Source organism: Ruegeria sp. AB6 (assembly GCF_056542685.1).
Genome location: NZ_JBQGAD010000002.1, coordinates 335,564 through 448,333 on the forward strand (window position 1 = coordinate 335,564; position 112,770 = coordinate 448,333).

General features: G+C 56.9%; 113 protein-coding genes and 1 tRNA gene (2 of these 114 only partly in view). 67 read left to right on the forward strand and 47 right to left on the reverse strand.

Features of this window, described 5'->3' with window-relative positions; genetic code table 11:
- Nucleotides 1-81, reverse strand: the start of a protein-coding gene (gene moaA, locus ACR0DB_RS05775; RefSeq protein WP_480549467.1) for a GTP 3',8-cyclase MoaA. 927 nt of this gene lie to the left of the window's left edge; 81 of the gene's 1,008 nt are visible here — the first part of the coding sequence; its start codon is at nt 79-81; its stop codon lies off the left edge, out of view.
- Nucleotides 82-171: 90 nt separating this feature from the next.
- On the opposite strand from moaA, the gene ACR0DB_RS05780 reads away from it, so the two are divergent.
- Entirely contained in the window at nt 172-588 is a 417-nt protein-coding gene (locus tag ACR0DB_RS05780) for a hypothetical protein (protein WP_480549469.1), read from the forward strand.
- Here ACR0DB_RS05780 and ACR0DB_RS05785 read toward each other — a convergent pair.
- The 3 genes from ACR0DB_RS05785 to glmU are packed head-to-tail and all read right to left on the reverse strand — an operon-like array spanning nt 576 to nt 4,441.
- Nucleotides 576-1,265 (reverse strand): DNA alkylation repair protein, encoded by a 690-nt coding sequence (locus ACR0DB_RS05785; RefSeq protein ID WP_170784676.1) that lies wholly within the window; start codon nt 1,263-1,265, stop codon nt 576-578. The genes ACR0DB_RS05780 and ACR0DB_RS05785 overlap by 13 nt on opposite strands.
- Nucleotides 1,265-3,085, reverse strand: coding sequence for a glutamine--fructose-6-phosphate transaminase (isomerizing) (glmS, locus tag ACR0DB_RS05790; protein ID WP_480549471.1), 1,821 nt, complete (start codon nt 3,083-3,085; stop codon nt 1,265-1,267). The genes ACR0DB_RS05785 and glmS overlap by 1 nt, the downstream gene beginning before the upstream one ends.
- Nucleotides 3,086-3,088: 3 nt before the next feature.
- Nucleotides 3,089-4,441: a bifunctional UDP-N-acetylglucosamine diphosphorylase/glucosamine-1-phosphate N-acetyltransferase GlmU gene (glmU, locus tag ACR0DB_RS05795; protein WP_480549473.1), complete on the reverse strand. Its 1,353-nt coding sequence runs from the start codon at nt 4,439-4,441 to the stop codon at nt 3,089-3,091.
- A gap of 134 nt (nt 4,442-4,575) precedes the next feature.
- On the opposite strand from glmU, the gene ACR0DB_RS05800 reads away from it, so the two are divergent.
- Together ACR0DB_RS05800 and ACR0DB_RS05805 are read left to right on the forward strand one after the other, a co-directional pair.
- Nucleotides 4,576-5,247, forward strand: a complete 672-nt coding sequence (locus ACR0DB_RS05800; RefSeq protein ID WP_480549475.1) for an HAD-IA family hydrolase — start codon at nt 4,576-4,578, stop codon at nt 5,245-5,247.
- Between the two features lie 39 nt (nt 5,248-5,286).
- On the forward strand, nt 5,287-6,477 hold the full coding sequence (locus tag ACR0DB_RS05805; protein WP_480549477.1) for a DegT/DnrJ/EryC1/StrS family aminotransferase: 1,191 nt from the start codon (nt 5,287-5,289) through the stop codon (nt 6,475-6,477).
- 6 nt (nt 6,478-6,483) lie between these two features.
- Here the strand turns inward: ACR0DB_RS05805 and ACR0DB_RS05810 are convergent, their stop codons facing one another.
- Nucleotides 6,484-7,551, reverse strand: coding sequence for a Hint domain-containing protein (locus ACR0DB_RS05810; protein WP_480549479.1), 1,068 nt, complete (start codon nt 7,549-7,551; stop codon nt 6,484-6,486).
- A 206-nt stretch (nt 7,552-7,757) separates the two neighbouring features.
- Between ACR0DB_RS05810 and ACR0DB_RS05815 the strand changes: the two genes are divergently transcribed.
- Nucleotides 7,758-8,921 (forward strand): isovaleryl-CoA dehydrogenase, encoded by a 1,164-nt coding sequence (locus ACR0DB_RS05815; RefSeq protein ID WP_480549481.1) that lies wholly within the window; start codon nt 7,758-7,760, stop codon nt 8,919-8,921.
- A 44-nt stretch (nt 8,922-8,965) separates the two neighbouring features.
- Here ACR0DB_RS05815 and ACR0DB_RS05820 read toward each other — a convergent pair whose 3' ends face one another.
- Nucleotides 8,966-9,571, reverse strand: coding sequence for an OmpW/AlkL family protein (locus ACR0DB_RS05820; RefSeq protein ID WP_170769258.1), 606 nt, complete (start codon nt 9,569-9,571; stop codon nt 8,966-8,968).
- A gap of 136 nt (nt 9,572-9,707) precedes the next feature.
- On the opposite strand from ACR0DB_RS05820, the gene ACR0DB_RS05825 reads away from it, so the two are divergent.
- From ACR0DB_RS05825 to ACR0DB_RS05985, 33 genes are all read left to right on the forward strand, one after another.
- On the forward strand, nt 9,708-11,234 hold the full coding sequence (locus ACR0DB_RS05825; RefSeq protein WP_480549483.1) for an AMP-binding protein: 1,527 nt from the start codon (nt 9,708-9,710) through the stop codon (nt 11,232-11,234).
- A gap of 493 nt (nt 11,235-11,727) precedes the next feature.
- On the forward strand, nt 11,728-13,332 hold the full coding sequence (locus tag ACR0DB_RS05830; RefSeq protein WP_480549485.1) for a carboxyl transferase domain-containing protein: 1,605 nt from the start codon (nt 11,728-11,730) through the stop codon (nt 13,330-13,332).
- Nucleotide 13,333: 1 nt separating this feature from the next.
- Complete coding sequence (locus ACR0DB_RS05835) at nt 13,334-13,756, forward strand: ASCH domain-containing protein (RefSeq protein ID WP_480549487.1); 423 nt, start codon at nt 13,334-13,336, stop codon at nt 13,754-13,756.
- 3 nt (nt 13,757-13,759) lie between these two features.
- A complete protein-coding gene (locus ACR0DB_RS05840) occupies nt 13,760-15,688 on the forward strand; it encodes an acetyl/propionyl/methylcrotonyl-CoA carboxylase subunit alpha (RefSeq protein ID WP_480549489.1) in 1,929 nt (642 codons plus the stop codon).
- A 59-nt stretch (nt 15,689-15,747) separates the two neighbouring features.
- Nucleotides 15,748-16,602 (forward strand): hydroxymethylglutaryl-CoA lyase, encoded by an 855-nt coding sequence (locus ACR0DB_RS05845; protein WP_480549491.1) that lies wholly within the window; start codon nt 15,748-15,750, stop codon nt 16,600-16,602.
- Nucleotides 16,603-16,605: 3 nt separating this feature from the next.
- Nucleotides 16,606-17,394, forward strand: coding sequence for a crotonase/enoyl-CoA hydratase family protein (locus ACR0DB_RS05850; protein ID WP_480549493.1), 789 nt, complete (start codon nt 16,606-16,608; stop codon nt 17,392-17,394).
- Between the two features lie 188 nt (nt 17,395-17,582).
- Nucleotides 17,583-17,948 (forward strand): NADH-quinone oxidoreductase subunit A, encoded by a 366-nt coding sequence (locus ACR0DB_RS05855; protein ID WP_050602775.1) that lies wholly within the window; start codon nt 17,583-17,585, stop codon nt 17,946-17,948.
- Nucleotides 17,939-18,472, forward strand: a complete 534-nt coding sequence (locus tag ACR0DB_RS05860) for a NuoB/complex I 20 kDa subunit family protein (RefSeq protein WP_037307875.1) — start codon at nt 17,939-17,941, stop codon at nt 18,470-18,472. The genes ACR0DB_RS05855 and ACR0DB_RS05860 overlap by 10 nt, the downstream gene beginning before the upstream one ends.
- A complete protein-coding gene (locus tag ACR0DB_RS05865) occupies nt 18,469-18,795 on the forward strand; it encodes an antibiotic biosynthesis monooxygenase (RefSeq protein ID WP_480549495.1) in 327 nt (108 codons plus the stop codon). Before ACR0DB_RS05860 ends, ACR0DB_RS05865 begins: the two co-directional genes overlap by 4 nt.
- Complete coding sequence (locus tag ACR0DB_RS05870; protein ID WP_480549497.1) at nt 18,788-19,387, forward strand: NADH-quinone oxidoreductase subunit C; 600 nt, start codon at nt 18,788-18,790, stop codon at nt 19,385-19,387. The genes ACR0DB_RS05865 and ACR0DB_RS05870 overlap by 8 nt, the downstream gene beginning before the upstream one ends.
- Nucleotides 19,388-19,392: 5 nt before the next feature.
- Nucleotides 19,393-19,569 carry a hypothetical protein gene (locus ACR0DB_RS05875; protein ID WP_480549499.1) on the forward strand — a complete coding sequence of 59 codons (177 nt, stop codon included), beginning with the start codon at nt 19,393-19,395 and terminating at the stop codon, nt 19,567-19,569.
- Between the two features lies 1 nt (nt 19,570).
- Entirely contained in the window at nt 19,571-19,693 is a 123-nt protein-coding gene (locus tag ACR0DB_RS05880; protein ID WP_257599041.1) for a hypothetical protein, read from the forward strand.
- Nucleotides 19,693-20,916 carry an NADH-quinone oxidoreductase subunit D gene (locus ACR0DB_RS05885; RefSeq protein ID WP_170352614.1) on the forward strand — a complete coding sequence of 408 codons (1,224 nt, stop codon included), beginning with the start codon at nt 19,693-19,695 and terminating at the stop codon, nt 20,914-20,916. Before ACR0DB_RS05880 ends, ACR0DB_RS05885 begins: the two co-directional genes overlap by 1 nt.
- A complete protein-coding gene (gene nuoE, locus ACR0DB_RS05890) occupies nt 20,916-22,022 on the forward strand; it encodes an NADH-quinone oxidoreductase subunit NuoE (protein ID WP_480549501.1) in 1,107 nt (368 codons plus the stop codon). Before ACR0DB_RS05885 ends, nuoE begins: the two co-directional genes overlap by 1 nt.
- 30 nt (nt 22,023-22,052) lie before the next feature.
- On the forward strand, nt 22,053-22,271 hold the full coding sequence (locus ACR0DB_RS05895; RefSeq protein ID WP_480503119.1) for a DUF5337 domain-containing protein: 219 nt from the start codon (nt 22,053-22,055) through the stop codon (nt 22,269-22,271).
- A 12-nt stretch (nt 22,272-22,283) separates the two neighbouring features.
- A complete protein-coding gene (gene nuoF / locus ACR0DB_RS05900) occupies nt 22,284-23,582 on the forward strand; it encodes an NADH-quinone oxidoreductase subunit NuoF (protein ID WP_170784214.1) in 1,299 nt (432 codons plus the stop codon).
- A 2-nt stretch (nt 23,583-23,584) separates the two neighbouring features.
- Nucleotides 23,585-24,001, forward strand: coding sequence for an MAPEG family protein (locus ACR0DB_RS05905; RefSeq protein WP_480549503.1), 417 nt, complete (start codon nt 23,585-23,587; stop codon nt 23,999-24,001).
- A complete protein-coding gene (locus ACR0DB_RS05910; protein WP_480549505.1) occupies nt 24,001-24,384 on the forward strand; it encodes a hypothetical protein in 384 nt (127 codons plus the stop codon). The genes ACR0DB_RS05905 and ACR0DB_RS05910 overlap by 1 nt, the downstream gene beginning before the upstream one ends.
- A gap of 98 nt (nt 24,385-24,482) precedes the next feature.
- Complete coding sequence (locus ACR0DB_RS05915) at nt 24,483-24,887, forward strand: DUF5333 domain-containing protein (protein WP_170769274.1); 405 nt, start codon at nt 24,483-24,485, stop codon at nt 24,885-24,887.
- Between the two features lie 3 nt (nt 24,888-24,890).
- The gene (gene nuoG, locus ACR0DB_RS05920) at nt 24,891-26,912 is read left to right on the forward strand and encodes an NADH-quinone oxidoreductase subunit NuoG (RefSeq protein ID WP_170784218.1); all 2,022 of its coding nucleotides are present in this window, start codon (nt 24,891-24,893) and stop codon (nt 26,910-26,912) included.
- Nucleotides 26,909-27,124, forward strand: a complete 216-nt coding sequence (locus ACR0DB_RS05925; protein ID WP_170769276.1) for a hypothetical protein — start codon at nt 26,909-26,911, stop codon at nt 27,122-27,124. The genes nuoG and ACR0DB_RS05925 overlap by 4 nt, the downstream gene beginning before the upstream one ends.
- Nucleotides 27,117-28,154 (forward strand): NADH-quinone oxidoreductase subunit NuoH, encoded by a 1,038-nt coding sequence (gene nuoH / locus ACR0DB_RS05930; protein WP_170769277.1) that lies wholly within the window; start codon nt 27,117-27,119, stop codon nt 28,152-28,154. The genes ACR0DB_RS05925 and nuoH overlap by 8 nt, the downstream gene beginning before the upstream one ends.
- A gap of 1 nt (nt 28,155) precedes the next feature.
- Nucleotides 28,156-28,650 (forward strand): NADH-quinone oxidoreductase subunit NuoI, encoded by a 495-nt coding sequence (nuoI, locus tag ACR0DB_RS05935; protein ID WP_480549507.1) that lies wholly within the window; start codon nt 28,156-28,158, stop codon nt 28,648-28,650.
- Nucleotides 28,647-29,057 carry a carboxymuconolactone decarboxylase family protein gene (locus ACR0DB_RS05940; RefSeq protein ID WP_170769279.1) on the forward strand — a complete coding sequence of 137 codons (411 nt, stop codon included), beginning with the start codon at nt 28,647-28,649 and terminating at the stop codon, nt 29,055-29,057. The genes nuoI and ACR0DB_RS05940 overlap by 4 nt, the downstream gene beginning before the upstream one ends.
- Entirely contained in the window at nt 29,054-29,656 is a 603-nt protein-coding gene (locus ACR0DB_RS05945; protein WP_170752153.1) for an NADH-quinone oxidoreductase subunit J, read from the forward strand. The genes ACR0DB_RS05940 and ACR0DB_RS05945 overlap by 4 nt, the downstream gene beginning before the upstream one ends.
- Nucleotides 29,657-29,664: 8 nt before the next feature.
- Nucleotides 29,665-30,111, forward strand: coding sequence for a hypothetical protein (locus ACR0DB_RS05950; protein WP_480496511.1), 447 nt, complete (start codon nt 29,665-29,667; stop codon nt 30,109-30,111).
- The gene (nuoK, locus tag ACR0DB_RS05955; RefSeq protein WP_005984024.1) at nt 30,108-30,413 is read left to right on the forward strand and encodes an NADH-quinone oxidoreductase subunit NuoK; all 306 of its coding nucleotides are present in this window, start codon (nt 30,108-30,110) and stop codon (nt 30,411-30,413) included. Before ACR0DB_RS05950 ends, nuoK begins: the two co-directional genes overlap by 4 nt.
- 7 nt (nt 30,414-30,420) lie before the next feature.
- A complete protein-coding gene (gene nuoL, locus ACR0DB_RS05960; protein WP_480549509.1) occupies nt 30,421-32,562 on the forward strand; it encodes an NADH-quinone oxidoreductase subunit L in 2,142 nt (713 codons plus the stop codon).
- A complete protein-coding gene (locus tag ACR0DB_RS05965) occupies nt 32,562-34,106 on the forward strand; it encodes an NADH-quinone oxidoreductase subunit M (RefSeq protein ID WP_480549511.1) in 1,545 nt (514 codons plus the stop codon). The genes nuoL and ACR0DB_RS05965 overlap by 1 nt, the downstream gene beginning before the upstream one ends.
- Before the next feature lie 13 nt (nt 34,107-34,119).
- Nucleotides 34,120-35,562, forward strand: a complete 1,443-nt coding sequence (gene nuoN, locus ACR0DB_RS05970; RefSeq protein ID WP_480549513.1) for an NADH-quinone oxidoreductase subunit NuoN — start codon at nt 34,120-34,122, stop codon at nt 35,560-35,562.
- A 54-nt stretch (nt 35,563-35,616) separates the two neighbouring features.
- Entirely contained in the window at nt 35,617-36,366 is a 750-nt protein-coding gene (locus ACR0DB_RS05975; protein WP_480549515.1) for a biotin--[acetyl-CoA-carboxylase] ligase, read from the forward strand.
- 11 nt (nt 36,367-36,377) lie between these two features.
- Nucleotides 36,378-37,157: a type III pantothenate kinase gene (locus tag ACR0DB_RS05980; protein ID WP_170769285.1), complete on the forward strand. Its 780-nt coding sequence runs from the start codon at nt 36,378-36,380 to the stop codon at nt 37,155-37,157.
- Nucleotides 37,154-38,821 carry a ribonuclease J gene (locus ACR0DB_RS05985; protein WP_480549517.1) on the forward strand — a complete coding sequence of 556 codons (1,668 nt, stop codon included), beginning with the start codon at nt 37,154-37,156 and terminating at the stop codon, nt 38,819-38,821. The genes ACR0DB_RS05980 and ACR0DB_RS05985 overlap by 4 nt, the downstream gene beginning before the upstream one ends.
- Nucleotides 38,822-38,829: 8 nt before the next feature.
- Here the strand turns inward: ACR0DB_RS05985 and ACR0DB_RS05990 are convergent, their stop codons facing one another.
- Together ACR0DB_RS05990 and ACR0DB_RS05995 are read right to left on the reverse strand one after the other, a co-directional pair.
- The gene (locus tag ACR0DB_RS05990; protein ID WP_170784235.1) at nt 38,830-39,531 is read right to left on the reverse strand and encodes an NUDIX hydrolase; all 702 of its coding nucleotides are present in this window, start codon (nt 39,529-39,531) and stop codon (nt 38,830-38,832) included.
- 28 nt (nt 39,532-39,559) lie between these two features.
- Complete coding sequence (locus ACR0DB_RS05995; protein WP_170769288.1) at nt 39,560-39,955, reverse strand: DUF983 domain-containing protein; 396 nt, start codon at nt 39,953-39,955, stop codon at nt 39,560-39,562.
- A 190-nt stretch (nt 39,956-40,145) separates the two neighbouring features.
- Here ACR0DB_RS05995 and ACR0DB_RS06000 point away from each other — a divergent pair, with 190 nt between their 5' ends.
- From ACR0DB_RS06000 to ACR0DB_RS06015, 4 genes are read left to right on the forward strand one after another with little or no spacing between them, the layout of a single operon-like run.
- The gene (locus tag ACR0DB_RS06000) at nt 40,146-40,613 is read left to right on the forward strand and encodes an EF-hand domain-containing protein (RefSeq protein ID WP_170784237.1); all 468 of its coding nucleotides are present in this window, start codon (nt 40,146-40,148) and stop codon (nt 40,611-40,613) included.
- Between the two features lie 6 nt (nt 40,614-40,619).
- Complete coding sequence (locus tag ACR0DB_RS06005) at nt 40,620-41,234, forward strand: RNA polymerase sigma factor (protein WP_480549519.1); 615 nt, start codon at nt 40,620-40,622, stop codon at nt 41,232-41,234.
- On the forward strand, nt 41,227-41,574 hold the full coding sequence (locus ACR0DB_RS06010) for a hypothetical protein (protein WP_170784241.1): 348 nt from the start codon (nt 41,227-41,229) through the stop codon (nt 41,572-41,574). The genes ACR0DB_RS06005 and ACR0DB_RS06010 overlap by 8 nt, the downstream gene beginning before the upstream one ends.
- Nucleotides 41,571-42,044 carry a periplasmic heavy metal sensor gene (locus tag ACR0DB_RS06015; RefSeq protein ID WP_480549521.1) on the forward strand — a complete coding sequence of 158 codons (474 nt, stop codon included), beginning with the start codon at nt 41,571-41,573 and terminating at the stop codon, nt 42,042-42,044. The genes ACR0DB_RS06010 and ACR0DB_RS06015 overlap by 4 nt, the downstream gene beginning before the upstream one ends.
- A gap of 4 nt (nt 42,045-42,048) precedes the next feature.
- Here the strand turns inward: ACR0DB_RS06015 and ACR0DB_RS06020 are convergent, their stop codons facing one another.
- Entirely contained in the window at nt 42,049-43,434 is a 1,386-nt protein-coding gene (locus tag ACR0DB_RS06020; protein WP_480549523.1) for a diguanylate cyclase, read from the reverse strand.
- An 87-nt stretch (nt 43,435-43,521) separates the two neighbouring features.
- On the opposite strand from ACR0DB_RS06020, the gene ACR0DB_RS06025 reads away from it, so the two are divergent.
- The 5 genes from ACR0DB_RS06025 to ACR0DB_RS06045 all read left to right on the forward strand — a co-directional run bounded on the left by ACR0DB_RS06025 (nt 43,522) and on the right by ACR0DB_RS06045 (nt 47,908).
- Nucleotides 43,522-43,806 carry a DUF3572 domain-containing protein gene (locus ACR0DB_RS06025; protein ID WP_170784247.1) on the forward strand — a complete coding sequence of 95 codons (285 nt, stop codon included), beginning with the start codon at nt 43,522-43,524 and terminating at the stop codon, nt 43,804-43,806.
- An 18-nt stretch (nt 43,807-43,824) separates the two neighbouring features.
- The gene (locus tag ACR0DB_RS06030; protein WP_170784249.1) at nt 43,825-44,517 is read left to right on the forward strand and encodes an HAD family hydrolase; all 693 of its coding nucleotides are present in this window, start codon (nt 43,825-43,827) and stop codon (nt 44,515-44,517) included.
- A gap of 123 nt (nt 44,518-44,640) precedes the next feature.
- A complete protein-coding gene (locus tag ACR0DB_RS06035; protein WP_480549525.1) occupies nt 44,641-46,200 on the forward strand; it encodes a trimethylamine methyltransferase family protein in 1,560 nt (519 codons plus the stop codon).
- Between the two features lie 122 nt (nt 46,201-46,322).
- Entirely contained in the window at nt 46,323-46,910 is a 588-nt protein-coding gene (locus ACR0DB_RS06040) for a heme NO-binding domain-containing protein (RefSeq protein WP_170784251.1), read from the forward strand.
- Entirely contained in the window at nt 46,907-47,908 is a 1,002-nt protein-coding gene (locus ACR0DB_RS06045) for a GGDEF domain-containing protein (RefSeq protein ID WP_480549527.1), read from the forward strand. Before ACR0DB_RS06040 ends, ACR0DB_RS06045 begins: the two co-directional genes overlap by 4 nt.
- A gap of 6 nt (nt 47,909-47,914) precedes the next feature.
- Here the strand turns inward: ACR0DB_RS06045 and ACR0DB_RS06050 are convergent, their stop codons facing one another.
- The 8 genes from ACR0DB_RS06050 to ACR0DB_RS06085 all read right to left on the reverse strand — a co-directional run bounded on the left by ACR0DB_RS06050 (nt 47,915) and on the right by ACR0DB_RS06085 (nt 55,369).
- Nucleotides 47,915-48,613: a CbiX/SirB N-terminal domain-containing protein gene (locus ACR0DB_RS06050; RefSeq protein ID WP_480549529.1), complete on the reverse strand. Its 699-nt coding sequence runs from the start codon at nt 48,611-48,613 to the stop codon at nt 47,915-47,917.
- 71 nt (nt 48,614-48,684) lie between these two features.
- Entirely contained in the window at nt 48,685-49,617 is a 933-nt protein-coding gene (locus ACR0DB_RS06055; RefSeq protein WP_170784257.1) for an AEC family transporter, read from the reverse strand.
- Between the two features lie 42 nt (nt 49,618-49,659).
- Complete coding sequence (locus ACR0DB_RS06060) at nt 49,660-50,457, reverse strand: MBL fold metallo-hydrolase (protein WP_170784259.1); 798 nt, start codon at nt 50,455-50,457, stop codon at nt 49,660-49,662.
- Nucleotides 50,454-51,260, reverse strand: coding sequence for a TatD family hydrolase (locus tag ACR0DB_RS06065; protein WP_480549531.1), 807 nt, complete (start codon nt 51,258-51,260; stop codon nt 50,454-50,456). The genes ACR0DB_RS06060 and ACR0DB_RS06065 overlap by 4 nt, the downstream gene beginning before the upstream one ends.
- Nucleotides 51,257-52,378, reverse strand: a complete 1,122-nt coding sequence (locus tag ACR0DB_RS06070) for a DNA polymerase III subunit delta' (RefSeq protein WP_480549533.1) — start codon at nt 52,376-52,378, stop codon at nt 51,257-51,259. Before ACR0DB_RS06070 ends, ACR0DB_RS06065 begins: the two co-directional genes overlap by 4 nt.
- Before the next feature lie 10 nt (nt 52,379-52,388).
- Nucleotides 52,389-52,997, reverse strand: coding sequence for a dTMP kinase (gene tmk / locus ACR0DB_RS06075; RefSeq protein ID WP_170784265.1), 609 nt, complete (start codon nt 52,995-52,997; stop codon nt 52,389-52,391).
- A 12-nt stretch (nt 52,998-53,009) separates the two neighbouring features.
- Entirely contained in the window at nt 53,010-54,176 is a 1,167-nt protein-coding gene (locus ACR0DB_RS06080) for a D-alanyl-D-alanine carboxypeptidase family protein (RefSeq protein WP_170769305.1), read from the reverse strand.
- Between the two features lie 20 nt (nt 54,177-54,196).
- Nucleotides 54,197-55,369 carry an SPOR domain-containing protein gene (locus tag ACR0DB_RS06085; RefSeq protein ID WP_480549535.1) on the reverse strand — a complete coding sequence of 391 codons (1,173 nt, stop codon included), beginning with the start codon at nt 55,367-55,369 and terminating at the stop codon, nt 54,197-54,199.
- Nucleotides 55,370-55,573: 204 nt separating this feature from the next.
- Here ACR0DB_RS06085 and ACR0DB_RS06090 point away from each other — a divergent pair.
- Nucleotides 55,574-55,663 (forward strand) — tRNA-Ser (locus ACR0DB_RS06090).
- A gap of 375 nt (nt 55,664-56,038) precedes the next feature.
- Here ACR0DB_RS06090 and ACR0DB_RS06095 read toward each other — a convergent pair.
- Genes ACR0DB_RS06095 through ACR0DB_RS06105 form a run of 3 tightly spaced genes read right to left on the reverse strand, consistent with a single transcriptional unit; the run spans nt 56,039 to nt 58,358 of the window.
- A complete protein-coding gene (locus ACR0DB_RS06095) occupies nt 56,039-57,718 on the reverse strand; it encodes a recombinase family protein (RefSeq protein ID WP_480549537.1) in 1,680 nt (559 codons plus the stop codon).
- On the reverse strand, nt 57,715-58,131 hold the full coding sequence (locus tag ACR0DB_RS06100; protein ID WP_093964944.1) for a DUF2924 domain-containing protein: 417 nt from the start codon (nt 58,129-58,131) through the stop codon (nt 57,715-57,717). The genes ACR0DB_RS06095 and ACR0DB_RS06100 overlap by 4 nt, the downstream gene beginning before the upstream one ends.
- Entirely contained in the window at nt 58,128-58,358 is a 231-nt protein-coding gene (locus ACR0DB_RS06105; protein WP_170352646.1) for a DUF3489 domain-containing protein, read from the reverse strand. The genes ACR0DB_RS06100 and ACR0DB_RS06105 overlap by 4 nt, the downstream gene beginning before the upstream one ends.
- A gap of 448 nt (nt 58,359-58,806) precedes the next feature.
- Between ACR0DB_RS06105 and ACR0DB_RS06110 the strand changes: the two genes are divergently transcribed.
- From ACR0DB_RS06110 to speB, 4 genes are all read left to right on the forward strand, one after another.
- A complete protein-coding gene (locus tag ACR0DB_RS06110; protein WP_480549539.1) occupies nt 58,807-60,201 on the forward strand; it encodes a site-specific DNA-methyltransferase in 1,395 nt (464 codons plus the stop codon).
- Nucleotides 60,194-60,625, forward strand: coding sequence for a DUF5681 domain-containing protein (locus ACR0DB_RS06115; protein WP_093964947.1), 432 nt, complete (start codon nt 60,194-60,196; stop codon nt 60,623-60,625). Before ACR0DB_RS06110 ends, ACR0DB_RS06115 begins: the two co-directional genes overlap by 8 nt.
- On the forward strand, nt 60,612-62,090 hold the full coding sequence (gene terL, locus ACR0DB_RS06120; protein ID WP_170352647.1) for a phage terminase large subunit: 1,479 nt from the start codon (nt 60,612-60,614) through the stop codon (nt 62,088-62,090). Before ACR0DB_RS06115 ends, terL (ACR0DB_RS06120) begins: the two co-directional genes overlap by 14 nt.
- Before the next feature lie 449 nt (nt 62,091-62,539).
- Nucleotides 62,540-63,520 (forward strand): agmatinase, encoded by a 981-nt coding sequence (gene speB, locus ACR0DB_RS06125; RefSeq protein ID WP_170352649.1) that lies wholly within the window; start codon nt 62,540-62,542, stop codon nt 63,518-63,520.
- Nucleotides 63,521-63,715: 195 nt separating this feature from the next.
- Here the strand turns inward: speB and ACR0DB_RS06130 are convergent, their stop codons facing one another.
- The 3 genes from ACR0DB_RS06130 to ACR0DB_RS06140 all read right to left on the reverse strand — a co-directional run bounded on the left by ACR0DB_RS06130 (nt 63,716) and on the right by ACR0DB_RS06140 (nt 67,042).
- The gene (locus tag ACR0DB_RS06130) at nt 63,716-64,510 is read right to left on the reverse strand and encodes a DUF3299 domain-containing protein (RefSeq protein WP_170485422.1); all 795 of its coding nucleotides are present in this window, start codon (nt 64,508-64,510) and stop codon (nt 63,716-63,718) included.
- Entirely contained in the window at nt 64,507-66,342 is a 1,836-nt protein-coding gene (locus ACR0DB_RS06135; protein ID WP_170486578.1) for an amidohydrolase, read from the reverse strand. The genes ACR0DB_RS06130 and ACR0DB_RS06135 overlap by 4 nt, the downstream gene beginning before the upstream one ends.
- 433 nt (nt 66,343-66,775) lie before the next feature.
- Nucleotides 66,776-67,042 (reverse strand): hypothetical protein, encoded by a 267-nt coding sequence (locus tag ACR0DB_RS06140; RefSeq protein ID WP_170352652.1) that lies wholly within the window; start codon nt 67,040-67,042, stop codon nt 66,776-66,778.
- 336 nt (nt 67,043-67,378) lie between these two features.
- Between ACR0DB_RS06140 and ACR0DB_RS06145 the strand changes: the two genes are divergently transcribed.
- Nucleotides 67,379-69,421: an amidohydrolase gene (locus ACR0DB_RS06145; RefSeq protein ID WP_480549541.1), complete on the forward strand. Its 2,043-nt coding sequence runs from the start codon at nt 67,379-67,381 to the stop codon at nt 69,419-69,421.
- A gap of 435 nt (nt 69,422-69,856) precedes the next feature.
- Here ACR0DB_RS06145 and ACR0DB_RS06150 read toward each other — a convergent pair whose 3' ends face one another.
- The 10 genes from ACR0DB_RS06150 to ACR0DB_RS06195 all read right to left on the reverse strand — a co-directional run bounded on the left by ACR0DB_RS06150 (nt 69,857) and on the right by ACR0DB_RS06195 (nt 81,197).
- Nucleotides 69,857-71,536, reverse strand: a complete 1,680-nt coding sequence (locus ACR0DB_RS06150; protein ID WP_170352653.1) for an amidohydrolase — start codon at nt 71,534-71,536, stop codon at nt 69,857-69,859.
- Nucleotides 71,537-71,567: 31 nt separating this feature from the next.
- Nucleotides 71,568-72,788 carry a serine hydrolase domain-containing protein gene (locus ACR0DB_RS06155; protein WP_170352654.1) on the reverse strand — a complete coding sequence of 407 codons (1,221 nt, stop codon included), beginning with the start codon at nt 72,786-72,788 and terminating at the stop codon, nt 71,568-71,570.
- Between the two features lie 108 nt (nt 72,789-72,896).
- Nucleotides 72,897-73,928 (reverse strand): extracellular solute-binding protein, encoded by a 1,032-nt coding sequence (locus ACR0DB_RS06160; RefSeq protein ID WP_170352655.1) that lies wholly within the window; start codon nt 73,926-73,928, stop codon nt 72,897-72,899.
- A 50-nt stretch (nt 73,929-73,978) separates the two neighbouring features.
- Nucleotides 73,979-74,809 (reverse strand): ABC transporter permease, encoded by an 831-nt coding sequence (locus ACR0DB_RS06165; RefSeq protein WP_170464495.1) that lies wholly within the window; start codon nt 74,807-74,809, stop codon nt 73,979-73,981.
- Nucleotides 74,802-75,758, reverse strand: coding sequence for an ABC transporter permease (locus ACR0DB_RS06170; RefSeq protein WP_170352657.1), 957 nt, complete (start codon nt 75,756-75,758; stop codon nt 74,802-74,804). Before ACR0DB_RS06170 ends, ACR0DB_RS06165 begins: the two co-directional genes overlap by 8 nt.
- Entirely contained in the window at nt 75,758-76,819 is a 1,062-nt protein-coding gene (locus tag ACR0DB_RS06175; RefSeq protein ID WP_170352658.1) for an ABC transporter ATP-binding protein, read from the reverse strand. Before ACR0DB_RS06175 ends, ACR0DB_RS06170 begins: the two co-directional genes overlap by 1 nt.
- A gap of 114 nt (nt 76,820-76,933) precedes the next feature.
- Nucleotides 76,934-77,635, reverse strand: coding sequence for a helix-turn-helix domain-containing protein (locus ACR0DB_RS06180; RefSeq protein ID WP_170709681.1), 702 nt, complete (start codon nt 77,633-77,635; stop codon nt 76,934-76,936).
- 703 nt (nt 77,636-78,338) lie between these two features.
- Nucleotides 78,339-79,604 (reverse strand): flavin monoamine oxidase family protein, encoded by a 1,266-nt coding sequence (locus tag ACR0DB_RS06185; RefSeq protein ID WP_170352660.1) that lies wholly within the window; start codon nt 79,602-79,604, stop codon nt 78,339-78,341.
- 127 nt (nt 79,605-79,731) lie between these two features.
- Nucleotides 79,732-79,995: a hypothetical protein gene (locus ACR0DB_RS06190; RefSeq protein WP_348540225.1), complete on the reverse strand. Its 264-nt coding sequence runs from the start codon at nt 79,993-79,995 to the stop codon at nt 79,732-79,734.
- The gene (locus ACR0DB_RS06195; RefSeq protein ID WP_170352661.1) at nt 79,992-81,197 is read right to left on the reverse strand and encodes an aromatic ring-hydroxylating oxygenase subunit alpha; all 1,206 of its coding nucleotides are present in this window, start codon (nt 81,195-81,197) and stop codon (nt 79,992-79,994) included. Before ACR0DB_RS06195 ends, ACR0DB_RS06190 begins: the two co-directional genes overlap by 4 nt.
- A 466-nt stretch (nt 81,198-81,663) precedes the next feature.
- Here ACR0DB_RS06195 and ACR0DB_RS06200 point away from each other — a divergent pair, with 466 nt between their 5' ends.
- From ACR0DB_RS06200 to ACR0DB_RS06220, 5 genes are all read left to right on the forward strand, one after another.
- A complete protein-coding gene (locus ACR0DB_RS06200) occupies nt 81,664-82,773 on the forward strand; it encodes an extracellular solute-binding protein (protein ID WP_170352662.1) in 1,110 nt (369 codons plus the stop codon).
- An 88-nt stretch (nt 82,774-82,861) separates the two neighbouring features.
- Complete coding sequence (locus ACR0DB_RS06205) at nt 82,862-84,004, forward strand: ABC transporter ATP-binding protein (RefSeq protein WP_170352663.1); 1,143 nt, start codon at nt 82,862-82,864, stop codon at nt 84,002-84,004.
- A 65-nt stretch (nt 84,005-84,069) separates the two neighbouring features.
- A complete protein-coding gene (locus ACR0DB_RS06210; RefSeq protein WP_216599185.1) occupies nt 84,070-84,963 on the forward strand; it encodes an ABC transporter permease subunit in 894 nt (297 codons plus the stop codon).
- A complete protein-coding gene (locus ACR0DB_RS06215) occupies nt 84,964-85,806 on the forward strand; it encodes an ABC transporter permease subunit (RefSeq protein ID WP_170352665.1) in 843 nt (280 codons plus the stop codon).
- A 1-nt stretch (nt 85,807) separates the two neighbouring features.
- Nucleotides 85,808-86,440: a TetR/AcrR family transcriptional regulator gene (locus ACR0DB_RS06220; protein WP_170352666.1), complete on the forward strand. Its 633-nt coding sequence runs from the start codon at nt 85,808-85,810 to the stop codon at nt 86,438-86,440.
- 24 nt (nt 86,441-86,464) lie between these two features.
- Here the strand turns inward: ACR0DB_RS06220 and ACR0DB_RS06225 are convergent, their stop codons facing one another.
- Entirely contained in the window at nt 86,465-88,924 is a 2,460-nt protein-coding gene (locus tag ACR0DB_RS06225; RefSeq protein ID WP_480549544.1) for a GcvT family protein, read from the reverse strand.
- A gap of 186 nt (nt 88,925-89,110) precedes the next feature.
- On the opposite strand from ACR0DB_RS06225, the gene ACR0DB_RS06230 reads away from it, so the two are divergent.
- Nucleotides 89,111-89,890 (forward strand): class I SAM-dependent methyltransferase, encoded by a 780-nt coding sequence (locus ACR0DB_RS06230; RefSeq protein ID WP_170352668.1) that lies wholly within the window; start codon nt 89,111-89,113, stop codon nt 89,888-89,890.
- Between the two features lie 33 nt (nt 89,891-89,923).
- Here the strand turns inward: ACR0DB_RS06230 and ACR0DB_RS06235 are convergent, their stop codons facing one another.
- The 4 genes from ACR0DB_RS06235 to ACR0DB_RS06250 are packed head-to-tail and all read right to left on the reverse strand — an operon-like array spanning nt 89,924 to nt 95,655.
- Entirely contained in the window at nt 89,924-91,303 is a 1,380-nt protein-coding gene (locus ACR0DB_RS06235) for an aminotransferase (RefSeq protein WP_170352669.1), read from the reverse strand.
- 13 nt (nt 91,304-91,316) lie between these two features.
- Complete coding sequence (locus ACR0DB_RS06240) at nt 91,317-92,492, reverse strand: aminomethyl transferase family protein (RefSeq protein WP_170352670.1); 1,176 nt, start codon at nt 92,490-92,492, stop codon at nt 91,317-91,319.
- Entirely contained in the window at nt 92,489-94,021 is a 1,533-nt protein-coding gene (locus ACR0DB_RS06245; protein ID WP_170352671.1) for a phytoene desaturase family protein, read from the reverse strand. The genes ACR0DB_RS06240 and ACR0DB_RS06245 overlap by 4 nt, the downstream gene beginning before the upstream one ends.
- The gene (locus ACR0DB_RS06250; RefSeq protein ID WP_480549546.1) at nt 94,018-95,655 is read right to left on the reverse strand and encodes a phytoene desaturase family protein; all 1,638 of its coding nucleotides are present in this window, start codon (nt 95,653-95,655) and stop codon (nt 94,018-94,020) included. The genes ACR0DB_RS06245 and ACR0DB_RS06250 overlap by 4 nt, the downstream gene beginning before the upstream one ends.
- A gap of 139 nt (nt 95,656-95,794) precedes the next feature.
- Between ACR0DB_RS06250 and ACR0DB_RS06255 the strand changes: the two genes are divergently transcribed.
- Together ACR0DB_RS06255 and ACR0DB_RS06260 are read left to right on the forward strand one after the other, a co-directional pair.
- The gene (locus ACR0DB_RS06255; protein WP_170352673.1) at nt 95,795-96,433 is read left to right on the forward strand and encodes a TetR family transcriptional regulator C-terminal domain-containing protein; all 639 of its coding nucleotides are present in this window, start codon (nt 95,795-95,797) and stop codon (nt 96,431-96,433) included.
- A 27-nt stretch (nt 96,434-96,460) separates the two neighbouring features.
- Nucleotides 96,461-97,813, forward strand: coding sequence for an MATE family efflux transporter (locus ACR0DB_RS06260; RefSeq protein ID WP_480549548.1), 1,353 nt, complete (start codon nt 96,461-96,463; stop codon nt 97,811-97,813).
- Nucleotides 97,814-97,834: 21 nt separating this feature from the next.
- Here the strand turns inward: ACR0DB_RS06260 and ACR0DB_RS06265 are convergent, their stop codons facing one another.
- A complete protein-coding gene (locus tag ACR0DB_RS06265) occupies nt 97,835-99,127 on the reverse strand; it encodes an NAD(P)/FAD-dependent oxidoreductase (RefSeq protein ID WP_170352675.1) in 1,293 nt (430 codons plus the stop codon).
- A 77-nt stretch (nt 99,128-99,204) separates the two neighbouring features.
- Between ACR0DB_RS06265 and ACR0DB_RS06270 the strand changes: the two genes are divergently transcribed.
- The 6 genes from ACR0DB_RS06270 (at nt 99,205) to terL (ACR0DB_RS06295) (ending at nt 104,200) form a co-directional block, all read left to right on the forward strand.
- Entirely contained in the window at nt 99,205-99,534 is a 330-nt protein-coding gene (locus ACR0DB_RS06270; protein ID WP_170352676.1) for a DUF6614 family protein, read from the forward strand.
- Nucleotides 99,535-99,706: 172 nt separating this feature from the next.
- Nucleotides 99,707-100,375, forward strand: coding sequence for a TetR/AcrR family transcriptional regulator (locus tag ACR0DB_RS06275; RefSeq protein ID WP_371809131.1), 669 nt, complete (start codon nt 99,707-99,709; stop codon nt 100,373-100,375).
- Between the two features lie 75 nt (nt 100,376-100,450).
- Nucleotides 100,451-102,517, forward strand: a complete 2,067-nt coding sequence (locus tag ACR0DB_RS06280) for an oxidoreductase (RefSeq protein ID WP_170352678.1) — start codon at nt 100,451-100,453, stop codon at nt 102,515-102,517.
- 55 nt (nt 102,518-102,572) lie between these two features.
- Entirely contained in the window at nt 102,573-103,025 is a 453-nt protein-coding gene (locus tag ACR0DB_RS06285; protein WP_170353132.1) for a GNAT family N-acetyltransferase, read from the forward strand.
- A 94-nt stretch (nt 103,026-103,119) separates the two neighbouring features.
- Nucleotides 103,120-103,827: an IS6 family transposase gene (locus tag ACR0DB_RS06290; protein WP_170352679.1), complete on the forward strand. Its 708-nt coding sequence runs from the start codon at nt 103,120-103,122 to the stop codon at nt 103,825-103,827.
- A gap of 55 nt (nt 103,828-103,882) precedes the next feature.
- Nucleotides 103,883-104,200 (forward strand): phage terminase large subunit, encoded by a 318-nt coding sequence (terL, locus tag ACR0DB_RS06295; protein ID WP_170352680.1) that lies wholly within the window; start codon nt 103,883-103,885, stop codon nt 104,198-104,200.
- Between the two features lie 277 nt (nt 104,201-104,477).
- On the opposite strand, the gene ACR0DB_RS06300 is transcribed toward terL (ACR0DB_RS06295), so the two are convergent.
- The 6 genes from ACR0DB_RS06300 to istA form a co-directional block, all read right to left on the reverse strand.
- Entirely contained in the window at nt 104,478-105,296 is an 819-nt protein-coding gene (locus tag ACR0DB_RS06300; protein ID WP_480549551.1) for a hypothetical protein, read from the reverse strand.
- A gap of 44 nt (nt 105,297-105,340) precedes the next feature.
- On the reverse strand, nt 105,341-106,213 hold the full coding sequence (locus tag ACR0DB_RS06305; protein WP_170352681.1) for a hypothetical protein: 873 nt from the start codon (nt 106,211-106,213) through the stop codon (nt 105,341-105,343).
- 388 nt (nt 106,214-106,601) lie between these two features.
- Nucleotides 106,602-107,717 (reverse strand): hypothetical protein, encoded by a 1,116-nt coding sequence (locus tag ACR0DB_RS06310; protein ID WP_480549976.1) that lies wholly within the window; start codon nt 107,715-107,717, stop codon nt 106,602-106,604.
- The gene (locus ACR0DB_RS06315) at nt 107,626-107,874 is read right to left on the reverse strand and encodes a DUF1214 domain-containing protein (RefSeq protein ID WP_480549553.1); all 249 of its coding nucleotides are present in this window, start codon (nt 107,872-107,874) and stop codon (nt 107,626-107,628) included. The genes ACR0DB_RS06310 and ACR0DB_RS06315 overlap by 92 nt, the downstream gene beginning before the upstream one ends.
- 93 nt (nt 107,875-107,967) lie before the next feature.
- Nucleotides 107,968-108,723 carry an IS21-like element helper ATPase IstB gene (istB, locus tag ACR0DB_RS06320; protein ID WP_480549555.1) on the reverse strand — a complete coding sequence of 252 codons (756 nt, stop codon included), beginning with the start codon at nt 108,721-108,723 and terminating at the stop codon, nt 107,968-107,970.
- Nucleotides 108,720-110,207, reverse strand: coding sequence for an IS21 family transposase (gene istA, locus ACR0DB_RS06325; protein ID WP_480549557.1), 1,488 nt, complete (start codon nt 110,205-110,207; stop codon nt 108,720-108,722). The genes istB and istA overlap by 4 nt, the downstream gene beginning before the upstream one ends.
- 91 nt (nt 110,208-110,298) lie before the next feature.
- Here istA and ACR0DB_RS06330 point away from each other — a divergent pair, with 91 nt between their 5' ends.
- Nucleotides 110,299-110,691: a sodium/glutamate symporter gene (locus ACR0DB_RS06330; RefSeq protein WP_480549559.1), complete on the forward strand. Its 393-nt coding sequence runs from the start codon at nt 110,299-110,301 to the stop codon at nt 110,689-110,691.
- A gap of 96 nt (nt 110,692-110,787) precedes the next feature.
- On the opposite strand, the gene ACR0DB_RS06335 is transcribed toward ACR0DB_RS06330, so the two are convergent.
- Nucleotides 110,788-112,284 carry a BCCT family transporter gene (locus tag ACR0DB_RS06335; protein ID WP_480549561.1) on the reverse strand — a complete coding sequence of 499 codons (1,497 nt, stop codon included), beginning with the start codon at nt 112,282-112,284 and terminating at the stop codon, nt 110,788-110,790.
- 272 nt (nt 112,285-112,556) lie between these two features.
- A protein-coding gene (locus ACR0DB_RS06340; protein ID WP_480549563.1) for a DUF1254 domain-containing protein crosses the window boundary here: on the reverse strand, nt 112,557-112,770 show its 3' end. It continues 863 nt past the right edge of the window; 214 of the gene's 1,077 nt are visible here — the last part of the coding sequence; its start codon lies off the right edge, out of view; its stop codon occupies nt 112,557-112,559.

Sequence of the window (112,770 nt, forward strand, 5' to 3'; positions counted from 1 at the left end):
GCGGAAATCGCAGCGGTCCGTGACGGAGACGCGGAGATAGGTGATGGCGCGGGCAAACGGGTCGATAAGTGGAGCAGTCATGCGACATAGGTAAAGCGCCACCCGCGCTGCGACAAGGGCGAACTGTGCTTTGCGCTGGTACAGATGCGCGCACGGCAGTAGGGTTCGGGCATGAGGTATTTGCTTTTGCTGTGTTGTGTTCTGGTCGTGGGCTGTGATGCGGTCCGGTCGACCACGGACCGGGTCTTTAATCGGGGTGAACCCGCGCCCAAGCCAGAAGAGGCTGTGGTTGAAGAGGTTGTCGAACCCGAACCGGCCCCAGCAACCGCTGCCGGTTGGATCGGGGCCAAGACCACGATTGCCAGCTTGGGCGATCCGACGACGCCGGGGCGCTGGATGCAGACACCTCTGGTCGAGACGGAATTTACCGGGCGGGTGCTTGTACCCCGTACTGGCGCGCAGGCTTATATCACGCTGGTTCCCGCACCGGGGCCCGAAGGCGGGGGGAGCCGCCTGTCGCTGGACGCGATGCGAGAGCTGTTGTTGCCCTTTGACGAACTGGTCGAGCTAGAAGTCTACTCCAACTGATCTTTCAGGTACTTGCCTGCTTCGCGGCGGGCAAAGGGTTTCATCGCCGAGCCATGCGTTTGCAAAAAGGCGATGACGCGCGGTGCGTCGTGCTTGGACAATTCGCGCAGCCACCACGCGATAGATTTCTGGATGAACCAATTACGGTCAGGCACATAGCCCGCAGCCCAGCCCAGAATCCGATCCCGGTGTTTCAGGTCGTCTGGTTTGGGATGGTTCTGTTTGGTCCAAGGCAGGGTAGCGACCAAAGCCGCGCGACGGGTCCACATGTGGTCGGATGTCGTCCAGCGTTCGACCTGATCCAACCGCACAGGATCGGCGGACACGCGTTTCTGCATTGCCATACAGGCGTGGTCGGCAACGGCCCAAGCGTCGAAATCGGGCAGCCAGCTGTGCAACAGATCCCATGCGGCATCATCTGGCCGGATGCGTGCCTGTGTCAGCAGCTTGGCAGCGGCGATGCGGGCCTCGTGGATATTCGTCTGCCAAAGCGCATCTGCCAGAGCGACGCGGTCCGGCACATCCAGCTCTTGCCGCCAGCTTTTGGTCAGATCATTCAGAACCGGATTGGGCACGCCCAGATATGGACGGTCCACCTTGTGATAGGCGGCGGCCTGCTGCGCGCGCTCAGTGTCCGCAAACGTTTTGATCTGGTCCAGATATGCGGCGGCTTGCATCATTCGACGGTGACGGACTTCGCCAGATTGCGCGGCTGGTCCACATCCGTCCCCTTTGCCACGGCTGTGTGATAGGCCAGCAACTGCGCCGGAACCGAATAGAGGATGGGCGCAAGGCTCGGGTGGATGTGCGGCATTCGAATGGTGCTTTGAACCCCGTCCTTGGCTTCGGCGATGCCGTCATCGTCGGAAACGAGGATCACCTTGCCTTTACGCGCCATCACCTCTTGCATGTTCGACACCGTCTTATCGAAAACCGCATCGCGTGGGGCCATCACCACCACGGGCATATGTTTGTCGATCAAGGCGATGGGGCCGTGCTTCAGTTCACCTGATGCATAACCTTCGGCGTGTATATAGCTGATTTCTTTAAGTTTTAGCGCGCCCTCCATCGCCAGAGGATACATCAAGCCACGCCCCAGAAACAGAACGTCGCGCGCCTCGGACAGGCGTTGGGCAGCGGCGCGGATGGCATCGTTTTGCTCCAGCGCGCTGTTCAGCACCGATGGCAGACCGCGCAAGGCGGCGGCGTGATCCGCCAGTTCCTCGGGCGTCAGGGTGCCTCGGTCGGCAGAGGCCTTCAGCGCCAGCATCAGCAACACGCTCAGCTGGCAGGTGAATGCTTTGGTCGAGGCGACGCCGATCTCAACCCCCGCATGGATCGGTAGAGCAATATCGCTTTCCCGCGCGATTGAGCTTTCAGGGACGTTGACGACCGATACGATCTTGTCGGCCTTGCCCTCGCAATAGCGCAGCGCGGCCAGCGTGTCGGCTGTCTCGCCCGACTGGCTGACGAACAGCGCAGCTGTGCGACCGGGAATGGGCGGTTCGCGGTAGCGGAACTCGCTGGCGATATCGACCTCGACAGGGATCTTGGCCAGTTGCTCGAACCAGTATTTCGCGGTCAGACAGGCATAGAAAGCAGTGCCGCAGGCGACCATGGTCAGGCGATCCAGCTTGGTGAAATCCAGATCGCCGGGCAAGGTGATCTCATCCCCGCCGGTGCGCAGATAGGATCGGATCGCTTCGGCCACGACAACGGGCTGTTCGGCGATTTCTTTGGCCATGAAATGCTTGTGCCCGCCCTTGTCGGCGCGGGATTGGTCGATCTTGATCTGGCGGACTTCCCGATTGACCAACTCACTGGTTTCGTTGCGGATCTCCAGCGAGGTGCGGGTTAGTACCGCGCGGTCACCCTCTTCAAGATAGGTAATACGGTCGGTTAGTGGGGCCAATGCGATGGCGTCCGAACCCACGTACATCTCGCCATCCCCGTGGCCGACGGCCAGCGGAGAGCCCTTGCGCGCCGCCACGATCAAATCGTCCTGACCGTCGAAAAGGAACGCCAGCGCAAAAGCACCTTCAAGCCGGTCGATGGTCTTGTTCGCCGCATCAACAGGGGACAGGCCGGATTTCAAGTGGTGTTCGGCCATCAGAGCCACGGTTTCAGTGTCGGTTTCGGTTACGAAATCCACACCATGTTCGGCCAGCTCAGCGCGCAGCTCGCGGTAGTTTTCGACGATCCCGTTATGCACCACAGCCACGGGGCCCGCCTGATGCGGGTGCGCATTGGTCACCGAGGGTACGCCGTGTGTGGCCCAGCGGGTATGGCCGATACCCGACTTCCCGGGCAATGGGTCATGTACCAGCAAATCGCTGAGGTTCACCAGCTTGCCCACGGCCCGTCTGCGCCCCAACGCACCGTTGTTCACGGTCGCAATCCCGGCGCTGTCATAGCCTCGATATTCAAGACGCTTCAGCGCCTCAACCAGAATGGGGGCGACCTCGTGTTCGCCCAAAACGCCTACGATACCACACATGGGTCAGGCTCCTTTATCGCGGCGAGCCTTCTTCGCCTTGAGCATGTCAAAAAGTTTGCGCGCATAGCCGGGTTTGTTGTCCTGCTTGGCCCGCGCCACGGCGAGAGCGTCGGGCTCGACGTCGCGCGTGACCACTGTGCCCGTCGCCGTCATCGCACCGTCACCCACGGTCACGGGGGCAACCAGCATGGTGTTTGATCCGATGAACACATTCTCACCAATCGCTGTCTTGTGCTTCATCACCCCGTCATAGTTGCAGGTGATCGTACCCGCTCCGATATTTGTTGCCGCACCAACAGAGGCATCCCCGATATAGCTGAGGTGGTTGACCTTAGCCCCTTCGGCGACCTCGGCATTCTTGATTTCGACGAAATTCCCGATGCGCGTGTTCTCGGCCAGTTCAGTGCCGGGGCGCAGGCGGGCATAGGGCCCGACGATGGCTCCGCGGCTCACATGGCAGCCCTCAAGATGCGAAAACGCCCGGATGGTTGCGCCACTTTCGACGGTGACGCCGGGGCCGAAGACCACGTTGGGCTCGATCACAGTGTCCCGCCCGATGATCGTATCGGCGGCCAGATAGACGGTGTCGGGGGCCATCAGCGTGACGCCCAGATCCAGAAGTTCGGCACGGGCGCGGGTTTGGAACACCGCATCAGCGGCCGCCAGATCTGCACGTGAATTCACGCCTAGCGTCTGCGCCTCGTCACAGGCAACGGCGGTGACTTTCAGATCCCGGCTGCGGGCGATCTCGACCACGTCGGTCAGGTAGTATTCCTTGGACGCATTGTCATTGCCCACGGCGTCTATCAACGAGAACAAGGTTTGCGCATCACAGGCCAAAAGTCCAGAATTGCAGAAGCTTATCGCGCGCTCCTCATCAGAGGCGTCCTTGAATTCGACAATCCGTTCCAGCGTGTCGCCCTGCATGACAAGACGACCGTAGCGGGCGGGATCGGCAGCTTCGAACCCCAGAATGACCAGATCATTCTGCGCGCGCGCCTCGATCATGCGTTCCAGCGTGTCGGGCTGCAGAAACGGAGTGTCACCGTAAAGGACAACCACATCACCTTCGAACCCCTCTAGCGCGGTTCGGGCTTGGGCAACGGCATGGGCGGTGCCCAACTGCTCTTCCTGCACGGCAATCTGCGCGGTCTCATCTTCGGCATTGGCAACCTTAGCGACGGCCTCGGAGCCGTGGCCGGTGATAATCACCGTGCGTTCGGGCGACAGCACGGCCCCGGCGCGTATGGCGTGGACCAGCATCGGAGCTTGAGCGATGGGATGCAGTACTTTGGGGATATCCGAATTCATCCGGGTGCCTTTTCCGGCGGCGAGGATGACAAGGGCGGTGCTCATGAATTCGTTTTCTCTTTGTGTTTTGTTGGCGACCGTTTTATCCGCTGGGGGCAAAGGCGCAAGCGGTTCGGGCATCAAACTAGATTGCCGTTTGCAACACGACGTGGCGAAAACCCGCCGAGGCAGGAGGCTCTATGCGTACAGTAATCTTCGATCTGGATGGAACTTTGGCGGATACATCCGGCGATCTGCTAGAGGCCGCGAACCATTGTTTTCGCCATATGGGCCATGGCGATGTGCTGATCCACGGGCAGGATGCTGGTGTGGCCCTTCGGGGTGGTCGGATGATGCTGACCCACGGGTTGAAGCGTGTTGGCGCTTTCGAAGAACAGACCATTTCGGACTATTACCCGATGCTGCTAGAGGCCTATGCGCAGGCCATCGACACCCATACCACTTTCTATCCCGGCGCGTTAGACGCGGTAGAGGCGCTGAAAGTGGCCGGTTACGGCGTGGGCATCTGCACCAACAAGCCCGAGGCGCTGGCGCATCAGTTGTTGTCGCAGATGGGGGTGCGCGATCAGTTCGCCGCGCTGGTCGGGGCCGATACGTTGCCCGTGCGCAAACCCGACCCCGAACCGCTGCGCGAGGCTGCGCGGCGGGCAGGTGGTCATCCCGACCTGTGTGTTCTGATCGGCGACTCCGATACCGACCGGAACACGGCAAAGGCGGCGGGTGTGCCGTCGGTTCTGGTCACATTCGGCCCGTCTGGTGACGACATGGCCGCGCTGGAGCCCGAGGCGTTGCTGCATCATTTCGATGATCTGCCCCGCGTGGTCGAGGGGTTGATCGGTGCGGCGGCTTAGTCTCTTGACCCAAGCGGGCGTGAGGACCAGAACAGAGCCATGACCGAGATATTCACTGGCAGCTTCACCCAGCAGGAACCCATCCCCGAAGAGGCGGTCGAGGCCGCGCTCGCTGTACTGCGCCATGGGCGGTTGCACCGATATAACGTGGTGCCCGGAGAACTGGGCGAAACCGCGCTGCTGGAGCAGGAATTCGCGGCGCAGATGGGGGCGAAATACTGTCTGGCGGTATCCTCGGGCGGATATGCGCTGGCCACGGCCCTGCGCGCCGTTGGGGTGCAGCCGGGTGATCCGGTGCTGACCAATGCTTTCACGCTGGCGCCGGTGCCGGGGTCAATCGCCTCGGTCGGGGCGAGGCCTGTGTTCGTGGGCGTGACCGAAGGGTTGGTGGTTGATCTGGACGATCTTGAAGCCAAGCTGGATCAGGCGCGAGTGCTGATGCTCAGCCATATGCGCGGGCATCTGTGCGATATGGACCGGCTGATGCAGATGTGCGACGCCGCAGGAGTGATCGTGATCGAGGACTGCGCCCATACGATGGGGGCAGCGTGGCGCGGGCAATTGTCGGGGCGGCAGGGGGCCATCGGCTGCTATTCCTGCCAGACGTATAAGCATGTGAACTCGGGTGAAGGCGGCTTGCTGGTCACCGATGATGAGGAATTGGCGGCCAAGGCGACGATGCTGTCGGGATCTTATATGCTCTATGAACGTCATCTGGCCGCGCCGGGGCCAGAGGTGTTTGAGCGGATTAAATATACCACCCCCAATGTCTCGGGCAGGATGGATAACCTGCGGGCGGCGATCCTGCGGCCTCAACTGCGGGATCTGGACCAGCAGGTTTCGCGCTGGAACGAACGCTATGCTGAGATCGAAGATGGTCTGCGCGACACGCCTGGCCTAACTATTGTCGAACGGCCCGAAGGTGAGACCTATGTGGGCTCATCCATTCAATTCCTGTTGCTGGATTGGTCGCCCGAGCGTATCGCCGAGGTGATCCACCGCTGTGCTGCGCGTGGGGTCGAGTTGAAGTGGTTCGGCGGGGCCGAGCCCACCGGGTTTACCTCGCGCTATGACAGTTGGCGCTATGCGGATAGCGCGCCTTTGCCTGCCAGTGACCGGGTGCTGGCGGGGATCATGGATATGCGGGTGCCGCTGACATTCTCGCTGGAAGATTGCCGCCTTATTGCGCGGATCATCCGGGCCGAGGTTGGCGCGGTCTATCAATCCTGACCAGCGCTAATGCGCGCGCTGGTCCAGCGGGTGTTTGTTGTTTTTACCCAGACGCTCGACAAACCGTTTTTGCTGTTTGATCTGCGGGATGGTCTGCTGCGAGGTTGACGGGGTGACGGCTGGCAGGCCCGGGAACAGCAGGTGGAGCTCCTCCAACGCCTCGGCAGATAGGGCTGACAGAGACATCGGCGACAGCAACATGCTTTCACTGGGGGCACCGTTCGCAAATACAATTTCATGGTCATCGAAAAGCAGATGGAAATAAGTCGTCGCACACGCCTGCGCCTCGACTTCTACCTCTGGCAGGGCGGTCAGCCGAATGGCTGAGATCAGAACCTCGCGCGCGCCAAACATACGTTCTGCCACGGGCGACGAGGCCTGCATCCGGTGCTGTCGTGACACCAACAAATCCGTATGCGGCATCCCTTGTCCAAGCGCACCTTTGGCAATGCGGATCGGAAGCAGCTTGGGTTCAGCCGTCATCTCGGCCTTGGAAACATGTCGCCGCCCGACCCATTTCAAAGCTTTGGCCCCCGATTGCGTCATCACCAGATCGCCGGCCTTCAACTGTTCGACGGGGATTTCACCATGTTCTGTGTCGATCAGCGTTCCCTGACAGAAACAGATCAGAAGCGAGATGTTGTCGACAATCGCGCCAAGGCTGTCATCTACGCCGATTTCGGTGAATCGCAGCGTGTAGTCACCCGCCTCGGGGAAATCGACGTCTATGATGATTGTTGTGAAGCTGGCCTCAGTTGGCAGAACGGTCATGGTTGAAATCACGATGCCGTCGCTGTCCACGATTTCGACCGTGAACCCATCGGTGCCCGCGTTACCCAACGAGGCTGTGCGCAATGCTGTATCGAATTCCAAAATACCCGAATGCGCATCGTCCAGCGTAAACGTCTGTTCCAAAACGGTGGTGAAACCCGAGCGGCCATCCAATTCTGAAACCAGATTCCTTGAACCATTTCCAAGGAAGGCAAACTCGGGGTTGATTTCCACGTCGGTGCCCGACCAGTTCGAGCGGCCGCTGCTGAAATCTCCGTTAATAATCACATTCGTCGGGGCCATGGGATCTGCTTTCCAAATGATTTTCGACTCAACGCATGTCGGCGAGACCCTATTGGCTCAGCGTCGGGACGACAATGTGTTGAAATCGTGAAGATACTCTGAATCCGAGGTTTTTTGAGTGATTGCGCCAGGTTCTTGACGTCCGCGCTTGTCCGTGTCAAATTATTTGAACAAGTGTTCATTAATCCAGTTGGAGGAAGTCGGGGATGTTCACGGCCACAATGCAGTTCGATCTGGGTGAAGATGTGAATGCCCTGCGGGAGATGGTTCATCGCTGGGCGCAGGAGCGGGTCAAACCGAAGGCTGCCGAGGTCGACAAATCCAACGCCTTTCCCAATGACTTATGGCGCGAGATGGGTGATCTGGGGATGTTGGGTATTACCGTACCCGAGGAATATGGCGGAGCGGGGATGTCCTATCTGGCCCATACCGTCGCAGTTGAAGAGGTGGCGCGGGCTTCGGCCTCGGTTTCGTTGTCATATGGGGCGCATTCAAATCTATGCGTCAACCAGATCAAGCTGAATGGGACGGACGAACAGAAAGCAAAATACCTGCCGCGACTTGTCTCGGGTGAACATGTTGGCGCGCTGGCCATGTCCGAGGCCGGAGCCGGATCGGATGTGGTGTCAATGAAGCTGCGCGCCGAAAAACGCAACGACCATTACCGGCTGAATGGCAGCAAATACTGGATCACCAATGGGCCGGACGCGGATACTCTGGTCGTATACGCCAAGACAGACCCCGAGGCGGGATCGCGCGGAATCACCGCTTTTTTGATCGAGAAAGAGATGACCGGGTTTTCGACATCCCCGCATTTCGACAAGCTCGGGATGCGTGGGTCAAACACGGCCGAGCTGATCTTTGAAGATGTCGAGGTTCCGTTCGAAAACGTGTTGGGCGAGGAGGGCAAGGGCGTCGCGGTTTTGATGTCCGGTCTGGATTATGAACGCGTGGTGCTGGCCGGGATCGGCACTGGTATCATGGCTGCCTGTCTGGATGAGATCATGCCCTATCTGTCCGAGCGCAAGCAGTTCGGTAAACCTATCGGGTCGTTCCAGCTGATGCAGGGCAAGATCGCCGATATGTATACGGCCATGAATTCGGCGCGGGCTTATGTCTACGAAGTCGCGAAAGCCTGTGATCGGGGTGATGTAACGCGGCAGGACGCGGCGGCATGTTGCCTCTATGCGTCCGAGGCCGCGATGACACAGGCGCATCAGGCTGTACAGGCGATGGGCGGGGCCGGGTTCCTGTCGGATTCTGCCGTCAGCCGGATTTTCCGCGATGCGAAGCTGATGGAGATCGGTGCAGGCACCAGCGAAATCCGCAGGATGCTGATTGGCCGCGAGTTGATGAGTGAGATGTCGTGACGAAAAACGCCCCGCAACAGGATGCGGGGCGCAGAAGTGTTGGATCAGAAACGATGGACGTAGGAAACGCCAATCAGCCAGGGGTCGATCTCGGCTTCGCCGATATCGGCACCATCAAGCGACACGTCCGAGTCGATGTCGAACCAGCGCACGTTCAGACGTACGGCACCTTGTTCGGTGATGGCGTAGTCCAGACCGGCTTGCAACGCGAGGCCGACCGAGTTGTCCAGCTCAAGATCGCCCAAGGCAGAGCTTTCATCAAAGAAGATCGTGTAGTTGATGCCGGCACCGACATAGGGTTTCCAGGCGGTGCCTGTGTCGAAGTGGTAGTTCAACGACAGGGTGGGCGGCAGATGCTTGAGGCTGCCTGCGTCGACGCTGCCCCCCAGCGTGACTTCATGGCTGAACGGGGTTGCAGCCAGCAGCTCGATGCCCAGATTGTCGCGGACAAAGTATTCAACGGTGAAGATTGCGCTGACGTCGGAATCGACTTCGGCGTCCAGCCCGGCCAGCGTACCGTTATCGGATTTGGGCTCCAGATACCCCGCACCGATACCAACGGTCCAGTCACCCTGGTTCTGAGCAAGAACAGGAGAAGCAAGCGCCACAAGCGCAGTGGAAAGTGTCAAAGCGGCGAGTTTTTTGGTCATTTCATGGCCTCTGAATGTTTTGATGCTTCGGTTTTGCATCAACCGATCCCTGCCAACTCTGATCTGTGTCAAGTTTCTGTGACAGTTGGGGTGCGCGCGAAAAGGAAAAATCTTGTTGAATCAAGAGGTTCAAGCCATGTGTCCCGCTAGAAACATACCAGGTATGCTGGGTGTGGGTGGCTGGGATGTGCCAGACCGACTCAATATGGCGGCGCAATGTCTGGCGCAGCCGCATGATCAGGTTGCAGTCGTTGATCTGACACGCGATGCGCGAAAGGACATAACGCTCCGGGATCTTGCGCGGATGACGGATGGCATTGGGCAGGTGTTGCAACAACGGATCAGGCCCGGTGATCGGGTTGGTGTATTGCTTAGTCAGTCGCCTTGGTGTGCTGCGGCGCATCTGGCGATCTGGAAACTGGGCGCGATCTCGGTGCCTTTGTTCAAGCTGTTCCAGCGCGATGCGCTGGCGTCACGCGCGGGCGACGCCGGGGTGCAGGTTGTGCTGACGGATGCCGAGGGGCAGACGCTGCTGAGTGGGTTGGCGGATCCGCTGCGTGTCGACCAAATCGCACCGTCGGATCAGACGCTACCCTTTGCCGATACCGGCCCCGAGGATCCGGCGGTGCTGATCTATACCTCGGGCACCACTGGCAGCCCCAAGGGCGCGCTGCACGGGCATCGGGTGCTGACCGGCCATCTGCCCGGCGTGTCGATCAGCCATAACCATCTGCGCGACGGCGATTGCCTGTGGACCCCCGCCGACTGGGCGTGGATCGGTGGGCTGTTTGACGTGCTGATGCCAGGTCTGGCGCTGGGCATTCCGGTGGTCGCTGCGCGGCTTGAGAAGTTCACGCCCGAGGCCTGCGCCGATGTGGTCGCGCGCGGCGGGGTGCGCAACGTTTTCTTTCCGCCCACCGCGCTGCGGATGTTGAAAGCGGCGGATCAGGCCATTCCCGGTCTGCGTTCGGTCGCCTCGGGCGGCGAGCCGCTGGGGGCCGAGATGCTGGCCTGGGGGCAGCGGGCGTTTGGTCTGACGATCAACGAATTCTACGGGCAGACCGAATGCAATATGGTCGTGTCCTCCTGCGCCGAGGATTTCCCCGTGCGCCCCGGTTGTATTGGCAAACCGGTGCCGGGGCATGAGGTGGCGGTGATCGACGAGGATGGCCATCCGACCGATGAAGAGGGCGACGTGGCCATCCGGCGCGGCTCGGCCTCGATGCTCTTGGAATACTGGAACCGGCCTGAGGCAACAGCTGAGAAGTATCGTGGCGACTGGCTGATCACCGGCGACCGTGGCGTGTGGGTGGGTGACTATCTGCGCTTCGTGGGGCGCGATGATGACGTGATTACGTCGGCCGGATACCGGATCGGCCCTGCCGAAATCGAGGATTGCCTGCTGACCCACCCGGCAGTGGCGACCGTGGGCGTGGTCGGCAAGCCCGACAAGCTGCGGACCGAGATCGTCAAGGCCTATGTGGTGTTGAAGCCAGGGGCCGAAGCGTCGGGCACAGAGCTGCAGGAGTGGGTCAAGGCTCGTCTGGCGCAGTATTCCTACCCGCGCGAGGTGGCGTTTCTGGAGGAATTACCGATGACGGTGACGGGAAAGGTTATCCGGAAGGAATTGAAGGCGCGGGCTGCTGGGGAGACAGCTGTATGAAACTAGTCAGCCTATTTTTAGTTACTTTGTGCTTTGCATCAAAAGCGAGTGCGCAGAGTACGGAGTCCCAATACATTGATGCTCTTGCATGGCTTGACGGATGTTCGGCTTTGTCGAGGGGCGCCCCAATCACTCAGATGCATATGGATACCAAGTGCTTTGAGTGGGGAGTTAGGCATTGCTACTATCCACCCTCTTTAAAGACGCGAATTTCTTGCAAGAATGCGTTTGTCAGGCACCTAGAAATACGATCGCATGAAATACTTGCAGAGCTCCCGAATGAGATTCCTGTTGTGAATGAGGCGGAAGCCCAGAACTACCTAAACGTTCTATCCCGATCACGCGCAAAGGTTGGGGCAAGCGATTGCACCTCAGGCGGGGAAAACGGTGACATCCTGACTAGGTGTCACGTGAAAGCGTCGGGGCTTCGATGGGTGGAGGCTCGCAGGTTGGCTAGGTGGGCTGGGCTATCTAAACCGGAAGGTAAAGACCAATGAAGCTAGTATCCAAAGCCATGCCTACCTCTGAGGGCTACAAGGCAAACCGCACCGCCCATCTCGACGCTCTGGCGCACATCTCAGCTGCTGCCGAAGCGGCCCGTATGGGCGGCGGTGAGAAATCCCGCGCGCGGCATGAAGCCCGCGGCAAGATGCTCCCCAGACGCCGGGTGGCGAACCTGTTGGACGCGGGGTCTCCGTTTCTGGAAGTCGGCGCAACGGCGGCGCATGGGATGTATGGCGATGCCGCGCCTTGTGCCGGGGTGATCGCGGGGATTGGCCGGGTCCAGGGGCGCGAGGTTATGGTGGTGTGCAACGACGCCACCGTGAAGGGCGGCACCTATTATCCGATGTCGGTCAAGAAACACCTGCGGGCACAGGAGATCGCCGAGGAAAACCATCTGCCCTGCATCTATCTGGTCGATAGTGGCGGCGCGAACCTGCCCAATCAGGATGAGGTTTTCCCGGACCGCGACCACTTTGGCCGCATCTTCTACAATCAGGCGCGGATGAGCGCCAAGGGGATTGCTCAGATCGCGGTGGTGATGGGGTCCTGCACGGCAGGCGGGGCTTATGTGCCCGCGATGTCGGATGTAACGATCATCGTCAAGGAACAGGGCACGATCTTTCTGGCCGGTCCGCCTCTGGTCAAGGCCGCGACGGGCGAGGTGGTCAGCGCCGAGGATCTGGGCGGTGGTGACGTACATACTCGCCTTTCCGGTGTGGCGGATTATCTGGCCGAGGATGACGCGCACGCTTTGGCCTTGGCGCGCCGCGCCGTGGGGTCGCTGAACCTGCGCAAACCGCAGACGGTGGATTGGGCCAGCCCTGAGGACCCGGCCTATGACCCCGAGGAAATCCTTGGTGTTGTCCCTGCCGATCTGCGCACACCCTATGACATCCGCGAGGTGATTGCGCGGCTGGTCGATGGCTCGCGCTTCGATGAGTTCAAGCCGCGCTTCGGGGAAACGCTGGTAACCGGCTTTGCTCATGTTAAAGGCTGCCCGGTTGGGATCATCGCCAATAACGGCGTGCTGTTTTCTGAGGCAGCGCAAAAGGGCGCGCATTTTGTCGAGCTGTGTTCTCAGCGTCGCATCCCGCTGGTGTTCCTGCAGAACATCACCGGGTTTATGGTCGGCCGCAAATACGAGAACGAGGGCATCGCGCGGCACGGGGCCAAGATGGTGACGGCGGTGGCGACGACCTCGGTGCCGAAGGTCACGATGCTGGTGGGCGGGTCATTTGGCGCGGGGAACTATGGCATGGCAGGACGGGCATATCAGCCGCGATTCCTGTGGACATGGCCGAATTCGCGAATCTCGGTGATGGGCGGTGAGCAGGCCGCAGGCGTTCTCGCCACCGTTAAACGCGACGGGATCGAGCGGCAGGGCGGCACGTGGTCGGCCGAGGAAGAGGCCGAACTCAAGCGCCCGACCTTGGACATGTTCGAAGAGCAATCGCATCCGCTTTATGCCTCAGCGCGGCTTTGGGATGACGGCATCATCGACCCGCGAAAATCACGCGATGTGTTGGCCTTGTCGCTGAGTGCGGCGTTGAATGCTCCCATCGAGGAGACACGCTTTGGCGTGTTCAGGATGTAAAATGGTCGATCTGAAAAAACTGAAATCCCGCTACCCCGATGCGCAGACCTTCAAGTTTGGAGACAACGCAACGCTGAGCGCCGAGTTGTTGGCGTTGGTGCGCGCGGGAAAGAAAACCGCGACCTGCGGCGCGTTGCGAGACTATCCTGAGGGCAGCGCGGACATTCCGGTTGTGGGGCGGCGCGATATTGCTTTGGATTGGGATGATCGCCCCGCTTTGGTCATCGAAACGATTGAAGTTTCGATCTGCCGTTACTGCGATGTGACCGAGGAATTTGCGTTGGCCGAAGGCGAGAATGAGACGCTTGAGGGGTGGCGCGCAGATCACCGCCAGTACTTTGAACGAAATGGCGGGTTCGAGCCCGAGATGGAGCTGCTCTGCGAGCGGTTCCGGTTGGTCGAAGATCTGACGGTTGAGGGGTAAGTCATGTTCACCAAAATCCTGATTGCCAACCGGGGTGAGATTGCTTGTCGGGTGATCGAGACCGCTCAGAAGATGGGTGTGGCCTGCGTTGCGGTCTATTCTGATGTGGACGCCTCGGCCAAGCATGTACAGATAGCGGACGAGTCCGTGCATATCGGTGGCGCGGCCCCGGCGGAGAGCTATCTGAAGGGCGACACGATCATTCAGGCGGCGCTCGACACCGGAGCGCAGACGATCCATCCGGGATATGGGTTTCTGTCCGAGAATCCCGATTTCGTCGATGCGGTCGAGGCGGCAGGCCTTACCTTCATCGGGCCTTCGGCGGATGCGATCCGTAAGATGGGCCTCAAGGATGCTGCCAAAGTCTTGATGGAACAGGCGGGCGTGCCTGTGGTGCCGGGCTATCATGGCGACAATCAGGACCCCGAGCATTTGGCTGGTGCCGCAGACACAATCGGCTACCCTGTTCTCATCAAAGCTGTTGCAGGTGGCGGCGGAAAGGGTATGCGGCTGGTTGAACGTGCCGAAGATTTCGCAGACGCTCTGCACAGTGCGCGAGGCGAGGCGCGCACGGCCTTTGGCAACGACGCCGTTCTGGTCGAGAAATTCGTCTCCAAACCGCGCCATATCGAGGTGCAGGTTTTCGGCGACGGCACCCATGCGGTTCATCTGTTCGAACGCGATTGCTCGTTGCAGCGGCGGCACCAGAAGGTGATCGAAGAGGCTCCGGCACCCGGTATGACGGCTGAAATGCGCGAAGCGATGGGGCAGGCGGGTGTACGCGCCGCCGAGGCGATTGGCTATAAGGGCGCGGGTACGGTTGAATTCATCGTTGATGCCTCGGACGGGCTGAGGCCGGATCGGTTCTGGTTCATGGAGATGAATACCCGTCTGCAAGTGGAGCATCCCGTGACCGAGGCGATTACCGGGGTTGATCTGGTGGAATGGCAATTGCGGGTGGCCGCGGGCGAGACGCTGCCGAAACAGCAGAGTGACCTTTCTATCTCGGGTCACGCATTCGAGGCGCGGCTGTATGCCGAGGACGTGCCCAAAGGCTTCCTGCCTGCCACGGGGACGTTGACGCATCTGCACTTCCCGGCGCATTGCCGCGCCGATAGCGGTGTGCGGGCAGGGGATACGATCAGTCCGTGGTATGACCCAATGATCGCAAAAGTCATCGTCCACGGCCCTACGCGCGACATTGCGCTGGAACGGTTACACCGTGCGCTGCGGCAGACCGAGGTCGCGGGCACTGTAACTAACCTTGCCTTTCTGGGCGCGCTGACGCGCCATCAAGGGTTCGCATCGGGTGATGTGGATACCGGGCTGATCGGGCGTGATCTGGATGGGTTGGTTCAGACCTCGGCAACCTCAACGCGTGCTGCAGTTGCGGCGGCCATGACCGCTGCGGGTTTGGTGGACACATCCGAGGAAACTGGGTTCTCGCTTTGGGCGCCTCTGCATCGTGCCGTTCAGCTTATGGCGGATGATGTGATTGATCTGGATGTGCAGGTCGAAGGTCCGAACCGGCAGGTTTGGCACATCGGCAACGATACTTTAGTGGCTGAACGTGGCCCCGGAGGCTGGGTGATCGATGGCGAAGCGATGCCGTCTGTATCGGTTGCGGGCTCTCGGATCACTGTGTTCGAGGCGTATGGTCAGGTGTTCGATCAGATCGATCCGCTGGACCGCGATACCAGCGCCACCGGCGACACCAATGTGATTGAGGCCCCTATGCCCGGTCTGGTCAAGGCGGTCTTTGCGCTGGCTGGGCAGGCTGTGGCCGAGGGCGACCGGTTGGCCATCCTTGAGGCTATGAAGATGGAGCATTCGTTGCTGGCAGCCCGCGATGGCGTTGTGGCCGAAGTGCTGGTCGAGGCGGGCGCTCAGGTCGAGGCCGGGGCCGCACTGGTCCGGCTGGAGGAGGAATGATCTGTTCCTGCCGCCTCAGCCGTGGCACAGTTGGATCAACAGCTTAGCGGAGGAGTAAGATGGGCGATCGGGTCGAGATATTCGAAGTGGGGCCGCGCGACGGGCTGCAGAACGAGCAGCGGGAAATCCCGGTTGCGGAAAAGATCGCTCTGGTCGATTGCCTGAGCCGGGCCGGGTTCAACCGGATCGAGGTGGCCAGCTTTGTCTCGCCCAAATGGGTGCCGCAGATGGCAGGCAGTGCCGAGGTACTGGCAGGGATCAATCGGGGCGACGGTATCCGCTATGCTGCGCTGACACCGAATATGCATGGATATGAGGACGCGTTGGCCGCTAAAGCGGATGAAATTGCAGTGTTTGCCTCGGCGTCCGAGGGGTTCTCGAAGGCCAATATCAACGCGACGATTGCAGAATCCATCGAACGCTTTACCCCGATCCTTGAAGCCGCACGCCATATCGACCTGCCAGTGCGGGGCTATGTGTCTTGCGTGACCGACTGCCCCTATGACGGTCCGACCGCGCCCGAGAAAGTGGCCGAAGTGGCGGACAAGCTGTTTGCGTTGGGCTGTTATGAGGTCTCGTTGGGCGATACCATCGGGCAGGGGACGCCGGATACCATTGCTCATATGCTGCTGGCGGTGCGTGAGAGAGTGCCGGTCACGCGGTTGGCGGGACATTTCCATGATACAAATGGGCGAGCCATCGACAATATCGACGCGGCACTTGCGCTGGGTGTTCGCAGTTTCGATACGGCAGTTGGCGGATTGGGCGGATGCCCTTATGCGCCTGGCGCGGCTGGCAATGTCGCGACCGAAGCGGTTGTCGCTCATCTGGAACGATTGGGGTATGAGACGGGCATAGACATGGCCACAGTAGAAGAAGCCGCGCAGATGGCGCGCGCCATGCGGGCGGAGTAAGAGATGTTCGAAACGATCTCGGTTACGTTGGGTGCGCGTGGTGTTGCCACTCTGACGCTGAACCGCCCGGAAAAACACAATGCCATGTCGGCGCAAATGATCTCCGAACTGACGCAGGCGGCGGAGCAGTTGGGGCCCGACGACGCAGTTCGGGTGGTCGTTCTGACCGGGGCGGGCAAAAGTTTCTGCGCTGGAGGTGATCTGGGCTGGATGCAGGCGCAGATGGCGGCTGACCCCGAAACCCGTTTCGTTGAGGCGCGCAAACTGGCCGAGATGTTGCAGGCCTTGAACACGATGCCCAAACCGTTGATCGGCTTGGTGCAGGGAAACGCATTCGGAGGCGGGGTGGGGCTGGCCTCGGTCTGCGATATCGCCATTGGGGTTGATACGCTGAAGATGGGGTTGACCGAAACCCGGTTGGGTCTGATTCCGGCCACCATTGGCCCTTATGTAATCTCCCGTATGGGTGCGGCGCGCGCACGGCGCGTCTTCATGTCGGCGCGCCTCTTCGATGCCGCCGAAGCCGTTCAGCTTGGGCTGTTGGCCAAGACTGTCCCGGTAGATGATCTGGCCGATGCGGTTGAGGCCGAAGTCACACCCTATCTGTCCTGTGCGTCCGGCGCGGTCGCCTCGGCCAAAGCGCTGGTGCGTGATCTGGGGCCGCGGATTGACGACACCGTGATCGACCAGACCATCCGAGCCTTGGTGGATCGGTGGGAAACCGATGAGGCGCAGGAGGGAATCGCCGCCTTTTTCGAGAAACGAAAAGCTGCATGGATTGATAAGGTTTAGCCGATAGTCCCAAGCCAGCGGGGTCGGGAATCGCCGTGGTGAACCAACCCGTATTGGCAAGCGGATATTTCACGCCCTGCGCGTTTGTGTTCGGTTGACCCTCTGACCCCGCAGGGATAGAGAATGTCCAGTCAACACGCCAATTGACGGCGCACCCTTAGGGGGTATGCGCAGGAAAGGAGCTATTCGTGGAAGACCTGCTGCGGGAGTACCTCCCGATTCTGGTGTTTCTGGCCGTTGCCGTAGGCCTTGGGATCGTCCTGATTCTGGCCGCTGTGGTTTTGGCTGTCCGCAATCCCGACCCTGAAAAGGTCAGCGCATATGAATGTGGCTTCAACGCCTTTGACGATGCGCGGATGAAGTTCGATGTCCGGTTCTACCTAGTCTCAATCCTATTCATCATCTTCGATCTGGAAATCGCCTTCCTGTTCCCCTGGGCCGTTGGCTTCAAAGACATCAGCGATGTGGGATTCTGGTCCATGATGGTGTTTTTGGGCGTTCTGACCATTGGCTTTGCCTATGAATGGAAGAAAGGGGCCTTGGAATGGGAGTGATGACGGGTGCAAACACCGCCGGCGTCGATAAAGAAGTCGCCACCCAGGCCCTGAATGCCGAGTTACAGGACAAGGGTTTCCTGCTGACCTCAACCGAGGACATCATCAACTGGGCGCGTACCGGGTCTTTGCACTGGATGACATTCGGTCTGGCCTGCTGCGCGGTTGAGATGATGCACACCTCGATGCCGCGCTATGATGCGGAACGGTTTGGCATCGCACCGCGTGCCTCCCCGCGTCAGTCCGACGTGATGATCGTGGCCGGGACGCTGACCAACAAGATGGCCCCTGCGCTGCGCAAGGTCTATGACCAGATGCCCGAGCCGCGTTATGTCATCTCGATGGGGTCCTGCGCCAATGGGGGCGGGTATTACCACTATTCCTATTCCGTTGTGCGCGGTTGCGACCGCATCGTTCCGGTGGATATCTACGTGCCCGGTTGCCCTCCGACCGCCGAGGCGCTGCTTTATGGTCTGATGCAATTGCAACGCAAAATCCGCCGAACGGGGACGATTGTCCGATGAGTGGTGCTGTCGTCAGGCGCTGGGAAGCCGTTGTCGCTCGGGAGGAAGTTCCGGGCTGGGTTGAGACATTTCGTACCCGTGCTTTGCCCGGAATGCGCACCCTGAACGGGTTCCTGTCAGTTTCCTTCTTGGTCAGACGCGAGCAGGACCCTTGCCACATCGTCGTGCTAACAAAATGGCGCGATATGGCGGCTATTGTGGCTTACGCTGGCCAAAACGCCGAAAAGACGGTCATGCCTGATTTTATGGCGAAGTTTTTCAAGTCATACGATGCCGAAGCAACGTTTTATGACGAAGTTCTTCAGGAGGGACGCGATGAGTGAAGCGCTCAAAGAACTCGGCGCGCAGCTTGAGCTGAAGCGGGCCGATTGTGTTCTGTCCTGGGATGTGTCCCATGGCGAACTGAACGTGGATGTGGCCCCATCGAACCTTGTGGAATTCGTGGAATTTCTTCGGACGGACCAGAACTGCAAATTCTCGTCTCTGGTTGATATCACCGGCGTCGATTACCCCGAGCGGGCCAAGCGGTTCGATGTGGTTTATCACTTCTTGTCGATGTATCAGAACCAGCGCATTCGCCTGCGGGTTTCGGTGCGCGAAGAGGATATGGTGCCTTCGATCGTGGATGTTCACCCCTCGGCCAACTGGTTCGAACGTGAGGTGTTCGACATGTTCGGCATCCTGTTCTCGGGTCACCCCGACCTGCGGCGGATCCTGACTGACTATGGCTTCCGCGGCTATCCGCTGCGCAAGGATTTCCCGACGACGGGCTATACCGAGGTTCGCTATGACGAGGCTGAAAAGCGCGTCGTATACGAACCGGTCAGTCTGGTGCAGGAATACCGGCAGTTCGATTTCATGTCCCCATGGGAAGGTGCGAATTACATCCTACCAGGGGATGAAAAACAGGAGTAGCCATCATGTTTGAGTTCCTGATCTGGATAGTTCTGGTGGTCGTAACGATCGTACCGATGATCAAGCTACTGCCGCATTTCGGGATCAACAAGAACTGGGCGTTTGCCTGCGTCATCTCTCCGGCTGTGATTGTCCTTTTGTGGATGATGGCCATGAAGCTGCAAGAGACGGAGCGACACTGACATGATGGGCGAACTGATCATTTTGGGCGCTTTGGGCGTCTTGCTTGCAGGGGCCGCAGCCAAGGCGGCTGAGGCCGAAAAGGTCCGGGTTCGGGCCGAGGCAAAGAAGAAACGAGGGCGTTGATGGACGGCTCAAGATACGATGACGGCAGCACGGACGCGCTGAGCGGAGAACAGAAGATCCGCAACTTCAACATTAACTTCGGCCCGCAACACCCAGCGGCGCACGGGGTTCTGCGTCTGGTTCTTGAGCTGGACGGCGAGATCGTCGAACGCTGCGACCCGCATATCGGTCTGCTGCACCGTGGCACCGAAAAGCTGATGGAAAGCCGGACGTATCTGCAAAACCTGCCGTATTTCGACCGTCTGGACTACGTGGCGCCGATGAACCAGGAACATGCCTGGTGTTTGGCCATTGAGAAACTGACCGGCGTGGAAGTGCCGCGCCGGGGTTCGCTGATCCGGGTTCTGTATTCCGAGATCGGGCGCATCCTGAACCACCTGCTGAACGTGACCACGCAGGCGATGGACGTGGGCGCTCTAACGCCGCCGCTCTGGGGATTTGAAGAACGCGAAAAGCTGATGGTGTTCTATGAGCGTGCCTGTGGTGCCCGCCTGCATGCCGCTTATTTCCGCCCCGGTGGTGTGCATCAGGACCTGCCGCCAGAACTGCTGGATGATATCGAAGCGTGGAGCCACGAATTCCCCGCCGTTCTGGACGACATTGACGGGCTGCTGACCGAAAACCGCATCTTCAAACAGCGCAACGCCGATATTGGCGTCGTGACCGAGGATGACATTCAGAAATACGGTTTCTCGGGCGTGATGGTGCGCGGCTCGGGTCTGGCATGGGATTTGCGTCGTGCGCAGCCCTATGAATGCTATGACGAGTTCGAGTTCCAGATCCCTGTCGGCAAGAATGGCGACTGCTATGACCGCTATCTGGTGCGAATGGAAGAGATGCGTCAGTCACTGCTGATCATCCGCCAGGCCATCGCCAAAATCCGCGAATGCCCCGGAGACGTTCTGGCACGCGGCAAGATCACCCCGCCGAAACGCTCGGACATGAAGACCTCGATGGAGAGCCTGATCCATCACTTCAAGCTCTATACCGAAGGCTTCCACGTCCCCGCGGGCGAGGTCTATGCCGCCGTCGAAGCCCCTAAAGGTGAGTTCGGCGTCTATCTTGTGGCCGACGGCACCAACAAACCCTACCGCGCCAAACTGCGCGCGCCGGGCTTCCTGCACCTGCAAGCCATGGACCACGTCGCCGGAGGGCACCAACTGGCCGACGTCGCCGCCATCATCGGCACCATGGATGTCGTATTTGGAGAGATTGACCGCTAATGCTCCGCCGTCTTCACCCCGAACAACCCGGTACTTTCGCCTTCACCGCTGCCAACCAGCAATGGGCCGAAGCGCAGATCACCAAATACCCCGAAGGCCGCCAGGCCAGTGCGGTCATCCCGCTGCTGTGGCGCGCGCAAGAACAAGAGGGTTGGCTGTCCCGCCCGGCGATTGAATCCGTCGCTGATATGCTGGGCATGGCCTATATCCGCGTGCTTGAGGTCGCCTCGTTCTATTTCATGTTCCAACTGCAACCGGTTGGATCGGTAGCTCATATTCAGGTCTGCGGCACGACGTCCTGCATGATCTGCGGGGCCGAGGACCTGATCGCGGTTTGCAAGGAAAAGATCGCGGCCAAGCCGCACGCGCTGTCGGCCGATGGTAAGCTGAGCTGGGAAGAGGTTGAATGCCTCGGTTCTTGCACCAACGCGCCGATGGCGCAGATCGGCAAGGATTACTACGAAGACCTGACTGCCGAGAGCTTTGGCAAGATCATCGATGATCTGGCGGCGGGCAAGGTGCCGACACCGGGCCCACAGAACGGGCGTTACGCGGCTGAACCGCTCAGAGGCCTCAGCAGCCTGACGGAATACGAGGCGGGCAAGCCTGAACACAATGCCAGTGTTGAGCTGGCGACCGATTTGGGCGACACCGTCAAGCGTATCGACGGGACAGAGGTTCCGATCCTGACCCCGTGGTTGGGCAAGGATGGCAAGGCGACCGCGACCAAAGCGGCGCCGAAACCTCCGAAAGAGGGTGCGACGCCGAAACCTGCTGTGAAGCAGGCTGAAGAGGCGAAGGCCAAAGCGGCGGATGAGGACCAGCCCGAAACACTGGCTGCAGCGCGTGGCGGCAAGGCTGATGATCTGAAGATGCTGAAGGGTGTCGGGCCGAAACTGGAAGAAAAGCTGAACGATCTGGGCGTCTACCACTATGACCAGATCGCGAATTGGACGGCCGGGAATATCGCTTGGGTGGACGCTCGGTTGAAGTTCAGGGGGCGGATTGAACGCGATGGCTGGGTTGCGCAGGCAAACAGTCTGGCTGCGGGGGAAGAGACCGATTTTGCCAAACGTGCCAAGGAAGACGGCACTTACGAGGATTAAGCGGGTGCCCATCCGGGGCATCGGGATGAGATGGACAAAGACAAGGAACAGGCCATAGCCCGAAAGGGCCGTCACATCGGCATCGTCATCGCTGCGACGATGGTGCTGTGGCTTGCCATGTCTTTTGTCGGTCCGCAGTTGGGGCTGCCGGGCCGTTATGCGCTGCTGTTTGATTTTGCCGCTCTGGCAGGTTTCATCTATGCGGGCATCAACATTTTTCAACTCTGGCGTATGCGCCAGGACAGCTGAAGGTAACACGCGATGCTGAAGGATCAGGACCGGATCTTTACCAACATCTACGGGATGCATGAGCGCACATTGCGGGGCGCACAGGCACGCGGGCATTGGGACGGCACGGCTGGCCTGATCGAAAAGGGCCGTGACTGGATCATCCAGACGATGAAGGATTCAGGCCTGCGCGGTCGTGGCGGCGCGGGCTTTCCGACCGGTTTGAAATGGTCGTTCATGCCCAAGGAAAGCGACGGTCGTCCGGCCTATCTGGTTGTGAATGCAGACGAATCCGAGCCCGGCACCTGCAAAGACCGCGAGATCATGCGCCATGATCCGCATACGCTGATCGAGGGCTGCCTGATCGCCTCTTTCGCGATGAATGCGCATACTTGCTACATCTATCTGCGTGGTGAGTATATTCGCGAGCGTGAGGCGCTGCAGGCGGCGATTGATGAAGCCTACGATGCTGGTCTGCTGGGCAAGAACGCCGCCGGATCGGGCTGGGATTTTGACCTGTTCCTGCATCACGGGGCCGGGGCCTATATCTGTGGTGAGGAAACCGCCCTGATCGAAAGCCTTGAGGGCAAGAAGGGCATGCCGCGGATGAAACCTCCGTTCCCGGCGGGCGCAGGCCTCTATGGCTGCCCAACGACCGTGAACAATGTGGAATCGATTGCCGTTGTGCCGACGATCCTGCGCCGAGGCGCGGATTGGTTTGCGGGCTTTGGCCGTCAGAACAACGCGGGCACCAAGCTTTTTGCGATCTCGGGCCATGTGAACAATCCCTGCGTGGTCGAAGAAGCGATGTCGATCTCGTTTGAGGAACTGATTGAGACCCATTGCGGCGGTATTCGCGGCGGCTGGGACAATTTGCTGGCGGTGATTCCGGGCGGCTCGTCAGTTCCGTGTGTGCGCGGCGAGAATATGCGCGACGCAATCATGGATTTTGATTACCTGCGCAACGATCTGGGCTCGGGGCTTGGGACGGCTGCGGTGATCGTGATGGACAAATCCACCGATATCATCAAGGCAATCTGGCGGCTGTCGAAGTTCTACAAGCACGAAAGCTGTGGCCAGTGTACGCCGTGCCGCGAAGGCACCGGCTGGATGATGCGCGTGATGGATCGTCTGGTGCGCGGTGAGGCTGAGCTGGAAGAGATCGACATGCTGTTCGATGTGACCAAACAGGTCGAAGGTCACACAATCTGCGCCTTGGGCGACGCGGCTGCTTGGCCGATCCAGGGTCTGATCCGCAATTTCCGCGAAGAGATCGAGGATCGCATCAAAGCGCAAAAATCCGGTCGCAGCGGCGCGATGGCGGCGGAATAACCATGGACGTCTTCGCAGAATACGGCCACGCAATTGCCTCGGTGATGGTTTTCACCCTGGTGGTGCTTTTCATGGCTCCGTTCACGGCACTGGCAAAGACGGCCAAGGGGCTGGCACCGGGGGCTACACCGTCGCAAGACTATGCAGATAAGGCCTATCGACTGAACCGAGCCTATTTGAATGGGACGGAAACCCTGCCTGCTTTTGCAGCAGTGGTTGTGGCGGCGGTTCTGATGGGGGTCAGCCCGTTCTGGGTGAACCTACTGGCGTCGATCGCACTGGTTGCGCGACTTGTGATGCTGGTAGTGCATATTCGTGGAATCGGAAAGCCAAACAGTGGGTTGCGTTCGGTTCTTTATGTGTTGGGGTGGGTCTGCATGTTCGTGATAGGCCTGATGACACTGGTGGCGGCGTTCTGATGCAGCAGGTAGATTTTTCATCTGTAAGAAAACGCGCGCGCCCCCCCTTGGGTTCTGCGATCATCGCTTTGATGCTGGTGTCGGCCTGCGGCGTCATAACACCGTCCTCACAGCGTGTGGCCTTTGACGGTCACTTCTTCAAAACCAAGGTCAAGCAGGTGGACAAAAAGGCCTCGCCTACGGATTTTACCGTCCTGGTAAACGACGTCTCGACCTCGCTGGATGGCGCGCGCGCGGCAGCACAGCATGAGGCTATCAAGTTCTGCATTGCCAATTTTGGCTCGTCCCGTATCGACTGGGCCGTGGGGCCGTTTACAGAGACGGAAAAACTGCGCATCAGCGATGACAAGATCACCTTTATCGGGCGGTGCCGTCGTCCATGACGCGATTTTCCGCATATCACGCAGGATTGCGCGACGTGTTATTGCATAGCGCAGCGCACACCGGTCGTCTTGGGTTTCCCAAGACGACAGGATCTGTGATGTCTGGAATGAAGATGCTGACCTTGGCCGCCGTGCTGACCCTGCCGGTTTCAGCGGATGCCAAACCGCCTTTGCGCGAGGTCAAAGAGATCGACGATCAGCTTTACTATATCGCGATCGCAAATGAGATTTCCGAGATTTGCCCCACCGTCAGTGGGCGACGGCTCAAGGCGATTGGCGTGTTGTGGGATCTTCGGTCGAAAGCGAACAAACTGGGGTACTCGGACAAGGAAATCCGGGCGTATATAGAATCCGATGCTGAAAAAGACCGGATGCGCGCCAAAGGCGAGGCGTATCTGGCGCAGCAGGGGGTGACGTATGACTCTCCTGAAACATTCTGCTCGTTGGGGCAGAAGGAAATCGAAAGAAACAGCGCCATTGGCGTTTATTTGAGGGCGAACTAGACCATGTCTGACCTCCGCAAGATCAATATCGACGGGCAGGAAATCGAAGTCGATGGTGCGATGACCCTGATTCAGGCGTGTGAAGAGGCCGGGGTCGAGGTGCCGCGTTTCTGCTACCACGAACGTCTGTCGATTGCCGGGAACTGCCGGATGTGTCTGGTTGAGGTTGTGGGCGGCCCGCCGAAACCCGCCGCGTCCTGCGCGATGCAGGTGCGCGACTTGCGGCCGGGGCCGGAAGGCCAGCCGCCAGTGGTCAAGACGAACTCGCCCATGGTCAAGAAGGCCCGCGAAGGCGTGATGGAGTTCCTGCTGATCAACCACCCTCTGGACTGCCCGATCTGCGATCAGGGCGGCGAGTGTGATCTGCAGGATCAGGCGATGGCCTATGGTTTGTCCGGCACGCGCTTCAAGGAAGCTAAGCGCGCAGTCGATGATCTGGATCTGGGGCCGTTGGTTGGAACGGCAATGACCCGTTGCATCAGCTGTACGCGTTGCGTGCGCTTCACGACCGAGGTCGCCGGGATTACTCAGATGGGCCAGACGGGGCGTGGCGAGGATGCCGAGATCACCTCGTACTTGAACCAGACGTTGGATTCGAACCTGCAGGGCAACATTATCGACCTATGTCCGGTTGGGGCGCTGACCTCGAAGCCTTATGCCTTCACCGCCCGTCCGTGGGAGCTGACCAAGACCGAAAGCGTCGATGTTATGGATGCTCTGGGCTCGAACATTCGCGTGGACACGAAGGGCCGCGAAGTGATGCGGTTCCTGCCGCGCAACCATGACGGCGTGAACGAGGAATGGATCAGCGACAAGACGCGGTTTGTTTGGGATGGCCTGCGCCGTCAGCGTCTGGACAAGCCTTACGTGCGCGAAAACGGCAAACTGCGCCCGGCCTCGTGGCCCGAGGCGCTGACCAAGGCCGCCGAGACGCTTAAAGGCGCCGAGAAGCTGGCCGGGATCGTGGGTGATCTTGTTCCGGTTGAGGGCGCCTTTGCATTGAAACAGATGATCGAGGGGCAGGGCGGTGTTGTCGAATGCCGCACGGACGGGGCTAAGCTGCCGGCGGGCAACCGTGCGGCCTATGCTGGCACCGCTGCGATCGAGGATATCGACAGCGCTGAACGTATCCTGTTGATCGGCACCAACCCGCGCGACGAAGCTCCGGTTCTGAACGCCCGCATCCGCAAGGCGTGGGCGCATGGCGCTGAGGTTGCTCTGGTCGGGTCCGCCGTTGATCTGACCTATGAATATCACCATATGGGCGACGACCGCGCGGCGCTGCAAGCTGCGCTGGATATGGGCGGGGATGATGAGATCAAGGCCAAGCCGTCGCTGGTCATCGTGGGTCAGGGTGCCTTGCAAGAGGCTGACGGGGCCGCTGTTCTGGCCGCAGCGCAAACCATCGCTGCAAATACCGAAAGCGGCCTGATTGTTCTGCACACTGCTGCGTCTCGTGTAGGTGCGATGGATGTGGATGCTACCAACGAAGGCGGCATGGAAGCGATCAGTGCCGCTGACGTGATCTACAACCTCGGCGCGGATGAGGTCGAGATTGGCGAGGGTGCCTTTGTGATCTATCAGGGTAGCCATGGCGACCGGGGCGCGCACCGTGCCGACGTGATCTTGCCTGGCGCGGCCTATACCGAGGAAAATGGCCTGTTCGTGAACACCGAAGGCCGTCCGCAACTGGCCATGCGCGCCGGGTTTGCACCGGGTGACGCCAAGGAAAACTGGGCAATCCTGCGGGCCTTGTCGGCCGAGTTGGGCGCGACACTGCCCTACGACTCGCTGGCGCAACTGCGCACTGCATTGATCGAGGCGGTCCCGCATCTGGCGCAGATCGACGAAGTCGTCGAGAACGAAGTTCAAGCGCTGGAATCGGGAAAACTAGGTGATGCCAGCTTCCGATATGCGATCAAGGATTTCTATCTGACCAACCCTATCGCACGTGCCTCGCAGCTAATGGCCGAGCTTTCGGCGCAGGCACAGGCCCGCAAATCCGAAAAGATTGCGGCGGAATGAACCAGACAGTTTTCATATCGCAGGCAGGGGCGAGTGCCGGGTGGCAGATCGCCGCGCCCGAATTGCGTGTGAAATTCAACAATAAGGGTGGCGCAATGGCGGCAGATGCTGTTTACACCAACGCGCCGACCCAACCGCAAAATGCGCAGGCATATGGCCTTCGTATCGCACGCGGAAAACGGAATACCCACGGTGTGAGGACCAATGGCTGAATTCTTTAACACCCCAGGCGGAATTGCCATCATCATTCTGGCGCAAGTGCTTGCAGTCGTTGCCTTTGTGATGATCTCGCTCTTGTTCCTCGTTTATGGCGACCGCAAGATCTGGGCCGCGGTCCAGATGCGTCGGGGCCCCAATGTGGTGGGCGTCTATGGCCTGCTGCAATCTGTGGCGGATGCGCTGAAATACGTGGTGAAAGAGGTTGTCATTCCGGCAGGTGCCGACCGCACGGTATTCATGCTGGCTCCGCTGACCTCCTTCGTGCTGGCGATGATCGCCTGGGCGGTGATCCCGTTCAACGATGGCTGGGTGCTGTCCGACCTGAACGTGGCGATCCTTTATGTCTTTGCCGTATCCTCGTTGGAAGTTTATGGCGTGATTATGGGCGGTTGGGCGTCGAACTCAAAGTACCCGTTCCTTGGATCGCTGCGGTCTGCGGCGCAGATGATCTCGTACGAGGTTTCGCTGGGCCTGATCATTATAGGCGTGATCATCTCGACCGGGTCGATGAATTTTGGACACATCGTCGAGGCACAGGACGGTCGGTTCGGCTTCTTCAGCTGGTACTGGCTGCCGCATTTCCCGATGGTTTTCCTGTTCTTTATCTCGGCACTGGCCGAAACCAATCGTCCACCGTTTGACCTGCCGGAGGCAGAATCGGAACTGGTGGCAGGCTATCAGGTCGAATACTCGGCCACTCCTTTCCTGCTGTTCATGGCAGGCGAATACATCGCCATCTTCCTGATGTGCGCGCTGATCTCGCTGCTGTTTTTTGGTGGCTGGCTGTCGCCGATCCCGGGCCTGCCGGATGGCGTTCTGTGGATGGTCGCGAAGATGGCGTTCTTCTTCTTCCTCTTCGCGATGGTCAAGGCAATCACACCCCGCTACCGCTATGACCAGCTGATGCGGTTGGGCTGGAAAGTGTTCCTGCCATTCTCGCTGGTATGGGTGGTTTTCGTGGCCTTCGCGGCGAAATTCGACTGGTTCTGGGGCGCGTTCGCCCGTTGGAGCGTTGGAGGCTGATATGACCCAAATCGACTATACCCGCGCCGCCAAATACTTCCTGTTGCAGGACTTCTGGGTCGGCATTCAGCTGGGGCTGAAGTACTTCTTCGCCCCCAAGGCCACGGTCAATTATCCGCACGAAAAGGGCCCTCTGTCCCCGCGCTTTCGCGGTGAACACGCCCTGCGCCGCTATCCCAATGGCGAGGAGCGCTGCATTGCCTGTAAACTGTGCGAGGCGATCTGCCCGGCCCAAGCCATCACCATCGACGCCGAACCGCGCGAAGATGGCAGCCGCCGCACCACGCGTTACGATATCGACATGACCAAGTGCATCTATTGCGGCTTCTGCCAAGAGGCCTGCCCGGTCGATGCCATCGTCGAAGGTCCGAATTTCGAATTCGCCACGGAAACCCGCGAAGAGCTTTTCTATGACAAGGAAAAACTCCTGTCGAATGGCGAGCGCTGGGAGGCTGAAATCGCCCGTAATCTGGAAATGGACGCGCCGTACCGATGAACGACAAAAGCTCGAACCCGTTTGAACTGATGATGAAACAGGCGCAGGACATGGCGAAGGCGATGAATCCGGCGATGGAGAACTTTTCGCCGAAAGGGTTCGAAGCGCTTTGGCCGACGATGCCGAAAGAAGTCATGGAAATGATGTTCGGCAACACCGTCAACAAGGACGGGCTGGACGCCAAGACCCGCCTGTTGCTGACGTTGGCCGGGCTGACCATGCAGGGCGCGCAAGCGGATTCAGCGGTACGTCAGACCGTGCGCCACGCGTTGGAGGCCGGTGCCAAGAAACAAGAGATCGTCGAAACGATCGGGCAGATGTCGGTCTTTGCCGGCATCCCGGCCATGACCCGTGCGCTGGAACTGGCGCAAGAGGTTCTGGGCGACAACGAGGATAAGGATCAATGACCGTCTTTGCCTTCTATCTGTTTGCCATCAGCGCCATCACCGGCGGCCTGTTCACGGTGATCAGCCGCCAGCCCGTGCACTCAGTGTTGTGGCTGATCCTGTCCTTCCTGTCCTCGGCGGGTCTGTTCGTGCTGCTGGGTGCCGAGTTCGTGGCGATGCTGTTGATCATCGTCTATGTCGGTGCGGTCGCGGTTCTGTTCCTGTTCGTGGTGATGATGCTCGACGTGGATTTTGCCGAGCTCAAGGCCGAGATGGCGCGCTATATGCCGCTGGCCCTGCTGATCGGTCTGGTAATCCTGATGCAGTTCGTCATGGCCTTTGGGGCCTGGGACAGCGCGCAGGGTGTTGAGGCCAATCTGGCGCAACCGGTTCCGACCGACCGCCACAATACCGAGGCTCTGGGCGTCATCCTGTACGATCAATACTTCCTTCTGTTCCAACTGGCGGGCTTGATCCTTCTGGTGGCAATGATCGGTGCCATCGTGCTGACCCTGCGCCACCGTCAAGACATCAAGCGTCAGGACATCATCGGCCAGATGATGCGCGACCCGGCCAAGGCGATGGAGCTGAAGGACGTGAAACCGGGGCAGGGGTTGTGAGATTGGCGATGGCTTTTTCTGCACTAATTAGCTCGGTTTCGATGTTAAGCGCCGAAGATACCGAAGGTTTGGAGCCGCTTCCTCCTGAAGTGTGCATTGGCTTCGATGGTTCTTTCGATTTCAGTGTTCCGGGTGTCTACGATTGGTGGATTGCTGAAGAGGTTGGTTGCCCGAACCCCGGTTTCCATTGGACCGTAATGTCATGCACATCGGGTGAAACACTGGATGTCAGAGTTAGCGGTAAGCGATCGGACGGGCAGCAGATTGATTTCAATCCCGAGATACAAGAATTGCGGGAAAAATATGCCAATCTAGATACCCCGCCTGACATCAACATTGTTTTTGATGATCTTACGGCTCTTGGCGCGGAACCGATTGTTCGCGGAGAGAGACTCGATCCGGGGAAATTCTGTAAAACGGGAACAGTCTCAGACGAAGGCGAGGCGAAGCTATGATCGGACTTGAACACTATCTTACGGTCGCGGCGACGCTGTTCGTCATCGGCATCTTCGGTCTCTTCCTGAACCGCAAGAACGTCATCATCCTGCTGATGAGCATCGAACTGATGCTGCTGGCGGTGAATATCAACCTTGTGGCGTTTTCCAGTTTCCTGGGCGATCTGGTCGGACAGGTGTTTACGCTGTTTGTCCTGACAGTTGCGGCCGCCGAGGCGGCGATTGGTCTGGCCATTCTGGTCTGCTTCTTCCGCAACCGTGGCACCATCGCGGTTGAAGACGTCAATATGATGAAGGGCTAAGAGAACTATGGAAACCACCATCCTCTTTGCCCCGCTGGTGGGCGCATTGATCTGCGGCTTTGGCTGGCGGTTCATTGGTGAGAAAGCTGCCATGTGGACGGCCACGGGCCTGCTCTTTCTGGCCTGTCTTCTGTCGTGGATCGTGTTCTTTGCCTTCGACGGGGTGACGCAGCAGATCGAGATCATGCGCTGGATCGAGAGCGGATCGTTGTCGACAAGCTGGGCCATCCGTCTGGACCGTCTGACCGCGATCATGCTGATCGTGGTGACGACCGTCTCAGCGCTCGTGCACCTCTATTCCTTTGGTTATATGGATCACGACCCGCAGTGGCGTGAAGGCGAAAGCTATAAGCCGCGGTTCTTCGCCTATCTGTCCTTCTTCACCTTTGCGATGCTGATGCTGGTGACGGCGGACAACCTGGTGCAGATGTTCTTTGGCTGGGAGGGCGTGGGCGTCGCCTCGTACCTGCTGATCGGCTTCTATTATCGTAAGCCGAGTGCCAATGCGGCGGCGATGAAAGCGTTTATCGTGAACCGTGTCGGCGACTTTGGCTTTGCGCTGGGGATTTTCGCGCTGTTCTTCCTGACGGACAGTATCAACTTTTCAGACATCTTTGCATCGGCACCAGCGCTGGCGGAAGAAAAGCTGCACTTCCTATGGGGCGAATGGACAGCGATCGAGGTGATCTGCGTATTGCTGTTCATCGGCGCGATGGGGAAATCGGCGCAGTTGATCCTGCACACATGGTTGCCCGACGCGATGGAAGGCCCGACGCCTGTGTCGGCCCTGATCCACGCCGCGACCATGGTGACGGCGGGTGTGTTCCTTGTATGCCGTATGTCGCCGCTTATGGAGTTCGCGCCGGGTGCGACCGGATTCATCACCGTGTTGGGGGCAACGACGGCGTTCTTTGCCGCGACCGTGGGTCTGGTTCAGACCGACATCAAGCGCGTCATCGCCTATTCGACCTGTTCGCAGCTGGGTTACATGTTTGTGGCCGCAGGTGTCGGCATGTATTCGGCGGCGATGTTCCACCTGTTCACGCACGCGTTCTTCAAGGCGCTGTTGTTCCTTGGCGCGGGGTCCGTGATCCACGCCATGCACCACGAACAAGAGATGACTGAATATGGCGGGCTGCGCAATAAGATCCCCTATACGTTCTGGGCGATGATGATTGGCACGCTGGCCATCACCGGCGTTGGCATTCCGCTGACGACCTTCGGTTTCGCAGGCTTTTTGTCGAAAGACGCCATCATCGAAAGCGCCTATGCCGGTGGGTCCTCCTATGGCTTCTGGCTGCTGGTCGTAGCGGCGGCGTTTACGTCCTTCTACAGCTGGCGTCTGATCTTCCTGACCTTCTACGGCACGCCGCGCGGCGACAAGCATACGCACGACCATGCGCATGAAAGCCCGATGGTCATGCTGGTGCCGCTGGGCGTTCTCTCGCTTGGCGCGGTCTTTGCGGGAATGATTTGGTACGGCAATTTCTTCGGCCACGCGGACAAGGTCGGCAAGTTCTATGGCATCCCGGTGGCCGAGGCGTCGGAACATGCCGAGGCTGGTGATCACGGCAAAGCGGACGCGCATGGCGACGAAAGTCACGCAGATGAAGGCCACGGCGACGGCGACGCGGATGACGGTCATGGTGAGAAAGACGCTCATGGCGATCATCACTATGTTTTCGCAGGTGAGCCGGGCGAGGGCGCGCTATACATGGCGCCGGACAATCATGTGCTGGACGATGCGCATGCGGCGCCTAAGTGGGTCAAGGTTTCACCCTTTGTTGCGATGCTGCTGGGCTTTGCGATGGCCTATTGGTTCTACATCGTGAACCCATCGCTGCCGGGACGTCTGGCACAGAACCAGCGTCCGCTGTACCTGTTCCTGCTGAACAAATGGTACTTTGACGAGATCTACAACGTGATCTTCGTCAAACCCACCGTGGCGCTTGGCCGGTTCCTGTGGAAACGCGGTGATGGCAACACCATTGACGGCTTCCTGAACGGGATTGCCATGGGTGTTGTTCCCTTCTTCACCCGCCTCGCAGGCAAGGCGCAGACGGGCTACATCTTTACTTATGCCTTCTGGATGGTCTTGGGGATAGCAGCCCTTGTCACCTGGATGTCGATCGGCGGAGGCGCACACTAATGGATAATATCCTCTCGATCGTTACTTTCATCCCCGCTGTGGCAGCGGCCATTCTGGCCCTGTTTCTGCACGGAGATGACGACGCCGCGCAGCGCAACGCGAAATGGGTCGCGCTGGTGGCGACCACGGTGACGTTCCTTGTCTCGATTGGCATCTATACGGGCTTTGATCCATCCAACACCGGCTTTCAGATGGTGGAAGAGGGTGAGTGGCTGCTGGGCCTGAAATACAAGATGGGCGTGGACGGCATCAGCGTGCTGTTCGTGCTGCTGACGACCTTCATCATGCCGCTGACGATTCTGGCCAGTTGGCAGGTTACTGACCGGGTCAAGGAATACATGATCGCCTTCCTGCTGCTGGAAACGCTGATGCTGGGCGTGTTCATGGCGCTGGATCTGGTGCTGTTCTACTTGTTCTTCGAGGCTGGTCTGATCCCGATGTTCCTGATCATCGGTATCTGGGGCGGGGCGAACCGCATCTATGCCAGCTTCAAGTTCTTCCTCTACACTTTCCTCGGCTCGGTGCTGATGCTGGTGGCGATGGTGGCGATGTATGCGGATGCGGGCACCACGGATATTGAGGCGCTGATGAGCCATCACTTCTCATCCGAGAGCTTCAGCGTGATGGGCATTTATGTGGTCGGCGGGATGCAGACGCTGATGTTCCTGGCGTTCTTTGCCTCATTTGCCGTGAAAATGCCGATGTGGCCGGTTCATACCTGGCTGCCGGACGCGCACGTTCAGGCGCCGACGGCGGGTTCGGTCGTGCTGGCGGCGATCCTGTTGAAGATGGGGGGCTATGGTTTCCTGCGGTTCAGCCTGCCGATGTTCCCTGTGGGCTCGGCGGTGATGACCGATTTGGTGCTGTGGATGTCGGCCATCGCCGTTGTCTACACCTCGCTGGTGGCGCTGGTGCAGGAGGATATGAAAAAGCTGATCGCTTACTCTTCGGTCGCGCATATGGGCTTTGTGACCATGGGCATCTTTGCGGCGAACCAGCAAGGGATTGATGGCGCGATTTTCCAGATGCTGAGCCACGGTTTTATCTCGGCGGCACTGTTTCTGTGTGTGGGCGTGATTTATGACCGGATGCACACCCGGGATATCGACGCTTATGGCGGTCTGGTCATCCGGATGCCGGCTTACGCGCTGGTCTTCATGCTGTTCACCATGGCGAATGTCGGCCTGCCGGGCACGTCCGGGTTTATCGGCGAATTCCTGACCCTGATGGGGGCCTTCCAGGTTAACACATGGGTAACGGCGGTGGCTGCAACCGGCGTGATCTTCTCTGCCGGGTATGCGCTGTGGCTGTACCGTCGCGTGGTCTTTGGCGATCTGATCAAGGAAAGCCTCAAGGCCATGACTGACATGAGCTCGCGCGAGCGGCTGATCTTTGCACCGCTGATCATCATGACGATCCTGCTGGGCGTCTACCCATCGCTGGTGACCGATGTGATCGGCAATTCGACTGCCGCGCTGATTTCGAACTATGACACGGCTCTGGCCGCGGCTGAGGCCGTGACCCAGTCTGCCGCTGCGCATTAAGGGGGCTTCGGAGATGATCCAGGCTGATCTGACAATCATCCTGCCAGAGATCGTTCTGGCAGTATATGCGATGGCGGCGCTGATCGGGGCTGTCTACACCACAAAAGACGGGCTGGCGCCGGTTCTGGTCTGGGCGACCTCGGGCCTGATGGCGCTGCTGGCGATTTGGATTGCCACCAATGGCGACGGTGTGAATGTGGCCTTTAACGGGATGTTCGTGGATGACGGTTTCTCGCGCTTTGCCAAGGTTGCAATCCTGCTGTCAGCGGCAGCCGTTCTATTGATGAGTCAGGATTACATGTCGCGCCGTGGGTTGTTGCGGTTCGAATACCCCTTGCTGGTGGCACTTGCCGCCGTGGGTATGATGATGATGGTCAGCGCGGGCGATCTGATGTCTCTCTATATGGGGTTGGAACTGCAATCGCTGGCGCTCTACGTCGTGGCCGCCCTGCGCCGTGACAGTGCGAAATCGACTGAGGCCGGTCTGAAATACTTCGTTCTGGGCGCGCTCAGTTCAGGCTTGTTGCTGTATGGTGCGTCGCTGGTTTATGGCTTTGCCGGGACCACGTTGTTCTCAGGCATCATCCAGACGGTCCATCACGGCGACGTCTCGGTTGGCCTGCTGTTCGGTTTGATCTTCCTGATCTCGGGGCTGGCGTTCAAGGTCTCGGCGGTGCCGTTCCATATGTGGACACCGGATGTTTACGAAGGCTCACCCACGCCGATCACCGCGTTCTTTGCGACCGCTCCAAAAGTAGCGGCGATGGCATTGTTTGCGCGACTTCTGCATGACGCGTTCGGCGGTGTGATCAAGGATTGGCAGCAAGTGATCGTTTTGCTCTCGGTCCTGTCGATGCTGTTGGGTGCGGTGGCCGCGATTGGCCAGCGCGACATCAAACGACTGATGGCGTTTTCGTCGATTGCCCATATGGGCTATGCGTTGATCGGTCTGGCGGCGGGTACTGAAATGGGCGTCAAGGCGATGCTGATGTATCTGGCGATCTACGTGACCATGAATATCGGCACCTTTGCCTTCATCCTGATGATGGAGCGCGACGGCAAACCCGTCACCGATATTGATGCGCTGCGGCAATATTCTAAACGTGATCCGGGTAAGGCGCTGGCGGTTCTGATCCTGATGTTCAGCCTTGCGGGCGTCCCGCCGATGCTGGGCTTCTTCGCCAAGTTCGGCGTTTGGCAGGCCGGTGTCAGCGCGGGCCTGACCGGTCTGGTGATCGTGTCGGCCATCGCCTCGGTCATTGGTGCGTTCTACTACCTGCGGATCGTGTTCTACATGTATTTTGGCGAGGAGAACGAGGACCCGATCGAGACGCATTCCACGCCCGTTCTATGGGTTGCGTTGATGGGGTCGGCTGCTCTGATGTTGGTAGGTATCTTCTATCAGTTCGGGGTTGAGGGCGCAGCGGCAGCTGCGGCAGCGACGCTTGTTAACTGATCTCCAGCTCACTCAATTCAGGAGGGCTCGGTCGCTGGACCGGGCCTTTTTGCGATGACGCAGTGGCCGCAAGGATATGGGTTGCACGTGCTGCAAACGGTCGACAGCACGTTGAACGAAGCTGCGCGTATCGCCCCAACGGCGGCAGGGCCGGTCTGGATCATGGCATATAGTCAAACCTCGGCGCGCGGGCGGCGGGGCAGGGCATGGGCAAATCCGGTTGGAAACCTCGCGGCTACGTTATTAATGCGTCCGCGGGGTGAGCCGGAACAGGCCGCATTGCGAAGCTTCGTCGCAGCGCTTGCATTGTACGATGCCTGTGTCGCTGTGACGCGGCGGTCTGACGGATTGTCGCTGAAATGGCCCAACGACGTGCTGCTGAACGGCGGCAAGCTGGCTGGCATCCTTCTTGAAAGCACTGGTATGGGGCGCGAGCTGGGCCATTTGGCGATTGGCATAGGGGTCAACCTGTCGCAAGCCCCGCAGCCTGACGCGCTTGAGGAAGGAGCGGTTCGCCCGGTTTCGCTTTTGTCCGAGACCGGGGCCGACGTCATGCCCGAGGATTTTCTGACCGAGCTGGCCGCCAATTATGCGCGCTACGAAACCCAGTTCGTGACCTACGGGTTCGAACCGATCCGCACCGCATGGCTGGACCGGGCCGCGCGCCTGGGTGAGGTGATCACGGCGCGGACCGCAACGTCGGAAACGGTGGGCACGTTTGAAACGGTGGACGGGAATGGCAACCTTGTCTTAAACACCGCCAAAGGCCGCGCGGCCATACCTGCCGCGGACGTTTATTTCTAAAGGGGGCTGAGATGCTTCTTGCAATCGACTGCGGCAACACAAATACCGTGTTCTCGATCTGGGACGGCGCGCAATTTTTGTGCACCTTGCGCACCTCGACCCATCACTCCCGTACGGCGGATGCCTATTTCACATGGTATTCTACTCTGGTGAAACATTACGGGATCGAGGCGGATATCACTGATGTCGTGATCGCGTCGACCGTGCCACGCGTGGTGTTCAATCTACGCATCTTTGCAGACCGTTTCTTTGGCTGCCGTCCGCTGGTTGTGGGCAAGCCGGAATGCCTGTTGCCAGTCGCCCCACGCATCGACGAAGGCACCATTCCCGGACCGGACAGGCTGGCCAATGCGGTTGGCGCGTTTGATCGTCATGGTGGCGATGTGGTTGTGGTTGATTTCGGAACCGCCACGAATTTCGATGTTGTTGCATCGGACGGGGCTTACGTGGGCGGCATTATTGCACCAGGTGTGAACCTCAGCCTTGAAGCGCTGCACCAAGGCGCGGCGGCGTTGCCCCATATCGACATCACGCGCCCGGAAAAAGTGATTGGGACAAATACGGTTGGCTGTATCCAATCGGGCGTGTATTGGGGCTATTCCGGTTTGATCGAGGGGCTGATTGCCCGGATCAAGGCGGAATATGGAATGCCGATGAAAGTCGTTGGGACCGGAGGGCTTGCGCCTCTGTTCGATCAGGCGGATGTGGGCTTTGACGTGATCGAGGATGATCTGACGATGCACGGGCTGACCGTTATCCATCGCTATAACAAGGAAAATGGCTCAACATGAGCAGTGAACGACTGATCTATCTGCCGCTGGGCGGTGCAGGCGAAATCGGCATGAACGCCTATGTCTATGGCTATGGCAAGCAGGGGCAGGAACGTCTGATCCTCGTGGATCTGGGGGTGACGTTCCCGGATATGGACACCACGCCGGGCGTCGATCTGATCCACGCTGATATCTCGTGGCTGCACGAACGCGCAGATCGTCTGGATGCCGTCTTCGTCACGCACGCGCACGAAGACCACGTGGGGGCCGTGGCGCATTGCTATGAGGCATTGGGCGCGCCGGTCTATGCCCGTGCCTTCACCGCTAATATCGCGCGCCGCAAGATGGATGAACATGGCCACCCCGAGGACGCCGTTCAAACCGTGTCGCCCTGGCCCGAGCAGGTTCAGGTGGGTCCGTTCTCGGTAGGGTTTCTGCCGGTCTCACATTCGATCCCGGAAAGTGCAGCGTTGATCATCGACTCGCCTGCGGGCCGGGTCGTGCATTCGGGAGACTTCAAGCTAGACGCCAAGCCTGTGGTTGGTGAGCCTTTTGACGCCGATCTGTGGGCCGAAATTGCCAAACCGGGCGTCAAGGCGCTGGTTTGTGACAGCACCAATGTATTCTCGCCCCATGACGGACGATCGGAATCCGAGGTTGGCCCCGAGATCACCAAGCTGGTCGAAAGCGCCGAAGGAATGGTTGTTGCGACGACTTTCGCGTCCAATGTGGCGCGGGTGAAAACCCTGGCTGAGGCCGGCCAGCGGGCCGGACGCTCGGTCGTGTTGTTGGGTCGCGCGATGCGCCGCATGATCGAAGCCGCCACCGAAACCGGCATCCTGTCGGATTTCCCCAAGGTTATCAGCGCAGAAGAGGCGGTGGACGTTCCACGCCAGAACCTGATGTTGATCGTGACTGGCAGTCAGGGTGAGCGCCGCGCGGCCAGTGCGCAACTGGCCCGAGGCAAGTATCGCGGTCTGGAGTTGAAAGAGGGCGATCTGTTCCTGTTTTCGTCGAAAACCATTCCGGGCAATGAGCGGGGCGTGATTTTCATCATCAACCAGCTCAGCGAAAAAGGGGTGGATGTGGTCGATGACAGCTCGGGGCTGTATCACGTGTCGGGCCATGCCAACCGCCCTGATCTTGAGAGGGTACATGCGCTGATCGACCCTCAGATCGTGATCCCGATGCATGGTGAACATCGCCATCTGCGCGAGCACGCCAAGCTGGCCGAAGCTGGGGGACGCACAGGAATTCTGGCCGTGAACGGCACCATGCTGGATCTGACTGGCAACGCACCGAAAGTGGTGGACTATGTCGAGACGGGCCGGACGTATCTGGACGGCACTGTCAAGGTCGGCGCTCTGGACGGCGTTGTGCGGGATCGTATCCGCATGGCTCTGAACGGTCATGTGACCGTCACGGTCATTCTGGACGAAGAGGATGAACCGCTGGGTGAGCCTTGGTGCGATACGATGGGCCTGCCCGAGATTGGGTCCTCGCGCGCGGCATTGGTCGAGGTTTTGGAAGAGGATCTGAACCAATTCCTGATGCGCGCCGACGCCAAAACGCTGCGCGACGACGACAAATTAGAAGAAGCCATGCGCCGGATTGTCCGTCAAACTGCCAAGGCCGAGATCGGTAAAAAGCCCGAGGTCACGACGGTGATCAGCCGAATGAAATAGGCGCAACCTCAGTCTGTCAGAGGCATCGGATAGCCTTTGAGTTTCAGAAACAAGCTCTCCTCTTCCTGATTCAGCAGGAAGGGGACCGATGTTGGCGGCGCGGGGTCTGATACGCGCGCTGCAATCTCGGCCAGCACGACCTCGGTGATAAAGGGCAGGTCAAACTCGCGCGCGCGATCCAGCGGCACCCATTGCAGGTGAGACAGCTCATCCGAGGCGCGCGAGAAATCGTCCAGGTCGCCCTGAACCGCCGAAGCATCGACAAGGAAAAACCGCGCATCGAACCGTCGGGGACGACCCGGAGGCGTTACCGCGCGAAATACGAATTGCAGCGCTTGGGCCGTTGGGCGATAACCTAGCTGGGCGAACTCGGCCCAATCTTCCGGTGGCTGTCCGGGCCATGTTCCGGGTTGACCCAGAACCAGGCCGGTTTCCTCCCACAACTCGCGGATGGCTGCGGCGGCAAGCGCATTTTGCAGACCCGCCTCTGCCCGCTCGGACAGGCGGTCATGGCACAAGTCGGACAGGGCCGTGGCCAATTCAACGTTGGCGTCTTCGGCGTCAACCGCGCCGCCCGGAAAGACAAACTTGTTGGGCATGAACGCGGCTTTCGCGCCCCGTTGCCCCATCAGGATCGACGGGTCTGACAAACGGTCACGTAGAACAATGACCGTTGCCGCGTTGCGGATGGCGGTCTTGTCCTGTGTCATGTGCGGATGAATCCGGTCGGAAATCGCATTACGCGTTCTCGAACCCGTGCATGCGACGTGCCCATTGATAGGCCACAACAGCCCCTTTCAGGCGCGGCAGCAAGAACAGCGACAACGCCGTACAACCGATCGCAAAAATCAGGAACATGGTCAGTGGTTCAGGCCGGAACTCGACATAAGTCACGTGCAGCGCAGGGGCCAGTAGGTGGCCGACCAGCAGGATCGTCAGATAGGCAGGGCCATCGTCGGCGCGGTGATGAAACAGCTCTTGCCCGCAATTCGAGCAGCTATCATTGACCTTGAGATAGCCGCTCAGCAGCTTGCCCTCACCACATTTCGGGCAGCGGCCGCGAAAGCCTTTCAGCAGTGCTGGCTTGGTGGCGCGATCCGCATCGGGCTGGGTGTCTATTGTTTGATCTGTCATTGCGAGACTCACGGGTTTCAATGGGCGGATATTGCGCATCTTTTGTGCAACTTAAAAGGGGGGTGCGTCGCTTTGCGCCCTGAAAGGTGACGGAAAAAAATTTCAATTTTTGCGACGGAACCCCGGTGAATCTGCGTTTGAACCTATGTAGGCAGCGACAAAAGCGCTGTGCAAACAAAGGGAAACCGACATGAAAAGCGCAAAAATCATACCTGCGATTATCCTTGGGGCCGTTGCGATCACGGCGACCTCCGCTCTGGCCGCAGGGCCACGCAATCACGAACCTGTGACGTTTCAGGAACTGGATGCCAATGGCGACGGGCAGGTGACGAAGGATGAAATGCAGGCCCACCGCGCCAAGCGCTTTACGGATGCAGATGCCAATGGCGACGGGCAACTGACCGTCGAAGAGATGCAGGCGGCGGGGCAGCAGAAGGTGAACGACCGTGTCGCCAAAATGTTCGAAAAGCACGATGCCAATCAGGACGGATTTCTGAGCGAGGATGAGTTGCCCAAACCGCGCCGGGCTGACAAGATGTTTGATCGTATCGACGCTGATAGCAACGGTTCGATCTCGGAACAGGAATTTGCCGATGCAAAGGACAGGATGGGCAAGCGTCACAAGAAACGCGCCAAATCGGATACCGACGATAGCTGATTTGGAATGCGGGACGTGAGGCCCTCAGGTCAGATCGTCCGCGGCGCTGACAGTGCCGCGGATGCGCCAGCGGATGACGTCCTGCTGGCCATGTTCGCCGCAGGTGATGCGGCGGCTGCGCGTGTGCTGACCGACAGGCTGGGCCCGCGAAGCTATTCGGTGGCGCTGCGGATGCTGGGCAACAGGGCCGAGGCCGAGGATATGACCCAGGAGGCGATGATGCGGCTGTGGAAGGTCGCGCCGGACTGGGTGGCGGGTCAGGCTAAGGTCTCGACTTGGCTGTACCGTGTGACGATGAACCTTTGTCTGGACCGGCTGCGCAAACAGACGCCTGACCGTTTGTCGGATGTGCCAGAACCTGTGGATGGGTGTGCCAGTGCTGTACAGATGATGCAGGACGAGGCCCGCCGGGACGCGTTGCAGGCGGCCTTGTCGAAACTTCCGGACCGGCAGCGACAGGCCGTGATACTGCGCCATATCGAGGAATTGCCCAACCCCGAGATTGCCGGGATCATGGAGCTTTCGGTCGAAGCGGTGGAAAGTTTGACGGCGCGGGGCAAGCGGGCTCTGACAGCGATATTGGCGGGGCGACGGGACGAATTGGGGTATGACGATGACTGATGATGACACGCAACTGGATCAGCTTTTTGCACAGGCCCGTCAGGATCGGCCGGCGCTGCCTGACGATTTGGCCGTTCGCATCCTGACCGATGCCGAAGCGGTGCGGCTGAACCTTACCAAACCCAAGCGGTCTGCGCCCCGATCCGTTTTTCGCCGCATGGTCGAAGGGATCGGTGGCTGGCAGGGCCTGAGCGGTCTGGCCGCCGCCAGTGTCGCCGGCCTGTGGATCGGGTTCGCTGCGCCGGATTTCCTGCCTGACGCGGCCACTTACCTCTACGGATCGGAGGCCACATTTGCACTTGCCGATCTGGACACATCATTCCTGGAGGACGCCGAATGAGCGACAATCCCAAGCCCAAACGCCGTTGGATGCCCATCTTGTTGGCGGTTTCCCTTGCCGTGAACTTGCTTATTGTAGGCGTAGCAGTCGGAACGGTTCTACGGGTCAAAGGCAGTGACCATGCAAAGGCGCCACCCGGTTTTGGCTCGGCTCTTTATCGCGCGTTGCCGAAAGAGGACCGCAAGGCGCTACGCGGGGATTTATCGAAACAGCACCGCAAAGGCTCAAAGCTGCGGGCCGAGGATTTCGCCATGCTCAGCGCAGCCCTGCGCGCCGATCCGTTCGACCCCGAAGCCGTTCGGGCGATACTGGCTAATCAGAGCGCGTCGCTGGCGTCGTTGCAGATGTCCTTGCAGAATGAATGGCTGACGCGCGTCTCTGCAATGAGCGAAGAGGAACGTATGGACTATGCCGCGCGTTTGGATGAGGTCGTGCGCCGTGGCCCGCATATGCGGGGTAAAAAGGATTGATCCGTCAGGCGGCGCATTGCCGAAAACTGACCTGATTGCGTCCCGCGCGCTTCGCGGCATAGAGCGCGGTGTCGGCTGATTGAATCAACGTCTCGACCGGAGCACCACTTGAGCGGGCCGGTTGCGCTGAAATCACGCCGATGCTGATCGTGACCGGTACTGGCGCGAAGGTGCCCGGCAGCTTGAAGGGTGTTTTGCAGATACAATCGCACAACGTGCGCGCCAGTTTCAGCGCATTGTCCTGAGTGGTATCGGGTACGCCAATCATGAATTCCTCTCCGCCGATCCGGGCCACGAACCCAGCCGTGCCGATGGCGCGCTGCATCCGGCTTGCGGTTTCGGTCAAGACACGGTCACCACACACATGGCCAAAGCGGTCATTGATGGATTTGAAATGATCCAGATCCGCCAACATTACCGCAAAGCCGCGCTGGGTTTGGTTGGACTGAGCGACGATGCGGTCGATTGCGTGCATTGCATAACGCCTGTTGTGCAGCCCAGTCAGCGGATCAACCCAGGATTCCGCAATCCCGCGGCGCAGCGATGCGCGCATCTTGTCCAAGCGGGTCTTGCGCGCGATAAGGTTCTCCAAACGCAACACGGTTTCATCGGCACAGAACCCGTTCATGCAGACTGCATCTCCCCCCCGGTCCAGAATTTCTGCTGCAAAACCGGGGTCATTTTGCGTCAGAATGCCTATAACCGCCGTGTGGCGGGTGGCGCCGCGCGATTTAAGATCGTTCAAAACGGACAGACCAGACCGGTCGGCTCCGATCTCGATCACGATGGCGTCGGGGGTGGGGCCGGATAACAGACACTGCAAGTTGGAGGACGTATGGGCCGTCAACCTGTGCTTCAACCGGTTAGCCAAAGCGTTTCGCCACTTCGCACCAATGCTTGATGTTTGGGTCAGCAAGGCAACATGGCCAGATTTCGGCGGAATGATCAACACGGGCGCGGGTTCGGCAAATCCGATGGGCTGCGAGCCACCCAGACGCAAATCCTGCGATTCGGCTCGGACGCGCATCAGGCTGCGGACCCGCGCCAAAAGCAGCGTGTCTTTGAAAGGATGCGCCAGAACATCATCCAGCCCATCCGATAAGGCCTGAAGACGCGCGGCCTTGTCGTTCTGCGGTGCGATTGCGACAACTGGCACATCTGCCAGTTCGGGGTCGGCCATCACCAGCTTTTTCACATCGGCTGCGGTGCCATCTGGCAAGGTTTGTGCGGTCAGCACAAGGTCGGGCCGCGCCCGCCGCAACAGCCCGGCCAGCCCCTGAACCTTTTCGCCCTGCACAACGTGATACCACGCTGCCGTAAGCTGAACTTTCAGCATGATCCGATTGGTCGAGGTCCCGTCAAGGACAAGGATGGTACCGTGAACGGACATATCTGCCACCGTTGATTGCATGTATGACCAAAGTGTTTATGAGTCTGGTTAACAAACCCTTTCCAAGAGCAGATTCAGGGACTCTTTATGTCGATAACCGCGCAATCCGCTGAAACGCTGGCGTTAAATGTGCTTGGCTGGCTGGTCGGAAATGACGAGCTCTTGCCAGTGTTTCTGGGCTCCACAGGAGCATCCGAAGGTGATCTGCGCGAAAGGGCGTCCGAACCCGAGTTTCTGGGCTCGGTGCTGGAATTTCTGATGTTGGACGATTCGTGGGTTGTGGCATTTTGCGACGCCAATTCCGTGCCTTACGATCTGCCTGCGCAAGCCAAGGCCGCGCTTTCCGGCGGCGCTGACATTCACTGGACCTGACCCTCACAGGAGAACACCATGCCAATCGACGCTATTCTGTTCGACAAGGACGGTACTCTGTTCGATTTCGCCGATACCTGGGGTGCCTTCGGACGCAATATGCTGTTGCATCTGACAGAGGGGGATCACGCCCGCGCTGCCACGCTGGGCAAGGTGATTGGTTTCGATCTTCAGACGCTGACTTATTCGCCGGACAGCATCGTAATTGCGGGAACGGTGGAAGAAGTGGCCGAGGTTCTGGCTCCGCATTTTCCTGATCTGCCTAAGGCAGGGCTGATAGACGTTCTGAACACCGAATCCGCAAATGCACCACAAGCCCCCGCAGTGCCACTTGCGCCGTTCCTAGATGGGCTGCGGCGGTCTGGTCTGAGGCTGGGCGTGGCGACGAATGATAGCGAGATGCCCGCGCTCGAGCATCTGAGCTCGGCCGGGATACGGGATCACTTTGATTTTGTGGCTGGCTATGACAGTGGGCACGGGTTCAAACCGGGTCCGGGTCAGCTTTTGGCCTTTGCTAAACATGTGGGCGTCACCCCGGATCGCGTTGCGATGGTGGGGGACAGCCTGCATGACCTTCAGGCCGGGCGCGCGGCAGGGATGACAACGATCGGTGTTCTGACCGGAATGGCCGAGGCCGAAGCGCTTACGCCTATGGCGGATGTGGTCTTGCCGGATATCGGGCACATCCCCGGCTGGCTGGCGGATCGCTGACCGAATCCGGCTCGATTTCGGCGTATCAGGTTCTAAATCCGACATAGCCTGTCGCAGACAGAGCGGCCAGTCTTTCCTGTTCGGGGCTTGCTTGAGGCAACGCGAACACAGGGAGACGGTCCGATGGCAGGCACGACAAAGCGCAGACGCCGCAGTGGAGGGCGCGCAGGGGCCGCTGAACGCCGAGGCTCGGCCGTAATCGACCAGATGCCGTGGAACCCTCCGGTCAATACGGATGCACCGACCGAGCCGCTTGGTCCTGAGGGGATTGAAGCGATCCACGAGGGGGCGATGCGCATTCTCGAAGAGATCGGTATTGAATTCTACAACGAGGAAGCCATCGGCATACTGCGTCAGGCAGGCTGCACCATTGACGGCGACAATGTCCGCATGGGGCGCGATTTCGTGATGGAGATGGTGGGCAAGGCTCCGTCATCCTTTACCATCACGCCGCGTAATCCGGCCCGCCAGATTGAAATCGGTGGGCGCAATCTGCTGTTCGGCAATGTCTCGTCCCCGCCCAACTATTGGGATATGGAGATCGGCACGAAAGTGCCCGGCAATCGCGAAATGTGCCGGAACCTTTTAAAACTGACGCAATATTTCAACTGCATTCACTTTGCAGGCGGTTATCCGGTGGAACCGGTCGACATCCACGCCAGCGTGCGCCATCTGGATGTGCTCTATGACAAGCTGACCCTGACCGACAAGGCGATGCACGCCTATTCACTGGGCAAGGAACGGGTCGAGGACGTGATGGAGATGGTGAGGATCGCAGGCGGTCTAAGCCATGAGGAATTCGAGGCGACGCCCCGGATGTATACCAACATCAACTCGACCTCGCCGTTGAAACACGACCACCCGATGATTGACGGCTGCCTACGTCTGGCTCGGCGGGGGCAGGCGATTGTGGTGACGCCCTTTACGCTGGCTGGCGCGATGGCCCCGGTTACAATGGCGGGCGCGGTCGCGCAATCTCTGGCCGAGGCGCTCTGCGCGATTGCGCTGTTCCAATATGTCCGGCCCGGCATTCCCTGCGTGATCGGAACCTTTACCTCGAACGTGGATATGAAATCTGGCGCGCCGGCGTTCGGAACACCGGAATATATGCGCTCGACCCAGATGACCGGCCAGATGGCACGGTTTTACGGCCTGCCCTTGCGGTCCTCGGGCGTGTGTGCGGCAAACGTGCCAGATGGGCAATCGGTTTGGGAAACGTCGAACTCACTGTGGGCGGCGGTGCAGTCAGGGACCAATATAGTCTACCACGCCGCAGGTTGGCTTGAGGGAGGGCTGATCGCCAGCCCGGAAAAGTTCATTATGGATTGCGAAGTTTTGCAGCAAATCCAAAGGTATATGCAGCCCGAGATCACGGCGACCGGGCCGGATGAGATTGCGTTGGATGCGATCCGTGCGGTCGGCAATGACGGGCATTTCTTTGGCATCCAGCACACGCAGGACCGTTACACTACGGCATTCTACCAACCTTTCCTCAGCGACTGGAAGAATTTCGAAGGGTGGAACGTAGCGGGTGGTATCTGGACTGCAGAACGCGCCCATCACATGTTCAAAGAGATCATCACCAGCTTTGAACCCCCACCGATGGACGAAGGTATCCGACAGGAACTGGCGGAATTCGTTGAACGCCGAAAGGCCGAGGGCGGAGCACCGACCGATTTCTAGCAGTTTAGAAAGAGATTCCAGGTTGATACTCGATTGGATTGTCCATATCCGAAGCTGCGTTTTGGCGATTTGTTAAGGATTCGTCGGTCAGACTACGTGTGAAACCAAGCTGGGGCTTTGACATGCATGGTCTGATCAATCGAGCGGTCCAATCCTTCGTTTGCGCGACATACGGGCAATCCTGCTGGCTGCACGTGACCGAAGTCGCAGAACTTGGCTTTTCCGAGTTTGAGGCGATGTTGGTCTATGACGACGACGTCAGCGCGCGCATGCTGGAGATATTGTGCGCTAAACTCGATCGCCCGCGCGCCGAACTGCTAGAGGATTTGGGGACCTACCTAGTCTCTCACCCCAACATGGAAGATCTACGACGCCTGCTGCGGTTTGGCGGAGTGACGTATGTCGAATTTCTGCATTCACTTGATGACCTTTCTGATCGGGTTCGCCTTGCGGTCTCGGACCTGCGTTTGCCCGAACTGGAACTACGCGAGATGTCGCCAACCGAGTTCCAGCTTCTGTGTCATCCGGGTTTGCCCGGATATTCCAGCGTGATGGTGGGCGTGCTCCGCGCGGTTGCGGATGACTATGGTGCATTGGCCATTCTTACCCATGAGGGGCAAAGGGGGGACGCCGAAGTTATTTCGATCATCCTAGTTGAAAGCGCCTTTGCTCAAGGCCGTCAGTTTGAGTTGGGGGCGCGAAAAGCATGATGAGCAATGTCGAATTGGCCGGGTTGCTGGACACGCTTTGCCCGATGTTCGTTCTCGTCGATCGAGACGGACGCATTCAGCGTGTGGGGCCGACCGTTCAAAAACTTCGGCCGGATACACCGATGCGTGGGCAGGCTTTCCTGGACGTTTTCGAACTGGTTCGACCCCGAAAGGTGACAACCTTGTCGGCCTTGCTTTCTCTGGCCGGGGCAAAACTGCACCTCAAGCTGCATGACAGGCCGCGCACGGCCCTTAAAGGCTTGGTCGCGCCCTTGCCGAACGATATGGGGGCGGTCGTGAACCTGTCCTTCGGAATTTCGATCCTGGATGCGGTACGGGACTATGCGCTGACCAGTGCCGATTTTTCCGGCACAGATCTTGCGATTGAACTGCTCTATCTGGTCGAAGCCAAATCCGCCGCGATGGAGGCGTCCCGTTCACTGAACCTGCGCCTGCAAGGCGCGATGCTTGCGGCCGAGGAGCAGGCCTATACCGATATGTTGACCGGCCTCAAGAACCGCCGTGCGATGGATGTGGTGTTGGGGCATCTGGTCTCGGGGGGTGGACCCTTTGCGCTAATGCATCTGGATCTGGACTATTTCAAATCAGTCAATGACCGGTTTGGCCATGCCGCTGGGGATTATGTTCTGAAACAGGCCGCGCGCATCATGGTGGAAGAGACGCGTGCAGATGACACCGTCGCGCGCGTCGGAGGGGATGAATTCGTAATCATGTTCAAAGGCTTGGTCGATGAGGCTGTACTGTCCGCGATCGCGACCCGACTGATCGAGCGGTTGCAACATCCCATAAGTTTTGAAGGGTCAACCTGCTGCATATCGGCCAGTATCGGAACCGCGCTTTCCACGCAATTTCAGTCCCCCAAACCTGCCGAGATTTTGAACGCCGCCGATCAGGCCCTGTATGAGGCCAAGCGAAAAGGCAGGTCTCGTCACCGCCTGTTCTCATCACTGGCGCAAAAGGCGATGCCACAGCAATAGCAGGTGTCAGGCAGAAAGAAACGCCTTGCTGAGGGTCGTGGCGATATGGCGTTGAATGCCGGGAAGCTCTCCGACGACGGGTAGGGTGTCGCCCTGAAAGGCGGCCTTTTCCAATTCTTGCGGGATGTCCTCTAGAACGTGTCCGCCAGTGCAGGCAAAAAACGGCAAACAAATTGCTTGCGCACCCGCTTTTGATGCGGCGTCAGAGATGGACGGGGGTTCCTCGACAAAGCCGACGCGAAGAGACTTGAACGGTAAAGTCTGACCCAACGCCTCGGCGAAGTGCAAAGCCACGGCAGAGGGGTTGCGGCTGCGGCCGGACCCGTGGGCGGCGAGAACAAGATCGGTCTCAGTGGCCTGCCAATGACGCTGCGCAAGAGCCTCGGTCAGAGCCTGTGCCACAAGGTTGGGCAATTCGGGGTCTACTCCAAGCGGGTCCAGAATATGAAGGGGGCGGTCGCCCAACCGCTTGGGCAACGCGTTGGTCACGAACCACCCCTTGGCCATGAAAAGCGGAAAGAGAACGGTATCGTCCGGTAGCTTTTGCAGGCAGGATTCGAACTGTCCCGGTGCGGCCAGCGTGGCGGAAACCACCGTGATATCCGGGCACAGCGCATCGACGCTACGGGCATAGTCTGCTAATGCGGCCTCGGCCGGTTCCGGGTCAGAGGGTTGGCCATGGGCGACGATGACGGCATGCGGCATAAGTACGATCCTTGTTGCGTGACCGGATAGGTGTGTTTGTACAACCCAAAGTCAACCGGAAACCAAATGCTCTATCCCAGCAGAGCAAGCCACAGCCAAACCGTCAGGATCGACGAGGCAGTACCGATCAGCACCGATGAGGCCGCGACCCGTCGCGCGCGCCCATACATATTGGCAAAGATATAGGCGTTGAACCCCGGTGCCATGGCCGCGTTCAGCACGCCCGAGCGGAACAGATCCTTCGGCAGCCCGACGCTTGATCCGAATAGCCAGACCAGACTTGGATGCAGCAGCAGCGACACACCGCAAACATAGGCGATGGTGCGCAAGTCGCCTTCGGGCCGGTATTTGACAAGAACGCCGCCTAGGGCAAACAAGGCTCCGGGCAGGGCGGCGCGGGTGATCAGGCCAAGGGCGTCATCGACCACTCCGGGCACGCCAACCCCGGACAGGTTGATTATGAATCCCGATGCAATCCCCAGGATCAACGCATTTCGGAACATCGCGGACAATACCGAGCGTATCATACGCGTGCTACCGTTGCCGCGACTGCGAATGACCTCCATCACTGTGATGCCGATGCCATAGCAAAACGGCGCATGGAAGGCGATGATAGCATAGTTCCCGGCTAGGTTTTCAGGGCCATAAGCGCGCTCGGTAATCGGCAGGCCCAGCAGGACCGAGTTCGAGAACAGGCAGCAGAAGCCGATCGCGACGCAATCCTCCCACTCGCGTCGGAAGATCAGGCGCGCGCCGAACAGGCCGGCGCAGAAACATAGGCCCGCAGCGGTGTAGAAACTGAACAGCAGGCGCGGGTCGAAACTGGCGCTGAGGTCCAGATTGGCGATGGCCAGAAACAGCAAGCAGGGAATGGCGAAGCCCTGGGTGAACTTCATCAGCCCGTCGATATGAACCTCTTTGAAATACCCCAACCGGGTCGAGGCATATCCCGCGCCGATCACCAGAAATACTGGCAGGATAACGTCGATCAGGCTTTGCAGCATGGTGCCATCCGGTGAGATATTGCGGCAGGCACCACCGACATTTTACAGCGCCTGATGAATCACCATGCCATCATAGGCCGGGGTGATGTGGTCGGCGGTTTCGGCCTTGACCGTGGCATAGTCCATGTCGATATGCATATTGGTCAGCACCGCGCGCTTCGGTTCGAGCTGTTCGATCCAACCAAGCGTCTTTTCCAGATGCGCATGAGTGGGATGCGGCGTGCGGCGCAGCGCGTCGATGACTAAACAGTCCAGCCCTTGCAGTGCAGGCCATGCGTCGTCATAGATCTCGGCCACGTCAGGCAGATAGACCAGTCCGCCAATCCGAAAACCCAGCGCGTCGATCGAACCGTGATTGACCTTGAACGGCTGTAACGGGATCGGGCCACCGGGGCCGTCGATCTCGAACGGGCCGTCGATGGTTTTCAGATCAAGGATCGGCGGGTAGGGCGAGCTGTCAGGCTGGATGAACGCATATCCGAACCGTCCCAGCAGGTCGTTTTGCGTGTCACCGTCCGCCCAGACAGGTATGCGGGTGCGCATGTTGAACACGATCATGCGCAGGTCATCTATGCCGTGGACGTGGTCGGCATGGCTGTGGGTGTAGACCACCCCATCCAGACGCCCGGTGCCGGTATCCAGCAACTGGCTGCGCATATCCGGCGTGGTGTCGATCAGGACCGAGGTTGTGCCTTCGGGCCCATCGCGCTCTACCAGCATGGAACAGCGACGGCGGATGTTCTTGGGGTTTTCGGGGTCGCAATCGCCCCAATGCCCGCCCAACCGGGGTACGCCGCCGGATGACCCGCAGCCCAGAATGGTGCAGCGTATCTGGGTCATGCAGCCGCCTTGTAGGTTGCGGCTTTGGTGAACAGCCGCTCGAAATTCAGCTGGGTCTGAGCGGCGAACTCGGCATAGTCCATACCGAACACCTCGGCCCCTTTGCGGGCGGTATGGGCGGTATAGGCGGGCTCGTTGCGTTTGCCGCGGAACGGGGGCGGGGCCAGATAGGGCGCGTCGGTTTCGACCAGAACGCGATCGACTGGGGCGGTGGCAAAGATATCGCGCAGCTCCTGGCTTTTGGGGAAGGCGGCGATGCCGGACATGGACAGGTAAAAACCCAGATCCAGCGCGGCTTTGGCCAGTTCCGCCGATGAGGAAAAGCAGTGCATCACGCAGGAATAGGGCGCGTTGCGATGTTCCTCGGCCAGAATGCGGGCCATGTCCTCGTCCGCCGCACGGGCGTGAATAATCAGGGGTAGGCCGGTGCGCTGGGCCGCCTCGATATGGACACGTAGAGATTGTTTTTGCACTTCGGCGCTGTCGGCGGTGTAATGGTAATCCAGCCCGGTCTCACCAATACCGACGAATTTCGGGTGCTGGGACAGCGCGACCAACTCATCCACGGTGGCCATCGGCTCATCCGCAGCGCTCATGGGGTGGGTGCCGGCGGCGTAGAAGACGGGGGCGTGGGCCTCGGCTATCGCGCGGACGCTGGGTTCATTGCGCAGCTTTGTGCAGATCGTGACCATTCGGGTCACACCCGCGTCAATCGCATTGGCGACGATCTGATCCAGCTGGCCTTCGAAATCGGGAAAGTCCAAATGGCAATGGCTGTCGGTGATTTGGGGGGTGTCGCTCATCTGCTCTGACCGGCGGTTTCCTGTATCTTGAACACCGTATCTAGGACCAGAGCGGCAGGGTCAAGGTTCACCGCCTGACCATGGCGTGCGCGGGCTGTGATTGTCGCGGCGACCTCGGCCCATTTGCGCGCTTGATGGGGGGATTGGGATAAGCGCGACAGGATTTCGGCCTCATGTGGAGCGGCTTCGGGCAGGGGGGCTGCGCCGGTCGCGCCGGTCAGGGCAAGGCGTGACAGGGCCACGTCGATCAGGGTCAGCAGCAACTCGAACCGCTCAGCCGCGCCGCGCTGGGCGGCGGCCTCGGCCAGTTTCAGGGCGCGTTGGCGATCCATTCGGGGCAGGGTGCCGAGGATGGCGATGAACTCGGCGTAAATCTCTAGCCCACCGAGGTTGATCAGGCGCACCGCGTCCCCGACAGAGCCAGCAGCGAGGGCGGCCAGATGATCCGGCTGCGTAGGCAGTTCGGCCCCGGTCTGCGCCAATGCGGACTGCATGTCGTCCGCCCCTAACGGGGATAGGCGCAGGGTTCGGCAGCGCGAGCGGATCGTCGGCAAAAGGCGTGAGGGCTGGTGTGAGATCAACAGCAGCGTCGTACGCGCGGGCGGTTCTTCCAGCATTTTCAACAGGGCGTTGGCGGCGCTGACATTCATCTCATCAGCCGCGTCTACGATGACCACGCGCCGCCCGCCATCGGCCGAGGACAGGCCGAAGAACTTGCCCAGCTTGCGGATGTCATCCACCACGATCTCATTCCGCAGCCGCCCCTGATCGTTCAGCGTTCGGGTAATGGCGGCCAGACCGGGTTCGGCCCCGGCCTGAATGCGGTGGGCGACGGGGTGGTCGGGGTCGATCGCGAGCGTCTCAGGGGGCGGGGGCGCGCCGAACAGCCCGTCATCCTCAGCCGGAGGGGTCGCCAGCAGGAACCGGGCGATCTGCCACGAAAGCGTTGCTTTGCCCACCCCGCGCGGGCCGGTCAGCAGCCAGCCGTGGTGCAGACGGTCCGAGTTATAAGCGTTCAAAAACGCCTGTTCGGCCTCGGCCTGCCCGAACAAGGTCGCGGTTTCGCGCGGGTGCGGGGCACCGGGGGCCTGATCCGGGGTGGGGGTGTCGTCGCTCATGGGTCGTCCGTCACAAGGATTGCAGGACGATATCTGTCACATCGCGGGCCACACTGTCCATGTCCCGGTTGCCATCGATCACGCGAAAACGGTCCGGGAACTCATCGGCCAGCGCCAGAAACCCGGCGCGCATCTTTTGCTGCAACTCCAGGCCGAAATCCTCGAACCGTTCCTCGGTGCCTTGCCGCCCCTTGGCGCGAGACAGGCCGATTTCGGGGTCCATGTCGATCAGCAGGGTCAGGTCGGGTTCGCGCCCGATCATCAGCTTGTGCAACTGATCCACCACAGGGCGCAGATTGCCACGTGACATGCCCTGATACATGCGCGTGCTGTCGGCGAACCGGTCGCAGATCACGACTTTTCCAGCCGCCAGCGCGGGTTCAATGGTGCGTTCCAGATGGTCGCGGCGGGCGGCAGTGAACAGCAGCAGCTCTGTCTCGGCTGACCAGCGGTCGGGATCACCTTCCAATACCAGCCTGCGGATTTCCTCGGCCCCGGCTGAACCGCCGGGTTCGCGGGTCAGAACAACGTCGCGGCCCAATCCGCGCAAGTGATCGGCCAGCATACGCGCCTGCGAGGACTTGCCCGACCCATCAATGCCTTCAAATGTCAGAAACACGCGGTGCCCTTGTCAAAATGCGTCCAGAGGGTTGCCGATCACATCGGTCAGAACGATCCCTCCGACGGTCATCATCCGAACCAGAAAACCACCCGCGGCCACATCCTGTACCGCGACCAGAGGACGCCGAATTTCGGGCAGACCTTCAGGCTTGATGACCAGTTCGGCCAGTTTCTGACCCTTGGCAATCGGAGCGTTGATCGGGCCGTCATAGACGACCTCGGCAGCCACGTTTTCGTCGCCCAGAACCGGCAGTAGGATGTTCAGATCGTCTTCGGGTACAAGGCCAACCGTCCTTTGCGCCCCCATCCAAACTTCGGCCTCGGCTATCGGCGCGTCTTTGTTGGCAATTGTCCTCTCGACAAAATTTCGAAACGACCAGTTAACCACGGACTCAGCCTCCTCTGCGCGCGTGGCGGTGCTGTCCAGACCGGTGAGCACGAAGATCACCCGGCGATCGCCCTGTTTGGCCGAGCCGACAAGGCCATAGCCTGCCTCTTGCGTGTGGCCGGTTTTCAGACCATCCGCGCCGATCCCCAATTTCAACAACGGGTTGCGGTTGCGCTTGTTCGAGGGGGCCCGACCGTCGAATTCAAACTCTTCCTCGGCAAACAGAGGATAGTATTCAGGAAAATCACTGATCAGGCGATCTGCCAGAACGGCCAGATCGTGGACTGACATCATGTGACCGGCAGCGGGCCAGCCGTTGGAATTGGCAAAGGTAGAATTGTCCATGCCCAGCTGTTTCGCGCGCTGCGTCATGTAGCGGGCAAACCCGGCCTCGGTCCCGTCGGGGCTGAGCGCCTCGGCGATCACCACGCAGGCATCGTTGCCCGACAGCACGATGATACCGCGCAGCAAATCCTCGACTGTGACGCGATCCAATGTGTTCAGGAACATGGTCGAGCCACCATAGCTCATGGCGTGTTCGGAAACGGGTAGGGTCTCATCCAACGTCAGACGTCCGTCGCGCAGGGCCTCGAAGGCCACATACAGTGTCATGAGTTTGGACATCGACGCCGGGGGCAGGGGCTGATCGGCGTCTTTGGATAGAAGGACCGTGCCGGTCGTCTGATCCATCACATAGGCCGCTCGGGCCGTCGTATCGAAAGCCTGGGCGGGCAGGGCAAACACTGCCAGTCCAAGGGTCAGAACAGTTGAGCGTAGTGAGGACAGCACAGCGGCACCTCCTTTCGGGTTCAGTTTTTGACGGTGAAGGCGTCTGAAAAGCCCAGATCCTTGACATCGCGATGAATGGCATTGCGCTCGGCCCGCGTGGATGCGGGGCCAACCACCACGCGCCAGACGGTTTTGTCATCGGTCTTTAATTCGCGCACCTCGGCGCTCAGACCGTTCCTGCGGATTTTGTCGGCGGCGCTTTTGGCATTGGCTTCGACCCCGAACGTACCCACTTGCACATATGGTTTTGACAGCGGGCCGGAAGCTGGGGCTTCGGCCGCCACAGGGGTCGGGTCCGAGGCTTCAATCGCCGCTGCGGCGCCCTCAATCGGGTCCAAGGGCGTTTCGGTGATTTCATCGACCTCTTTCTTCTGCCACCACTTCCGTTTTGGCGCGGCATCGGCGGGAGGTGTCACTTCGGGGTCAGTCAGAGACGGCGCAGCCGCAGCGGCTGCAGCGACCTCGGCTGTGTCGGCGGCCGTTTCGGTCGCTGTATCAACCGCCGTATCTGCGGCATCGGCGGTTGCCGCGCCAGCAGCAGCGGCAGCCCCTGCGACGGCTGCGGTTTCCTTCTTTTGCCACCATTTGCGCTTGGGTTTGTCTTCAACCGCCGCCTCGCCATCGGCTTCGACGTCAACCGCCGCGCTTTCAACCACTTCCTGCTCGGGTTCGGCGGCGGGTTCTTCCGCAGCTTCGGGTTCAGGTTCGGCTGCGACAGGCTCTACCGGTTTGCGACGCAGGGCAACAACGTCCACTCGCGTGGGCGCGCCGGCCAAAATACCCAGCTTCTCGGCGGCAGCGGAAGAAAGCTGCAACGCGGGACCAGGAAGGTTGCGTTCGCGGCGGAACAGGGCGCCTGTGGTGGACTTGTTATTTGCGGTGTTTGTTATGCGTACACGTTCGGGCTGGGTAACATCCGGGTGCGCGACCCAGATACCGCCCAATGACGGGCGTCCATCCCACAACCCGGCTTCGGTGACGTTGAAAACCTCGGGGGCTTCGACATCCTCGCGTGTGTTTCCGGTCGCATTGGGAAACAGCTCTACCGAGTCACTGCCGCGCGGACTGCTGTCCGCGTCCGATGAAGCCTCATCCGAAGACAGCGTTTCGTCGCAACCTACAAGAACTGTAAGCGCCACAGCAAAAACCACCAACGCCCGCGGTTTTGCGCGTGTCACAATCGCTCGATCCATTATCTCATCCCTTGCCTGAAAGGGCTTGGTTCACAATGCCCCACTGCCGTTTGCCGGTTCTCAAAGGCCAGCGTGTTTCGGTCTTTTCACCGTTGATCATAACCCGAGCAAAGGAGCATGGAAAGTCTGCTGGACAGGCTTGAGCAAGTTTTCCCTATTTGCACTTGCCACCGGTTTCGCTTGGCCTTAGACCCAGCCCCACGCGGGGAGGTGGCAGAGTGGTCGAATGCGGCGGTCTTGAAAACCGTTGGGCGTGAGAGCGTCCCCAGGGTTCGAATCCCTGTCTCCCCGCCACTCATACCTGTCTCACTTCAGTTGTATTTTCTGATCCGGAATTGTTACGCAATTCCCGCGCGTTGGCGCATGCGCTTTCAATCAGAGACGAAGCAAACCGTACATTCAGAGGACAATTCAGGCGCGAGTCTCAGTGTCGCATTTTAGCGGGGTCGCTTTGGGCTGGATTTCCCTGATAACCTGCAATTTACAGGGAATATTCGCAAACCGGGACTGACTTCCGTCATTTCTTCTATCAGAACTGTATGTTTCTCAGAGGTTTATGTTGCAAATTCCCTAAAAGGTGGAACAGGGAATTTCCTCGTGCGAACAGGGAATTGTTCCGCCGGATCAGGGAGGGCGAAGTCTGTATCAGGGACGCAGGAGCTGGAGATGTCAGAAGCCGAACAGGCGTTCCTGTTCGGACCATTCAAGTGGGTGGGTCACGCTGACCAGACGCTTGAGTGTGAGTTCGGGCGGCTGGCTCCCGTCGAGAATCGCCGTTTGAATCTTTGGTGAGAGAAAGGCGAGCTGAGCACGGGTGCGGATGAAGGCGTCAGGGACGCTTTCGCGGCGGGCAATCTCCATCAGTTGAACTCCGGCCTTCAGATCACGGGCCCAGCCATGGGCGCGGATCAGCATGGACCGGAGGTGGGGATCAGGTTGGGGTGCCATGTCTCCGGCGATGACCTTGGCCTCGACGCCGCGGCGGCACAGATCGAAAGATGCGGTGACGTGGGTGAGATCCGGGTGCAGATGATCGGCCGCGATGCCAAGTGCGCTTGCCAGAGTTTTGGGGTTAAATTCGAGGTCGATCTGTCCTCGTGCAAGTTTGCCTTTGGCCAGAAGAGCAGCGCCGATCTGACAGCCATGGCCTAGAAGCCGGGTTACTAAATCCGCAACTGAAGTCTGAACTGCCTCGGCTAACCCGGCCTCCGGCTGCGCCAGTACTTGGTGCGCCGCGGCGGCGTCTTGCAAATGTCTGACGATGACATCAATGACCGCGTTTTCCAGCGCTGGGCCGGGCAGTCGCCAGCCAGAGATATCCTTGCCGCCTGAGATCAGTCGATTGGAGATATAGTAGCGCAACCGTCGGCCTTTGCGCGTGGTGTGGGTCGGCGTCAACCGATCACCAGTTTCGTCATACAGCAGACCGGTGAGCCAGGCCCCGGGGTCAGTGGAGTGTTGGCGCGCATCGGAGTCGCCGCGTGCCCGCGAGCGGTTGGAGGCCTGTCGCATTTTTTCCTGCACCCGGTCCCAGATGTCCTGATCGATGATCGCCGGATGTTGTCCGTCCCAGATCTTATCCTTGTGGCGGATTTTTCCGAGATAGACCGGATTGCGCAGCAGGTAATAGATTTGACCCCGTGACAGCGGACAATCCCCCTTCACACTGCCATCTGTCCGAACAACCCGTTTTGACCGCAGGTCTTCTGCCGTTGCCCGTTCTTCTACTTTGCGCAGGCAACCAAGCTCGTCATAAAGCCCAAAGAGATGCCGGACCGTTCTGGCCTCCTCTTCATTCACCACCAGCGTTCTTGCCTTCGGATCGGGGTGGCGATCATAGCCCAGAGGCAGGTTGCCACCCATCCAAAGCCCCTTCTTCTTCGACGCTGCAATCTTGTCGCGAATACGTTCGGCGGTGACTTCCCGTTCAAACTGAGCAAAGGACAACAGCACATTCAGCGTTAAACGGCCCATGGAAGATGAGGTATTGAAGGCCTGCGTGACGGACACAAAAGAACAGTTTGCCTGTTCCAGCCGGTCGACCAGCTTAGAGAAGTCGGCAAGCGACCGGGTCAGCCGGTCAATCTTGTAGACCACCACCATGTCAATACGCCCGGCATCGATCTCTTCAAGAAGGCGCTGAAGGGCGGGTCGCTCTAGGGTGCCGCCCGACAGGCCACCGTCATCGTAGCGCCCGGACAACAGGGTCCAGCCTTCATGTCGCTGGCTTGCGACATAGGCCGCGCAGGCCTCATATTGCGCATCCAGCGAATTGAAGTCCTGATCCAGACCATCTTCTGAGGACTTGCGCGTGTAGATGGCGCATCGGATTTTACGGCGCGGGCTCATTTGGCCGCCTTGCCGGTGAGCCCAAAGAAACGCGGCCCTGACCAATGCGCGCCGGTAATCTCTCGGGCGATGGCCGAGAGTGAGCGATAGGACCGACCGTTCCAAGTGAAGCCGTCTTCTGTAACGTCGACTACATGGGTCACACTATTCCACTCGCGTAGCAGGCGCCCGCCGGGTTTTAGGGCAGGGCATGTAGGCCGGGGTTTCTTCCCAGAGCCCTTTTCCAGCGTGGCTTTGACCTGGCGGGGTAGCCTGCCATGACGGCGGGACTGCATCTCAAAGGCGATAAAGCGGCGCAGAAAGGGTTGGCTGAGCATGGCGGGGGCGGGTTGATCAAACAGTTGCTGCCAAAGCGTGACCAGATCCGATCGACCCATGGCGGCGAGATCGGCGACATCGCTCGTCTTGGTCATGACGCTTCTCCAGTTCCCGCCGCCAGATGATATGTGGATGGTCCATTTGGTTTGTCGGATGTCCGCCGTTCAATTGTGACGCCTTTTTTCCGCAGACCGCTTAGAGCTGCTCGGACCGAATGAGGCTGCCATCCCGTTGCTTTGCACAGCGCTTCCAGGTTGGCGCCGCTCGGGCGACGCAACAAAGCTTGAACCTTGTCAATTTTGGTTTGCTTCCGTTTGGACATTAACTGTCTCCTCTGATCTTGGGTCAGCGAGATGCCGAACCCCAGTACCGAGGAGCGCCCGAATGGCTCGGGCGTGGGTTCAGTGATGCGTGGTTTACGGCAACAGTCCAGCTCTTTCTGAAACGATTACTGGAGGCGTGTGTTTTGAAGTGCGACGCTGCCGTACCCCCGATTATTCGTCAACAATCTTAATTGGTTACTTTTAGTTTGGGGGGTTGCGTCTCGTATTGATGGCACCTACATTCGACCTAATCGCCCGGACTATCAGGGCGGGAAACTGCTCCCGCAGGCAGCACTCATTGGAAACACAGGTTTCCGCAGAGAGCATTCAAAGGAGCAACGTCTCGGATCGATTGGTCCGGGGAGTTGCGATTTGTGCTCTCTCCGATTTTCCAACGCGATCCCTCCATCTCGACGTCCGCGCGGCGTCACGCAAAAGGAGGCGGTTATGCCTGCCAACAAAACACTAAGTGACGCTCTGGCGTCCAATACGCCGATCTGGATGGCGGAGAAAGTCATCCAATTGAAGATCAGCCAGATCAAGCCCTACGCCAACAACAACCGCGTGCACGCGGCCAAGAATGTCGACAAACTGAAAGCATCGGTGGCCCAGTTTGGCTTTGTCACTCCGATCCTGTTGGATGGTTCGGGCACAATCATCGCGGGTCATGGCCGCTATGAAGCCGCCAAGGCCCTGGGGTTGATGTCCGTGCCGACTGTTGTCGCGGATCACTTGTCAGACGGGGAAGTGCGCGCTCTGCGTATTGCGGATAACAAGCTGGCAGAATTGTCCGACTGGAATGAGGCGGCCCTGCAGATCGAATTTGCCGAGCTGATGGATCTCAGCCTTGATGGCGAGTTGAACTTTGATCTGGACATCACAGGGTTCGAAACACCGGAGATCGACATCATCATCGACGGCACGGGCGAGGCCACGGAGACTGAAGCGGAATCTGTTGATACGCCGAACCCTGCGGCACCCGTAGTCACGGAGCCGGGTGACCTCTGGGTTCTTGGAGATCATCGCATCTTCTGCGGGGATGCCCTGCAAGCCCAGATCTACGACACCTTGTTGAAAGGCGAGAGCCCGCAGATGGTGTTCACTGATCCTCCCTATAACGTACCGGTCAATGGGCATGTGCGGTCCGGCAATAGCGCCGAACACCGCGAGTTTGCCATGGCGTCGGGAGAAATGTCGGATAGCGAGTTCCGCAGCTTTCTCTCAGACGTGATCAACCGGCTGTTTCACTGCTTGCCCGACGGAGGCATTGCGATGATCTGCATGGACTGGCGTCACATCGAAGAACTGATTGCAGTGGGCAAGGCAGCTGGATTGGACCTAATCAATCTCTGCGTCTGGAATAAGACGAACGGAGGCATGGGCAGCCTTTATCGCTCGAAGCACGAGCTGGTTTGCATCTTCAAGAAGCCCGGTGCGCCGCATATCAATAATGTCGAATTGGGCAAGCACGGGCGCAACCGGACCAACGTCTGGGATTACGCCGGTGTGAACAGCTTTGGGGCAGGGCGCGAGGCGGATCTCGCGGATCATCCCACGGTGAAGCCGACAGCTCTGGTTGCAGATGCCATCATGGATGTGAGCCACCGCGGCGATGTCGTGCTGGACGCCTTTGGCGGGTCCGGCGCGACTCTGCTGGCAGCTGAGAAAACCGGGCGCCAAGCGCGGCTTATTGAGCTCGACCCGGCTTATGTCGATGTGGCCATCCGCCGTTGGCAGGAGATGACCGGTGATAGCGCCGTGCACGCGGTAACAGGCCAGACGTTCGATGCGCGTTTTGCGGCCAACGATACCACTTCACAACAGGAGGTGGGTCATGTCTGACGATACGAAAGAGTATGAGGTCGGCTACGGCAAACCGCCCAAAGCGACCCAATTCAAAAAAGGCCGATCCGGCAATCCGAAAGGGCGGCCGAAAGGTGCCAAGGGGGTGAATGCCAGCTTGAAACGTGAATTGGAAACCAAGATTACGGTTCGCGAAGGCAGCCACGAAATCCGGATTTCCAAGGCTGAGGCAATTGCCAAGCGGTTCACGGCAGGCGCGTTGAAGGGCGACACGAAATTGTTGATGGCGCTGCTTAAGCTGGACACAGATCTGTTCAACGCAAGTGAATTGGACGCGCAAGAAAGCGTCCGTACGGTTGAGCCCGACGCTGTCGACTACGACATCCTCCGGGATTTCTTTTCCAGCCAACTGGACGGTGACGGTGATCTGGAAAACGAGGAGGCGGAAGATGACGACTCCTGATCCAAAAATCGTCGTGCAAGCCGCTCGCGAGGTTTGCCGGGACAATTTCTTTCCCTTCGTTTGGCGTGTGTTTGGCACGCTGCACCAGGGAACTGACCGCAGCTTTGATCCGGCCTGGCATGTGCGGGCCATGTGCCATGAGTTGGACAATGTCCGTCGAGGCGAAAACAAGCGACTGATCATCAACATCCCGCCACGTTGCCTGAAATCGGTCACCGTGGCCGTTGCATATGTCGCTTATCTTCTCGGTCATAACCCCAGCGCCAAGATCATCGTTGCCAGCTATGGGTTGGATCTGGCGCGCAAACATTCCGAAGATTGTCGTCGGATCATGTCTGCGCGCTGGTACCGGGAAATGTTCCCTGAAACGGTCTTGGCTAAAAAGGGCAACACCTCAGAAGAAATCCGCACCACAAAGGGAGGCAGCCGTAAGGCTGTCTCCATTGGAAGTTCTGTCACCGGTCATGGCGCCGATTACATCATCATCGATGACCTGCTGAAAGCCGGAGATGCCGGCTCCGAAGCCGAGCTGGTCAAGGCGCAGGAGTTCATTGAGGGGACCTTGTTGTCGCGCTTCGACAATCCGGCCGAAGGGCGTGTGGTTATGGTTGCGCAACGGTTGCACGAGATGGATCCGCCGGGTTATCTGCTCGAACGCGGGACCTACCGGCATCTGAATCTGCCTGCCATCGCAGAAGGCCATGAGGTGGTTCCTCTTGGGCGTGGAAGGGTCATGCGCCGCAAACCGGGTGATCTCCTGTGCCCGTCCCGTTTGGATCAGCAAACGCTGGATACCAAGCGTCGCGAAATGGGCGCGGCCGTGTTCAATTGCCAGTATCAGCAGAACCCCATTGCTCCCGACGGGTCGCCCTTGCGCTGGGAGTGGTTTGGCACCTACGAGACCATCGAAGATCGCCGCTGGTTCCAACTGGTGGTTCAGAGCTGGGATACGGGCATGTCGGCAGACCCCCGGTCTGATTTCTCTGTCTGTACAACCTGGGGGTTCCGCGAAAATGCGTGGCATCTTATCGACGTCTGGCGCGGGCAGGTAGACTACCCAGACCTGAAAGCCAAGGCACTGCAACTTGTCGGCCGTTGGGATCCCGATCGTGTCCTGATCGAAGATGCGGCCTCCGGCAAACCTCTTTTGGACGAATTGTTTCGTGATGACCGTCGGCGCTACGAACGCATTAAACCCGACAAGGACAAGGAAACCCGGTTCCAGTCCGCTTGCGGTCCTGTCGAAGAGGGCAAGGTTTATCTGCCTGCAGATGCACCCTGGCTGCCGGTATTCAAACGGGAGCTTCAGTCCTTTCCACGCGGACGCAACGACGATCAGGTCGACAGCTTTGCCCACTTTCTGAACTGGTCCAAGGGACCGGGCTTCTACCGGGCATTGGGCCGCGACCACCGGATCAACATCGAACGTCGGGAGCGTAATCGAGAGAGGGTCAGGCGACGGTAGGATCTCGGAGTTGAGCTTGAAAACTCGTTGAATAGTACTGGGAGGGCCGATGTCGGACCAATCCTGAGAGCGGCCCCAATGACCGCTCGCAACCACAAACCGGTCTAATCGCTAATGCCGTCGGATGACGGCTTTGAGCCCTTCCCGACCGATGCAGCTTTTGTCACGAACGGGCAGAATGCCGACCTTACGGACCTTCGCTGCGGGCACGAGAAGTCAGAGTTCGCAGAAACCAAGGCGGTCAAGATGGGCGGAAAGCTGACTTTCGTTGTGTCCGCAAAATAGGCAAGGACCTCTGCCGAAAGCTGACATTCGATTGATTTTGCAACTAAGATAATCACTGCGCCGCCGAAAATCGGCTGCAAGATCAAGATCACCAGATAGCATCCAGCCGATAATGAGAATAGAAAAAGCCATGAAACCTATCACAAGAAACTGACCAAAACACCATGGCTACAGACCTTAAATCCTATGGCATCGATGCCGCCTTTACCCGTGGCGCACTCAAAGGTTCACAGATTGAGCCCAGTTATTCCGGCGCTCTGAGTTTTATGCGCCGCAAATACACAAAGGATCTTGAGGGGGCGGATGTAGCGATCACCGGAGTTCCCTTTGATCTTTCTGTGAGTAACCGTCCTGGAACCCGCTTTGGCCCAGAGGCAATTCGCAAGGCAAGCGCTCAACATGCCTGGGGCCCAATTTGGCCCTGGCGGTTTGATCCATTCGATACGCTTGCAGCAATCGATTACGGTGATTGCGTTTTCGACTGGGGCGTGCCCCAAGACGTCCCGTTGGCCATAGAGCGCCACATATCGGAGATAATCTCGGGAGGAACGGCCAGCCTTGTTCTGGGCGGCGATCATTTCATCACCTATCCGGTACTTAAGTCCTATGCTGAGAAGTACGGCCCAATCGGTCTCATCCAGTTTGATGCCCATCGGGACGTCGAGCCCGACGAGGGTGGACGCATGGATCACGGCAGTATGTTCAACCTAGCGGTTCGCGAGGGCATCATAGATCCGCAACGGACCGTTCAGGTGGGCATCCGCACCTGTTTCGAGGGCGAAGAGACCTATGGCATGAAAATCTTGCATGCAGACGCCGTACATGCTGCTCCAGCTGAAGAGATTGCCGCAACCATTTTGTCCACCGCTGGGGATGGTCCGACCTACCTGACCTTCGACATAGACTGCCTCGATCCGTCCACTGCTCCCGGGACGGGCACACCGGTCCCGGGCGGGCTTACCAGCTACCAAGCGCTCGCCATAATCCGGGCCATGAAGGGGCTCGATCCAGTCGGCATGGATGTGGTCGAAGTCTCCCCCCCGTTTGATCATGCGGAGATGACCTCCAACGCAGCCGCAATGATCGCCGCAGAACTTCTTTGCCTGAAAGCCTGGGCCAGAGGAGCTCGGGCCGTTTCAGAATAGCCAATAAATCGTCTGTTGCTTGTCTCACAAGTGGAGAATAGCTGCGTGCGGCTTGGCCCCAATAGGCCGTCCGCAGATTGCGCCCTTCTGTCTATTCGAGCTCAAATGTCCGGTAAGGGGCAACGGATCCATAAGTTCGTTTGGACATTCTCTCTATCAAATGGCTCAAGCATCAATCATGGCTGACGATTGATTTCACCAAGAATTGTAGACCTCTACGGTCTTTGCTTTCAGGCTATATTGCGCCTCAATGTTTGCAGCGCCATCAAAAAAGACGACGTCGCGCCGTGTATCCTCGGCGTTCAATTCTCCTTCGATCCAGAAAGCTTCGAAGATTGAGCTGAAGGCAACACCCTTTGGATAGTCCACATGGACAATCTGGTTTGGAGGCGGTGTTGGCGTGTGAACGCAGGCACCTGCAACTGGCACAAACAGGAATTCTGTCACCTTTTTCTCTTCGAAGGCGAGCGGGACAACGTAACCGGCAAGCCGTATAGATTGTCCGAGAATGTTCTGGTTGGGTGCGCGCCTTGCTTTGCCATTCTGAGCGATGATGTTCCGCCGCTCTCTCATCAGGCCGTCTACGTCAACTTGATGCATTGAGAGGAGTGTAAGAGCAGCTTCGTGGCGTTCAAATAGTGCCATATCTTCCCGTTCGCGCGGTGTCGACGTGCGCCATTCGACGTGGATGCGCATGGCGTCGCGCAGAAACGGTCGCATGTCGGCAAAGGGCGTTTCGCTGGAGACATGCACTGGTAGCAGATCCTGCCAGCCAATCACACGCGTACCTGTCGACATGTTTTGCGGCGCTACACTGACTGGCGTTCGGGTCAAATCAAGCGGAGCTGCAAGCGGATCAAACGGCATACCACCGGGTTGCTGGCCCGCAATCGCGCGCTGCCATGCGCTCTCAATGCTTTGTGCCGCAACCGGGAGAGATATCAGACCAAACAGAGCGCCAATCGCAAAAGCTGACAGCGGACTCGTCATCCCTCAGACACTCTCACGCTAGTAACTGCGACGCCTCGGCGCAGTTTCTCGTCGTCGCCTTCTTCCCACTCCGGCTCGGTCAATAGTTTGTCCGGTTCGCCGTCGCGATCAATATCGTAGACCAGTTCGCCGCCAAAATAGGTTTGCAGCACTTCAGTCTTGTGAAATTCAAAAACGTTCTCTTCGGCCTGTCTGCGAATATCTCGGTCGAGCACGATGATGTCTGCAATCTTGCCTTCCTCGAGACTCCCCAACACATCGCCCCGATCCTGAAGGCGTGCACTACCCAGGGTCGAGCCATGGATAACCTCTTCAAAGGTCAATGGTTCACCGGGCATGACAAGACCGCCGGGTGTTCCCATAGCCTGTCGTGTCATGCCGATCTCCATTCCTTCCCACGGCGAAAACACAGGAGACGTCGGCGCGTCAGGTCCAAATCCATACTCCATGAACTCGGTCACGAGTTTGAACTGGTACATACGCTCCAGCACCTCTTTTGGCAGGTTCTGACTGGTCACATTACGAAAGTACTCCTCGGTGGGATCAGCCCAGTGAAGTTGAAGCTGCCCGGAAACCCCGAGCCGAGACATGCGACGAGCGTTGTCGATAGACAAATGGTCAACATGCGTGAAAATCTGAGGGATGTCGTCGCGAAGGGGCTCGCCGGTTTCATGTGCAAATTCCAGCGCGTCGAGCGAGCGGCGGATCCCCGCGTTACCTTCAACGTGCAGCATCAAGGTAAAATCACGCTCTGTTAGTGCGTCGAAAATCTCTGCAAGGTTGTCTGGTCGAAAGTTCATATCCGGCCGTGTGCCGTCCAGATACGGGCCTTCCATATAGGCAAAACGCCCCGGTGTTCCATCAATAGCGAACTTCACAGTGTTCGCATGGAGAATACTGGGATCAACGCCCGCATCCTCGACTGCGGCCCGCCGTATCTCTAATTGTTCGATCATTGCGGTATCGCCCTCTGGCGTGCCGGTGCCCCAGAACACCATGGCTAATTCGTGCCTGAGTGTTAGTTCTCCTTTTTGCGCCAAACGGACGTAGACGTCATCTGCCCCCTCCTTGGACCCGGCGGCAGCTTCCGTTGCACCGGTGACCCCGACCGCGTTGAGCACGCGAGCGGCACCAATAATCGCTTCCTCCTGTTTCTCAAAAGAATAGAGTTTGTGCTGTTCGACAAACCCTGTCGAAAGGTGAGCTTTCTCCTGCAAAAGTCCGGAAGGTTCATCGCCAGCGTCATTCAAAGGCATGTAGCCGCCTTTCGGTGGCTCCCAATCGGCAGTGATCCCGAGGTATTCCAGAGCTTTCGTCGAATACCAGCCGTTATGTTGCGTATTGTCGGAGATCAATGCAGGGCGTCCACCAACGATTTCGTCCAGTTCTTCCTTGGTGGGATTCTGAAAATGCGCGTCGGACCAACCGCCGCCGATCACCCACTCATCTGGCCCGAGCGTCGCCGCGTACTCCCGGATTACTTCGACAACCTCCTCACGCGACGCATCGTTGTAACCGAACAGGTTGAGCATGACGAAATGCGTCTGCCCAAAGATGCGTGTGTGCAAGTGAGTGTCGATGATACCAGCCATAACGGTATTTGTGCCCGCATCCACGATCTGGGTGCCATCGCCTGCCAACTCGCGGCAACTGTCATCAGTGCGTACACAAATGATCGTGTTTCCCGCAACCGCCACGGATTGCGCCAGTGGCAACTCGGGGTTTGACGTGATGATGTTTTCACTCAGGAAAACGGTGTCGGCTTGCTGAGCAAGTAGCGGCGAGCCTGCGAGCAAAATAGCTAGCGCGAGCGCGCTGTATCCTGATTTCATTTTCAAGTGATTGCCTAAATGCTGACTGTTTGGAGGTTGGCAAAAGACCACAACGAGCGTCAAATCAACTTTTCAACAAAATGGACGCAGGATCTGGCTCTACATCTTTGGCAACCTGATAAAGCGCATCACACCGTTGCACCTGCCTAATTAATCGCAGTGCTTGAACAACATCAGTTTTGTTGTAGCAAAACGGCCTATACTTACGGCGGGAGATCGAAGTTTCAAACCGAACGGCCCGGTCTTTCTCGATCTCACCCGCAACTTGTAGACGGCGCCCTACTGACCATTGCAGGCACTACCATTTTGATCACTTACGTACTGTCGATCCGGCATGGTATCGTGCATATGCGGCGAACGGCAGCATTGCTGAGCCGCGGTACAGCATCCCTGTAGACGGCTGGATGTCGGCTTTGGGCCGCTCGTGTCTGGCTTAGTTCTTGAATGGAATGACGTTTGACTCGCCATTGACAAATGCCACTGCACCTTCTCGGCGAATTGTGGTGACTGCTTCCTCTAGCGCATCCTGGTCGTCGTCAAAGAGATCGTCCCAGACGATGGATGTCCCGTCTTCAGTCACAACCTCCAGCGACCACCCGTCTCCGCCTTCGAGTTTGTAGATGTCCACCTTGAATGGCACCCCATCCTCAACGATGCGCTGCGAAGCGCTAGAAATGACAAGATTAGGTTCGCGTTCCATCTGAATACCTCGTTGGCCTGCCGCAGAAGATAGAAAAACTGATCAAGGAAGCCAATGTCCGTAAAGCGGTTTGCGGACGCAGCATTTTGACCTGACTACGAAAGATAGGAATGGGCCGTGAGTGACGGAAGATTGGCTACCTATGTTTAAGAACGCCGCGCTGCGTCCGAAGTCTGCTAGGAGCCCAAAGCGGTCGAGGTCAGTCGCTAAATCATAGCATCATTTTGCTTGGGAAACTTAGCGCTCAATTCGATATCGGCAGCAGTTTTCCTTTCCACCTAAGATCATCTCGATGCTAGGCTCAGGCAAATTCCGCCTTACTGAGCATTAAGAGCCATGACCAAACTGAACGTTACCCGCCGCACCGCAATGACCATCCTCGGCAGCGCGTCAATGATCGCGATTTCTCATGCCACCTCAACTCATGCGGCCTCGTCATTGCAGGATTTTGGAAGCCAGCTTCAGACGCTGCCCGAAATCACTGTTTACACAGCGCAGCGCGTCATCACCATGGAGGACAACGACCCAGCAATCAACGCGGTCGCCGTGGTCGGAGACCGTATTCTGGCCGCGGGATCGCGCGATGCAATCGTTAATCGGATTGGTTCGCAGCCGTTTCGGCTGGACGAACGGTTTTTTGACAAGGTGATCATTGCCGGTTTGATCGACCAGCATGTGCACCCTTTCCTCGCCGGATTGACCCTGACCTCCGAGATCATATCGATTGAGGATTGGAATATTCCGACTGGCTTTTCGAAGGCCGCCGAGGATGAAGCGGATTATAAGTCTCGCTTGCAAGCCGCTGAAGCGGCAATGGATGATCCCGACGCCTTGTTACTGACATGGGGATACCACCACTTTTTTCATGGCGAGATCAGGCGTGCACAACTCGACGAGATCAGCAGCACACGCCCAATCATCATAGTCCACCGATCTGCACACGAACTTATCTTGAACACGCCCGCATTGGAGTTTCTGGGCATCACCGAAGACTTCGTAAATGGCTTTGCGGGGCTTGCGCTTGAGCAGTCGAGCTTTGAAGACGGGTATTTCTTCGAGGCGGGCATGTTTGCCGTTCTTCCCGCAGTTGCACCGGTGCTTTCAACACCAGAGCGTCTGGGCGCTGGTCTCAGGCTGGCGCGCGAGTATATGCACCGTGCAGGCGTCACGGTTGCTGCGGAACCGGGAGGCGTGCTGTCACGTCCACTTCAAGAAGCAACCAACGCCGTCTTTTCCGGGCCTGACGCACCGCTCAGGACCTATTTCATACCCGACGGGAAATCTCTGGCTGCCTTGCACCTCCAAAACGGAACGATGATCGAGGAGACGGAAAAGCTACTTGATTGGGGTGAAGGCAAAACGGCTTTCATGCCGAAGCAGGTGAAACTCTTCGCCGATGGCGCTGTTTACAGTTTGGCTATGCAGGTCTCGGAGCCCTACGTAGGCGGCGATTTCCACGGCGAGTGGATTATGCAACCAGATGAGTTCAATCCTGTTTTCGATGCCTACTGGGAGGCAGGCTACCAGTTGCATGTTCATCAAACCGGCGACCTTGCCGTGGACTTGATCCTGGACGCTGTTGAGCGAAACATGCGCGGGATGCCGCGAGCCGATCACCGCACGACACTGGTCCACTTCGGTTATGCGAGAGAAGATCAAGCAAAACGCATCGCTGAACTGGGCTGTATCGTCAGCGGCAATCCATACTACGTAACCGCGCTGTCAGATCGATATAGCGAGCTTGGACTTGGCCCGGACCGTGCAGATGACATCGTGCCGCTTGGCCCAATCAAGGCCAATGGAACCCCGATTTCTTTCCACTCAGACGTGCCAATGGCTCCGGGTGAGCCGCTGTTTCTCGTGTGGGCTGGTGTGAACCGGACGACAGTATCTGGCCGCGTTGCAGGTCCGGAACACCGCCTGTCGGTCGAAGACGCGCTGCGGGCTGTGACCATCGATGCGGCCCAATCTCTTCGATTGGAAGATGAGATTGGCTCCATTGCTCCCGGCAAGTTCGCGAACTTCACCATCCTTGAAGAAGACCCATTCGAGGTAGAGGCGGAAAAGATCAAAGACATCGGCATCTGGGGGACCGTGCTTGAGGGCGACATTTTCCCTGTATCAGACGACTTCGATCTAGACCGCGCGTCACTATCTCCACCACGGGATACGACAAATCCACCAACAAAGCCGCTGTACGCGCTTGCTGATGTGTCAGGCATCGCGCAGAAGGGCATGCTTGCCGGATGCTCGTGTTGCGCTTCACCCGTATCGCAGTCGTGCACGACATCTGCGGCAGGGCAAATCTCGGCAGTTAGCTGTTGTGGGACCAATGCGTTGGGGTGGGCCGTCGTGTCCGAATGGGCCTCCATAGTTTAGATTGGAGCCAAGCAGAGATTGGATAATCAAGTGTCCGGAATGTCCGCGGAGCGGTCACAGGATGCCGCTCGCATCTCGCTGAAGCAGCGAATGTCGGGAATGCGGGCTGCAATTGCGGCATCTTGGTTGGTGAGCGAACGGCGGCTCTGGGCCGTTCACGAGGGTCTGAGATCGTGCTGCGCTTGCGAAGTGCGGTGCTCGACCAACGACCGCAATGCGCAGATAGCGGCCGTATAGGGGCGCAAGGCGAACGGCGGGAAAGTCCGCAATGCAGTCATTGAGCGTAGGTGAGCGAACGTCTGCCTCGAGCCCAAAATACGGAACGCTGCACCGTGTGCCAATGTCGGCATTGCGGTGCCCAAGGCTGACAACCGACGATGAAAAGGAGGAGCATCGAAACTTTGACACAATCTTTTCATGGCCTCTCTGGCGGAATCAGCTTTGGAGATCTCCAAAAGAGATTCTTCCCCCGCAAATTGTCAGCGCAATGCGCGCATGGGCCAACTGGTTTTTATCAATTGAAAACAGATCCTGTTCGAGGATGGCGATGTCGGCCAGGTATCCTGGCTTCAAGCGGCCCTTTCGGTCCTCGTTAAACTCTAGCCAGGCATTGTCATGCGTATAGGCGGACAGCGTAGCCATAAGGCTTTGACGGTTGTCCAGCCAAGGAGGTGGCAGCTCAGTGCAGTTAACGGCCCCGGCAACCGTCATCATTGTGTCGACAGGGACGACTGGCCAATCCGTCGAGAAACAGACTTTGGCGCCGCTCTCACGGATCTTGTTCCATGCAAAAGCAAAAGGGATTTGCTCCGCTGTCAGAATATTTCCGGCGGAATAGGGGGAAAACAATCCTCCTGCGGGTGAGTGCAGGGGTTGAAGAGAGGCAACGACGTCAAGGGCAACCAGCCGGGGCAGGTCCGCGGGGTCTATTACTTCAATATGTTCAATGCGGTGTCGGGAATCTCGGGCGCCGTTGGCGTTGCGCGCTGCCTCGTAACCGTCCAACGTACGCCGAACGGCACCGTCGCCAATGGCATGCGTGCTGAGTTGCAACCCCATTGCATCAGCGCGAATACAGGCTTCGTTGAAGTGTTCCGCACTGAAAACGGCATCACCGAGGCTCTTAGGTTTTCCCGGATAAGGCGCAAGCATCAGCGCCGTGTAGCTGTCCAGCACGCCGTCCATGAACATCTTAACCCGCCCTGACCAAACCATATTGGACGCAAAACGGCGGCGCATTTCATCGGCCTCTTGCAACCGATCCAGAGGGTCGGTGTTCTTCAAATGCATGGGCACCTGAACACGGATCGGAAGGCGCCCCTCGGCCTCAAGTTCGCTGAGCAGTTCAAGTTGATAAAAGTTGCCATCCATGTTGTGCAGCCCCGTAATCCCGTGGGATGCACAGTGATTCAGGCCACGTAGGATGACCTCTTTGTCAAAGGCGCGTTCTTTGGGCGTTGCGGGTGGCTCGGGATCCGCTCCTGTGACGTAGCCCAGCAGATCACGTCCTCCCAGTTGCGACAGGCGCAGAACCGGGCCAAAAGCACCGGTTTCATTCAGCTGACCTTGTGCGGTGCCGTCCCCAGCCATCACGATTTCCGAACCGGGGGGAACAACTGAGCCGTGAAGAATGCCTGCCTTCTCCAAGGCAATTGTGTTCGCCCAGACCGTGTGGTGGTCAGCCGACATCAGCGCAACGGGACGCTCAGACAGAATGCGATCCAAATATTGCCGAGTGGTTTTAACGCCTGGTCCAAGAATTTCGTAATCGGCCGCAACGCCCATCAGCAAAGGTTCTTCTGGGTGCTCAGCCGCAAAAGTTCGCAACGCCTTGGTCAGAGCATCTGCGCCCATCGTTTCGCGCAGGTCCAGCATTCCCAACTCGGCCGCCCCGCCAAAAAGGTGCACGTGGCTGTCAATAAAGCCGGGCATAACTGTGCCACCGGCAGCGTCGATGATTTTGGTTCCGGCCCCAGCCATGGCGCGAATGTCGTCGGTGTCTCCGACAGCCACAATTGTGTCGCCCCGAATGGCCAATGCCGAAGCCTTTGGTGTGGCCTCGTCAAAGGTCAGAAGAGAGCCGTTGAGGATAATCAGATCAGGTGTCGGCGACATGCGGCCTCGTGTGTCTGAGATGGGTTTCGAACTAACCAAGCGCGCGAATGATGGCCTCGCAAGCGAGCACGGCATCGTGGCTAAAGGACTGGATCAGATAGTCGGGCCAGCTGGACAGCTTGACGATAACGACGTCCGCCATCAGATCAATGAAGATCAGTTGACCAAAAACTCCACGCGCCATGAACACGCCCCGACCGGGGTCGTGAACCCACCAGAACCTTCGGTATGCCCCTTGGGGAGACAGCACGTCATAGGGATCACCATGTTTCGAGGGGTCCGCACCCGAACAAATCCCCGAAACCCAGCTTTCCGGCACCACTTGTTGGTCACCAACTTTGCCACCATCGGCCATCATCCGACCGAACCGCGCATAATCGCGCAGCGTTGCGTTGAACCCACCGTCCGCGAGCGCGGTCTTGGCGTCGTCCACTGTGAAAAAGCCGGAATGCACGCAGCCAATTTTTTGCCAGATACGGCTCGACAAGAGCGAAGCAAGGTCTTCTCCGCTGACGCGTTCCAAGGCCCAGGCTACGACATCCGTCTCGATCGAGCGGTAAGAAAACACCTGCCCATGGGGTCTGACTTGAGGCAATGTCAGAATAACGTCCCGAATGGTTGGCTTGATTTCACCCTTGCGAACGGGGCGCCAGCCTGACGCCACATCGACGCGGGTCATGTCGCTGTCCGGAAGGCCGTAATCCTCGGTGAAACGCACCCCTGATTGCATATCAAGCGCCTGATCCACGGTGCATCCGGCATAGCCTGTCGCGGCCAATTCCGGCACGATGTTTTCAAGCGGTTCCGTGAGGTCGAGCTTGCCTTCTCCATGGAGCACACCGGCCAGAGATCCAATCAGGGATTTGGAGACGGATTGGCCCAGATGCGTAGCGTCTGGAGTGAAATCGTTGGCGTAAATCTCGGTAAGTATCTGGTCACCCTTCAGCACCAGGAAACCATCTGTGTAGCTTTCAGAGAGCCAGGCCGCGACGGAAAGGGGGCGGTCGTCAAAAGTTTGAAATTCGATTTCCAACAGGTCGCGGTGGGCCTGTTTCAATTCTCGGGTCTCCGGTCCTGGACGCACATCTACCGTAGGAAACAGGCTTCGCATGTTCTGGAAAGTCCAGCGATTGAACGGAGCAAGGTCCCAGTTCTCGAGCGAAGGACGCTTCTCAGGCGGGGGCGGGAAGCCCTGCATGATGCCGATCTCACGCGCCGTCTTGGGCCTGGTGCCGGATTTGCTGTCGTGCATTTTCCACGCTCCCGCAGGGCGACCAAAAAGGGGTCGCAGTCAGAGTAAGAAACTTCGGAAAGTGACGGCCCGGCCAACGGCGGGCCGTCATTCAGGAGACTTCAAGCCTTATTGCTTCAGGCGGGTCCAAACCTTGTTGTAAAGGTCAACGACATCCTGATCGCAGGGCTTCACAAAGTCCGGAATCGGTGCATCGGCGGGCATGACGATCTCAGGCGCGCTGAGCATCTCGGGGTCCATAAAGGCCTCTGACCCTTTGATACCGTTGGCATAGCGCGCGAAGTTCGAGGTCATCGCGGCGTTCTCCGGGTCCATCATGAAGTTCACAAAGAGCTTTGCGTTTTCCATGTTGGGTGCATCGGCAAGAACGGCAACATTGTCCATCCAGCCAGTGAAACCCTCTTTTGGATAGGCGTATTGCAGCGAGGGGCGATCCGCCCGAGCGCGCATGGCAGCGCCATTCCAGCTTTGCGACAGGTCTACGTCTTTCGATGTCAGCTTCTCGATCACCGCATAATCCATCGTGCGCCAGTCGCCCTTGGCCTTGGCGAGAAGCGCCATCAGCTCTTTCATCTGATCGGGGTTCGAGTTGCAACGCGGGTATCCGAGGTAACGCAGGCCGGCGTTGATCACATCGTTCATGTCATTGAGCATGTTGATGCGACCTTTGAGTTCTTCGGGAGTATCAAAGATCAGACCAAGCGTGTTGATGTCGCCGCTGTAGACTGCGCTGTCGACTGTAAAGCTGGTGGTGCCCCACTGGTAGGGAACTGAATACTTGCGACCCGGATCCCAGTAGACATCGACCCAGTTCGGATCCATGTTCTTGAAGTTCTCCATTTCGGACGCGTTGATCTCGGCCAGCAGGCCTTCGCCAACCATGATCGCAATCATGTAGTCGCCGGGCACAACGACGTCATAGCCGGTGTTGCCTTCCTTGACCTTGGCCAACATGGTTTCATTGCTGTCATAGCCATCCAGCGTGACTTCGACGCCATATTGGGCTTCGAATTTCTCGATCATCTCGGGGTTGGTGTAGTTGCCCCAGTTGTAGATGTTCAGTTTGCCTTCGGCGTGGGCCGAGGCTGCGCTAAGCGCGAGGGCTGAGACAGCGGCGGCTTTGAGTAGTGAGAGTTTCATTTTAGTCCTCCGTTGAGTGGTTAGCGTCCCGCACCGACGCGGGCTTCTTGTTATTTTCGTTTGCGTTGCAGAAAGAAGGTGAGCGTGACCATGGCCACGGTCAGCCCGATCAGGATTGTCGAGACGGCGTTGACCTCTGGCGTCACGCCACGACGGATCTGGCCGAGGATGTAGATAGGCAAAGTGGTCTCGCCCGGGCCGGCCACCAGAAGCGTGATGATCACGTCATCCAGCGATACGACAAAGGCCAGCATGGCGCCCGCCATGACTCCGGGCATCAGGAGCGGCAGCGTCACATGGCGGAATGTTTGCCAGGGTGTTGCGTACAAATCCGCAGCGGCGGCTTCATAGGTCACGGACATATCTGACAAACGTGCGCGGATCGGCATGTAAGCAAAGGGCACGCAGAAAACCGTGTGGGCGAGGATCAGCCAGCCGATCCCGGTTACCCCCGTGAGCTGGCGCAGGATCGAAAAGAAGGCCAGCGTGGCAATCGCCGTGACAATCTCGGGGATCATCAGGGGTTGGTTTATGAGCGCGATGGCCGCAGAGCGACCGCGATAGACGCCCCCGCGCGTTGTTGCCAATGCTGCCATTGTGGCAATGATGGTGGAAAACACGGTCGCCGTGAGCGCAACCTGAATAGAGATCATCGCCGAACGCCGGATGTCGTCGTTTTCCAAGGCTGCCGCGTACCAGCGCAAGCTGAACTCGGTCCACCGCACAACAGAGCGGTTGTCGTTGAAAGAGAACACGACCAGTACGGCAATTGGTGCGTAGAGGAACAACAGAACCAGCCAGGACATGCCAGTAAACAGGGGTTGCCTGCGCAACTCGCGAGACCCGGTCGACGGGCGGAAGATCGACAGCAGTTTATCCATTTCCACCCTCCTTCGAAGCACCTGCCCGCAGGCTGACAAGGAGCGCGATCAACACAACTGCCATCAGGATCAGCGCTGCCGCGGCCCCAAAGGGCCAATTGCGCCCCGACCCGAATTGCAAGGCGATCAGGTTGCCGATCATCAGTTTCTTGCCACCGCCCAACAGTTCCGGCGTGATGTAGGCCCCGAGCGCCGGGATCAGCACCAGCACGCAGCCTGCGACGATGCCCGGGCGGGTAATCGGGATGATGATGTGGCGGAAAACCTGCGTACGCGTCGCATAGAGGTCATGTCCGGCCTCAAGCAGCGAAAAATCGAACTTCTCGAGCGAGGCATAGATCGGGAGGATCATGAATGGCAGGTAGCTGTAGACCAGCCCGGCAAGTACCGCGCCGTCGGTGTACAACATCTCAAGCGGTTCGCTGATCAGGCCGATCTTCATCAGCATCAGGTTCACAAAGCCCTCGTCCCGTACGATCAAAAGCATCGAGTAGGTACGGATCAAGAGGTTGGTCCAGAACGGCAGCGTGATGGCGAAGAGCCAGAAATTGCGTTGCTCCGGAGGGCGGGCCGCAATGAAGTAGGCCACGGGAAACCCGAGGATCAGGGTGCCAATCATGGTGGTGATGGCGAGACCAAAGGAGCGCCCGAAGATTTGCAGATAGGCGCTGTTGAAGCTCAGCGTATCATCAAAGATGTCCCTCTCGAAAAGGAACTGCACGTAGGCGTCGTAGGAGAACACCCATTCAACGCCGCCGTATGTTCCGGGCTCAAGAAACGAGTAAACCAGGGCAATCGAGAGCGGGAACAGACCAAAGATGCCAATGATCCCGAGTGCTGGGGTCAGCAGGAAGAGCCGCGTTCTGCGCCTTTGACGCGCGCGTTCTTCTTGGGCCGCGCGCAATCTCGTTTCGGCGTCGGTGCGCGAGATATGTGCAGCGGCACTCATCAGTCTTCCAGTACGTGCAGCATGGAGGTGTCACATTCGAGGCCAACCCGCGATCCGACGGGGCGTGGGGTGGAAACCTGGACATGAACGCTGACGCCATCTTCCAACAGCACGAGCATCTGTGACCCGGCCCCGAAATAGATGCTGTCTACGACCTCACCTCGCAAGAGCGCCGTCTCTGCACTCTCATCAACCACGCGGATGGTTTCAGGGCGTAGAGCCACATGCACGGGGCCGGGTGTGAGCGAGGTGCTGGCTGTATGAACCGTGAGTGGTGAACCCTCGCCAAATTGGATTTTTGCCGCATCCCCGTCAAAGCCAAGCAACGTCGCATGCACGATATTGGTGTCGCCAATAAAGTCCGCGACGAACCTGCTTTGTGGAGCTGTGTAGATCTCTTCCGGTGTGCCAACTTGGCGTATCGCACCTGCCGACATCACTGCGATCTGGTCCGACATTGCCAGCGCTTCACCTTGGTCATGGGTGACAAAGACAAAGGTAATGCCTGTCTCATGCTGCAGCCGCTTCAACTCGCTCTGCATCCCTTTTCGAAGTTTCAGGTCCAGCGCAGAAAGTGGCTCATCAAGAAGAAGAACCTTGGGACGCGGCGCCAGCGCGCGCGCCAAAGCCACGCGTTGCTGCTGCCCGCCTGACAACTGATCTACACGACGCGTTGCAAACTCTCCGAGCTGGACCAGATCCAGCATCTCGTTGATGGTGCTGTCGATTTCGGCCTTGGGCCTCTTCAGCATCTCAAGGCCAAACCCAACGTTGCGGGCCACGCTCATGTGGGGAAACAGCGCATAGTTCTGGAACACTGTATTCACGGGGCGATTGTTTGGAGCCAAATGGCCGATCGACTCGCCATCCAGTGTAATCTCGCCTTCGGTCGGAAGCTCGAACCCGGCGATCAATCGCAAAAGCGTCGTCTTGCCACAACCCGACGGGCCCAAAAGCGTGAAAAAGCTTCCTTCGGGAATGGTCAGCGACACGTCTCCCAGAGCCGTTACGGCCGCTTGGCCTTCGCCAAAGCGTTTTGTCACATTCTTTACGTCGATCATGGTCTGATCCAGACACCTGCACTTGTTGGTATGCAGAATCAGCTTAGAGCCATGAGACCGAACCTGTGAATACCTCCAAAGGGCGGGGTGACTTGTACCCCCAAAGGGGTAGGCCTAGTCGTTGGTCGAATGCAGGAACATCGAAAACAGGGCAGATTGAGAAGAAATCCCCAGCTTTCGGTAGATGTTCTTGCGATGCACTTTGATCGTCGAAGGGGAAACGTCCAGCAAAAGTGCTATCGACCGCGTCGAGTGCCCGCGCAAAAGGGATTGCACCACCTCGATCTCCCGCTGTGTCAAACCCTTGCAAACCTTGTCGATCACCCCATCGAAATCGACCTCGCTATCTTCGAACTGGCCTGATGAGGGGGTGCGATGAAAGTGCTGCTCGCAAAGCGCCGATATTATTGGATGTAGATCCGTTAGCCTTTCGACATCCCGCCGGGAGAACCGGGTTCTTCCCTCCGAGGGACCGAGGGAAAGAAACAAGGTGCCGTTGGCAATTGTCACGAAAACCCCCATCTCATCTCTTAGAAACAGGGTCTTGTAGTAGATGCGAAAGTAGTCGGAGTTGGCAAACCTGTCTGGCGCCACATCTCTCAGCACCATCACCGGTTCGTGGCGTTCACCGATGAAACGAACAACAAATGGGTCCAGCAACCAAGCGCGATCAAGCCATCGGTCCACAACGACCGAGCGGCGTTCTGCACGTACATTGTCATAGACATGTTCGGGCGCTTTTCCTGGGTTCAGAAGGCTGACAAACGCGCCCTTGAACGAAGCTGCTCCGCGCATGAGGTTCAACAACTCTGGCATAAAGTTGGACGTCCCTACGGCCCGAATAGCCCCAGCTACGTCTTCCGAGTACGTTGGTTGTGCGGACTTACCCAAGTATCCCACCTAGCGATAGGGCGTTTCCAAGCCAATGTGGACAGTCGGAATTAACTTGGCAACCTTTTCACACTGAAATCTGCCTCGAAAAGCTTTTCCGCATCGGCTCGCTGGATCAATTCCGCAATCTGCTCCAGCACAAGTCTTCTAAGATCAAAGAGGCCAGGTAACTTTGAGTTGTCACTTGTATCGCTTCAGCACTTGAACCTGATGATTTGCCAATTCTGGGTAACTTCGTGTCTGTGCAAAGGAACTCTGATCCAAGGAATAGCTGAGTGTTTCGACTGGAAGCGGACATTGCATCAATGGCGATGGATGGCAGCTTTGTCCGCACAGCAGACATAGTCGTTTTACGACACAAAGTCTGGTTCCGTTCTTTAGCGGACATCCAGGAAAACTGCTCAAGACAGAGAGTATCTGGTCCCCATCGAGCCACCCCGCTGAAACATGGTCAGCTTTTGTTCTTCAAAACTTTCAATTTCTTATCATCTTTCTGTGACCGGATAGCTTACCCTGAACTGGTCGCGGAGCATGCGAAAGATGAACTTGGCCTTGTGACTTATAGTCAAAGGTTCATTCGAAATTCTAAGACTGTTCCACTTGCTGGAGCAAGTTGATCGCCAGGTGTTCAGCGTAGCTGCGCCAACACATCTTCCGCGGCCCTTAATCCTTCTAGGTGGGCTCCGCTGACCGAGCATTGTTGGTTAGGATGTGTAGCTTCACCGGCGAAGTGCACCCGCTCAGCATGAGACTGGCGTAAGACAGCGCGTTTGTTGTGGCCTCCCGGCTTGGCTCCAGCGTAAGAACCACGCACATAGGGTTCATTTCGCCAAGCGGTAGCGTGGCCTTTGATGAAGGCTTTTCTGACTGTTGTGCCGAAAAAGCCAACCAATGTTTCGAGCGCGTGCTCTATGGCGCTTTCAGGCCCCGCGTCCTGCAAAAGTCTGGAAAAGCTTCCAGAACTTTCAAAGCTGGTAAGGCCGGTGTTTGCGATGTTGCAAAGAAAACCGCCTCCGCGGGCTACCCCGTTGGCGTCGGGTTCTAAGTGGTACGTCAACCAAGTATCGGGTTGCACTGGCAAAGCTCCGGAGCGGAAAAGGAGGCCAGCGTGATTGTAGTCTCCCATAGTGATGAGCTCGAGCGCTGAGCGTCGGTCGGATTCTAGCGGGGGATCAAAGTGGATGATGTCTTCGGCTAGGACGCCGACGGAAACTGTAACAATTACGGTTCGAGCTTTGATCTTGCCAGTGGCCGTAGTTATCTGCACCCCTTCAGTGAGAGATTTTATTTCTGTGACCGGAGTGGCCAATTTAATTGGCAGCCCCTTTGCAGTGCATGCAATTAGGTGTCCGAAGCCTTCGCGACAAAACCAATCGTCTCCGCCCTCCCAGGCACTGATGTCTCGCAGAGATGTATCCGGCAAATCTCTGGCAATCGACAAGGCAAATGTCATCGCTGCCGTGAACGACCAATGCCCTTTGTTCTGCCAAATGTCTGCCAAGGACCGGTCTGTTGGAATTCCGGTACTTGCTTCAATTTCTGCATCGATGCGCGCCGCTTCAGTGATCGCGCTATGAAGCTCGTCGACTTCGTCCCACAGAACAGCGTCATCCTCCAAGCCATATGTCACCGCGTTGTCTGGGGCTGCATAGAGATCAAGGCCGAGTGCGAGACCTGGAGCTTTCAGAGCGTTTGCATGTTCGGTATGCATCCAGTGCGCACCCATGTCGAACGGGACGCCAAAGATTTCCGTGTCCGTGTGTGTGCGCCCCCCGACGCGGTTGGATGCCTCGATGCAGACTACTGAGAGTCCCGCAGATTTGAGAGCGTGAGTAGCTGCAATTCCTGCTGCTCCGGCGCCAACGACAACGACGTCAAAGTCGTGAACTTTCAATGCTTTCGCTCCAGAAATGAGATTGGCATGAGAGATGGTTTTCGGAGTGGGTTTGCGCTTTCCTTACATTTTGAGAATTTACAAGGATTTGAGTTATCCAAGGATTTTGTCGTTTGCGCGGAAGCAGTCATTGATTGGTTCTTGAGTTTAGATTGCAAACGAATTCTGGAATTGAAACGCCCTCGTATCTAGCCAGATCGAGCGGATCTTCCGTGTCAAGCTTGCTGCATCTTCGGTAGATTTCCAGCATCTCGGCAGAAAGCTCGCCGCTCTTAAAAAAATACATCGCGGCAGCATATCTTGTGGCGCCAGAGCCAGGTTTTCCGATGGCTGTTACCAGGAACTGCGTTTGAGCTTCTGCTTCCTCCACTTTGAATATACCTTTAGTCACGATTTCGGCTCAGCGGACATCGCATCATTCAACGCGGCAACTTCATCTTCTCCAGGCGCTGATTCAGAGTTGTAGATTGGCAGAATGTTCCTGAGATGGTCATGATGAGAGCGCACGCCGTACTCGAGATCAGAAAGATAGAAGCCTTCAAACGCCTCCGAAGCCATGGCTTCGTTGGACCATATCGTGAGCTGAATATCTTCTTCCACTGTCTCTCGATCAATCCGGGCGGCAAGGTAGCGTGCCGCTCTTTGTTGGCGGTCTTCGTTCGGGTTTCGGTATGTCGCGCTCCGTAGAATGGATTTATCCGTCGTGATCGGAAACTCTTGATAAAAGAGGGTCGTCTCAGGTGTGACGGCTATGACCGCATTTGGAAAAATGCCGTAGTAAAGCCAAGTTTTGTGCAAGTGTTCTGGCAGGTGAGGCTGTGGTTTAGTGAATTTCTTGTAGTTGCGAACGGCCCACCTCCGGCCCTTTGTCGGAGTGAATTTTCCGTCAGAACGTGAGATACCATCGACATATGGTTCGTCTGAATAGGTCGAGCCATACAGATCCTGAAGGGCAGGGTGCGCGAGCGGGACATGATACCCTTCGTTGTCGACATCTCTGATCGATTTCCAGTTTACAGGAGTCTCCTCGGTCCAGATTCCGTCCGTCGGGACATGTTCGGCCATTTTGTAGGCAGAGACTTCCTGTTCAATCGGGGCTAGCAGTTCGGCTACTGATGGCTGGGGTCCAGGTTTGAATCGGACGAAGACAAAACCCTGCCAGATTTCCATTTCAATCTCTTTCAGGCCAAACTCGTGCTTGTCTAGATCGGGGAACGACTCTGGACGGGCGGCGCCGCGTAGCGTTCCATCAAGATTGTAAACCCAGCCGTGAAATGGGCAGACTAGAGCGTTTGCACATTTTCCTTGCTCTTTCGAGACCAGCCGAGAACCGCGGTGACGACAAACGTTTAGAAACGCGCGGATGTCCGAGTTGCTGTCCTTCAAGATCAGGGCGCGCTCACCGCACATGTCAAAACATAAAAAATTACCGGGTTCCGGAACATCCGAAACATGGCACGCGATTTGCCAATGCGTTTTGAAAAGTTCGCTCTTCTCAAGTTCAAGAAGGGCATTGCTGTGATAGCACCAACCGGGCAACCCGCGACGGTCCCAATTGGTAGGAATTTCTGTGTTTCTTACTTCGTCGCGCATCGGAACAACCCGCATAGTTTTGGTTTGGTCAGTTTGGGTCTCAGATGGGGACAGTATCCAGGAGTGAAAATTTGGCCTTGCTGGATCCGCCACTCTTCGACTGAGTGTAGGTGTCGCTTAAATTGACTTGCTCGTCAACTTTTTCTGACTGAATGATCATTCAGAAATGTGCTGCTAGTCACGCCTGTGAGGTTTCCTTGGTCGATGGTTTTCGATTTACCTGCTCAAATCAGGTGCAAAACCAGTGATACGTAGAGATATGATCAAAATTCATTCAACCAAGCTTGACAGTGCAGATTTCAGCGGACTACCGTTTTGAATGACCAGTCAGATAAAAACATAGCGACTTGGGGGAATGGGGTGCTTGGTGATCGCGCCGGCAACGCAGGCGCGATCATTCGAGAAGACAGACTAGCAAACAAGGCAAGACAAATTCAGCCACCACTCAGGGAGAGGAAGCGAAGTTATGAACTCAATCAGGAAAATCGCCGGAATTACAGTTATAGCAGCAACTACTACTGCAGTTTCGGGATCGGCTTACGCGCAAGAGCGTGTGTTGAAGGTTACGAATTGGGGAGAATACATCGCTGAAGACACAATCGAGAACTTCGAAAAAGAATACGGTATTAAGGTGATCTATGATCCGTATGACTCTGCCGAAGCAATTGATGCCAAGCTACTCGCGGGAAACAGCGGATATGATGTGGTTAGTCATGCCGGCAGTGATACGGCTCGTCTGATTAAGGCGGGAATTGTTGCACCGTTGGATATGTCGAAGCTGGACAATATCAAGCACATCGACCCGGCAATCATGGAGCAGTTGTCAAGTGAATGGGATCCAGGCAACCAACACTTCATTCCTTATATGTGGGGAACGCACGGCGTCACATACAACGAAGAATTGGTGAAAGAGACGTATCCAGATGCCCCCATAGGCTCGATGGATATGGTTTTCGATCCTGTTCACATGAAAGAGCTGTCCAAGTGTGGAGTTTCATTCCTGGATTCCCCGGGCGACATCATTCCGATGGCTTTAGCGCATATGGGCCTGGATGCGAACTCCACAAACAAGGAAGACTATGAGAAGGTTGGGGAGATGTTGGCGGAAATCAGGCCATACATCAAAACCTTCGATAACTATGCTTATCAACGGATGCCTCAGAAAGAGTTCTGTGTCTCAACCACATGGGGCCCTGACGGTCTCCTTGCCATGTCTGGCGCAGCGGAAGCCGACACTGGTGTAGTGCTAGACTTCTTCCTGCCCGAAGGTGATCGTACAGCGCAGCTGTGGATTGATGGTTGGCTAATCCCGGAAGACGCCGCGAACAAAGAAGACGCTCATCTTTTCCTGAACTATATGATGCGCCCCGAGGTTGCGGCCAATGATAGTAACTTCACCTGGTATGCGACCGCCAACCTGACGGCCAAGCCCATGGTTGATGAGGCTGTAACCTCCAGCCCAGCCGCGTTCCCAACATCGGATCAGGTTGCCAAGATGTACACGACTGCCGTTCTTCCTCCCAAGGTCGAGCGCTTGCAGACACGTACCTGGACTGACTTTAAGGCCGGAAACTAAATCCACTCACACCGGCAAATGAAGTAGCGGACCAGACCGGTTCGCTACTGCATCCCCAGATCCCGACTGGCAGACTAAGAGGCCCAAATTGACTGTTTCCACGGCTGTCAGCCCAGAACCATGGCTCGATCAAAAAGAACAGGAACCTCTGGTCAAAATCAGAGGCGTAACCAAAAAATACGGTGCAGTGACTGCTGTCGATAACGTTGATCTGGATATCTACAAAGGAGAGTTATTCTGCCTTTTAGGCGGATCTGGATGTGGAAAGTCGACACTACTTCGAATGCTTGCTGGGTTTGAGGATTTGAACAGTGGTACAATCACTATCGACGGAGTCGATATGGCCGATGTGCCAGCTTACGAACGTCCGACCAATATGATGTTCCAAAGCTATGCGCTGTTTCCGCATATGACCGTCGAAAAAAACGTGGCTTTCGGGTTGGAGCAAGACCATGTCCCCAAGCTAGACATTGCGGACAGAGTTCACGACATCCTCAAGCTTGTTGAGTTGGAAGATTTCAAAAAGAGAAAACCTAAACAATTGTCCGGTGGGCAACGCCAGCGTGTTGCATTGGCGCGGGCCTTGGTCAAACGTCCCAAGTTGCTGCTCCTGGATGAACCTTTGGCTGCTCTGGACAAAAAACTGCGTAAGCAAACGCAGTTTGAGCTTGCCAACATTCAGGACAAGGTCGGCGTCACGTTCATCGTCGTGACTCACGATCAGGAAGAAGCAATGACCCTGTCTTCGCGAATGGCCGTTATGGACGCGGGTCGCTTCAAACAGATTGGAACTCCGACAGAGATCTACGAGTTTCCAGAATCCCGCTTTGTGGCTGACTTTATCGGATCAGCAAATATTTTTGAGGGCAGGGTGACCGAGGATGGGGTCGACCATGTTCGGGTCGAAACCGAGTTCTGCGAAGTTTATATTGATCACGGTCATTCTGTTAAGGCTGGCAGCAAGATTTGGGTTGCGCTGAGGCCCGAGAAAATTCGACTTGAGAAATCTGATACAATTGCTGAGGGCGCGAACCAGACAGCGGCCGTTATCGACGATGTTGGGTATTTGGGAGAGACATCGATCTACAAGGTAAGGCTTCCCAATGGCGAAATCTTCGACGTCACTCAGCCCAACCAGTCACGTCCGACGCATGCTGCGCAGCGATTAACCTGGGAAGACAAGGTAAATATCAGCTGGGATCCGTCTAGCGCCATGTTGCTCCACTCATGACGGATTTCACCGAGGATATGTTCGAACCGCCGCAGGTTGAACGACAACCCATGATCCGTTTAGTGATGCGGCGTATCCATAGCAGATGGCGTCAGATCGTCACCGTCATACCGTTCTTCTGGTTGCTTGTATTCTTTCTGGCACCGTTCTTCATTGTCGCCAAGATAAGCTTAGCTGAACTGGCGATTGCGAGCCCGCCATTCACAAGTTTAATTGAGTGGACAGGTGACGGGATCATGACAATCCGCCTGGTCTTCGACAATTTTGTCTACATCTGGGAAGACAGCCTGTACTTTGACACTTACGTAAATTCACTCAAGATTTCAGTAACGTGTACGTTCTTGTGCCTCTTGTTTGGCTACCCTATTGCCTATGCAATTGTACGATCGGGGCCGGTTGCGAAGCCGCTCTTGTTGTTTGCAATCATTCTTCCGTTTTGGACGTCTTTCTTGTTGCGGGTCTATTCGTGGATGGGCCTGCTTGCGGATCAAGGCACGATCAACAACCTTCTGATAGCGCTGGGGGTGATCGATGAGCCGATCCGCATGCTTTACACGGAATTCGCCGTCTATATCGGGATCGTCTACACCTATATGCCGTTCATGATCCTGCCGCTGTACGCGAATATGGAGAAGCTGGACAACAGCCTGAACGAGGCGGCCGCCGACCTTGGTTCCAAACCAACGAACACTTTCTTCAAAATCACATTGCCTCTGACGATGCCTGGAATTGTCGCTGGTTCACTGCTGGTCTTTATCCCTGCGACCGGCGAGTACGTTATCCCCGATCTGTTAGGTGGCGGCAACGTGCAGATGATTGGGCGGGTTCTATACAATGAGTTCTCTAGAAACAGCGATTGGCCAGTGGCCGCCGCAGTTGCGATTGTTCTGCTGTTCATACTGGTGCTGCCAATCATGGTTTTCCAGCACTACCAAGGCAAAGCAGCGGAGGAGCAATAGATGTACGCCAAACGCTCCCGTTTCTTAACCATCATGCTGACCTTGGGACTGGCATTCTTTTACATCCCAATGATCCTGTTGGTTATTTACTCATTCAACTACTCCAAGCTGGTACCGGTTTGGGGTGGATGGTCGTTGCGCTGGTACAAAGAGCTTTTTCAATCTGCGGAAGTCTGGAGCGCTGTTTCACTCAGTCTTCAGATTGCCGTTGTCAACGCTACTTTTGCCACGGCGCTTGGCACCTTGGCAGGTCTGGCTATGGTGCGCTTTGGACGGTTCAAGGGGCGGACCTTGTTCGGTGGCATGTTGGTCGCGCCCTTGGTGATGCCCGAGGTGATAACCGGATTGTCCTTGCTGGTTTTCTTCATCTCGCTGAACCAGCTGATCGGATGGCCTGCTGAGCGCGGTTTTGCGACGATTACGATCGCGCATATTACCTTTTCCATGGCCTATGTGGCGGTAACAATTCAGGCACGCTTAACCGGTGTGGGGCAAACACTGGAAGAAGCCGCCGCCGATCTTGGCGCAAAACCGTTCAAAGTTCTGACGGCCATAACGATCCCACAGCTGACGCCGGCACTAATTTCGGGATGGTTGCTGGCCTTCACGCTGTCTCTCGATGACTTGGTCATAGCAAGTTTTGTTACCGGCCCAGGCGCAAATACCTTGCCAATTTTGATCTTTTCGCGCATTCGACTGGGCCTCAGGCCGGACATCAACGCGCTAGCAACCATCATGATTCTTGTGATCGCTATCTGTGTCGCTATCGCAGCAATAATTATGTTCCGGCAACAGAGAGCGGATTTGTTGGACAGGCAAATGGCTGAACGAGAGGAGAGTTAAATTGGAGACGCATGAGCTTCAGAAAAAACGACGCACCGAACCTCCCGAAGTTCGTCGCTTACAGTTGATCATGGCCGCCATAGACTCGATCTCGAAACGCGGGTTTTCTGACACGACGCTAAAACACGTGACAGAAACAGCCAATCTGTCCCATGGCGTGGTGAATTATCACTTCGACAGTAAGGAAGCTTTGTATGACGCCGCGCTGGGTTTCCTTGCACAAGAACACTATGAAAATTGGCTCAAATACTATGAGGCTGCGGAACCTACAGCCGCACATCGGCTGGCTGCGATTATTCGAGCGGACTTTGACAAGAGCATTTGTACCCACAAGCGGTTGGCCGTCTGGTTTGCCTTCTGGGGGCAAGCGAAGTATCGGCCTAATTACCTGAAGATTCATAATAAATATGACAACGAAAGATATGATAGAATTTTGCACCTATGTGGTGAATTGATTGCCGACGGTGGCTACGACGATCTTGATCCAGAAAAAACAGCTCGGGCCGTAGAGGCGATGTCAGACGGGGCCTGGCTAAGTTTGATGTTGTATCCAAAAGTGGCTGATCGTCGGGAATTCAGGGATGTTTGCATGCTTTCGCTGTCGCGGTTCTTCCCAAAACACTTTCCAGTCTGAGCGAAAGCATCGAACAATATGGCTTCAGCGCTTTATTTTGTGCATGCCGGGGTCATAGAGCGGCTTTAACGAGGCTGCCGCGTCGTATTTCTCGTCTGCGATTTCGATCTGCCAATGCCCAGTTGCGACTATGTCCGCGGTCAACGGTTCGTCAATCTCGGCGAAACCAATGCCGACGGCAGCGCCGAGCGTGTGCCCATATCCGCCAACTTGAATATATCCGACTTCATTGCCGTTTAGATAAATCATCTCATTGCCGTACATGAGAGGCTCTGGGTCTTTTAGCAGGAACTGCAACATCCGGTTGTTGGGCGTGCCTTTCGCCTTGATCGTGGCGAGTGCTTCCCTGCCGATGAAGCCACCGGGTTTGTCCAATTTGATGGCAAAACCAAGCCCGGCCTCAATTGGGTTGTCCGTGTTGTCCACGTCAATTCCGAAATCACGATAAGCCTTCTCTAGCCGTAGGGAGTTGAGAGTTTGCATTCCAGCATTGCGAACACCCAGATCTCGACCTGCTTCCATAATCAGATCGTAGGTCTGAATGGCCTGAGTGGCCGGTACGTGAAGTTCCCAGCCGAGTTCGCCAACAAACGTCACGCGATAGGCCATAACTACGGCGTACCCGATGTCGATTTCACGCACCGTCATGAAGGGAAAACCTTCGTCCGACAAATCAGCTCCGGATATTCTGCTCAATAGTTCACGCGACTTTGGGCCGTGAACGTTGATTTGGCAGCGCCCTGCGGTGATGTCTGTTATAACAACGTTCTCGTTGTCCAGGACGTGCCGTCGCATGCGCATCTCGGTATGACCCGCCGAGTTTTCTCCCACGATGACCCAGTATTTCCGATCGGACAGCCGGGTAACCGTAAGGTCTGCCTCAAACCCACCCCGTTCATTTACCCAGGCCGTGTAGACGACGCGACCGGGTTCAACATCAACGTCATTGCAGGAAAGGCGAGAGAGGAGGGCGCAGGCATCCGGTCCTTCGACGCTGAAACACGCCATTGATGTCATGTCCATTACGATGACATCCTCGCGTGCTGCCCGGTGTTCTTCAGCGTGCCATTCAAACCAATTTTGGCGATGCCAACTGTATTTCTCGACTTTGGCCTCTTCGGGCGTCGGAGCAAACCAATCAGGTTGTTCCCAACCATTTCCTTCGCCGAAAAAGGCTCCGGCCGCTTTGAGACGGTCATAGAGCATTGAACGCTTAACGTTCCTGGCCGTTTTGTAGTTCTCATTGTGGTAGTGCTGACCAAAGAGCTTTCCCAGCAACTCAGGTGTTCTGTCGCGTCGAAAGGCCGGTGTCGCCATTTCACGGGAAAAGCGATTGACGTTGATGCCGGTAACATCGATGGGCGGCAAGCCGTCCACCATCCAATGGGCCAAAACCATTCCCGTACCCGCGCCATTCAGGATGCCAAGTGAGTTCATCCCACATGCAACCCAGAGATTGCGCAGTTCAGGCGTCGAGCCAACAAGCGGCGCAAGATCAGGCGTAAAGCTCTCAGGGCCGCAGAATAGTTTTTTGACACCGTAGTTCATGGTGTCAGGCACGCGCGAATAGGCTTTCTCCAGGTCGGGCCCAACACGTTCCCAATCTGGTTCAATCTCTCCGAATTGCCATTCATCCGGGATACCATCGAGCTTCCAAGCCGCAGCGCCGGGCTCAAAAAGCCCTAACATCATCCCGCCGACTTCTTCACGGTAATAAGTGTAGGTGGAAGGGTCTTCGAGAACGGGTAGATCGCGAGGTAGGCCCGGGATACTTTCCGTTATCAGGTAGTAGTGTTCAGCCGCCTGGAGCGGTAGATTTACACCGTGTTTTGCACCAAGTTGGCGAGACCACATGCCTCCGCAGATCACAACGTTTTCGGCTGTTATAGTATGACCGTTCGCAGTGCGGACCCCGGTCGCAGTGCCGTTCCTGGCTAAAATCTCTTCAACCCGCACGCCTTCAAAGAAACGTGCGCCTCTGTTTTTGGCTCCCTTGGTCAGAGACATTGTCACGTCCACCGGGTTGGCCCGACCGTCCTCCGGAATGAGGAACGCTCCAACGACGTCTGAGAGGTCCCCTATAGGGAACATATCCTGCGCTTCTTTTACTGAGACTTCGTGGTTGTTTATCCCAAAACGCCGCATGAAGGCTGCGACGCGACGCATCTCATGCAGGCGTTCTTCATTGGTTGCAATCTGCAGATATCCAACGTCGCGGAAACCTGTGGATATACCGGTTTCCTTCTCTAGTTTCGCATAAAGGTCTCGACCGTGCGTGTAGATAGCGCACTCAGCTTCGGATTTGAGAAGGCCGGCTACTATCAGGCCGGCGGCATGCCAAGTGGTCCCTGATGTCAGTTGTCCCTGTTCCAGAACGACAACATCGGTATGGCCAAGCTTAGTCAAGTGATAGGCCGTGTTCGCGCCGATCGACCCCCCACCAATAATCACGGTTTGGGCATGCGTCGGTAGGGTGTCAGCCATTGCGAGAAAATCCTTTTAGGCGTTCTTTTCTCCGAATACCAGCCAAATCACTTGCTGTCTACTGACTGAATGATCATTCAATTATAGCTGAATCTATGACCTGCGATTTCGCGATAAAGCTTGTCTGAGATGAGATAAAAGGTTTCACTGCAGTGACTGACTGACAATCAGATGCGGGGGAATCCTATGTCAGACGAGATCCTATATGACCAACAGGCAATCAGCTTTCTGGAAGAGCTCTGGGGAGAGGGGTTTCTTTCACCGGGAGGCCCTGAAGAAGTTGCGCGTGTTGTTAAAGGGATTGATCTGAAAGATAAGCATATCCTTGATATCGGATGCGGATCTGGGGCCATTGCAGTGTTGATGGCACGGGAGTTCGGCGCCGCTAGAGTTACGGGGATTGATGTAGAGGCCCCAGTTTGCGCGGCTGCGAGAGAGCGAGCTAAGCAGGCAGGCTTGGAGGAGAAGGTCGAAATCATACGGGTCACTCCAGGTCCAATGCCATTCGAAGATGGTGCTTTTGACGTAGTGTTTTCGAAAGACTCGATAATCCATATCCCCGACAAAGTAACGATGGCTGCGGAAGCTTTTCGTGTGCTCAACCCAGGCGGTCATTTCGCTGCTTCTGACTGGCTGACCAATCATGATGGTGAGATGTCACCAGAAATGGCGCACTACGTAAAGATGGAAGCCTTAGAGTTTCAGATGGCGTCGCCCTCTAAGTACCGCGCTGCGATGGAGCTGGCTGGCTTTGAGGACGTAGAGTTAGTCAACCGCAACCCTTGGTATGCTCAGGTATCAGCTGCTGAGCTTGAGGAATTGACCGGGCCAAACCGAGCCGACTGGGAAGCTCGGCATGGTGCGGAGTTTATCGAACATCAGATCGAGATCTGGGACGCTATGCAGCCAGTGTTGAAAACCGGAGAGCATTGCCCGCATCACATCCGTGGTCGGAAACCTGCCTGATCTGACTGGAACTTTGAATGGGCGCGATGACCGTTATGCGTCGTAGTCCTTGCTGACCTGCGCCATACCAGCTTCCATGATGTCGAACATTTCATCTATCTGCGACGGAGTTATGATCAGAGGGGGCGAGAACACGGCCATGTTTCCAAATGGTCGCAACAGGAGTCCCATCTCCTCGCACGCATCGTCCAGTTTCTGTCCAAACTTCACATGCGCTTCATAACTCTCGACGTTCAATTCAGGGCGACATTCTATGCACCCGAGGAGCCCGTCACCGCGCACATCCCCAACTATCGGAAACTTTTCCTTTATTTGATTTAGGCGGTCCTGGAAATGCGGTGTGACGCGTTGAACGTGTCCTAGGATGTCCTCGCGCTCCATGATTTCAATATTTTTAATGGCAGCCGCGCAGCTCACAGGGTGCCCGGAGTATGTGTAGCCGTTGTAGAAAACATCCTCTCCCGGTGCGTCTGAAATGCGTTTCACTACTGCGTCCGAGATTACGCAGGCACCTAGCGGCAGATAGCCCGAGGTTAAACCTTTTGCGCAGGTGATAATGTCAGGGACGATGCCAAAGACCTCTTCTGAGGCGAACCAATGGCCCAGCCTGCCAAAGCCGGTTACGACTTCATCCGAAATGTACAGAATGTCGTTTGCCCGGCAAATTTCGAGCGTGCGCTTGTGATAACCCGGAGGTGGAACGATCACGCCACCGGAACATAGGATCGGTTCCGCGATAAAGGCGGCAATACGGTTGGCGCCGACGTCAGCAATCAGGTTCTCAAGGTCCGCAACTTTGGCGTCGCACCAGGCATCAACACTCATGCCCTCTGGCCGGTGGTAGGGATTCACGTCGGGCAGAAAACGCACCAGATCCTGAGCTTTCTCAAAGCTCGTTTCGAAACGTTCTTTTCCAGTGACAGTCGCGGCGAGAAAGGTTGAGCCGTGGTAGCCTTTTTCCCGGCCGATCACGATCCTCTTCTCCGGTCGGCCAAGCCGTTTGTTCATGAAAAGTGCGGTCCGCAGTGCGGTGTCAACGGCCGTAGACCCACCGGTCGTGAAGTGCACCGTGTTCAGATCGCCTGGTGTACGTTCGGCGATCATTCGCGCCAAAACTGCCGCGGGTTCGGTCGTAAACGACCACGGCGACGCGTAGGGCATCTTCACAACCTGTTGGGAAATGGTATCAGCCATCTCTTGACGCCCATATCCGATCTGTGTGCACCACATTCCGCCAGGGCCATCGATATATCGCTTCCCGGCAGCATCCCAAAGGTAGATACCATCCGCTGTATTTACCCGCATGTACTCGTCAGACCCAAAGCCGTTGGTTCCGGCCCAAGGATGTAGGTGATGGTCGCGATCCCAAGCGACAAGGTCGCCGTCGGTTGGTGTATTACCCAGGGTGTTCACGTCTGCTTCTCCTTTAGGTGCGGGCCGGTGGCGTAGCTCGTGCGCGGGGCGGTGCGAAAAAGGCTTTGGTGACAGGAGTGAGGCGCGCCATCCTGGTGCGCCATTTGCCTTCTTGCAGAGTGTAAATCTCGGCCTTTAAGCCAGATGACCGGCCAGCATCCGGCATACGGACATGGGCCAACGCAATGCTGCGCTTGGCGGTCGGCGACCATATCCCGGATGTTATGTGCCCAACTTCTTTTTTGCGTCGATTGTAGATCAACGACCCTTCCGAGGGTTTGAATCCTTCGACATCGAAACGTAGGAGGAGGCTTCTTGGATTCTCTCGCTTGGACAGCAGCTCTCGCCGGCCATTGAAATGTCCTTTGTTGAAATCGACTAGCCGACCCAGACCAAGTTCGAAGGGTGTTTGGCCTCGGTGCAACCGTTCGGTCGCATGAACCGGTTGAAAATCCACACCTGCGGTCAGAAAACCGGCTTCGATGCGGGCCAAGTTTACAGCTTCGTATCCAATGGCGCGCAGTCCCTGATGTGTGCCGCCTTTCCAAATTCTGTCCCAAAGCGCTTCTGCCTTGTCCCAGTCGCACCAGAGCTCGTAACCTAAGTCACCAGTAAAACCCGTCCGCGAGATCATGAGACTGTGTTCAATTTGAGCGAGATCGAATGGCTTCAGCTTGCTGACATCTAAACCAGCGGCTTCCAAAACTGCATAAGAGGTCGGCCCTTGCAGCGAAAGTCCAGCAACACTGTGAGTTTCGTCGACGACTGAAACGTCAAAACCCCATGCAGCGTCGAGTAGCCATGTCAGCATTTGTTCCTGACAACAAAGGCGCCAATCGTTGTCGCCAAGATGGAAAAGAGTCCCGTCATCGATGATCATACCCTCTTCATCACACCAGACCGCGTACCCCACGCGACCAACGCTGATTTTTCGGACGTCCCGTGTCACGAGGCGATTGAGCATCGCGGTCGTGTCCGGCCCGGTCAATCGGTACTTGTGCATTGGTGAGATATCAAACAAAGAGGCCTGATTTCGCAGCGCGAAGTACTCGAACTCGACACTGTCCAGCACACCCGGGCCAGCATAACCGGCCCAATCGTACCAATTTTGTGCGCGATTTTGCTCTTCGAGTTTTTTGTGAAATGGCCCGGGTATCAAACCGAGTTTTGGATCGGTAAAGATGCTCATGGCAGAGCCTCCAGCGCCGCCAGGGCCGCATTGCGACCAGCGAGGCCCATGACGTCGCCACCGGGATGCGTTGCTGCACCGCATTGGAACAGCCCTTTCGGCCCCATGGAGTATCTGGACATCCCGTTCGTGGGCCGAAGTGTCAGGAGCTGGTCCAAAGACATTTCTGCATGGTGCCAGTGCCCGCCGGGCGCTCCGGTTGCGCTTTCGATTTTATCCGGTGTTATGACCTGCTTACCTGCAATTTGATCACCCAAGCCGGGCAGGGCGCGGCTAAGAGTTTCGACTGCAATTTCCGCAAGCTGTTCCTTTGCAGTCTCAGTCCAGCCGCCTTCAAGGTCAGATGGCGCATATTGCACTATGGTTGACAGCCAGCTTGCCCCGTCGGCTGTCTGCATTTTGAAAGCTTCAATCACAGGTGCTTTGGACATTTGACCATACTTAGCCGGATTGAACGCAGCTTCGACGTATTCCACAGAAGGAGCATAGATCAGACGTTCGTGTGCCAATTCGTCACTCAGACTGGGCAGGGCGGAGCTATCCTTGAGCCGTAGATTGACCTTAGCCGTTGTTCCACGCGCCCGTATATTTCGCACTCGCCGCATCGTTTCGATGTCAAAGGCAGAGGGACCGGTCATTCGGCTTGTTAGTTTCGGGGCAAGGCTGCTGAGCACATTAGGCGCGGCAATGGTTCGTCCATCGGTGGTTTCCACTCCGGAGACTGCATCGTTGTCCAACAGAATGCGGGATACTTCAGTGTCCGGCATCAGCAGGCAACCTGCCTTTTGCGCAGCTTCCACCATCAAATCGGTTAACGCGCACATCCCGCCTGCTGGTTGAGTGATGGTCCCTCCGTGACCCAAACGATAGATCAGATTGAACACAGTGCCCGGAGATCTTGGACCAGTGGCTGTCCCCCAGATTGCATCAGCAGCAAGCATTCCAGCCACCGGTCCTTCCGACAGGTCATCTAGGATAATGTCGTGGACATTAGATAAGACGACCTGCAGGAAACGCCGCATTTCAGATTTGCCCAGCTTTTTCAGGTCTATGCCCAGTTTCGCCAGGCGCAAGAACTCGTTGAGCGCACCCCGGGAAAGGATGGCCTTTTGCCCCCCGGGAGGTGGAGCCTCGGCGAGTTGGCGCAAAAGGTCTCCATATGTAATCAGCTGGCGTGTCAGATCAGACCAGGCATCTGATTCCCGGTGTTTTGTCCCGTCGCTCCAATACACGCCGTCGTTCTTGAAGACGATGTGCCGCCCATCCTCAGACAGAGAGACCGTGGAGACGGGTTTGCTGGACAGGACAGGGTGTTGAATACCTATGCCGATGTCACCCAATGCCCGCGGGCTCAGGTTGTATAGCGAATGTGCAAGGGTCGGACCGCCGTCCACAGAATAAGACGCCATGCCGCCGAACCTGTCGGATTTCTCAATGATACAGACATTCTTGCCGCGTCGACCAAGGAGTGTTCCGGCAATCAGGCCGTTTACACCGCCGCCAACGACAATCGCATCAAATTGGCTCATGCGGCATACCCCTTCATTCGGCCATGCCGTGTTTCTTTTCTGAGAATAGCGCGGGCAGCGTTTGCACCTGGGGCCCCCATAACCCCTCCGCCGGGATGGGCGGACGACCCGCACAAGTAAAGCCCCTTGATAGGTAAATTGTACTGCGACCAACCCGGGACGGGCCGATTGAAGAAAAGCTGATCAAAAGTCAGTTCGCCTTGGAAAATGTTGCCCTCTGTCAGACCGACCTCGCGCTCAATTTCCAATGGTGAGCGAACTTCCATATGAACAACGCGCTCGCGAATGTCGGGACACGCCACAGACATCTGGTCGAGTACAGTTTCTGCCATCGCGTTGCGCTGCTTTTCGTCCCAATTCTCGGCAGATTTAACGCCGTCGACTTCTAGGTCATAAGGCGCATATTGGACGAAAACCGTCATCATGTGGGCACCTGTCGGCGCCATAGTCGGATCAATCTGGCTAGGGATGAGCATGTCAATATAAGGCTTTTCCGACCAGCGCCCGACTTTCCAATCATCGTAGGCCTTTTCAAGTTCAAGGAGGCTCTGCGACACATGCAAATCACCCCTGAGGAAGCTGGTGTGCTCGGGTGCTGCAGGGAAATTTGGAAAGCGATCAAGTGCGATGTTGAGTTTCGCCGAAGATCCGCGAATTTTGAAGTTCCGCACCGCCTTGGTGAAGTCATCCGGCAACTCGGCCGCGTCAATATGGTGCAGAACAGTGCGTTTGATATCCATATTGGAGGCAACGACAGGGGCATAAAAAACCTTGCCGTCCTCGAGAGCTACACCTTCAACGCGTCCATCTTTGCTGAGGATTTTCTCAACCCCTGAACCTGTGTGAATCGTACCCCCGTGCTCTTTGAATGAGGCAGCAATCGCATTCGAAATCGCGCCCATCCCACCGCGCGCGAAACCCCAGGCACCGATGCCGCCATCAATGTCACCCATGTAGTGGTGCAGCAGAACGTAGGCTGTTCCGGGCGAATACACCCCGAGGCCGGTTCCGATAATACCTGAGCCTGCCAAATGGGCCTTAATCAGGTCGTTTTCGAAATGTTCATCCAAGAAGTCACCAATGGACATTGTCCAGAACTTCAGCGTTTCACCAAGCTCCCGACTGCCCAGACCATGTGCTTTTTTTACGAGGTATGCCAGTTCGCCGAGATCGCGCGGATGGAGAGAAGCGGGGTCCGGTGCGTCCCGAAGTAGAAAGGGACGGATAAAACGGCATTGCCGCATAATGGCTTGCGAATAGCGGCGATAGGCGTCGGCATCTTTTTCAGAATGACGTGCCATCTCACGCTTCATTGCGTTGTGATCGGAATAGTAGGCGAAGTAATCCCCATCGCGTGTGAAGCTCGCGCCGCCTTCATACGGAATAACCTGAAGTCCGTATTTCGGAAGCTCGAGGTCCCTGGCAATCTCGCGCCGCAGAAGAGAGCAAACGTACGAGCAGTTGGAGTATGTCCAACCCTCGTGTAGCGACCGGCTGACTGCCGCGCCACCAATCCAGTCGTTCTTTTCGACCACCAAAACACGCATGCCAGCGCGCGCCAAATAGGCTGCGGCGGTTAATCCGTTGTGACCAGCGCCAGCCACAATCACATCGTATCTGTTATCAACTGTCAAATTGCTCCATCCCTTTCTCTTCCGTTTACAGATCGGGTGCGCGTTCGTAAAGTTTATTTGAGCGCTCAAATAAACTTCAAGCTATTGACGCATCTTTTTTGCGCGCTGTAGATGGCTGCATTCGTAGGAGGAGCGGCAATTGGTCGAAGTTGAGCGGAAACGTCCTCGCAAAGAGCGGAAGGAGAACGCAGATCGTCGTCGCCGGCAGCTGCTGGACGCGGCTTGCCGCTCTATATTGACGCACGGGTTGGCAAAAACGACGCTTGCAACGGTGGCGTCTGAGGCTGAGCTTTCTCAGGGTGTCGCGGCGTTTTACTTCAAGTCAAAACTAGGTCTTCTGACAGAAACATTGCGCGACCTTTACCAGCGTTACGAAAAGCACTGGACAGCTTCTTTAGAGCGAGCAGGGGACAAGCCCGCCGAAAAGATAAGGGCTTTGATAAAAGCTGACTTCCACCCGGATGCCTGTGGTCCCGATGTCTTGCCCCTTTGGTATGCATTTTGGGGCGAGCTTCGATTTCAGCTGCAGTATGACGAAGTTGCCGAGCATTTTGAGACACGTCGAAGAGAGACTTTGAGATTGATCTGGAATGAACTGCTCTCAGCAGACGACGCTATATCAGCAGATCAAATGGCTGAATGGATGGAGACATTAACTGATGGCTATTGGCAACGATTGCATCTAGCTCCGGAAGGCCTGAGCCGAAAGCAGGCGGAGCAAGCTGCCTGGGGATGCCTTGTTCGTTTGGTTCCAGAATTACTTGGAGATACGGCTTAGTCAATTTCGACTGAAAGGCCCCACAATATGACGCGAGTTCGGATATCGCAGCGGCCTCGGCCATCCTGGGGCGCCATCTTAAAAGAGGCGCGTTACCTTGCGCGGCTTGCCTTTCCGATAGTCATTTCTCTTGCTGCTGCTGCTTTGATTGGCGTCGTTGACACAGTGATGGTGGCCCCGTTGGGCACACTTCCTCTGGCGGCGGTCTCAATTACGGCCTCGGTGCTGATCATTTTCTATTCAGCGCTCTACGGCTTTGTGTCCGCAATTGGTGTGCGTATGGCCGAAGCTTTTGGGAAAACAAGTGACCAAGGGTTGGCAGCAGCAACAAACGCCGGGGTTTTTGTTTCCCTAGTCGTGGGGTCAGTTGGCGCTGTTGCAATGATCTGCCTTAAGCCTGCTCTTTCTTGGATTGGGCAGCCGCCTGAAGTGGTCAGTCTAATTGGCGGGTATTGGATTGCGATGAGCCTTCTTTTGGTGCCCTTCACGGTTTTCTACACGCTTAAGGCTCTCTTTGACGCCATGAACCGTCCGTGGATTGGGGTTGGTCTTGCGTTTCTTGCGGTCGGTTTCAACATCCCTTCAAACTATGTTTTGATCCACGGAGTTGGTGGCTGGCCAGGTCTGGGTCTTGTTGGCGCCGGGATTGCAAGTCTGTTGTCTCAGATAGTGCCGTTGATCATGGCGCTCGTGATCATACGAGTATGGAAAAGAAAGAGAGGCCTTCTGAGGGCCGCGAGTTTCGACAGATCCGAGGTCAAAGCGCAGCTCAAAGAAGGATTCATTATCTCCGATGGTTATCTGGGGGAGGGGGCCGCTTACGCAGTTGCCGGCCTTATGCTTGGTTGGTTCAGCGCCGCTGCGCTCGCCGCGCATCAAATCGTTTCTGCGGTCAGCGACGTAGTTTACATGGTGCCCTTGGGCGTTTCGATTGCAATTTCGATACGTGTAGCTCAGGCCATTGGCGCCAATGAAAAAGAAAGGCTGAAGCCGATAGTATTGGCATCGCTGTTGGTCATCGTTAGTTGGATGGCCGTTGTCGTTACTGGTATTTTGATTGGCCGCGCTCCTTTGGCCAATAGCCTCTCAGATGATCCAAAAGTTGTTTCTCTCGCGATATCGATGTTCCTTGTGATTGCTGCAATGCAGATCGCAGATGGCGTGCAGGGGACAATGCTGGGCGCTTTTCGGGGCATGATGGACAATCACGTTCCTGTTGCGATTACCCTGATTGCATATTGGCTCTTTGCATTGCCGCTTGGATATGCGCTGGGCTTTTGGCTTGGGTTCGGTCCCAACGGAGTTTGGATCGGATACGGCTCAGGTCTCTCTTTGGCGGCTATCGCGTTGACCTATCGCTTCTTCTCCCAAAACCGCTAAGCGGCGCTGTTTGCTGGCCTTCTAAAGGCCCAACTTGTCTAAGAGTTTCAGGCGCAGGATTTCCGCTTCGACCAGAGTCTCTTTCGCAAAGGAGAAAGGCAGTGGTCTGAGGGGGGTGACCGGAAATTCCAACTCGTCTGATTTGGTTCCACTCGCCCATTTAGCGAGGACGCGCCCCATTGTAGTAGCTATAGCAACGCCGCGCCCATTATATCCCAAACCTGTCATAATCCCCGGTGTGAGCTCATGCAGATGTGGATAGTGATCTCTCGTCAATGCAACAAAGCCGCCCCACTCGTATTCCCACTGAACTCCAGATAACTGGGGGAAAAGTTCAACAGAAATGCGTTTCAACCGCTCAATTTGTTCGAGAGTGGAATTGTCGTTGTATGTGCCGCGTCCTCCCATCAGAAAGCGACCTTCCGCGTCTTGCCTGAAGTACAGAAGCAGGCGTCGTGCGTCCGACAAAGCGTTGCCTTCTGGCAGAATTGACTGGCGGACATTGTCGGACAGGGGCGCCGTAGCGACTTGGACCGAGCGAACGGGCAAAACGGATTTAGCCAAGCGCGGATGCAGATCTCCAGAATAGGCGTTCGTACAGATCAGCACTTTTTCTGAGATAACCGCTCCTTTGGGAGTTTCAATCCGAAAGCGACCGGCCTCTGACAAAATCTGCTTGGCAGGCGTTCCACCGAAAATTTGCACGCCATTGCGGCGACCTGCTTCGGCCAGCCCAAGTGCATAGTTTAACGGGTGCAAAACACCGCCGCGGCGATCCAGAACGCCGCCAAGGTAAGCTTCGGTCCCGGTCAGTCGCTGCATTTCGCTTTGATCAAGCGATACCATACCCCCGCCGTGGTTGTCCCAATCCTCGGCTAGTTTGTGTAGTTCACTGAGTGTTTTTTTACTATGCGCCGCGCGCAGCCAGCCAGGACGATTTGCGTCGCACTCAATCCCGTGCCGAGTTATTAAGTCAAACACAAGATCGGCGGCGTCACCGGCCATTCGGATCATTCTGGTTCCCCAGATGTCACCAAATTTGGTTTTGATGCCCGTCGGCCCGTCCTTTAGGCCTACATTGATTTGACCGCCATTACGTCCAGAAGCTCCCCAGCCCGGATGATGCGCATCGATGACAACAGCTTTGACGCCTTTCTCGGCCAGGTGAAGTGCTGCCGAAAGCCCGGTAAACCCGGCGCCAATCACGGTCACGTCAGAGTGCTGTTCGCCAACCAATTGTGGACATTCTGACGAATAGCCTGCTGTTGCTGACCACAGGCTATTTGCAATGACTGGGTTTTCGTTTCGGATCATCTAGTGGCCTCGCGCTTGCCTTGTGGGGGGAACTACGTAGGTTTGGCTCGTGATACTTGCCGGATAGTATGTGACGAATGCCCAGACTTTTGAACCAATTCGAATTGAAACCAACCGTCGAGCTCGATGCATTCGAGCAGGCGTGGAACGCGTTTGTCGAACACTTGATCAAGACGGACCTTGCCGCCGAGGGTGCGCCTTTGTGCAGGCGCATCCCCGCAAGTGGTTACGATACCGACGAGCTGCGCAACCATACGCTTATGGCTGTTGTAGAGTTCAGGGATCAATCGCAGGCAGACGCGGCTTGGGCCGCCATTGAAGGCCGCGTTGAGCCTTTGGGGGCTTTGCATCGTAGAGTTATTTCTTTGGTGCACGATCCGGTTTTCACTTTTTGGTCGGAACTCTAGATCTGCGATTGCGTACGTCCGGATGTTTTCACATCATTTTCTCTTTTCCATTGAATGATCGTTCAATCAATGGCATCTATCGCTTAGATGTCAATCGTCCACACGCTGAGTGAGAACGGCTGTTGGGGGCAGGCAAGACAAAAGAAGTGCTTAGTAGATGGGATGCATTTTGGTGAGACAATCGCCAATCGAAAAAACAAACCCTGAGGGACGGCGTCGTACCGAGTCCAAGGAGGTAAGGAGACAACAACTCATCGATGCGACAATCGACTCGATTGCCGAAAACGGGATTGGTGGAACGACCATGTCCACAGTGACCGAGATTGCAGGTTTGTCATTGGGCATCGTCAACTTCCACTTCAAAAGTAAGCAGAACTTGCTGGAAGAAACGTTGCTGTTTCTAGCAAAGGAACACCACGAACAGTGGTTGGAAGCCTTTGACAATGCAGGATTGTCAGCGCCTGAAAAATTGTTGGCGATCGTCGATGCGCACTTTTACCCTCAGATTTGCACGCCAAAAAAGCTAGCTGTTTGGTTTGCGTTTTTTGGAGAGGCAGGACGGCGCGAAGTCTATCGCAGTCTGATCAATGACATCGATCAGGAGCGGTACGACGTAGCACTGAGACTGTGTTCAGAGATTGCTGAAGACGGTGGATACAAGGACATACCGCCAAGGCAAGTCGTCAATATTCTGGAATCTCTGTACGACGGAATCTGGTTGGAGCTTTTGACCTATCCCGAGAACTTTCAACGTTCGGTTGCCCGGGATCACATTGCCGCCTTTCTTGCCAAGGTCTACCCAGATCACTTTCGAATGCCCGCGTTCAAAAACGGTGGTTGAAACAGAGCGGCTTTCAAACCGGACACTCCAGACAAGATCAGCCAGCGCATGGCGCAGCCAACCAAGGATCAAAAAATGGATAGGGACCCTCGCTACGATATCCTTTTCGAACCGGTTCAAATCGGGCCAGTTACTGCGCCAAATCGGTTCTATCAGGTGCCGCACTGTACAGGTATGGGTTGGCAATATCCGCGTACTCTTGCTGCAATGCGAAAAGTGAAGGCGCAAGGGGGGTGGGGCGTCATATGCACAGAGTATAACTCGATCCACCCGTCGTCTGATGACCTACCGCATCCTTATGCTTCGCTTTGGGATGAAAGTGATGTTCGGGCGCACACCCTTATGACCGATGCCGTACACGAATACGGTAGCCTGGCAGGTGCTGAGCTTTGGTACGGAGGCGCCAACTCGAACAACTTGTTTTCCCGGTTGCCGAGCATGGACGTCGACAGCCGTCCCAATACGAAAGGGCACCCTTTTCAGACCCGTGCAATGGACAAGCAGGACATCCGGGATCTACGCCGCTGGCATCGAAAGGCCGCATTGAGGGCACGGGACGCTGGATTTGACGTTGTCTATGTCTATGCAACGCACGGATACCTGATCTCGAATTTTTTGCATCCGCGCGTGAATACGCGCGGTGACGAATATGGTGGCAACTTAGAAAATAGGGTGCGTCTCACCCGAGAATTGATTCAGGAAACCAAGGACGCCGTTGGCGACCGGTGCGCCGTGGCCGTTCGGTTCTCGGCTGACGAAGAGATCGGCGAGGATGGCCAGCCAATCTATGGTGAGCGACGAGAGATGTTTGAGATGCTCTCCGATCTTCCGGATTTGTGGGATATCAACATCGCAGATTACTCGGTTGAGATGGGTGTCTCCCGTTTTACTAAAGAAGCTGCTCTTGAACCCTATATGCATTGGGTCAAGTCCGTGACGGATAAGCCCGTCGTGACCGTTGGTCGCTTCACGTCACCTGATACCATGGTCTCGCAAGTCAGGCGGGGGATTACGGATTTCATTGGGGCTGCACGCCCCTCAATCGCTGATCCTTACCTTCCAAAGAAGATCGAAGAAGGACGCTTGTCCGCGATCCGCGAGTGTATCGGATGCAATGTTTGTTACGCCAGTGACTCGATAGGGGTACCTATTCGATGCACTCAGAACCCAACAATGGGAGAGGAGTGGCGCAAAGGCTGGCACCCTGAAATCATTCGTAAGAAATCCTCAGATGCGCGCGTCTTGATTGTCGGGGCAGGCGCTGCCGGACTGGAAGCGGCACGGGCACTTGGCGTGCGTGGGTATGATGTCCAATTGGCGGAAGCTACTCGTGAGTTGGGTGGCAGGGTCTCGCGCGAAGCGGCTCTGCCTGGAATGAGCGAGTACATTCGCGTCAAAGATTATCGCGAGCAGCAATTGATGGAGATGCCCAACGTTGAAATCTACCGTGAAAGCCCGCTGACAGTTGACGATATCTTGGCCGTAGATGCTGACCACGTTGCGATCGCAACCGGCGCGACTTGGCGAAAAGAGCATTTTGACGAAGAACGTTTCGCCCCGGTCGCAAAAGGGTCAGCCTTAGGTCGGGTCTTTACTCCCGATGACATCATGGATGGGAATCTTCCCATTGGACCAACGCTCGTTTTTGATGGTGATGGCTACTACATGGCCAGTGTTGTTGCTGAAAAAATCAGAACGCAGGGACATGCCGTCACGCTGGTCACACCGTTTGACAGTGTTTCTGACTGGGCAAGAAATACGTCCGAACGTTGGCGCATCAGAAGGCATTTGCTTCGCTTAGGGGTCGAGGTCCTGCCGTCAAAGTCGCTTAAGCAATTTGATGGCGAAATCGCAGAGTTGGAGTGCGCCTATGGCGGTCCAAATGTGAATGTTCCGGTTGCCAACATAGTGATGGTTACTGCTCGGAAGCCAAATGATGGTCTCTACAGGGGATTACTGGGGCGGGCGAGTTCCGAGGATTTGCCGTTCAGCCTTCGTCGCATAGGAGATTGCGACGCTCCGGCGATAATTGCGGCGGCGGTTTATTCAGGCCATCGATACGCGCAGGAATTGGACGAAGCAGTGGATGAGGACATTCCACTTAGACATGATCGTCTGGATGTCCGGCAGCAGCCGATTTGACTGCGCTGGACGATCTCGGTTGTACGCACTCAAGGGAACGCAGGAGAAATCACCCATGCCGGAAGGCTTAATCATCCGTCCGCTTGAATTGAAAGACAACGAAGAGTGGCGGCGCTTATGGACGGCATACTTGGATTTCTACGAGACCTCTGTCTCAGAAGAAGTCTACGAGGTTTCGTTCAACAGATTGTTGTCAACAGATGCAGGTGAATACAATTGCCTCATCGCTGAGTTAGAAGGGAAACCGGTTGGACTAGCGCACTACCTTTACCATAGGTTCATGTGGTCGGTGGAGGATACCTGTTATTTGATGGATCTCTTCGCTGATCAGCAGGTTAGAGGAAAAGGTGTTGGTCGAGCTCTAATCGAAACTGTCTTCCAGATCGCCAAGCAGGACGGTGTTCCGACCACCTACTGGACAACTCAAGAATTTAATTATCCCGGTCGAGTTCTGTACGACAAAGTCGCTAAGAGAACGCCATTTATAGTTTATGAAAAAGATGAATAATTGGTAGCGACTTGCCAGAAAAACTCGTCTTAGCGCTGGTCTTGTCAGAAGAACTTGTCTTGAGGCAGGCAGGACGGTTGCGTAGCTTTTGCCCATGACCAAACCTGCCTCTTTCAAGTACTTCAAAACCAGTCCCGAGGTCATCCGCCTTGCGGTGATGCTGTACATCCGTTTCCCGCTCTCGCTTCGAAATGTCGAAGATCTGTTGCACGAGCGAGGCATCGACGTGAGCCACGAAACCGTCCGATATTGGTGGAACAGGTTTGGTCCAATGTTTGCAGCTGAGATCCGACGGAAGCGTGTGCAGCAGCTGCGCGCGTTCTCGAAATGGAAGTGGCACGTGGACGAGGTTTTCGTAAAGGTGAATGGCAAGCGACATTATCTGTGGCGTGCAGTAGATCACGAAGGTGAAGTGCTGGAAGCAGTTGTCACCAAGCGCCGAAACAAGGCTGCAGCACTAAAATTCCTCAGGAAATTGATGAAACGGCACGGTTGCGCCAAGGAGGTCTTCACAGATCGCTTCGCTTCCTACAAGGCTGCGCTCAGAGAAATAGGCGCGTTCGAAAAACAACAGACGGGCAGGTGGCTCAACAACCGCGCCGAGAATTCACACCTGCCGTTTCGACGACGCGAACGCGCGATGCAGCGTTTCAGGCGCATGCGAAGTCTACAGAAATTCGCCTCCGTCCATTCCTCCGTCTACAATCACTTCAACCAGGAAAGATCGCTAGCCAGTCGAGACACCTTCAAGCTGACCCGCGCCGCCGCTCTTAGCGAGTGGCGTCAGCTTTGTTCCGGATAGGTTCGCGGTTTCCGCGGCAAACTGAGACTGGTTCGAATTCGTCTGACAGCACCTTTTGGACGAGCTGTTTCGTGATGACCGTCGGCGCTACGAACGCATTAAACCCGACAAGGACAAGGAAACCCGGTTCCAGTCCGCTTGCGGTCCTGTCGAAGAGGGCAAGGTTTATCTGCCTGCAGATGCACCCTGGCTGCCGGTGTTCAAACGAGAGCTTCAATCCTTTCCACGCGGACGCAACGACGATCAGGTCGACAGCTTTGCCCACTTTGTGAACTGGTCCAAGGAAGTGGGGTTCTATCGGGCGCTAGGCCATGATCATCAGATAAACATCGAACGTCGCGAGCGCCGTCGCGAGCGGATCAGACGGCGGTAGAACCTCAGCGTCAAGCTTGAAAACTCGTTGAATAGTACTGGGAGGGCCGATGTCGGACCAATCCTGAGAGCGGCCCCAATGACCGCTCGCAACCACAAACCGGTCTAATCGCTAATGCCGTCGGATGACGGCTTTGAGCCCAAAGCAGCCGGTAGAACAGCCAGTACGCTGCGCTTTGCAGCGAATGAGTCCCGGGATTCATGATCTGATGTTTCGACCGCCGCCTTGCGGCAACGACATCTGTATGACAGCATTTACTCAGTTTTCTAAGTATTAATCACTTGAACTGCATATTTACAGCCAGAAAGATTTGCTTTTCAGGCTGTCCTACCCCGCTGTCTGCAACGGAAATTTGAGGTTCAGCAAATACGTTGAATACGGTTGATCCCCTTTTGAAAACTTTGCCTAGACGGATGCCGAGAGGAATAGAGTAGTCGCCGTTCTCAAGGTTTGCGCTCCATACCGGGGCGCCTCCCGTGTACCATCCGTTACCCAGCTGGTAGAAAGCGAACGGTTGAAACGCACCGGCATTGACCCGATCGTTTCCGTCAAGGCTGCCAACGCCATACCGCCAAGTCAATAGATAGCCGAACTGGAGTTTTGGGGATCGCGCATTGAACATCACGTTGGCAAAGCCCAATTGCCATTGCGATGCTGCGACATCGTCGTCACCAGTTGGGACTACAATCTGAGGTCCAAGGCCAAAGCTGATAGCTGGATCTTTTGTATCGAACAGGTAGGCAGCAAAAACATCAAAATCAGCGATCCCGCTTTCCGTAGAACCACCCGGCCCAACTGGAAAGCTGTTGTAAGGCAAAGACGCACGCAGCAGCCAGTTGGAGTTGCCTATACTAAAAGGCTGAGCGTACCGCAGCACAAGCTGATTGCCATCTTCATCCCCTGGACCGGTGAATTCATCAATATAGTAATTTTGGATGTTGAATGCCGTGAAATTAGCCAAAGGGTTGTTGGCTTGTGCAGCATCGTCTGAACTGCTCTGAGCAGATACGGGCAACGCCGCAAGCAAGCTTAAGGCGATAGAGCAAAGTATGCTTTTTGCAGTAAAGTGTTTCTGTGTTTCTGCTTTGATCAACATTTTTTTCCTTCTGCCAAAATTATGCCGTGCTTGATCCAGTTGTTCTAAAAGTCGACCTCGTACCCGAAGAACGGTCCGCTTATTTCCAAAGCCAGGTCAGCGGCGCCACTGCGGTAGTCAATGTCAGTGTGGCGCCATCCTGCGTACCATCTACCATTTCTACCCCACGCTTCAGTTGCATAAGTCAAACCGGCGATAACCTCCCATGTGTCTTCTACACCATCAATTCCGCCAAAGCCGCCATAGTGCGCTCGTATTCTGCCACCCCATTTGTCTGAAAAACTCCAGAGTGTATCCAAGCCCACGACAGGTGTGTGAAATTCGACCGTGGTGTCAAAATCGAACTGCGGAGATAGAAAACCAGGAGTGACCGTCAAAGACACTTCGTCATGAAAATATGTACCACCGACGAAAGGCGAGACAGCAACCCTGGTCGCATCTGGTGCGCCCCCGAATGATAAGGTTCCGATCTCATATGAGAGACCATAGTTTACCAACCAGGCTTTTTCTTCCAACTCGTTTTGCCGAGTTATTCCAAGCGGGCCTATGGCTGTGTCGTCGTACTCGCCTTCGTAGTAAATGGCTGCGAAAAATAGACCAAGCGGACCTTTCCGCGCAGAGAGCTCGCCCTCGAAGGCCAAGAGCGCGGAGTCCAGAATGGTGTCTATGTTTTCATCGAACGTAAACGTGCGACCGCCAACGGTGATGTCTGCAGGTGCGTTTGGCAACCAAGCGTAGATAGCGCCGGAGAATTGCCAAGGTGACGCGCTCATGCTTCTCGTTGAGGTTGGAGACCAATTGAGGGCGGCATCTTCAGAAACAGCCGGCGAGCCGGATGCGATTCCCACGATCATTGCGAGACGAAATGTCGATAGAAAGTTGTTTCTTCTGTTTGCGAAACAGCGAATATACTTCACGTCGGCTTAGTCCATTTCATTAGTGGCTCTCCATCACAAGACCGAGTTTCGGAATAGTCGTAATCCTTTCGACAATAAATTGAAAACCGATCATCAAGTATCCAGCCCATTGGATTTTTTTGACGCGCAAGTATATATCCACCATCTGAAGCGAACGGCAAACGTACAACACGATGCCGTCGCATGATGGAGATGTCTACAATGACGCGTTTCTTATGAGCCGCTTTGAGTAAGGACGAGCTTTTGACCAGCCAGAGAGACGCCGATTGATGCAGATGCAATAATCGCTGCGATACTTTTTGTCTTCATAATATTGACTCCTTGTCAAAAGTTGATCTCCAGATTTCATCGTTGTTTTCAGACAGGGCAGATGCACTTACTGCAAAGTTTACCTGCCGCCTTTCGGCAAGAACATCGCCATGGCGAACCGGATGTTCCAGTCAGCAGAGAAGTCATCAGGTCGTTCAACAAAGTACTGACCCTCAAGAACGAAACGTGTGGGAATACCTTTAGAGCCAAGCCTAGTTGTATAGGACACGCCCATACCCACAGGCACAGACCATTCGTCGTCTCGAGTTCTGTCCCAAACTATGGTTGGTGCCGTCAAAAGACCCCATTGGTCCGTAATCGACCAAGTGCCAAAGTACTGAAGTGTTGTTCGGTCCACGTCTTCACGATCATCGTCGCCGGCGAAGGAGAAGAAGTTTTGCATCAAAAGGCCCATAGTAAAGTCTCTGGGGCGCAGCAACGAAGTGTTTTTTACAAGTATTGCAGACGGGCCGATCGTCCATTTTTCCGAGCCTAGTGCGTCATCGGTGGCTGTCGGAGCCTGTACAGTTGCCCCAATCCCCCACTGAAATCCTTTGGCATTCATGCCCGGCGTAAACAAGTTCAGTAATCCAATGTCGCCCAAGCCAGAATTACTATCAAAACTCACACCCGATGGTCCAGCTTCCGGGGTATCGACAGAAAAAGCTAAAGGCACAATTGGTCGCATGATGTACGTCCAGCCGGTGTCACCAATCGCAAATGGAATAAGAGGCTCAATAATAGTGACATTGCCCCATTTGTCGTCATCCGTGATGTCACCGCGCAAACGAAAAGTGTCTGACTCGAAGATAAAAAGCGTGTTGTTTGTCAGAGGGTTGGCAATTTCGCGATTGGCTCTGGCCAAATCGCTTTCTTCTTGCGCAAAGGCCAGATCAGCACTCATCAACGAAACGATGCCAGCGACAAAAGCCACACTTGTTCTTGTTCTGGAACGGTTATCCGGGCGCACCTTAAAACAGTTTCTTGCGGCTTCTAATTTTCTCAATTTCGCCTCCCTATAGGCATTTGGAAAAGATGTGGGTTTCTTGCTCTGGTAGCATCCATGTTCGCGCTCCGAGCCTTGTTCTCGACGGCAATACTGTTTACTCCACTCTCTCCAGATCACCAAGAACCCAAGATTTGTCATAAAAAGGGCCCGTGGGTCCGTAGAAGCGGAATAGAAGAAAATAGTCACGTCCCGCGACCGTTGGGGCCCAATTGCCTCCTTTCCCTTCTGGCGCTTCCGGACCGAAGTAAATGTCCACGCTACCGTCCGGATTGGTCACCAATTCGGTATCCAATGTCAACGGCGGCGTAATAACCGGCCATTGGGCGGAGCAAAAGTCGTCCACTGTTTGGTTGACCGGCGCCTTGGCAAACGCGCTCCCAAATAGCTGGCGGTTGCCAAGGCGTCTTGGTCCGTCAGGACCAATCTCTTCTGTGCCTTAGGAGTTCTGCCGGGCCTTGCTCTGTGCGAGACGATAGCTTCCTCCGTTCATCTCCAGGATACTGACATGGTGGGTCAACCGGTCGAGCAAGGCACCGGTGAGACGCTCGGAACCGAAGGTTTCCGTCCATTCGTCGAAGGGCAGGTTCGAGGTGATCAGGATCGAGCCGCGCTCGTATCGCTGAGAGATCAGTTCGAACAACAGTTCGGCGCCGGTCTTGCTGAGGGGCACGAAGCCCAACTCGTCGATGATCAGGAGCTTCTGCTTCACCAGCTGTTTCTGAAGGCGTAGGAGCTGGCGCTCGTCACGGGCTTCCATCAACTCGTGCACGATGGCCGCGGCAGTAGTAAAGCGAACCGCCAGGCCTTTCTGGCAGGCGGCCAGACCGAGGCCGAGCGCCACGTGGGTCTTACCGGTGCCGCTGGGGCCGAGAGCGATGACGTTCTCTCCGCGGTCGATCCATTCACCACGCGCCAGTTCCAGCACCTGCATCTTGTTGAGGGTTGGGATCGCGGCAAAATCGAAGCTGTCGAGGCTCTTGGTCGCGGGGAATTTCGCGGCCTTGATCCGGCGTTCGATCATCCGCCGCTCCCGGTCGATGAGTTCGAGCTCGATCAGACGGGCCAGGAACTGGACGTGATCTCTCCCTTCGACAGCGCAGAGCCGAGCCTGCTTGTCGTATTCCCGCAGGATGGTCGGCAGCTTCAGCTTTTTGAGTCGGTGGTTCAGCAGGATCTGTGGTGTCTCCGTCATGTCGAGGCACCTGTTGTCAGGCACATGTAGCTGGCCGGAGATGTCGTCGCCACCTTAGCCCGTGGCAGGAACGGGTAGACATCCAGATCGAGCCTCGGCGGCCGCCGCTCCACCCGGCACAGCACCAGATGCTTCACGGCATCAAAGCTGATTGCTCCCATCTGGAGAGCCGTCTTCACGGCAGCATGAACCTCCTCCATCTCGAAGCTTTCGAGCAGCCGTAGGACCTGCACGTATTCGCGCCGCCCAGCTTTCAGCATGCGTGCCTCCATCAGCTTCTGGAGAGTATCAAACGCCTTGGGAAGCTCCCATCCGGCCAGCGGAGCCGCCTGTTCGAAAGCGTTTATCTTCTTCTCGATCAGCGGCAGGTAATGAACTGGATCGAAGACCATGTCCTCGCGGTCGTAGCTGCGAACATGCCGCGCGATGACCTCCCCACCACATCCGATGACCACACGGTCAACATAGGCGCGGATCCAGACATCGCGATGGCCGTAAGCAACCGGCACGGAATAGTCGTTGGTCTTATAGCGCAGCAGCGACAGGGAACTGACCCGGCCCGATGCCTGGTCACAGGCGTCAAAGGACCGGGCGGGGAGCGGCGCCATGATCTCCAGATCGCGTTGAAGCCGCTCTCCAATCGTCTCATTGTGCCCGCGCAGCTTGTCGTTTTGGCGCTTCCGGCACTGCTCTTCGAGCCAGTCGTTGAAGGCATCCCAGGTCGGAAAACTCGGGACCGGCACCATGAAGTTGCGCCGGGAATAGCCAACCAGCCCTTCGACGGACCCCTTGTCGTTGCCCTTGCCAGGACGCCCGTAGCGGTCCCGGATCACGTAGTGGGACAGCATCTCGCTGAACAGCCGCGCGCGCCTGCGAGTTCCGTCGGGCTCGATCTTCGCCACAAGGCACCGGTCGTTGTCGTACAGGATCGACTTCGGAACGGCCCCGAAGAACCTAAAGGCATGGACGTGGCCATCCATCCAGGCTTCCGCGGTCGCCGCCGGATAGGCCCGGACGTAACAGGCATCGCTATGTGGAAGGTCCAAGGCAAAGAAGCGGGCCTTCTGTTCAATGCCACCGATCACAACAACCGGTTCGCCGAAGTCGGCCTGAGCATGGCCGGGTGAATGATTAAGCGGTACGAACATCTCGCGATGCCGTCGACCATGTTCCCGAACATAATCCTTGATGATGGTGTAACCACCCTCGAAGCCATGCTCATCGCGCAGTCGCTCGAAGATCCGCTTGGCCGTATGCCGCTGTTTGCGCGGTCGCTGCCGATCTTCCGACAGCCACTGATCAACGATCCCAGTGAAGCCATCCAACTTGGGCCGCCGGATCGGTGCTGACCGCCGGTAACCAGGTGGGACCGAAAACGCCAAAATCTTGCGAACGCTGTCACGAGATATCCCGAAATGTCGGGCCGCTTCTCGCTGACTCATACCCTCGGCACAGGCCAGACGAACTCTACGATACAAATCCACGGAAAAGATCCTCCCGCCCCCCCGTTACGAAAAGAAGGGCAAAGATGGACGACTTTTACGCCGCCCGCAGCAGGGTCATCCCGCCGCTACCGTGGACGACTTTCTCACCGCCGCTCTCACAATCATCTCGGACTATTGCCTGTCTGTGTTCCTCGCCATGTCCTTGATGAGTACGCAATTATGGACTCTCGCGGATCTCGGGCTCACGCTGTTTGTTATTCTTCTCATGCAAGTCGTCGTCGCCATAGCCTTTATTCCCGGGGTATTGTTTGTCGGGCTTTGTCGCAATTACATAGCCGCAGTCCTCAGCTCCGGTTTTGCTGGTTTCGTGCTCGGTGCAACGCCAACAGCGATTGCCAATATGTCCTCGGTTGCCAAACGGTATGGTCCGGCGCCCCTTGCCGTCATTACCCTGCTGCGTGTCTCCGCATTCTTCGTGGATTTGGTGAACGCTCTAATCGTTCAGGTGTTTTTGAACTTTTAGAGGTCGTCCTTGTCGCGTTTGGAGGGTTTGGCAAAGACCCAAACCAGAGCTCCCAGAAAGCAAAAGGCAGAGATATTCATAACAGTGTTGATCAGATCACCGGTCAGCATTGAGCTCATCTTTCAAGGCGCGGGCGAGGCAGGTCACCAATAAAAGCAGGATAAAGACAAAGGGCAGGGCACCAAGTGCAATCATGCTGCGGACGGCATCAATAGAGCCGGACACGATCATCGCGGCCCCCAGCAAACCCAACAGAATGCCCCAGATCAACCGGATGCGCGGGGCGGGTTCAGGATTGCCGCCCGTTGAGAAGGTGCCTAGAACAAAGGCCGCACTGACCACACTGGTTACGATAAAAAGAAAAGCGGCAAGAATTGTCACAAGGGTTGTGACTTCGAACAAAGGTAGCCGCGCAAGTAATTCGAACGTCACTCTGTCGATGTTCGTTTGCGTCACCGTCATCAATTCACCGGTCCCGTACAGCGTATCGAACATTCCGATCCCTCCGAACGCACCGAACCAAATCATCGAAAACACTGTAGGAACAACCAGCACACCCAGGACGAACTCCCGGATCGTCCTGCCTTTGGATATGCGGGCGATAAACACGCCGACGAACGGACCCCATGCGATCCACCAAACCATGTAGGTGAGCGTCCAGTCCTTGAACCATCGGTTCAATCCGTCGTCGTAAAAGGTGAAGGTCTGAAACCCGCGCGGAATGACCTCGGCAATGTAGTCGCCAAAACTGCTGAGCACAGAATTCATGAGAAATTGCGTAGGCTCGAAAAGAACGACAAACGCCAGCAACAAACCAGCGAGGATCATGGCCAGATTTGACAGCCGCGACATACCCGCTCCAAGGTCGACCATCAGCGGCGGTAGGAAGCACACAACAAGAGCGACAAAAACCACACTGGTCAGCCAGACGCTCGCACCGTCTCCGCTGCTCAGAATGTCGATACCATCAGCAACCTGGAATACACCCATAGCAATGGAGCCACCGACACCTATGGCGATGGCGGTTATTGCCGCAAAGTCAGCAAACCAGCCAACAACACTGGCCCAACGCTCTCCCGGGAACAGAAAGCGTAAAGGCGCACTCATCATCATGGCTGTACCGCGCCGAAATGCGAAATAGGCGATACAAAGCGCCGTGGCGGTATAAATACCCCAGGCGTGAAGACCCCAATGAAATAGTGTTGTTGTCAGTGCTTCGTTTGCGGCCTCCGGTTCCGGGAGGTAGTCGCGCGCAAACGTGATATGCGTAAGGGGTTCGGCGGCAGCCCAGAATAGCAATCCCACGCCCATGCCGGCTGAAAACAACATCGCAAGCCATGCAGGCGTCGAAAACTCAGGTCTGTCCTCGTCTTTCCCTAACCGCACTAGACCGAGCGGAGAAACCGCAACTGCTATACAGAAAAACAACAGGCCCGTGACAGCCAGCATTATGAACCAGCCACGGCTTTCAAATGAGACCTCTACAAGCGCGCGCGATGTGTTTAAGGCTCCGCCGGGGTCGAGAATGCCCCAAAGGCCTGCGGCGGTGATAACAACAAGGGATGTCGCCAAAAGGGTCGTATTGGAGTTCATGTTGGCTCTGACGAAAGTGTCCTCACGGGATAAGCGACGCTATGGGGCGATGAGCAGCCTGATCTGACTAGTCCAGTTTGATTGTTAGCGCATAGAGGGTCACTGGCCCATTGGCACGACGGTTTCTGGAGCCGGTGGGCGGTATAGCCAAAGCAATAGCTTTTGACATCGGGAGTCTGTTCATTGTCAGTCCTGCAAGTTAGCCGGTTTTGGACTAGACGATCGTGCTGGAAAAGAGGCTTCATAGAGTGATACAACCCAAACTAAGGCCTTTATTCCGCTGGAACAATATCCGGAACACGATAGGCTCGAAACTCTTCGACATCCGGGCGATATGCCCGAAGTAGCAGGTTCCAACCATCTTCAGGCGTGAAGGCAAAGTTAGGTGCAAGTCCGCGACAGTCCTCGCCACCGAATGCAACGTCAAACGAGCCGTCGTCGTTGCTGACAACGCCCTGGTTTGAGCTGACGATGTTATCCGTGTCC

What these genes read in the sequence shown, in the direction of transcription:
- nuoL (WP_480549509.1), top strand. Translation starts at nt 30,421, where the DNA reads ATGGAAACCACCATCCTCTTTGCCCCGCTGGTGGGCGCATTGATCTGC.
- ACR0DB_RS06015 (WP_480549521.1), top strand. Translation starts at nt 41,571, where the DNA reads ATGAGCGACAATCCCAAGCCCAAACGCCGTTGGATGCCCATCTTGTTG.
- ACR0DB_RS06045 (WP_480549527.1), top strand. Translation starts at nt 46,907, where the DNA reads ATGATGAGCAATGTCGAATTGGCCGGGTTGCTGGACACGCTTTGCCCG.
- istB (WP_480549555.1), bottom strand. Translation starts at nt 108,723, where the DNA reads ATGACGGAGACACCACAGATCCTGCTGAACCACCGACTCAAAAAGCTG.
- ACR0DB_RS05925 (WP_170769276.1), top strand. Translation starts at nt 26,909, where the DNA reads ATGAACCAGACAGTTTTCATATCGCAGGCAGGGGCGAGTGCCGGGTGG.
- ACR0DB_RS06240 (WP_170352670.1), bottom strand. Translation starts at nt 92,492, where the DNA reads ATGAGCATCTTTACCGATCCAAAACTCGGTTTGATACCCGGGCCATTT.
- ACR0DB_RS06040 (WP_170784251.1), top strand. Translation starts at nt 46,323, where the DNA reads ATGCATGGTCTGATCAATCGAGCGGTCCAATCCTTCGTTTGCGCGACA.
- ACR0DB_RS05830 (WP_480549485.1), top strand. Translation starts at nt 11,728, where the DNA reads ATGAAGCTAGTATCCAAAGCCATGCCTACCTCTGAGGGCTACAAGGCA.
- glmU (WP_480549473.1), bottom strand. Translation starts at nt 4,441, where the DNA reads ATGAGCACCGCCCTTGTCATCCTCGCCGCCGGAAAAGGCACCCGGATG.
- ACR0DB_RS05825 (WP_480549483.1), top strand. Translation starts at nt 9,708, where the DNA reads ATGTGTCCCGCTAGAAACATACCAGGTATGCTGGGTGTGGGTGGCTGG.
- nuoI (WP_480549507.1), top strand. Translation starts at nt 28,156, where the DNA reads ATGACCCAAATCGACTATACCCGCGCCGCCAAATACTTCCTGTTGCAG.
- ACR0DB_RS05990 (WP_170784235.1), bottom strand. Translation starts at nt 39,531, where the DNA reads ATGACACAGGACAAGACCGCCATCCGCAACGCGGCAACGGTCATTGTT.
- nuoK (WP_005984024.1), top strand. Translation starts at nt 30,108, where the DNA reads ATGATCGGACTTGAACACTATCTTACGGTCGCGGCGACGCTGTTCGTC.
- ACR0DB_RS06065 (WP_480549531.1), bottom strand. Translation starts at nt 51,260, where the DNA reads ATGAGCGACACCCCCCAAATCACCGACAGCCATTGCCATTTGGACTTT.
- ACR0DB_RS05805 (WP_480549477.1), top strand. Translation starts at nt 5,287, where the DNA reads ATGACCGAGATATTCACTGGCAGCTTCACCCAGCAGGAACCCATCCCC.
- ACR0DB_RS05870 (WP_480549497.1), top strand. Translation starts at nt 18,788, where the DNA reads ATGAGTGAAGCGCTCAAAGAACTCGGCGCGCAGCTTGAGCTGAAGCGG.
- ACR0DB_RS06215 (WP_170352665.1), top strand. Translation starts at nt 84,964, where the DNA reads ATGTACGCCAAACGCTCCCGTTTCTTAACCATCATGCTGACCTTGGGA.
- ACR0DB_RS06180 (WP_170709681.1), bottom strand. Translation starts at nt 77,635, where the DNA reads ATGCCAGAGTTGTTGAACCTCATGCGCGGAGCAGCTTCGTTCAAGGGC.
- ACR0DB_RS06020 (WP_480549523.1), bottom strand. Translation starts at nt 43,434, where the DNA reads ATGTCCGTTCACGGTACCATCCTTGTCCTTGACGGGACCTCGACCAAT.
- ACR0DB_RS05820 (WP_170769258.1), bottom strand. Translation starts at nt 9,571, where the DNA reads ATGACCAAAAAACTCGCCGCTTTGACACTTTCCACTGCGCTTGTGGCG.
- nuoH (WP_170769277.1), top strand. Translation starts at nt 27,117, where the DNA reads ATGGCTGAATTCTTTAACACCCCAGGCGGAATTGCCATCATCATTCTG.
- ACR0DB_RS05915 (WP_170769274.1), top strand. Translation starts at nt 24,483, where the DNA reads ATGTCTGGAATGAAGATGCTGACCTTGGCCGCCGTGCTGACCCTGCCG.
- ACR0DB_RS05895 (WP_480503119.1), top strand. Translation starts at nt 22,053, where the DNA reads ATGGACAAAGACAAGGAACAGGCCATAGCCCGAAAGGGCCGTCACATC.
- ACR0DB_RS06270 (WP_170352676.1), top strand. Translation starts at nt 99,205, where the DNA reads ATGCCCAGACTTTTGAACCAATTCGAATTGAAACCAACCGTCGAGCTC.
- ACR0DB_RS06290 (WP_170352679.1), top strand. Translation starts at nt 103,120, where the DNA reads ATGACCAAACCTGCCTCTTTCAAGTACTTCAAAACCAGTCCCGAGGTC.
- ACR0DB_RS05850 (WP_480549493.1), top strand. Translation starts at nt 16,606, where the DNA reads ATGTTCGAAACGATCTCGGTTACGTTGGGTGCGCGTGGTGTTGCCACT.
- ACR0DB_RS05995 (WP_170769288.1), bottom strand. Translation starts at nt 39,955, where the DNA reads ATGACAGATCAAACAATAGACACCCAGCCCGATGCGGATCGCGCCACC.
- ACR0DB_RS06140 (WP_170352652.1), bottom strand. Translation starts at nt 67,042, where the DNA reads ATGGAACGCGAACCTAATCTTGTCATTTCTAGCGCTTCGCAGCGCATC.
- ACR0DB_RS06280 (WP_170352678.1), top strand. Translation starts at nt 100,451, where the DNA reads ATGGATAGGGACCCTCGCTACGATATCCTTTTCGAACCGGTTCAAATC.
- ACR0DB_RS05880 (WP_257599041.1), top strand. Translation starts at nt 19,571, where the DNA reads ATGATGGGCGAACTGATCATTTTGGGCGCTTTGGGCGTCTTGCTTGCA.
- ACR0DB_RS06165 (WP_170464495.1), bottom strand. Translation starts at nt 74,809, where the DNA reads ATGGATAAACTGCTGTCGATCTTCCGCCCGTCGACCGGGTCTCGCGAG.
- ACR0DB_RS06110 (WP_480549539.1), top strand. Translation starts at nt 58,807, where the DNA reads ATGCCTGCCAACAAAACACTAAGTGACGCTCTGGCGTCCAATACGCCG.
- nuoE (WP_480549501.1), top strand. Translation starts at nt 20,916, where the DNA reads ATGCTCCGCCGTCTTCACCCCGAACAACCCGGTACTTTCGCCTTCACC.
- ACR0DB_RS06100 (WP_093964944.1), bottom strand. Translation starts at nt 58,131, where the DNA reads ATGACCAAGACGAGCGATGTCGCCGATCTCGCCGCCATGGGTCGATCG.
- ACR0DB_RS05985 (WP_480549517.1), top strand. Translation starts at nt 37,154, where the DNA reads ATGAGCAGTGAACGACTGATCTATCTGCCGCTGGGCGGTGCAGGCGAA.
- ACR0DB_RS06005 (WP_480549519.1), top strand. Translation starts at nt 40,620, where the DNA reads ATGCGGGACGTGAGGCCCTCAGGTCAGATCGTCCGCGGCGCTGACAGT.
- ACR0DB_RS06265 (WP_170352675.1), bottom strand. Translation starts at nt 99,127, where the DNA reads ATGATCCGAAACGAAAACCCAGTCATTGCAAATAGCCTGTGGTCAGCA.
- nuoN (WP_480549513.1), top strand. Translation starts at nt 34,120, where the DNA reads ATGATCCAGGCTGATCTGACAATCATCCTGCCAGAGATCGTTCTGGCA.
- ACR0DB_RS05865 (WP_480549495.1), top strand. Translation starts at nt 18,469, where the DNA reads ATGAGTGGTGCTGTCGTCAGGCGCTGGGAAGCCGTTGTCGCTCGGGAG.
- ACR0DB_RS06145 (WP_480549541.1), top strand. Translation starts at nt 67,379, where the DNA reads ATGACCAAACTGAACGTTACCCGCCGCACCGCAATGACCATCCTCGGC.
- ACR0DB_RS05980 (WP_170769285.1), top strand. Translation starts at nt 36,378, where the DNA reads ATGCTTCTTGCAATCGACTGCGGCAACACAAATACCGTGTTCTCGATC.
- nuoF (WP_170784214.1), top strand. Translation starts at nt 22,284, where the DNA reads ATGCTGAAGGATCAGGACCGGATCTTTACCAACATCTACGGGATGCAT.
- nuoG (WP_170784218.1), top strand. Translation starts at nt 24,891, where the DNA reads ATGTCTGACCTCCGCAAGATCAATATCGACGGGCAGGAAATCGAAGTC.
- ACR0DB_RS06285 (WP_170353132.1), top strand. Translation starts at nt 102,573, where the DNA reads ATGCCGGAAGGCTTAATCATCCGTCCGCTTGAATTGAAAGACAACGAA.
- ACR0DB_RS06160 (WP_170352655.1), bottom strand. Translation starts at nt 73,928, where the DNA reads ATGAAACTCTCACTACTCAAAGCCGCCGCTGTCTCAGCCCTCGCGCTT.
- ACR0DB_RS05815 (WP_480549481.1), top strand. Translation starts at nt 7,758, where the DNA reads ATGTTCACGGCCACAATGCAGTTCGATCTGGGTGAAGATGTGAATGCC.
- ACR0DB_RS06060 (WP_170784259.1), bottom strand. Translation starts at nt 50,457, where the DNA reads ATGACCCAGATACGCTGCACCATTCTGGGCTGCGGGTCATCCGGCGGC.
- ACR0DB_RS06050 (WP_480549529.1), bottom strand. Translation starts at nt 48,613, where the DNA reads ATGCCGCATGCCGTCATCGTCGCCCATGGCCAACCCTCTGACCCGGAA.
- ACR0DB_RS06335 (WP_480549561.1), bottom strand. Translation starts at nt 112,284, where the DNA reads ATGAACTCCAATACGACCCTTTTGGCGACATCCCTTGTTGTTATCACC.
- ACR0DB_RS06055 (WP_170784257.1), bottom strand. Translation starts at nt 49,617, where the DNA reads ATGCTGCAAAGCCTGATCGACGTTATCCTGCCAGTATTTCTGGTGATC.
- ACR0DB_RS06300 (WP_480549551.1), bottom strand. Translation starts at nt 105,296, where the DNA reads ATGTTGATCAAAGCAGAAACACAGAAACACTTTACTGCAAAAAGCATA.
- ACR0DB_RS06195 (WP_170352661.1), bottom strand. Translation starts at nt 81,197, where the DNA reads ATGCGCGACGAAGTAAGAAACACAGAAATTCCTACCAATTGGGACCGT.
- ACR0DB_RS05835 (WP_480549487.1), top strand. Translation starts at nt 13,334, where the DNA reads ATGGTCGATCTGAAAAAACTGAAATCCCGCTACCCCGATGCGCAGACC.
- ACR0DB_RS06085 (WP_480549535.1), bottom strand. Translation starts at nt 55,369, where the DNA reads ATGGATCGAGCGATTGTGACACGCGCAAAACCGCGGGCGTTGGTGGTT.
- ACR0DB_RS06155 (WP_170352654.1), bottom strand. Translation starts at nt 72,788, where the DNA reads ATGCACGACAGCAAATCCGGCACCAGGCCCAAGACGGCGCGTGAGATC.
- ACR0DB_RS06095 (WP_480549537.1), bottom strand. Translation starts at nt 57,718, where the DNA reads ATGAGCCCGCGCCGTAAAATCCGATGCGCCATCTACACGCGCAAGTCC.
- ACR0DB_RS05875 (WP_480549499.1), top strand. Translation starts at nt 19,393, where the DNA reads ATGTTTGAGTTCCTGATCTGGATAGTTCTGGTGGTCGTAACGATCGTA.
- ACR0DB_RS06105 (WP_170352646.1), bottom strand. Translation starts at nt 58,358, where the DNA reads ATGTCCAAACGGAAGCAAACCAAAATTGACAAGGTTCAAGCTTTGTTG.
- ACR0DB_RS06225 (WP_480549544.1), bottom strand. Translation starts at nt 88,924, where the DNA reads ATGGCTGACACCCTACCGACGCATGCCCAAACCGTGATTATTGGTGGG.
- ACR0DB_RS05845 (WP_480549491.1), top strand. Translation starts at nt 15,748, where the DNA reads ATGGGCGATCGGGTCGAGATATTCGAAGTGGGGCCGCGCGACGGGCTG.
- ACR0DB_RS06030 (WP_170784249.1), top strand. Translation starts at nt 43,825, where the DNA reads ATGCCAATCGACGCTATTCTGTTCGACAAGGACGGTACTCTGTTCGAT.
- ACR0DB_RS05800 (WP_480549475.1), top strand. Translation starts at nt 4,576, where the DNA reads ATGCGTACAGTAATCTTCGATCTGGATGGAACTTTGGCGGATACATCC.
- ACR0DB_RS06175 (WP_170352658.1), bottom strand. Translation starts at nt 76,819, where the DNA reads ATGATCGACGTAAAGAATGTGACAAAACGCTTTGGCGAAGGCCAAGCG.
- ACR0DB_RS06025 (WP_170784247.1), top strand. Translation starts at nt 43,522, where the DNA reads ATGTCGATAACCGCGCAATCCGCTGAAACGCTGGCGTTAAATGTGCTT.
- ACR0DB_RS05965 (WP_480549511.1), top strand. Translation starts at nt 32,562, where the DNA reads ATGGATAATATCCTCTCGATCGTTACTTTCATCCCCGCTGTGGCAGCG.
- ACR0DB_RS05945 (WP_170752153.1), top strand. Translation starts at nt 29,054, where the DNA reads ATGACCGTCTTTGCCTTCTATCTGTTTGCCATCAGCGCCATCACCGGC.
- ACR0DB_RS05905 (WP_480549503.1), top strand. Translation starts at nt 23,585, where the DNA reads ATGGACGTCTTCGCAGAATACGGCCACGCAATTGCCTCGGTGATGGTT.
- ACR0DB_RS06245 (WP_170352671.1), bottom strand. Translation starts at nt 94,021, where the DNA reads ATGAGCCAATTTGATGCGATTGTCGTTGGCGGCGGTGTAAACGGCCTG.
- ACR0DB_RS05910 (WP_480549505.1), top strand. Translation starts at nt 24,001, where the DNA reads ATGCAGCAGGTAGATTTTTCATCTGTAAGAAAACGCGCGCGCCCCCCC.
- ACR0DB_RS06000 (WP_170784237.1), top strand. Translation starts at nt 40,146, where the DNA reads ATGAAAAGCGCAAAAATCATACCTGCGATTATCCTTGGGGCCGTTGCG.
- ACR0DB_RS06210 (WP_216599185.1), top strand. Translation starts at nt 84,070, where the DNA reads ATGCGGCGTATCCATAGCAGATGGCGTCAGATCGTCACCGTCATACCG.
- ACR0DB_RS05785 (WP_170784676.1), bottom strand. Translation starts at nt 1,265, where the DNA reads ATGCAAGCCGCCGCATATCTGGACCAGATCAAAACGTTTGCGGACACT.
- ACR0DB_RS06135 (WP_170486578.1), bottom strand. Translation starts at nt 66,342, where the DNA reads ATGAAATCAGGATACAGCGCGCTCGCGCTAGCTATTTTGCTCGCAGGC.
- terL (WP_170352647.1), top strand. Translation starts at nt 60,612, where the DNA reads ATGACGACTCCTGATCCAAAAATCGTCGTGCAAGCCGCTCGCGAGGTT.
- ACR0DB_RS05810 (WP_480549479.1), bottom strand. Translation starts at nt 7,551, where the DNA reads ATGGCCCCGACGAATGTGATTATTAACGGAGATTTCAGCAGCGGCCGC.
- ACR0DB_RS05860 (WP_037307875.1), top strand. Translation starts at nt 17,939, where the DNA reads ATGGGAGTGATGACGGGTGCAAACACCGCCGGCGTCGATAAAGAAGTC.
- ACR0DB_RS06170 (WP_170352657.1), bottom strand. Translation starts at nt 75,758, where the DNA reads ATGAGTGCCGCTGCACATATCTCGCGCACCGACGCCGAAACGAGATTG.
- ACR0DB_RS05950 (WP_480496511.1), top strand. Translation starts at nt 29,665, where the DNA reads ATGGCTTTTTCTGCACTAATTAGCTCGGTTTCGATGTTAAGCGCCGAA.
- ACR0DB_RS05885 (WP_170352614.1), top strand. Translation starts at nt 19,693, where the DNA reads ATGGACGGCTCAAGATACGATGACGGCAGCACGGACGCGCTGAGCGGA.
- glmS (WP_480549471.1), bottom strand. Translation starts at nt 3,085, where the DNA reads ATGTGTGGTATCGTAGGCGTTTTGGGCGAACACGAGGTCGCCCCCATT.
- ACR0DB_RS06010 (WP_170784241.1), top strand. Translation starts at nt 41,227, where the DNA reads ATGACTGATGATGACACGCAACTGGATCAGCTTTTTGCACAGGCCCGT.
- ACR0DB_RS06230 (WP_170352668.1), top strand. Translation starts at nt 89,111, where the DNA reads ATGTCAGACGAGATCCTATATGACCAACAGGCAATCAGCTTTCTGGAA.
- ACR0DB_RS06260 (WP_480549548.1), top strand. Translation starts at nt 96,461, where the DNA reads ATGACGCGAGTTCGGATATCGCAGCGGCCTCGGCCATCCTGGGGCGCC.
- ACR0DB_RS06130 (WP_170485422.1), bottom strand. Translation starts at nt 64,510, where the DNA reads ATGACGAGTCCGCTGTCAGCTTTTGCGATTGGCGCTCTGTTTGGTCTG.
- ACR0DB_RS06200 (WP_170352662.1), top strand. Translation starts at nt 81,664, where the DNA reads ATGAACTCAATCAGGAAAATCGCCGGAATTACAGTTATAGCAGCAACT.
- speB (WP_170352649.1), top strand. Translation starts at nt 62,540, where the DNA reads ATGGCTACAGACCTTAAATCCTATGGCATCGATGCCGCCTTTACCCGT.
- ACR0DB_RS05975 (WP_480549515.1), top strand. Translation starts at nt 35,617, where the DNA reads ATGACGCAGTGGCCGCAAGGATATGGGTTGCACGTGCTGCAAACGGTC.
- ACR0DB_RS06150 (WP_170352653.1), bottom strand. Translation starts at nt 71,536, where the DNA reads ATGTCGCCGACACCTGATCTGATTATCCTCAACGGCTCTCTTCTGACC.
- ACR0DB_RS06070 (WP_480549533.1), bottom strand. Translation starts at nt 52,378, where the DNA reads ATGAGCGACGACACCCCCACCCCGGATCAGGCCCCCGGTGCCCCGCAC.
- ACR0DB_RS06035 (WP_480549525.1), top strand. Translation starts at nt 44,641, where the DNA reads ATGGCAGGCACGACAAAGCGCAGACGCCGCAGTGGAGGGCGCGCAGGG.
- ACR0DB_RS05840 (WP_480549489.1), top strand. Translation starts at nt 13,760, where the DNA reads ATGTTCACCAAAATCCTGATTGCCAACCGGGGTGAGATTGCTTGTCGG.
- ACR0DB_RS05780 (WP_480549469.1), top strand. Translation starts at nt 172, where the DNA reads ATGAGGTATTTGCTTTTGCTGTGTTGTGTTCTGGTCGTGGGCTGTGAT.
- ACR0DB_RS06115 (WP_093964947.1), top strand. Translation starts at nt 60,194, where the DNA reads ATGTCTGACGATACGAAAGAGTATGAGGTCGGCTACGGCAAACCGCCC.
- ACR0DB_RS05940 (WP_170769279.1), top strand. Translation starts at nt 28,647, where the DNA reads ATGAACGACAAAAGCTCGAACCCGTTTGAACTGATGATGAAACAGGCG.